At 35.7% G+C, this 115,343-nt stretch carries 91 protein-coding genes and 4 pseudogenes (2 of these 95 only partly in view); 52 read left to right on the top strand and 43 right to left on the bottom strand.

The features are described 5' to 3' along the window. A protein-coding gene (locus tag GON26_RS01910; RefSeq protein ID WP_160373021.1) for a GntR family transcriptional regulator crosses the window boundary here: on the bottom strand, positions 1 to 5 show its beginning. Its footprint begins 730 nt before the window's first position; the window shows 5 of its 735 coding nt (coding positions 1-5); its start codon is at positions 3 to 5; the stop codon falls past the left edge of the window. A 259-nt stretch (positions 6 to 264) separates the two neighbouring features. Between GON26_RS01910 and GON26_RS01905 the strand changes: the two genes are divergently transcribed. Genes GON26_RS01905 through GON26_RS01870 form a run of 8 tightly spaced genes read left to right on the top strand, consistent with a single transcriptional unit; the run spans position 265 to position 14,834 of the window. After that, entirely contained in the window at positions 265 to 2,949 is a 2,685-nt protein-coding gene (locus tag GON26_RS01905) for an ROK family protein (RefSeq protein ID WP_160373020.1), read from the top strand. Between the two features lie 50 nt (positions 2,950 to 2,999). Continuing rightward, the gene (locus GON26_RS01900) at positions 3,000 to 6,062 is read left to right on the top strand and encodes a SusC/RagA family TonB-linked outer membrane protein (RefSeq protein ID WP_160373019.1); all 3,063 of its coding nucleotides are present in this window, start codon (positions 3,000 to 3,002) and stop codon (positions 6,060 to 6,062) included. An 11-nt stretch (positions 6,063 to 6,073) separates the two neighbouring features. Further along, positions 6,074 to 7,660 carry a RagB/SusD family nutrient uptake outer membrane protein gene (locus tag GON26_RS01895; protein WP_160373018.1) on the top strand — a complete coding sequence of 529 codons (1,587 nt, stop codon included), beginning with the start codon at positions 6,074 to 6,076 and terminating at the stop codon, positions 7,658 to 7,660. Between the two features lie 10 nt (positions 7,661 to 7,670). After that, positions 7,671 to 8,855 (top strand): SusE domain-containing protein, encoded by a 1,185-nt coding sequence (locus GON26_RS01890; RefSeq protein ID WP_160373017.1) that lies wholly within the window; start codon positions 7,671 to 7,673, stop codon positions 8,853 to 8,855. A 51-nt stretch (positions 8,856 to 8,906) separates the two neighbouring features. Further along, on the top strand, positions 8,907 to 10,100 hold the full coding sequence (locus GON26_RS01885) for a glycoside hydrolase family 76 protein (RefSeq protein WP_160373016.1): 1,194 nt from the start codon (positions 8,907 to 8,909) through the stop codon (positions 10,098 to 10,100). Beyond that, positions 10,097 to 11,266 (top strand): glycoside hydrolase family 76 protein, encoded by a 1,170-nt coding sequence (locus GON26_RS01880; protein WP_160373015.1) that lies wholly within the window; start codon positions 10,097 to 10,099, stop codon positions 11,264 to 11,266. Before GON26_RS01885 ends, GON26_RS01880 begins: the two co-directional genes overlap by 4 nt. Positions 11,267 to 11,287: 21 nt before the next feature. Next, positions 11,288 to 13,639, top strand: a complete 2,352-nt coding sequence (locus GON26_RS01875) for a GH92 family glycosyl hydrolase (protein WP_160373014.1) — start codon at positions 11,288 to 11,290, stop codon at positions 13,637 to 13,639. 31 nt (positions 13,640 to 13,670) lie between these two features. Then, positions 13,671 to 14,834 carry an MFS transporter gene (locus GON26_RS01870; protein ID WP_202110820.1) on the top strand — a complete coding sequence of 388 codons (1,164 nt, stop codon included), beginning with the start codon at positions 13,671 to 13,673 and terminating at the stop codon, positions 14,832 to 14,834. Positions 14,835 to 15,102: 268 nt separating this feature from the next. Here GON26_RS01870 and GON26_RS01865 read toward each other — a convergent pair. Beyond that, positions 15,103 to 15,318, bottom strand: a pseudogene (locus GON26_RS01865) (LytTR family transcriptional regulator DNA-binding domain-containing protein); the annotation flags it as partial. 71 nt (positions 15,319 to 15,389) lie between these two features. On the opposite strand from GON26_RS01865, the gene GON26_RS01860 reads away from it, so the two are divergent. After that, on the top strand, positions 15,390 to 16,055 hold the full coding sequence (locus tag GON26_RS01860) for an IS6 family transposase (protein ID WP_160373012.1): 666 nt from the start codon (positions 15,390 to 15,392) through the stop codon (positions 16,053 to 16,055). Positions 16,056 to 16,402: 347 nt separating this feature from the next. Here GON26_RS01860 and GON26_RS01855 read toward each other — a convergent pair whose 3' ends face one another. The 3 genes from GON26_RS01855 to GON26_RS01845 all read right to left on the bottom strand — a co-directional run bounded on the left by GON26_RS01855 (position 16,403) and on the right by GON26_RS01845 (position 19,961). Continuing rightward, entirely contained in the window at positions 16,403 to 17,881 is a 1,479-nt protein-coding gene (locus GON26_RS01855) for a serine hydrolase (RefSeq protein WP_160373011.1), read from the bottom strand. Between the two features lie 109 nt (positions 17,882 to 17,990). Further along, entirely contained in the window at positions 17,991 to 18,542 is a 552-nt protein-coding gene (locus GON26_RS01850) for a helix-turn-helix domain-containing protein (protein WP_160373010.1), read from the bottom strand. A 282-nt stretch (positions 18,543 to 18,824) separates the two neighbouring features. Beyond that, on the bottom strand, positions 18,825 to 19,961 hold the full coding sequence (locus GON26_RS01845) for a hypothetical protein (RefSeq protein WP_160373009.1): 1,137 nt from the start codon (positions 19,959 to 19,961) through the stop codon (positions 18,825 to 18,827). A 328-nt stretch (positions 19,962 to 20,289) separates the two neighbouring features. Here GON26_RS01845 and GON26_RS01840 point away from each other — a divergent pair, with 328 nt between their 5' ends. Both GON26_RS01840 and GON26_RS01835 read left to right on the top strand, forming a co-directional pair. Continuing rightward, on the top strand, positions 20,290 to 20,454 hold the full coding sequence (locus tag GON26_RS01840; protein ID WP_160373008.1) for a macro domain-containing protein: 165 nt from the start codon (positions 20,290 to 20,292) through the stop codon (positions 20,452 to 20,454). 131 nt (positions 20,455 to 20,585) lie between these two features. Then, positions 20,586 to 21,251, top strand: coding sequence for an IS6 family transposase (locus tag GON26_RS01835; RefSeq protein WP_160373007.1), 666 nt, complete (start codon positions 20,586 to 20,588; stop codon positions 21,249 to 21,251). A gap of 20 nt (positions 21,252 to 21,271) precedes the next feature. Here the strand turns inward: GON26_RS01835 and GON26_RS01830 are convergent, their stop codons facing one another. Then, positions 21,272 to 21,763, bottom strand: coding sequence for an Arm DNA-binding domain-containing protein (locus GON26_RS01830; protein WP_202110819.1), 492 nt, complete (start codon positions 21,761 to 21,763; stop codon positions 21,272 to 21,274). Between the two features lie 955 nt (positions 21,764 to 22,718). Here GON26_RS01830 and GON26_RS21845 point away from each other — a divergent pair. From GON26_RS21845 to GON26_RS01810, 3 genes and pseudogenes are all read left to right on the top strand, one after another. Then, a pseudogene (locus GON26_RS21845) lies at positions 22,719 to 22,895 on the top strand (DDE-type integrase/transposase/recombinase); the annotation flags it as partial. Between the two features lie 410 nt (positions 22,896 to 23,305). Continuing rightward, positions 23,306 to 23,881 (top strand): DUF6088 family protein, encoded by a 576-nt coding sequence (locus tag GON26_RS01820; protein ID WP_160373006.1) that lies wholly within the window; start codon positions 23,306 to 23,308, stop codon positions 23,879 to 23,881. Between the two features lie 221 nt (positions 23,882 to 24,102). Then, on the top strand, positions 24,103 to 24,846 hold the full coding sequence (locus GON26_RS01810; RefSeq protein WP_160373275.1) for a nucleotidyl transferase AbiEii/AbiGii toxin family protein: 744 nt from the start codon (positions 24,103 to 24,105) through the stop codon (positions 24,844 to 24,846). Between the two features lie 568 nt (positions 24,847 to 25,414). On the opposite strand, the gene GON26_RS01805 is transcribed toward GON26_RS01810, so the two are convergent. From GON26_RS01805 to GON26_RS01785, 5 genes are all read right to left on the bottom strand, one after another. Continuing rightward, complete coding sequence (locus GON26_RS01805) at positions 25,415 to 26,740, bottom strand: hypothetical protein (protein ID WP_160373005.1); 1,326 nt, start codon at positions 26,738 to 26,740, stop codon at positions 25,415 to 25,417. A gap of 202 nt (positions 26,741 to 26,942) precedes the next feature. Beyond that, positions 26,943 to 28,739: a T9SS type A sorting domain-containing protein gene (locus GON26_RS01800; RefSeq protein ID WP_230407882.1), complete on the bottom strand. Its 1,797-nt coding sequence runs from the start codon at positions 28,737 to 28,739 to the stop codon at positions 26,943 to 26,945. Between the two features lie 91 nt (positions 28,740 to 28,830). Beyond that, on the bottom strand, positions 28,831 to 29,040 hold the full coding sequence (locus tag GON26_RS01795) for a hypothetical protein (protein ID WP_160373004.1): 210 nt from the start codon (positions 29,038 to 29,040) through the stop codon (positions 28,831 to 28,833). 550 nt (positions 29,041 to 29,590) lie between these two features. Beyond that, positions 29,591 to 30,211, bottom strand: coding sequence for a transposase (locus GON26_RS01790; RefSeq protein WP_160373003.1), 621 nt, complete (start codon positions 30,209 to 30,211; stop codon positions 29,591 to 29,593). Between the two features lie 17 nt (positions 30,212 to 30,228). Beyond that, the gene (locus GON26_RS01785; RefSeq protein ID WP_317164676.1) at positions 30,229 to 30,945 is read right to left on the bottom strand and encodes an IS3 family transposase; all 717 of its coding nucleotides are present in this window, start codon (positions 30,943 to 30,945) and stop codon (positions 30,229 to 30,231) included. 267 nt (positions 30,946 to 31,212) lie between these two features. Here GON26_RS01785 and GON26_RS01780 point away from each other — a divergent pair, with 267 nt between their 5' ends. Beyond that, complete coding sequence (locus GON26_RS01780) at positions 31,213 to 31,671, top strand: response regulator (protein ID WP_160373002.1); 459 nt, start codon at positions 31,213 to 31,215, stop codon at positions 31,669 to 31,671. 798 nt (positions 31,672 to 32,469) lie between these two features. Here GON26_RS01780 and GON26_RS21635 read toward each other — a convergent pair. From GON26_RS21635 to GON26_RS01760, 3 genes are all read right to left on the bottom strand, one after another. Next, complete coding sequence (locus GON26_RS21635; protein WP_317164675.1) at positions 32,470 to 32,646, bottom strand: DUF1016 N-terminal domain-containing protein; 177 nt, start codon at positions 32,644 to 32,646, stop codon at positions 32,470 to 32,472. A gap of 434 nt (positions 32,647 to 33,080) precedes the next feature. Next, positions 33,081 to 35,087 (bottom strand): T9SS sorting signal type C domain-containing protein, encoded by a 2,007-nt coding sequence (locus GON26_RS01765; RefSeq protein ID WP_160373001.1) that lies wholly within the window; start codon positions 35,085 to 35,087, stop codon positions 33,081 to 33,083. 1,454 nt (positions 35,088 to 36,541) lie between these two features. Then, entirely contained in the window at positions 36,542 to 36,901 is a 360-nt protein-coding gene (locus GON26_RS01760; RefSeq protein WP_160373000.1) for a YegP family protein, read from the bottom strand. A gap of 525 nt (positions 36,902 to 37,426) precedes the next feature. Between GON26_RS01760 and cas9 (GON26_RS01755) the strand changes: the two genes are divergently transcribed. The 3 genes from cas9 (GON26_RS01755) to GON26_RS01745 all read left to right on the top strand — a co-directional run bounded on the left by cas9 (GON26_RS01755) (position 37,427) and on the right by GON26_RS01745 (position 43,989). Then, positions 37,427 to 41,506, top strand: coding sequence for a type II CRISPR RNA-guided endonuclease Cas9 (gene cas9, locus GON26_RS01755; RefSeq protein ID WP_160372999.1), 4,080 nt, complete (start codon positions 37,427 to 37,429; stop codon positions 41,504 to 41,506). A 1,359-nt stretch (positions 41,507 to 42,865) separates the two neighbouring features. Beyond that, positions 42,866 to 43,459 (top strand): Crp/Fnr family transcriptional regulator, encoded by a 594-nt coding sequence (locus GON26_RS01750; protein ID WP_160372998.1) that lies wholly within the window; start codon positions 42,866 to 42,868, stop codon positions 43,457 to 43,459. 158 nt (positions 43,460 to 43,617) lie between these two features. Continuing rightward, positions 43,618 to 43,989, top strand: coding sequence for a helix-turn-helix domain-containing protein (locus GON26_RS01745; RefSeq protein ID WP_160372997.1), 372 nt, complete (start codon positions 43,618 to 43,620; stop codon positions 43,987 to 43,989). Between the two features lie 369 nt (positions 43,990 to 44,358). Here GON26_RS01745 and GON26_RS21760 read toward each other — a convergent pair whose 3' ends face one another. The 3 genes from GON26_RS21760 to GON26_RS21750 form a co-directional block, all read right to left on the bottom strand. Then, positions 44,359 to 44,562, bottom strand: a complete 204-nt coding sequence (locus GON26_RS21760; RefSeq protein ID WP_317164671.1) for a PcfJ domain-containing protein — start codon at positions 44,560 to 44,562, stop codon at positions 44,359 to 44,361. 140 nt (positions 44,563 to 44,702) lie between these two features. Continuing rightward, positions 44,703 to 44,807 (bottom strand): hypothetical protein, encoded by a 105-nt coding sequence (locus tag GON26_RS21755; protein ID WP_317164674.1) that lies wholly within the window; start codon positions 44,805 to 44,807, stop codon positions 44,703 to 44,705. A gap of 480 nt (positions 44,808 to 45,287) precedes the next feature. Beyond that, the gene (locus GON26_RS21750) at positions 45,288 to 45,419 is read right to left on the bottom strand and encodes a hypothetical protein (RefSeq protein ID WP_262885426.1); all 132 of its coding nucleotides are present in this window, start codon (positions 45,417 to 45,419) and stop codon (positions 45,288 to 45,290) included. A gap of 412 nt (positions 45,420 to 45,831) precedes the next feature. Here GON26_RS21750 and GON26_RS01730 point away from each other — a divergent pair, with 412 nt between their 5' ends. The 5 genes from GON26_RS01730 to GON26_RS01710 all read left to right on the top strand — a co-directional run bounded on the left by GON26_RS01730 (position 45,832) and on the right by GON26_RS01710 (position 51,030). Then, positions 45,832 to 46,710: an alpha/beta fold hydrolase gene (locus tag GON26_RS01730; RefSeq protein ID WP_160372996.1), complete on the top strand. Its 879-nt coding sequence runs from the start codon at positions 45,832 to 45,834 to the stop codon at positions 46,708 to 46,710. Further along, positions 46,700 to 47,191, top strand: a complete 492-nt coding sequence (locus GON26_RS01725) for an RNA polymerase sigma factor (protein WP_160372995.1) — start codon at positions 46,700 to 46,702, stop codon at positions 47,189 to 47,191. The genes GON26_RS01730 and GON26_RS01725 overlap by 11 nt, the downstream gene beginning before the upstream one ends. A 1-nt stretch (position 47,192) precedes the next feature. After that, positions 47,193 to 47,795, top strand: a complete 603-nt coding sequence (locus GON26_RS01720; RefSeq protein ID WP_160372994.1) for a hypothetical protein — start codon at positions 47,193 to 47,195, stop codon at positions 47,793 to 47,795. 197 nt (positions 47,796 to 47,992) lie between these two features. After that, positions 47,993 to 49,669, top strand: a complete 1,677-nt coding sequence (locus tag GON26_RS01715) for a TolB-like translocation protein (protein WP_160372993.1) — start codon at positions 47,993 to 47,995, stop codon at positions 49,667 to 49,669. A gap of 413 nt (positions 49,670 to 50,082) precedes the next feature. Beyond that, complete coding sequence (locus GON26_RS01710; RefSeq protein WP_160372992.1) at positions 50,083 to 51,030, top strand: hypothetical protein; 948 nt, start codon at positions 50,083 to 50,085, stop codon at positions 51,028 to 51,030. A gap of 232 nt (positions 51,031 to 51,262) precedes the next feature. Here the strand turns inward: GON26_RS01710 and GON26_RS01705 are convergent, their stop codons facing one another. The 5 genes from GON26_RS01705 to dinB form a co-directional block, all read right to left on the bottom strand. Continuing rightward, positions 51,263 to 51,724, bottom strand: a complete 462-nt coding sequence (locus GON26_RS01705) for a DUF1810 domain-containing protein (protein ID WP_160372991.1) — start codon at positions 51,722 to 51,724, stop codon at positions 51,263 to 51,265. Positions 51,725 to 51,892: 168 nt separating this feature from the next. Next, complete coding sequence (locus tag GON26_RS01700; protein WP_160372990.1) at positions 51,893 to 52,519, bottom strand: alpha-ketoglutarate-dependent dioxygenase AlkB family protein; 627 nt, start codon at positions 52,517 to 52,519, stop codon at positions 51,893 to 51,895. Continuing rightward, the gene (locus GON26_RS01695; RefSeq protein ID WP_160372989.1) at positions 52,506 to 53,909 is read right to left on the bottom strand and encodes an exonuclease domain-containing protein; all 1,404 of its coding nucleotides are present in this window, start codon (positions 53,907 to 53,909) and stop codon (positions 52,506 to 52,508) included. Before GON26_RS01695 ends, GON26_RS01700 begins: the two co-directional genes overlap by 14 nt. Positions 53,910 to 53,973: 64 nt before the next feature. Continuing rightward, positions 53,974 to 57,027 carry a DNA polymerase III subunit alpha gene (locus GON26_RS01690; protein ID WP_160372988.1) on the bottom strand — a complete coding sequence of 1,018 codons (3,054 nt, stop codon included), beginning with the start codon at positions 57,025 to 57,027 and terminating at the stop codon, positions 53,974 to 53,976. A 3-nt stretch (positions 57,028 to 57,030) separates the two neighbouring features. Continuing rightward, the gene (gene dinB, locus GON26_RS01685) at positions 57,031 to 58,212 is read right to left on the bottom strand and encodes a DNA polymerase IV (RefSeq protein ID WP_160372987.1); all 1,182 of its coding nucleotides are present in this window, start codon (positions 58,210 to 58,212) and stop codon (positions 57,031 to 57,033) included. An 85-nt stretch (positions 58,213 to 58,297) separates the two neighbouring features. On the opposite strand from dinB, the gene GON26_RS01680 reads away from it, so the two are divergent. Beyond that, positions 58,298 to 59,077: an XRE family transcriptional regulator gene (locus tag GON26_RS01680; RefSeq protein ID WP_160372986.1), complete on the top strand. Its 780-nt coding sequence runs from the start codon at positions 58,298 to 58,300 to the stop codon at positions 59,075 to 59,077. 270 nt (positions 59,078 to 59,347) lie between these two features. Here the strand turns inward: GON26_RS01680 and GON26_RS01675 are convergent, their stop codons facing one another. The 3 genes from GON26_RS01675 to GON26_RS01665 all read right to left on the bottom strand — a co-directional run bounded on the left by GON26_RS01675 (position 59,348) and on the right by GON26_RS01665 (position 62,486). Then, complete coding sequence (locus GON26_RS01675; protein ID WP_160372985.1) at positions 59,348 to 59,677, bottom strand: DUF4870 domain-containing protein; 330 nt, start codon at positions 59,675 to 59,677, stop codon at positions 59,348 to 59,350. A 119-nt stretch (positions 59,678 to 59,796) separates the two neighbouring features. Next, positions 59,797 to 60,537 carry a LytR/AlgR family response regulator transcription factor gene (locus tag GON26_RS01670; RefSeq protein ID WP_202110816.1) on the bottom strand — a complete coding sequence of 247 codons (741 nt, stop codon included), beginning with the start codon at positions 60,535 to 60,537 and terminating at the stop codon, positions 59,797 to 59,799. Positions 60,538 to 60,539: 2 nt separating this feature from the next. Further along, the gene (locus tag GON26_RS01665; RefSeq protein ID WP_230407881.1) at positions 60,540 to 62,486 is read right to left on the bottom strand and encodes a sensor histidine kinase; all 1,947 of its coding nucleotides are present in this window, start codon (positions 62,484 to 62,486) and stop codon (positions 60,540 to 60,542) included. 325 nt (positions 62,487 to 62,811) lie between these two features. On the opposite strand from GON26_RS01665, the gene GON26_RS01660 reads away from it, so the two are divergent. The 3 genes from GON26_RS01660 to GON26_RS01650 are packed head-to-tail and all read left to right on the top strand — an operon-like array spanning position 62,812 to position 64,261. Then, positions 62,812 to 63,282 (top strand): hypothetical protein, encoded by a 471-nt coding sequence (locus GON26_RS01660; RefSeq protein ID WP_160372983.1) that lies wholly within the window; start codon positions 62,812 to 62,814, stop codon positions 63,280 to 63,282. 3 nt (positions 63,283 to 63,285) lie between these two features. Further along, positions 63,286 to 63,753: a hypothetical protein gene (locus GON26_RS01655; RefSeq protein ID WP_160372982.1), complete on the top strand. Its 468-nt coding sequence runs from the start codon at positions 63,286 to 63,288 to the stop codon at positions 63,751 to 63,753. Next, positions 63,731 to 64,261, top strand: a complete 531-nt coding sequence (locus GON26_RS01650; RefSeq protein ID WP_160372981.1) for a hypothetical protein — start codon at positions 63,731 to 63,733, stop codon at positions 64,259 to 64,261. Before GON26_RS01655 ends, GON26_RS01650 begins: the two co-directional genes overlap by 23 nt. Before the next feature lie 193 nt (positions 64,262 to 64,454). Here the strand turns inward: GON26_RS01650 and GON26_RS01645 are convergent, their stop codons facing one another. After that, entirely contained in the window at positions 64,455 to 64,670 is a 216-nt protein-coding gene (locus GON26_RS01645; RefSeq protein WP_160372980.1) for a hypothetical protein, read from the bottom strand. A 540-nt stretch (positions 64,671 to 65,210) separates the two neighbouring features. Here GON26_RS01645 and cas9 (GON26_RS01640) point away from each other — a divergent pair. Together cas9 (GON26_RS01640) and GON26_RS01635 are read left to right on the top strand one after the other, a co-directional pair. Further along, positions 65,211 to 69,551 carry a type II CRISPR RNA-guided endonuclease Cas9 gene (gene cas9 / locus GON26_RS01640; protein WP_160372979.1) on the top strand — a complete coding sequence of 1,447 codons (4,341 nt, stop codon included), beginning with the start codon at positions 65,211 to 65,213 and terminating at the stop codon, positions 69,549 to 69,551. A gap of 1,231 nt (positions 69,552 to 70,782) precedes the next feature. Then, positions 70,783 to 71,037 (top strand): hypothetical protein, encoded by a 255-nt coding sequence (locus tag GON26_RS01635; RefSeq protein WP_160372978.1) that lies wholly within the window; start codon positions 70,783 to 70,785, stop codon positions 71,035 to 71,037. A 249-nt stretch (positions 71,038 to 71,286) separates the two neighbouring features. Here the strand turns inward: GON26_RS01635 and GON26_RS01630 are convergent, their stop codons facing one another. The 7 genes from GON26_RS01630 to GON26_RS01600 form a co-directional block, all read right to left on the bottom strand. Further along, positions 71,287 to 71,496 carry a hypothetical protein gene (locus GON26_RS01630; protein WP_160372977.1) on the bottom strand — a complete coding sequence of 70 codons (210 nt, stop codon included), beginning with the start codon at positions 71,494 to 71,496 and terminating at the stop codon, positions 71,287 to 71,289. Between the two features lie 452 nt (positions 71,497 to 71,948). After that, positions 71,949 to 72,665 (bottom strand): iron-sulfur cluster repair di-iron protein, encoded by a 717-nt coding sequence (gene ric, locus GON26_RS01625; protein ID WP_056205606.1) that lies wholly within the window; start codon positions 72,663 to 72,665, stop codon positions 71,949 to 71,951. 29 nt (positions 72,666 to 72,694) lie between these two features. After that, a complete protein-coding gene (nadB, locus tag GON26_RS01620; RefSeq protein ID WP_160372976.1) occupies positions 72,695 to 74,206 on the bottom strand; it encodes an L-aspartate oxidase in 1,512 nt (503 codons plus the stop codon). Positions 74,207 to 74,739: 533 nt separating this feature from the next. Continuing rightward, complete coding sequence (locus GON26_RS01615) at positions 74,740 to 76,974, bottom strand: nitric-oxide reductase large subunit (RefSeq protein ID WP_160372975.1); 2,235 nt, start codon at positions 76,972 to 76,974, stop codon at positions 74,740 to 74,742. A gap of 37 nt (positions 76,975 to 77,011) precedes the next feature. Further along, a complete protein-coding gene (azu, locus tag GON26_RS01610; protein ID WP_056205600.1) occupies positions 77,012 to 77,536 on the bottom strand; it encodes an azurin in 525 nt (174 codons plus the stop codon). Positions 77,537 to 77,645: 109 nt separating this feature from the next. Further along, complete coding sequence (locus tag GON26_RS01605; RefSeq protein WP_160372974.1) at positions 77,646 to 79,640, bottom strand: TonB-dependent receptor domain-containing protein; 1,995 nt, start codon at positions 79,638 to 79,640, stop codon at positions 77,646 to 77,648. A 62-nt stretch (positions 79,641 to 79,702) separates the two neighbouring features. Beyond that, positions 79,703 to 80,554 carry a hypothetical protein gene (locus GON26_RS01600; protein WP_160372973.1) on the bottom strand — a complete coding sequence of 284 codons (852 nt, stop codon included), beginning with the start codon at positions 80,552 to 80,554 and terminating at the stop codon, positions 79,703 to 79,705. 577 nt (positions 80,555 to 81,131) lie between these two features. Here GON26_RS01600 and GON26_RS01595 point away from each other — a divergent pair. The 7 genes from GON26_RS01595 to GON26_RS01565 are packed head-to-tail and all read left to right on the top strand — an operon-like array spanning position 81,132 to position 87,826. Beyond that, positions 81,132 to 81,608 (top strand): c-type cytochrome, encoded by a 477-nt coding sequence (locus GON26_RS01595; RefSeq protein ID WP_160372972.1) that lies wholly within the window; start codon positions 81,132 to 81,134, stop codon positions 81,606 to 81,608. 37 nt (positions 81,609 to 81,645) lie between these two features. Further along, positions 81,646 to 83,619: a Sec-dependent nitrous-oxide reductase gene (gene nosZ, locus GON26_RS01590; protein WP_160372971.1), complete on the top strand. Its 1,974-nt coding sequence runs from the start codon at positions 81,646 to 81,648 to the stop codon at positions 83,617 to 83,619. A 56-nt stretch (positions 83,620 to 83,675) separates the two neighbouring features. Further along, the gene (locus tag GON26_RS01585) at positions 83,676 to 84,680 is read left to right on the top strand and encodes a nitrous oxide reductase accessory protein NosL (RefSeq protein ID WP_056205592.1); all 1,005 of its coding nucleotides are present in this window, start codon (positions 83,676 to 83,678) and stop codon (positions 84,678 to 84,680) included. Between the two features lie 36 nt (positions 84,681 to 84,716). Then, positions 84,717 to 85,949 carry a nitrous oxide reductase family maturation protein NosD gene (locus GON26_RS01580; RefSeq protein WP_056205590.1) on the top strand — a complete coding sequence of 411 codons (1,233 nt, stop codon included), beginning with the start codon at positions 84,717 to 84,719 and terminating at the stop codon, positions 85,947 to 85,949. Further along, on the top strand, positions 85,946 to 86,668 hold the full coding sequence (locus GON26_RS01575) for an ABC transporter ATP-binding protein (protein ID WP_056205589.1): 723 nt from the start codon (positions 85,946 to 85,948) through the stop codon (positions 86,666 to 86,668). Before GON26_RS01580 ends, GON26_RS01575 begins: the two co-directional genes overlap by 4 nt. Further along, complete coding sequence (locus GON26_RS01570) at positions 86,652 to 87,419, top strand: ABC transporter permease subunit (protein WP_110306900.1); 768 nt, start codon at positions 86,652 to 86,654, stop codon at positions 87,417 to 87,419. Before GON26_RS01575 ends, GON26_RS01570 begins: the two co-directional genes overlap by 17 nt. Before the next feature lie 23 nt (positions 87,420 to 87,442). After that, positions 87,443 to 87,826, top strand: a complete 384-nt coding sequence (locus GON26_RS01565; RefSeq protein ID WP_202110815.1) for a group III truncated hemoglobin — start codon at positions 87,443 to 87,445, stop codon at positions 87,824 to 87,826. Between the two features lie 157 nt (positions 87,827 to 87,983). On the opposite strand, the gene GON26_RS01560 is transcribed toward GON26_RS01565, so the two are convergent. Then, a complete protein-coding gene (locus GON26_RS01560; protein WP_160372970.1) occupies positions 87,984 to 88,580 on the bottom strand; it encodes a Crp/Fnr family transcriptional regulator in 597 nt (198 codons plus the stop codon). 403 nt (positions 88,581 to 88,983) lie between these two features. On the opposite strand from GON26_RS01560, the gene hemN reads away from it, so the two are divergent. Beyond that, positions 88,984 to 90,348, top strand: a complete 1,365-nt coding sequence (gene hemN, locus GON26_RS01555; RefSeq protein ID WP_160372969.1) for an oxygen-independent coproporphyrinogen III oxidase — start codon at positions 88,984 to 88,986, stop codon at positions 90,346 to 90,348. A gap of 251 nt (positions 90,349 to 90,599) precedes the next feature. After that, positions 90,600 to 91,280 (top strand): Crp/Fnr family transcriptional regulator, encoded by a 681-nt coding sequence (locus GON26_RS01550; RefSeq protein WP_110306898.1) that lies wholly within the window; start codon positions 90,600 to 90,602, stop codon positions 91,278 to 91,280. A gap of 7 nt (positions 91,281 to 91,287) precedes the next feature. Here the strand turns inward: GON26_RS01550 and nadA are convergent, their stop codons facing one another. From nadA to ric (GON26_RS01500), 9 genes and pseudogenes are all read right to left on the bottom strand, one after another. After that, on the bottom strand, positions 91,288 to 92,217 hold the full coding sequence (nadA, locus tag GON26_RS01545) for a quinolinate synthase NadA (protein ID WP_160372968.1): 930 nt from the start codon (positions 92,215 to 92,217) through the stop codon (positions 91,288 to 91,290). A 157-nt stretch (positions 92,218 to 92,374) separates the two neighbouring features. After that, positions 92,375 to 92,809: an RrF2 family transcriptional regulator gene (locus tag GON26_RS01540; protein ID WP_160372967.1), complete on the bottom strand. Its 435-nt coding sequence runs from the start codon at positions 92,807 to 92,809 to the stop codon at positions 92,375 to 92,377. Between the two features lie 33 nt (positions 92,810 to 92,842). After that, the gene (locus tag GON26_RS01535; RefSeq protein ID WP_160372966.1) at positions 92,843 to 93,292 is read right to left on the bottom strand and encodes a CopD family protein; all 450 of its coding nucleotides are present in this window, start codon (positions 93,290 to 93,292) and stop codon (positions 92,843 to 92,845) included. Next, entirely contained in the window at positions 93,289 to 94,500 is a 1,212-nt protein-coding gene (locus GON26_RS01530; protein WP_160372965.1) for a hypothetical protein, read from the bottom strand. Before GON26_RS01530 ends, GON26_RS01535 begins: the two co-directional genes overlap by 4 nt. A gap of 48 nt (positions 94,501 to 94,548) precedes the next feature. Beyond that, the gene (locus GON26_RS01525) at positions 94,549 to 94,995 is read right to left on the bottom strand and encodes a hypothetical protein (protein ID WP_160372964.1); all 447 of its coding nucleotides are present in this window, start codon (positions 94,993 to 94,995) and stop codon (positions 94,549 to 94,551) included. Between the two features lie 11 nt (positions 94,996 to 95,006). Then, on the bottom strand, positions 95,007 to 95,471 hold the full coding sequence (locus GON26_RS01520) for a hemerythrin domain-containing protein (protein WP_160372963.1): 465 nt from the start codon (positions 95,469 to 95,471) through the stop codon (positions 95,007 to 95,009). A 35-nt stretch (positions 95,472 to 95,506) separates the two neighbouring features. Then, the gene (locus tag GON26_RS01515) at positions 95,507 to 96,196 is read right to left on the bottom strand and encodes an anaerobic ribonucleoside-triphosphate reductase activating protein (protein WP_160372962.1); all 690 of its coding nucleotides are present in this window, start codon (positions 96,194 to 96,196) and stop codon (positions 95,507 to 95,509) included. After that, positions 96,180 to 98,501 (bottom strand): annotated as a pseudogene (locus GON26_RS01505) (ribonucleoside triphosphate reductase). The gene GON26_RS01515 and the pseudogene GON26_RS01505 overlap by 17 nt, the downstream one beginning before the upstream one ends. A 33-nt stretch (positions 98,502 to 98,534) precedes the next feature. Continuing rightward, positions 98,535 to 99,263, bottom strand: a complete 729-nt coding sequence (gene ric / locus GON26_RS01500) for an iron-sulfur cluster repair di-iron protein (RefSeq protein ID WP_160372960.1) — start codon at positions 99,261 to 99,263, stop codon at positions 98,535 to 98,537. Positions 99,264 to 99,635: 372 nt separating this feature from the next. On the opposite strand from ric (GON26_RS01500), the gene nirK reads away from it, so the two are divergent. The 14 genes and pseudogenes from nirK to GON26_RS01430 all read left to right on the top strand — a co-directional run. Continuing rightward, on the top strand, positions 99,636 to 101,120 hold the full coding sequence (gene nirK, locus GON26_RS01495; protein WP_160372959.1) for a copper-containing nitrite reductase: 1,485 nt from the start codon (positions 99,636 to 99,638) through the stop codon (positions 101,118 to 101,120). Between the two features lie 94 nt (positions 101,121 to 101,214). After that, a complete protein-coding gene (locus GON26_RS01490; RefSeq protein ID WP_230407880.1) occupies positions 101,215 to 101,913 on the top strand; it encodes a formylglycine-generating enzyme family protein in 699 nt (232 codons plus the stop codon). Positions 101,914 to 101,937: 24 nt separating this feature from the next. Beyond that, the gene (locus tag GON26_RS01485; RefSeq protein ID WP_160372957.1) at positions 101,938 to 102,525 is read left to right on the top strand and encodes an SCO family protein; all 588 of its coding nucleotides are present in this window, start codon (positions 101,938 to 101,940) and stop codon (positions 102,523 to 102,525) included. A 23-nt stretch (positions 102,526 to 102,548) separates the two neighbouring features. After that, on the top strand, positions 102,549 to 103,826 hold the full coding sequence (locus tag GON26_RS01480; protein WP_160372956.1) for an alginate export family protein: 1,278 nt from the start codon (positions 102,549 to 102,551) through the stop codon (positions 103,824 to 103,826). A gap of 243 nt (positions 103,827 to 104,069) precedes the next feature. Next, on the top strand, positions 104,070 to 105,551 hold the full coding sequence (locus tag GON26_RS01475) for an MFS transporter (RefSeq protein ID WP_160372955.1): 1,482 nt from the start codon (positions 104,070 to 104,072) through the stop codon (positions 105,549 to 105,551). Between the two features lie 258 nt (positions 105,552 to 105,809). Next, the gene (locus GON26_RS01470) at positions 105,810 to 106,859 is read left to right on the top strand and encodes a hypothetical protein (RefSeq protein WP_056205554.1); all 1,050 of its coding nucleotides are present in this window, start codon (positions 105,810 to 105,812) and stop codon (positions 106,857 to 106,859) included. A 75-nt stretch (positions 106,860 to 106,934) separates the two neighbouring features. Continuing rightward, positions 106,935 to 109,151, top strand: a complete 2,217-nt coding sequence (locus GON26_RS01465) for a molybdopterin oxidoreductase family protein (protein ID WP_160372954.1) — start codon at positions 106,935 to 106,937, stop codon at positions 109,149 to 109,151. A 17-nt stretch (positions 109,152 to 109,168) separates the two neighbouring features. Then, positions 109,169 to 109,738 (top strand): 4Fe-4S dicluster domain-containing protein, encoded by a 570-nt coding sequence (locus GON26_RS01460; RefSeq protein WP_056205550.1) that lies wholly within the window; start codon positions 109,169 to 109,171, stop codon positions 109,736 to 109,738. Positions 109,739 to 109,743: 5 nt separating this feature from the next. After that, on the top strand, positions 109,744 to 110,262 hold the full coding sequence (locus GON26_RS01455) for a Rieske (2Fe-2S) protein (RefSeq protein WP_160372953.1): 519 nt from the start codon (positions 109,744 to 109,746) through the stop codon (positions 110,260 to 110,262). Between the two features lie 19 nt (positions 110,263 to 110,281). Beyond that, positions 110,282 to 110,536, top strand: a complete 255-nt coding sequence (locus GON26_RS01450; protein ID WP_082577852.1) for a DUF6755 family protein — start codon at positions 110,282 to 110,284, stop codon at positions 110,534 to 110,536. Positions 110,537 to 110,587: 51 nt separating this feature from the next. After that, positions 110,588 to 111,146, top strand: a pseudogene (locus GON26_RS01445) (helix-turn-helix domain-containing protein). 87 nt (positions 111,147 to 111,233) lie between these two features. Continuing rightward, on the top strand, positions 111,234 to 113,651 hold the full coding sequence (locus GON26_RS01440) for a heavy metal translocating P-type ATPase (protein WP_160372952.1): 2,418 nt from the start codon (positions 111,234 to 111,236) through the stop codon (positions 113,649 to 113,651). A 569-nt stretch (positions 113,652 to 114,220) separates the two neighbouring features. Next, positions 114,221 to 114,985, top strand: a complete 765-nt coding sequence (locus tag GON26_RS01435; RefSeq protein WP_160372951.1) for an SDR family NAD(P)-dependent oxidoreductase — start codon at positions 114,221 to 114,223, stop codon at positions 114,983 to 114,985. A gap of 67 nt (positions 114,986 to 115,052) precedes the next feature. After that, on the top strand, positions 115,053 to 115,343 hold the 5' portion of the coding sequence (locus GON26_RS01430; RefSeq protein WP_160372950.1) for an ester cyclase. Its footprint extends 147 nt past the window's final position; only the first 291 of its 438 coding nucleotides appear in the window; the start codon lies at positions 115,053 to 115,055; its stop codon lies off the right edge, out of view.

Raw genomic sequence — 115,343 nt, 5'->3', positions numbered from 1 at the left:
TTCATACTTATTTATCAAATTCATTACGAATCATTCATTTTTGTTAAACATTTAAAAACAAAGTGTTTCAGGCCAAAAGAGCAATACCACGCAACGATAAAATCATTTTATTTAAAATATTCGTACAAAGTTACTTTATTTTTTTGATAAAAAACAATAGCTCGCTTTGCGGTCTGATAACAATTTATTTACTTTGCTATAACGATATTGTATATACATATATACATAGTCAAATTAACTGCTATTATTTTTAATTAAAACATTATGAAATTTTATTATTTAGGTGTTGATATTGGAGGCTCACACATATCAGGAGCTTTAATTGATTCTGAGACAGGTTTGCTTGTTGCCGATACTTATCAAAAGACACTATTAGATTCGAATGGTCCCTGCCATACCTTTTTTACAGGCTTTAAATATCTGATCGAAAAAATAATAGACAATCCTTCCCATATAACTTTGGCTCAAATTGCTGCCGTAGGTGTCTCGATGCCAGGGCCTTTTAACTACAAAGACGGCATTTCGGAAATTAATGGTGTTAAAAAATATGATTCCCTATTTGGTCTGAATGTAAAACAGGAAATTAAAAAGATTGTAAATAATGTTCCGGTTTACTTTTTAAATGATGCAGAAAGTTTTGCTATGGGCGAATATAGCGCAGGAGCAGCAAAGCAAAATTCGCGAAGCATTGTATTAACATTAGGAACAGGTTTTGGAAGCACTTTCTTAATCAATGGGAGTGTACAATCAATAGAAGGTAAGGGCGTACCTCCAAATGGTTATTTATACAATATTCCTTTTAATAATGGAATTGCGGATGATTATTTTTCGACAAGATGGTTTGTACAAAAATGGAATCAATTGAATAGAGAAAAAGTTCAGACGGTAAAAGAAATAACCGCTCTTGCAGACCATAACGATACTGATGCCCTTCATTTATTTAATGAATTTTCCGAAAATTTCATCCAGTTTATGACTCCCTGGATATCAAATTTTCAACCCGAAAGCCTTGTTTTGGGAGGAGGAATCGCAAAAGCATCCCATCACTTTTTAGATACAATCAACAAAAAGATACAGGAAATTAATACAACTAAAATTCATATATGCAAACTATGGGACAAAGCTGCGATAATAGGAGCTGCCATAAATGCAAGTAACTCTTTAAAAAATCAAGATTTGGAACAGAATAAAGAATGGCGTAAAACACAACAGTATTTAGCACCTGAAAAGAAAGTAAATAATGAAATTACGTATGATGCTTATCCTTCATTTCCGCTCGGAGAAAACAAGATAAAAGCCGGTATCGAAGAATTTGCAACCTGGATAGAACAGCACAAGAATATTACAATTGATGGTTATGTAGGTGTTTTTTGGGATCATTTGATAGAAAAGCTTGACCAGGAATTGACAAAAAGAGGCAAAACGGTTCGATGGTTTCATGTGGATGCTGCCATGAAATCTTCGGATGAATTAGACGAAATGTTACTGCCTTATTTAGGTGGTGATGATCCTCTTTTCGGAAAAATTACCGATAAAGATTTAATTGATTGGTTTGATACTGAAAAACTAAAACTAATCAAGCCGGACACTTCGGTAGATATAAACATTATATTAGGTTGTGGAGCTTCTTTAGCCCAATGGCAGGCACCGGTTGTTTATTTCGATTTACCCAAAAATGAATTACAGTTTAGAGCCCGCGCCGGAATGGCAACGAATCTGGGATCTAAAAATATAATTGACAACCGCAGAACATACAAACGTTTTTTCTTTGTTGATTGGGTCGTTTTAAACAAACATAAAAATGAAATATTGCCGGTCATTGATCTTATTGTAGATGAGCAAAGACCAGATAATTACTTGTTTATGACTGGAGATGAACTTCGCTCTGGGCTGAGTCAAATGGCAAAAAATGTTTTTAGACCAAGACCTTGGTTCGAGCCTGGAGCCTGGGGCGGAACCTGGATGAAGGAACAAATGGAAGGCTTGAATAAAGAGGTCGAAAATCTGGCATGGTCCTTTGAACTAATGGTGCTGGAAAATGGAATAATGTTCGAAAGCGACCAATATTTACTAGAAGTTTCTTTTGATTTTTTGATGTTCAATAATCATAAAGAAGTTTTGGGAGATTGCGCAGAGAGATTCCAATATGACTTTCCTATTAGATTTGACTTCCTGGATACTTTCGATGGAGGAAATCTTTCGATTCAATGTCATCCAACTCCTGAATATATCAAAGAAAATTTCGGAATGCCATTTACCCAGGATGAAACCTATTACATTTTGGATTGTAAAAACGACCCCTTAGTTTATTTAGGATTTCAGGATGGTGTTCAGCCTGAAGAATTTCATGAAGCATTAATACAGAGTCAAAAAGAGGTAAAAGAATTAGATGTAGATAAATATATTCAAAAATTTACTGCAAAAAAACATGATCTTTTTTTAATACCTAGTGGTACCATTCATGCTTCAGGAAGTAACAATCTCGTGCTGGAAATTAGTAGTGCTCCCTATATTTTTACTTTTAAAATGTACGATTGGCTGCGTTTGGATTTAGATGGAAAACCACGACCAATCAATATTGAGCATGGTATGAAAAATTTAAATTTTGAAAGAAAAGGAGCTACTGTTGTTCCGGAACTGATTTCAGCGCCTTATGTGATTGCTCAGACAGAAGAATACCAACTGGAACATTTACCTACACATCCTGAGCACTTTTATGATGTACACCGATACACACTGAAGAATGAAATTCATATTTCGACTACTAACAAATGCCATGTCTGGATGCTTATCGAAGGGACTTCTGTAATTATAGAAACCAAAAACGGAATCAGACAGCGCTTTAACTATGCTGAAACATTTGTGGTTCCGGCTTCTGCGGAAAGTTACACGATATATAACGAAAATCCCAATCAAAAAACCTTATTGATCAAGGCTTTTGTGAAATAATAAAAACACGCTTTACTAATAAACCATTATCTAAAATCAATTATGAATTTATGAAAAATAAGAAAACCCCCATTCCGGTTTTTAGGACATCTGGCTCCAAAAAATTACGGCTAATTTTATCATTATTTTTGATGATTAATATGACTGTGTTATATGCTCAAAATTCAATTTCGGGAACTGTAAAAGACAGTAAAACACTCGAAACTATAATTGGTGCAACAGTTAGTATAAAAGGAACTACAACTGCCACAATGACTAATCTTGATGGAGTTTATACTTTAAAAGCTCCGGCAAATTCGGTTATCATAGTCAGTTATATAGGTTATGAAAGTGTCGAAAAATCAGTAGGTAACAGCACTGTTCTTGATTTTGTTTTAAAAGAAGAACAAAACCTTTTAAAAGAGGTTGTTGTTGTGGGGTACGGAACTCAGAAAAAGGCAAATCTAACGTCTGCAATTAGTAACGTAGGATCGGATATTTTTGAAAATAAACCTGTCACCACCGCATCGCAGGCCTTACAGGGAACCATTGCTGGAGTAGTTATTCAGCAAGGATCCAGTGAGCCGGGACAGGGAACAAATATCAATATTCGCGGAATTGGAACTTTCCAGTCCGGGACCTATCCTTTAATATTAATTGATGGTTTAGAAGGCAGTATTGACAATATCAACCCCAATGATATCGAAAGTGTATCGGTTCTTAAAGACGCATCTTCTGCAGCTGTCTATGGTTCAAGAGCTGCTAATGGTGTGATACTAATTACCACCAAAATGGGCAAATCAGGAAAAACGAGGATCGCTTACGATTATATTTATGGGTTTCAGAAGCCCACCAATATGCCTAAATATGCCAAGGCCTGGGAATATGCTGAACTAAGAAACGAAGCCCTGATCAATTCGGGTTTACCGGCAAAATTTACACCAGATCAAATCCGAGATTTCAAAAAAATAGGGCAGGGTACCGTTTGGATCGATGAAATTTACAGAGATTTAGCACCACAATCTACACAAAATCTTTCGATAGAAGGAGGAGGAGAAAAAACTTCGTACCATGTTTCGGTTGGGCATGTAGATCAGGAAAGTTTATTTGAAGGCAACGACGATTATGGTCTCAAAAGAAATAATGCCAGAATAAACATTCACTCAAAGTTATCGGAAAAATTGAATATAACAGCCAGCGGTGCTTACAACGGAGCTATAATCAAAGAACACGCTTACTGGACCAACTGGCTTATAGAACAGGCAACCCGAATTCCGGTAATATATCCTGTAAAAGATGAAAACGGCAATTATACGCTTCCAAGCGGCAGTAACTCTAACGGATTGGCCCGTTTAACAGAAGGAGGTATGCGAACGTATCAAAACGATGGATTAGTAGGAAGTTTAACGGCCGAATGGTCTATCTTAAAGGATCTTAAAATTAAAGGATTTTTTGGAGTCAACTTGTCGAATAACAACAATCATGAGTTTAGAAAATCTATTGATTATGCACCTTACACAGGAGGCGGAGACAATGAAAGCTCGGTAATGGATCGTTTTGACAGAACCTTGTTGCTCAACTCAACCCTTACTTTAAACTATAATAAAAGAATAGGTGAAAATCATTCTTTTACAGGTTTGCTGGGAATATCTGAAGAAAAAAGCGACAGAAGATGGTTTCAGGTAAGAAAGATAGGCATTCCGGGTAACGAATTTGGTGTGGTGGGCAATGGTGAGGTAACGGATGAAAGTAACACCTATGGAAGTGGAGAAGAGTGGGGTATTCAATCCTATTTTGGAAGGATAAATTACTCGTATGATGATCGTTATCTTTTAGAAGCAAATGTAAGGGCAGATGGTTCTTCGCGATTTTCTTCAGAAAACAGATGGGGCGTTTTCCCTTCATTCTCCGGAGCATGGAGAATCTCAAAAGAAAACTTCATGGAATCAGTAAGTTTTTTAAGTAATTTAAAAATTCGTGCTTCGTGGGGACAGGTTGGTAATCAGGATATCGGGCTTTATAGATATCTGCGAACGGTTTCTATTAATACTCAGGCTTATTCTTTTTATGATAATCTGGCCAATGCGGCTTATTTCAGTGAGGTAAATCAGAATCTTAGTTGGGAAACCAGTGAAATGTTAGATTTCGGAATTGATGCTAGTTTCTTTAATAATAAATTATCCTTTGCACTTGATTTATATAGCAAGAATTCTAAAGATGTATTGGTAAACAATCTTCCGGTTCCGGGTATTTATGGCGGTCAGTCTCCTACTCAAAATATTGGAACAGTAAACAATAAAGGATGGGAGTTTAGTACTACTTATTTATTTACAACTGGAAAAGTAAAACATTCGATCAATGCAAATATTGCTGATAATGTCAATGAGGTAACAGATGACGGAGGAAGAACGCTTATTTCCGGAACGGATGTGGTTACGATTCTAAAAAATGGATTTCCTATTAATTCGTATTATGGATTAAAAAGTGATGGTTTTTTTCAAAACGCAGCTGAGGTTGCTAATGGTCCAAAACAAAATTTTAATGCTGCAGGTGCAAAACCCGGAGATATACGATATGTTGATAGAAATGGAGACGGCGTAATCAAGGAAGAAGATGACCGTTTTATTTTAGGAAATCCTTATCCGCGATATACTTACGGGCTTACTTATACCGTTAATTGGAACGGACTAGATTTAAGCATCTTTTTGCAAGGTGTTGGAAAACGCAGTATGTGGATTCGAGGTGAAGGAGTAGAAGCGTTTCATAACAGCAATGAAGGTCCGGTAATGGATTATCATATTGACAGATGGACACCTCAAAATCCGGATGCTGAATATCCTCGATTAACTATTGGAACTGAATCAGCAAATAATGCTGCCAAATCAGATTTTTGGATACAAGATGCTTCTTATCTACGCTTAAAAAACGTGCAGTTAGGATACACAATCCCTTCCCGATTTACGGAGCAATTAGGTGTAGCTAAGTTCCGGGCTTATATTACTGGTCAAAATCTATTAACATTTACCAAGTTGAAAGCCGGTTATGATCCCGAAATCAATTCTGGCGAAGCGTCTAATGGGCGAGTATATCCTGTAGCAAAAGTTTTAGCCATTGGGCTTAATGTTAACTTCTAAAAGATTTATATATGAAAGCAAAATATATAGTAATAGTATTGATAATGAGTGTCTTTTGGGGTTGCGATAATCTTGACACACCCTTATTAGATAAAGAATCTGATTTATCATTTTGGGATAAACCCGAAGATGCCCTTAACGCATTAAATAGTTGTTATCCGGATTTGTATAATGCTGATCAGTTTATTTTTAATGAATCCCTTTCGGATAATTCCTATACCAAAAGCAATAATGGATCTCTGGTTAGAGATGTCGCAAATGGTAGTTATGATGCTTCGGCAGCATTAGTGCGTGATGTCTGGAATTCGAGATATGTAGGTATTAGACATTGCAATATTTTATTAGATAATATCGATAAAGTGCCGGGTTTAGATAATAATTTAAAAACCAGATACATTGCAGAGGCAAGAGCCATTCGGGCTTTTCATTATTTTATTTTAATGAATAATTTTGGAGATGTGCCTTTGGTTACCAATGAGATTAGCATCGAAGATTCTAAAAATATTTCCCGAACGCCTAAAAATGAAGTATTACAATTTATTTTAGATGAGCTTGATTTTGCCAAAGTCCTGCCTAATTCTTATGCAGATACGGATAAAGGCCGTTTTACAAAGGGAGCCGTATTGGCATTAAAGGCCAGAGTTTTGCTTTGTGAAAGCCGTTGGCAGGAAGTTGCCAGTATTTGTGATGCGCTTATCAACAAAGACGAAGCTGGTAATTTAGATTTATTTGGTTCTTATGCTGATTTGTTCAAACCTCAAAATAAAAATAATATTGAAGTACTTCTGGATGTTCAGTTTATGCCCATAAACAGAGAACAAAATACACAATATTATTTAATTCCGCCTTCATTTGGTGGGTTTGCAGCTATTTCTCCAACTCAGGAATTAGTTGACAGTTATTTGTTGTTAAACGGAAAAACAATTGCAGATGGCAGTTATAATGAACTCAATCCATACACGAATAGAGATCCCCGTTTAGACGCTACAATCATACGACATGGCTCTCAATTAGAAAATGCAAATGGAAGTTTTACGACTATCAATACGGCTTTAGGAACTGGAGATGATGCGATAAACAATTCATCAAATTCTACTCCAACAGGATATTATGTTTCTAAATTTTACGATAAGACGGCTCGTAATATGCTGTATTCGGGTTCAAATTTAATCCTGATTCGTTATGCCGATGTATTGTTGATGTATGCTGAAGCAAAAGCTGAGCTAAATCAATTCACTAAAACCGAATGGGATTTAACGATTAAAAAATTGCGTACACGAGCAGGATTTACAAATGCAAATGCGTTAGAATATCCTACGGTTTCGAATACTGAAATGGAAGAAATTATTCGCCGCGAACGCCGTTCTGAGCTTGCAATGGAAGGTTTACGATTAATGGATTTGCGTCGTTGGAAAACAGCCGAGACCGTACTTAATGAGTGGGTACATGGTATGAAAACAAACGAAGTGCCACTTATTGATAATGGTTATGTACGTGTTGAAAAAAGAATATTCAATGCTAATAAAAATTACCTCTGGCCAATTCCACAATCTGAAAGAGATTTAAATAAAAATCTAACCCAAAATCCTAATTGGTAAAATCTAGTTTATGAAAAAGATATATACAAGACTATTTAGTCTTATAGCAATCCTGATTTTAGGAAGCTGTACAGAAAAATACGAATTAGAGGTCGGTTTTGATGCACCGGAATCTTTAATTAGTCCGGCAGTTGATGAGCTCGTAGCGATAGATCTGGAAAATGGAACACCAACAGTATTTGAGTGGACAAAATCGAACTCTTACTACGGAGGCGTGGTTTTATACGAAGTACTTTTTGATAAAGAAAATGGAGATTTCAGCAATCCTATATACAAAATGGTTTCGAATGGTGGAGGAGGAGACAATTGGTTATCACTGACACCTAAACAGCTTATTATTTTAGCAAAAAATGCGAATATAGGAATCAATTCTGAAGGTACTGTAAAATGGAAAGTTGTAGCCTCTCAGGGAGGAGAAAAAAAAGAGACACAGGAAATCCGTACTATTCAGTTAAGACGTCCAGCCGGAATAGCCGAAATTCCAAATGAATTATTTATTTATGGAAATGGATTTGAAGCAGAAAGTGTAGAGGATGCCATGAAATTAAGAAAAATTGATGATGGCGTTTTCGAAATTTTTGCTGCTGTTGGCAATAGCGAGATAACTCTTTGTAATACTATTTCCGGTTCTAAAACGTACTACAAATTAAACGTTGATAATAAGTTAATCGAATCCGAAACTTCATCGGGAACGGTTATTAACGGAACTGGAAAAGCATATAGAATTGTGGTCGATTTTAATTTACTGACCATTAAAACAACCGAAATTCAATCTATTCAGATGATCAGAACATGGCAATACAATTTAGGCGAGTTAACCTATATTGGCAATCACAAGTTCGAAGTCAAAAATATTGCACTGCCTTTCTATCACGATTGGGGATATCCGGAAGAGCGTTACCGTTTTTGGGTGACGACCAACGAAGGGAAAGAAATCTGGGGAAGTTATCATAATGATCAGATGAATGGTTCGAATATTCCAGGAATGCCTGCCTTTGGGAATCCACCAAACGGAACACAGCCGGATGAGTATTATAACATTTATAATCTGGCAGACATTCCAAGTGCAGGTCAGAATCAGGACTGGGTAGGAATGTACAAACTGCCTCTGGATTCTGAAAACAAACACGCAAATGTAGTTATTGACATGTCGCCTACAGGTGATTACAAACATTCGGTAACCATAATTGATTAAAAACAATAGGCTGTTTGACGCATTCAGACAGCTTATTTAAAATCTTATACTATGAAAAATATCCAAAAAATAAGTTTATGGTTAATCTCAATGTTTCTTTTTTCCTGTCAGGAAAATCAGGATAATGAGTTAACAAAGCCAGATCCAACAGATCCGGTGGTTACGATTAGTTATAAAGAAAAGGCAAAACTAACATTTGATTTGATTCAGCAAAATTATAAAATCAACAGTTCAGGCCTTTACCTTGAAAACTTTCCTAAACAAAGTGATGACAGACAGAGTTCCTATCTTTGGTCACTTGATGGTCTTTTGGCGGGAGTAAACCAGCTAAAAGCCATTGGTTACAAAGATGCAGCATTAGACGATTCGTATGCGGCTTTAGATAAATATTATGATTCTCAACGCTTGCCTGAAGCTTATGCGGCATTTCCTGTTCAATATAGTTCAGATGACCGTTTTTACGATGACAATGCCATTATCGCACTTGAATTAATTGAAGATTATGAAATTACCAAAAATCAGGCTTCGCTGGACCGTGCTATAAAACAAGTAGATTTTACCAAAACAGGTGAAGACAGCAAAGCTGGCGGCGGTATGTATTGGGTAGAACAATATAGAAACAAACCAGAAAGTGATCTTTGTAATAAAGCAGTTTGCGCAACGGCTTATACGACAACTTACCTTCTTAAACTTTATCAGCACACAAAAAATGAAGAATATCTGGTATTTGCAAAAAAATTATACAAATGGCTAAATGACTATACCAAGGATCCTGTTGATCATCTTTTCTGGAACGATATTCGGGTAAGGGACAACTTTATAAACAAAACCAAATGGACCTACAACTCTGGTGCGATGATTACCAATAATATTTTATTGTATGAAATCTCTAAAGACCAGACGTATCTTGATGAAGCCCGTACGATTGCTTCTTCTACTTATCGTATTTTTACAAGAACAGTCGATGGCAAACTTTTTTTTCCAGATCATGATTCCTGGTTTAATGTGTGTCTTTTTAGAGGATACCTTGATCTTCTCAGACACGATCCTAATGCGCAAAATTATGTCAATACGTTTATCAGTAATGCTGATTATGCCTGGGAAAAAGCAAGAAACAGTCATGGATTATTTTATGAAGACTGGTCAGGAATCAAACCAGGAAGAGATAAATGGCTGTTACAACAAGCTGCATTAGTCGAAATCTATGGTAGGATTGCATTATTAAAAGGAGAAAAAGAATTATGAATAAAGTAACCGCTCTTATAATTTGTTTTTTATTTGCTGTACAAGCTAATAGTCAGGACAAAAAGGATGAATCTTATGCCACATATAAAAATAAGGCTGAATTATTTTATAATTTAGTTTACGGATTGTATTATTTGCCTCAGTACAATTTGTTTTCCGAATATTATCCGAATACAAATCAGCCTAATTTAAATTATTTTAATGATGGAGAGAAATCAGCAAAAGAAGTATCCTTTTTATGGCCTTTTAGCGGCATTACATCTGCTGTAAACATACTTTATAAGATTGATAAGAAGAAATATAGTGCTTCTCTTAAAAATTTGATTGAAGCTCAAAAGCAATACCGCGATACTGTTCGAAAACCAATTGGATATCAGGCATACCCAACCCGACTCGAAAAATCGGATCGTTATTATGACGATAATGGATTAGTAGGAATTGATTATATCGAAGCTTACGCAAATACAAAAGAGGCTCATTATCTAAATGATGCTAAAGAAGTTTTTGAATTTATAATAAGCGGATGGAATAATGATCTGGAAGGAGGCGTTACCTGGCTTGAAGGTGTTCACGATCAGAAACCTGCCTGCTCGAATGGAAAAGCAACTGTTCTGGCTTTAAAAATTTATGAAGAGACTAAAGATAAATACTATCTAGACTGGGGATTAAAATTTTATAACTGGATGTATTCGCATTTAAGGGCTGAAGAAAATATTTATTGGAATGATATGAAAACCGCTGACCGATCCATTCTAAAAACCGCCTGGACATACAATACCGGAACGATGCTGCAGGCGGCTGTGAGTTTATACAAAATTACAGGCGACAAAGCGTATCTTAAAGAAGCTCAGTCGCTGGCCGAAGGATCTTATTTGTATTTTGGAAAAAAACAAAGCGATGGGCGCGTATCAATTCTGGACAATCCGTGGTTTACAACCGTTTTGTTTCGTGGTTATCAGGATTTATATGCAGTAGATCAGAATCCAAAATATGTAAATACGATTATCAACAATATCGATTATGCCTGGGCAAATGCACGGGATGGTAAAGGTCTTTTTTACAGCGACTGGAATGCCGGAAAAGATGAATCAAAAACCTCAAAATGGTTGCTTAATCAGGCAGCTATAATCGAAATTTACGGTCGGATTGCATTAATAAAAAAATAAAACACTTAAATTTATTCTATCATGAAAAAGATTTTAAGCATATTAATTATAAGCTTTAGTTGTATAATCCATACAGCGTATAGCCAAAAAGGACAAAAAAAACTATCGGATTATGTCAATCCTAACATTGGAACAGCGCATAGCCGATGGTTTTTTTATACTCCAGCTGCTGTGCCTTTTGGACTGGCAAAATTAGGACCTTCTACCAATGCTCATTATGGTAATGAACAAGGTTGGGAAGCAACAGGATATGATGATCGTGACACTTCTATTGAAGGTTTTGCCTGCCTGCACGAATTTCAGGTAGGAGGAATAGTCGTGGCACCTTCTGTAGGTAAATTGCAGACAATTCCCGGAACTCTTGAAAATCCCGATGAAGGTTATCGTTCCCGATTTGACAGAAAAGATGAATACGCTACGTCTGGGTATTATTCGGTTTTACTAAAAGATTATAAAGTAAAAGCAGAACTTACGGCTACAAAAAGAGTAGGTTTCCAGCGTTACACTTTTCCGAAATCAAGCGAATCTCATATCATATTTGATATAGGAAACAGACAGGGTGAAAGCGGCGCGGTAAAAGAATCAAAAGTATTTTTGACCGAAGACGGCCGTATTGAAGGCTATGTAATTACCAATCCTGAATATGTAAAAAAATATCAGGCTGGTGCCGAAGTTACGATGTATTTTTCTGCCGTTTTGGATAAAAAACCGAAAGCTTTTGGAGTATTCAATAAACAGGAAACGCAAGCTGGCAAAAAAGAAATTGCTGGAATTGGAGCTGGTTTATATTTAACCTTTGATACTAAAGAAAATGAAACCATTACGGTAAAAGTTGGATTGTCTTATACTTCGATTGCGAATGCGCGATTAAATTTAAATTCCGAAGCCAAAAACACCAATTTTGATAAGGCTAAAAAAGAAGCATTAGTTACATGGAATGACTATTTAGGCAGAATAACCGTTGAAGGGAAAAATGAAACAGACAAAATTAAATTCTACACCGGTTTATATCATGCGCTTTTAGGAAGAGGATTGTATAATGATGTCAACGGGGCCTATCCCATGAACAATGGAAAAATTGGACAAATACCATTAAACAGCAACGGAATTCCGAAGCACAATTGCTACAATACAGATGCAATTTGGGGAGGATTCTGGAATCTAACACAATTATGGGCTTTGGCCTACCCGGATTATTACGCTGATTGGGTGCAGGGGCAACTGCTTGTTTATAAAGATGCAGGATGGCTTGGCGACGGACTTGCCAACAGTAAATACGTTTCGGGTGTGGGTACCAATTTTACAGGATTGGCCATTGCTTCTGCCTATAATTCAGGTATTCATAATTTTGATGTGGCCTTGGGATACGAAGCGGCATTAAAAAACGAAATTACCTGGAAAGACAGAATTGAAGGTGCAGGAAAAATGGATGTCAAGCAATTTATAGAACGTGGTTATTCCCCTCAGATAGAAGACATCGGTTTTAATACGATTACGGAAGGTTCCGGATTTTCGGCTTCGCATACCTTAGAATATTCTTATAGTGCTTTTGCAGTGGCACAATTTGCAAAATCATTAGGTAAAACCAATGACTATGAGCAATTAATAAAATTATCTAAAGGCTGGAAATTATTGTATGATAAAGAAACCAAATTTATACGCCCTAAGTATGCCAACGGAAAATTTGTCGATAATTTTGATCCTTCGCAACCCTGGAGAGGTTTTCAGGAAGGCAATGCGTGGCAATATACTTTTTATGTTCCTCATGATATAGAAGAATTAGTAGAAACGCTTGGTAAAGACACGTTTAATGACAGATTAGAAAATATTTTCGAAGCCTCTCAAAAAAATGTATTTGGTGGCGGTACAAAGATTGATGCGTTTGCAGGATTGTCAGGTCTATACAATCATGGAAATCAGCCTAATTTGCATATTTCGTGGTTATTTAATTTTTCCGGAAAACCCTATTTAACTCAAAAATGGGTACATACTATTTGCGATGAATTTTACGGAACTGAAGGAATTCATGGGTATGGTTACGGGCAAGACGAAGATCAGGGACAATTAGGATCGTGGTACGTAATGGCTTCTATTGGTTTATTTGATGTAAAAGGACTTACGGAGATAAATCCATCTTTCCAGATTAGCAGCCCGCTGTTTGATAAAGTGAGTATTAAATTGCCAAAAGCATTGAACAGAAAAAACTTTACAATTGAGGTAACTAATAATTCCAAAAAGAATGTTTATCTGCAAGAGGCGACGTTTAACGATACAGCTTTAAATAACTTAAAGATAAGCCTGGAGGATATTAAAAAAGGAGGAGTTATAAAAATGGTGGTAGATGAAAAGCCAAGTCAAAAATGGTCTAAATAATTTTTTCTAACAAAAATTCAAAAAATAAATCATGCAAAAAGTGCAAACTAATTTAAAACTGTTGCCTATTTTATTAGGTTTTTTTATCATGGGATTTTGCGATTTGGTAGGTATTTCGGTAACCTACGCGCAATCCCAGTTCAATTGGAGTGAGACCCGTGCCGGTTTTTTGCCTTCTATGGTTTTTTTATGGTTTTTTATATTATCAATTCCGGCAGCCATTGCAATGGATAAATACGGGCGAAAAAATCTGGTTTCCATCGGATTGCTGATTACATTAGCCGCTACTTTTATTCCCATTATTTCGTTTAATGAGACAAGTTGTTATGCGACATTTATTCTTTTGGGCGTTGGAAATACCATTTTGCAGGTATCTCTAAATCCATTGTTGACCAATGTTGTAAAAGGCACACAATTAACCAGCTATATTACCAGCGGACAGTTTATAAAAGCAATATCATCTTTTGTAGGACCATTATTAGTTGGTTATTTTTCTTTAAAATATGGCTCCTGGGAAAAGAGTTTTTACATCTATACGCTCATTACCCTGATTTCATTCATCTGGTTATTTTTTACAAAAATTGAAGAAGAGGTGACTGAAAAGAAAACAGCCAGTTTTTCTAAAACAATTGGGTTGCTAAAAGATAGAAATATTTTGTTGTCGTTCCTTGGTATTTTATGTATCGTGGGTCTTGATGTAGGTATGAATACGATCACTCCAAAACTATTAATAGAACGGGCAAATTTAGCTAAAGAGGCTGCGACTTACGGCTCAAGCTGGTATTTTGCAGCCCGTACAATCGGAACCATCTTCGGGGTATTTTTGTTGAGTAAATTTTCTGAAAAAGCATTCTTCAAAGTCAACATGACAGTTGTTCTTTTTGCTTTAATAGCCTTAGTTTTTGCTCAGAACCAATCTCTTATTCTGGCCTTGGTCTGCATAATTGCTTTTGGATCTTCAAGTATCTTTGCTGTAATCTACACCCTGGCTATAAAATCGCAACCGTCCTTAACCAATGAAATATCCGGATTAATGGTTACCGGTGTTGCAGGAGGAGCTGTAATTCCGCCTTTAATGGGATTTGCTACAGACTTTATGGGTTCCCAGCAAGGCGCAGTAGGAATTATTATTTTGTGTGCCATTTTTCTGGTTTACTGCTCTTTTAAACTAAATAACAGCATCACACAACAGTAGAAATTATACTCTGTTTTTAGAGGATTTTAAATAAAAAAAAGCTCCCAAAAAGTACTATTTGGGGGCTTTTTTTATGCTTTCCAACAAGGAGTTAAAGAAAAATTGTTGCGATGCTTTCTAAGAATGATTTTATGCAGGTACATAAATCCTTGCTGTTGCCATTAAACACATTAAAAGTGTGGAAGGAAATAGGATCATAATCAGCGATTTTACAATTCCTATTGGGAAACTATATAAAATGAATGTAAATGGGTTATTAAATTCAAAATTATAAAAGCATCATAATGTTTTCTTTATAAGTTTGTCCAATAGGTACTTTATACGCATCAATTAATATCCTGTTGCCTTCAATCTGTTTGATTTTATTTTTAGCAGCAATAAAAGATTTATGGGTTCTTATAAAGTTAGTTTTTGGAAGCAACTGTTCCAAATTAGAAATTTTTTGAGGACTAACAATCATCTCATTTTTTAAATACACTTTGGTATAATGCCCATAGGCTGGTTCTGTCGCATCTAGCTACGTTTTAACTTTGCCTTTTTTAAATTGTTAAACTCATGAATACGAAAGGTCATTGCTATCCGAAATCTATTATACTGCAGGCCGTATATTTTAAACTTAGGTTTACATTAAGCTACCGGGATGTTGAAGAGATCATGAAAATGCGAGCAGTTCATGTTGATCATGCTACTATTCAGCGCTGGGTTTTTAAGTTTACACCTTTCATTGAATCAGAGATGAAGAAGAGAAAAGGTAAAGTAGATACAAGTTGGAGATTGGATGAAACCTATATCAAAGTAAAAGGCATTTGGTGTTATTTATATAGAGCAGTAGATAAACTAGGCAATACAGTAGACTTTCTTTTGACCAGAAGAAGACAAAGAATGAGTGCTCAGTCTTTTCTAATTAAAGCAATTAGTAATAACTGCATACCAAGAGTAATAAACATTGATAAAAGCGGTTCTAATACGGCAGCGATAAAAGTCTATAACAAGCGTTCATTCTCAAAGGTTAAAATTCGGCAGTGTAAATATCTCAACAATATTGTAGAACAGGACCATCGATTTATAAAATGGAGGATACAAAACGGGTTAGGCTTTAAAAGCTTTGAATCAGCAAGACGAACATTGAGTGGAATTGAAGTTGTGCATATGCTGAGAAAGAATCAGATGATTGGACATGGTACAACTATGTTTAAATCATTCTGTAAATTGGCGGGCTAACTTTTAAATTACTTCAATTCTTATATTTGATTCTGACAGATGCGACAGAACCTAACGTGAATATTCTAAAAAAAATATGTATATCTAAAATGTGAGTGAGACAATTTTGTAATAAATTGAAAAACAGGTAAAAGTACTTTGGACATGCAAACAAAAAATGTAAGGTGAGTCAGGGGAAAGCTAACTTATCTTTTACTCTACTTTTTGTTTGCATATACACTCATTGCTTTAAGAAAAAGAATGCCTAATACTAAGATAATATTTTAAAAAAAAAACTACTGCCAATAGCTAGAGTTTCGTGGGGCTTGAAAAGCCAACAATGAAACTCTAGCTATTATACGCAGTTTTTACTTCGTTTCGATGTCAAATATTTTTTGACCACTGTTGCCCAAATAATGCTTCAGTAAAGACTCATAAGTTCTTGCGCCGGTATCAGAGTTTGTAAAAATAAAAAGTCCCTTTTTTATTTGTGGAAAGATAACAAATAGCGTTTGGACTCCGTTGTCTGCGCCGCCGTGAGATAAAGCATATTCACCGTTGCCTAAATCATATATTTCAAATCCTAAACCAAAATGTTTGCCTTTTGTACTGGCAACTTGGTTTGAAACCATCTCTTCAAACACTTTATGTGTTAATCCATCGCCATTCATAACGTTTGCTAAAAACCTTCCATAGTCTTCAATGGTGGTCAATAAATCATCAGCTGCATTTGGTATTGTGTTTTTTACTGTTTCATAAGCATTGCCGCTCTTATCATACCCTATTGCCAGTCTTGATGTGTCTGTGTTTTTGTCCCAAACATATCTGGTGTCGTTCATTTTCAGCGGTTCAAAAATGAGTTCGCTGGCTAATTGTTGTAATGATTTATTAAACTTATTTTCCAACGCTTTTCTCAAATATTCCATTCCCTCACCCGAATATTGATATTTAGTTCCTGGTTCAAATTCAAAATCGAGTTTTTTACTTTCATTCATCCAACGCCAATTTGGGAAACCAGTTTGGTGGCTTAAAATCAATCTTGTGGTCAATTTTCTGTTTCGTGGATCTTTTGCAACGTCCGGGTCAGTCCAGAATTTGCAAATTGGCTCGTCTAAATTCAATTTTCCTAAACTTACTAATTTTAGCGCAACCATAGCTGTTACTGGTTTTGTTAACGAAGCAACATTGAAAATGGTATTATATGGTGCCGCAATTCCTTTACTAATTTCACCAAAAACTTTTACCTGTTGTAGCTTACCATTTTCGATAACGCCAATTCCCAAAGTTGGGACTTTATTCTCTTCTAACCATTTTTCGATTGCAGCATCATTGTCAAAAATTGGACTTTCTGTTTTCTTATTTTCGTAAGGCTGATGGTCAAAACTAAGTGAAGTGGTTAATTTCCATTCTCCGTTTTCCAATTGCCAAACGTTGGTAAATTTAGCAATTCCGGCCTGGCTTTCCCATTTTTCAGAAAACATATGCGCTCCATTTTGAACAGCACCATAAAGCACCCCATCTTTATAAAGCGGAAAAACTTCGGTACTTTCTTTTATCAAAAACCGATTGACTTGTCGGCTTGTCGGATCTTTGCAAAGACCTTTTTTTAAAAAATAAAGAAATTTTGTTTTATCAGACATACCGTCTTTGTCGTGATAAAATTTTAGATGTTCGCTTAACAAAATTTCAAATGGTTTGATGTCGCAATGATTAAAACCTACGTCAAAAAGCAAACTGTCTTTCGAAAGAATGAGTTTAGTAAGTTCATTACTATTTTGATGTTGCGCCCAAGCGATTTGCGATAAAATGAATAAAAATGATATTCCTGAAATGATTTTTTTTGTCATTGTTTTAATTTTTGGCAAAGATTATATTTTGAGCAAATACGTTCCAAAAAATAAACCCGACAAATGCACGACAAATGCACGACAAGTGCACGACAAGTGCACGACAAAACTACAATATATTGAAATTCAGCTTGTAACGAAGTTTTTGTTTGGAATCGATTTCTGCAAGATTTCTTAGAATTAAGAAAATATTAGATACAACAATAGTAACTAAAAGCACGATTGTAAAGGAACGACCCAACTTTAGAAAAATACCTAACATGAAAAAAACGGGTGCGAGAATGGTCCAAAGAATTTGAAGCGAAATAATTTGTTTCGTTAGGATATTTCTTTGTTTTAAAGTATAGGAAAGTAGTAATGGCAAGAAAATATTGAGTGGCGGAACTACCACAAATAATATGGAAGATAAATTGATGAGTTTTATTTTTTGAAAATTGATGCCGTTGTTTGTTTCTAAACTTTCTGTCGGAATTTCTTTCTCATTGTTCAGTAATTCATTTTCGCAAATCTCTAAAGCACTGGAAAGTGTTTTTAGCGTATGTCCTTTTGGTGCAGTTCCAGATTCAATTCTTTGTATTGTTCTCACGGAAATTCCTGATTTTTCAGATAATTCTTCCTGAGTTAAATTTTTTTGTTCTCTTATCTGCTTTAATTTTGACATACAGTTTTCTAAAATTACGTTTAACGTTCCCTTGCTACAAGAGATTTGGGGCTAAATTAGCGTTATTTTTCGGTTTGATAAAATTCTCACAAATACAAACTATTTTTAAAATTAAGCCAAATACCCAAATCTCTTGTCGCAAGTGTTATGGTGGGTTACGACACGTTTGTTAACCACGAATATTTTATCATTCCAATTATCGATTCCAATTTCGGTAAATCTTTTCCGATTTCCACCGCTGCTAGCCGTAGTCTTCTTGCCAGCAAGGGGAATTGCACGTTGTTATTTTATCGTGATAGCTTTACTTTCAGTTACTTTAGGAATATAAATAAGATAATCATAACCCTTTATAACTCTCGATAAGTAAACATCATCTACTTTTAGCTTGTTTTGTAAAATAGATTTCTTTAAAGGTCTTAAATCAAAACAGTACCATTGTTCATCATTTACCATATTTAGAAAAGGCTTAAAACTACTGTTGTCATCTTCGTCTTCTCCTTTTCCTACAACCATTATATGTAGCGATTTTCTGTAATTTGCCTCTTCAATATTAGAAATTAAGCTGCCTATATCATATAAATCGGTTTTTGTTAATATGGTTTCTCCTTTTGGCAGATGGTTCGCACCAAATTTGAAAAGATTTTTTTTGTTATTCCAATCGGGCATTTGGTTTAGCAGGATGTTTTTCATCAACTGAATCCTTAAGGGATGACTTCTTTTAGTATAAATCTCTCTACTTAACTTAAATGCTTCAATTTGTTTTCGCTCTTTGTCAGAAAGTTTTAACTTCAATAACAAATCTAATTTTTGAAGACAATCTTCAGACAGCATGTAGTATTTTTCCATACCCTCTTTAGAAGCAGCGAGTTTCGAATTCTGAAGCATTTGATCGTATATCTCAATTACTTTTTTATTTTTCGAAGTTTCTTTTAAATTTGAAATTATCATTTGATCTGCAGAAACGCTCATTTGTTCGACACCATATATTTTGGTGTTACGTTTAACTATATTCTTAATCAAAGCAAATTCGGCTTCGTACTCTAAAAAAGAAAAGTTTGTATAATATTCTTTAACAAAAGAATTAAGCTCATCAGCAGATAGCGATTTAATTTTTTTTTCGATTAAAGCTACTGAATAAGGATCAACCTCAAGAAAATAGTTATCAAAATCAACCTCATTGATAATAGCATTTGTGAAATAAGGAATTTCGTTTGTAAAATGAATTTCTCCCAACAAAACAGAATTAGATTGTTTTATTTCGTTTAGCAAAACATCCCATCCTTTTCCCTGAAAGGAAATGTTTTTATTAGTTTGGAAAGGAAAACCATTCTTTTGAACTAAACTGTCAAGTACTTTGTTTTGAGCATTGTTAAAATTTGTAATGAATAATGTAAGAAGTAAGAATGTAATTTTTTTCATTTTGTATTGATCGAAGTTGTATTTATAATAAGGCACAATGTATTTATATGTATGACAAAATCCAACAGAAACCGACCCAAATTGGGTAAATTTATATTAGAAATAGTACACAATATTTATTTTCAAATATATACTTTTTCGATTATAAATCATCAAAAGGGTTTTGTTTTAATGCTGTTTTTAATACCTGATACTTTGAGGGAGACTTTAATCTAGGAGACGTTTATGAATATCCTACTGGTAAGGGATATGTTTATAATTTAAGAACTCAGTTAACATAGAAAAAAAAAGTAGATATTAATGCTATTGAAAAAGCTTTTAAAAAAAAATGCTGGTTTTAGCATCGAATTCAGGTATTCAGAAAATTGCCTTACTTAAGATTGGAGATGGATTAGATGGGCTAGATTGGAGCGACGTAAAATCTTTGATAGTAAATTTTGATAAAGACTTTCCTGATATCGCGTTTTTTGTTATAGAAAATTATATTATGTAATTTCACTATCTTTATCTTTACAAAGCAGAATTCCTATACTCGCATTTTCATTTTCTTTTTTGCATCCTTATCAACTGGTTCTGTCGCATCTAGCTACGTTTTAACTTTGCCTTTTTTAAATTGTTAAACTCATGAATACGAAAGGTCATTGCTATCCGAAATCTATTATACTGCAGGCCGTATATTTTAAACTTAGGTTTACATTAAGCTACCGGGATGTTGAAGAGATCATGAAAATGCGAGGAGTTCATGTTGATCATGCTACTATTCAGCGCTGGGTTTTTAAGTTTACACCTTTCATTGAGTCAGAGATGAAGAAGAGAAAAGGTAAAGTAGTTACAAGTTGGAGATTGGATGAAACCTATATCAAAGTTAAAGGTATTTGGTGTTATTTATATAGAGCAGTAGATAAACTAGGCAATACAGTAGACTTTCTTTTGACCAGAAGAAGACAAAGAATGAGTGCTCAGTCTTTTCTAATTAAAGCAATTAGTAATAACTGCATACCAAGAGTAATAAACATTGATAAAAGCGGTTCTAATACAGCAGCGATCAAAGTCTATAACAAGCGTTCGTTCTCAAAGATTAAAATTCGGCAGTGTAAATATCTCAACAATATTGTAGAACAGGACCATCGATTTATAAAATGGAGGATACAAAACGGGTTAGGCTTTAAAAGCTTTGAATCAGCAAGACGAACATTGAGTGGAATTGAAGTTGTGCATATGCTGAGAAAGAATCAGATGATTGGACATGGTACAACTATGTTTAAATCATTCTGTAAATTAGCAGGCTAACTTTTAAATTACTTCAATTCTTATATTTGATTCTGACAGATGCGACAGAACCCTTTTTTAAACTTAAATTTAATAAAAGCTCCTAAATGATTTTTAGTGATGGTAAATCGTTGAAGAGTGCCTCTTGCATATCCTTTACCCAAAAGCGCCTTCATTTGTTCATTGTGTTTTTGAAATTCTTCCAGCACTTTGACTCTTGGCTGTACTTTGCCCAAAACATGATCCATGATTTTCTCAGCGGTTATGATTTTACCACTGTACATCATTTCTGTTTTGACTTCATTAATTTTTAAAGTCAGTGCATCCAGGAAGAAGTTCAAAGACTTTGCATCTTCCTTTGTGCCAACTGCCCTTTCGGATTTCTGATCCCACCTTAAATACTCCCATTTGCGTTTGGTGGACGCTTCCTTTGTAGTTCCGTCTACTGTAATTCTAAAGTACACGGTTCTAATTTTTCTGTCATTACTGGTTACTTTCATAAAGAAAACTAACCCAAAGCTGCTCTCTAACATAATTCAACTGTTTTAGATTAATAAATGTAGAATTATAGCATCAAAAAAACAAGACGTTAACCTACTTAACCCCTCTGAATATAAGGGTTTAGTTTGAATTCTGTGGCAGTTTTCCCTGGCAGACAAAACTGCCACGATTCTGCCACAAAACTTTTGAGCAGTTTTAAAAAATTTGAAAAGCAGTATAAAAGCAAAAAACCTGCGAATCCTAGGATTTGCAGGTTTTACCACGTTTTTTGTGGCTTTTTAAAAAGAATGAAAACTTTAAGTTTTCCGCCTTTTAGGCCTTTCCGTGGGGAGAGCAGGATTCGAACCTTAAGCTCGCAACCCACATATATACTGCATTTATCATTTTTTTTTAACTGCTGTGCCACGATTTTGCCACTAAAATAAAAACGTCATTTTTTAAATTTAAAAGCCGCGTAAGTTATTGTTTTTCAGTATTTTAAATATTGTTCTTTTGAATTTCTAATCCATTTTTTTTGATAATGCAAATTTACTCTATTTTTTGATAAAAATAACTACCTTTTTTATAATTATTAGTTTTTTTAACTCATGAACATCTATAGTTTAAGTTACTCTTTTGGGTTCTGTCGCATCTGGGAAAAACTTTTATCTTTAGAATTCTAAACCGATCAAAAGATGAATACTAAAGGTCATTGTTCTCCAAAATACATAATTCTTCAGGCAGTATATTTCAAGCTGAGATTTACACTTAGTTACCGTGATGTTGAAGAACTAATGAAGATTAGAGGACATTGTGGATCATGCCACGATTCAGCGTTGGGTTTATAAGTTTGCACCTTTGCTTGAGGCAGAGATGAAGAAGAGAAAAGCAGAGTGGGGACGAGTTGGAGATTGGATAAGACCTATATCAAAGTAAAAGGTATTTGCTGTTATTGATATCGAGCAGTAGATAAATTAGGCAAGTTGACTTTCTTTTAGTGCTCAGTCATTTCTAATTAAAGGAATTTCTAATAGTTACCGGCCAAGAGTAATTAACATTGATAAAAGCGGTTCTACTACCGCCGCTATCAAATTCTATAACAAGCGTTCTTTCTCAAAGATTAAAATCCGGCAGTGTAAATATCTCAACAATATTGTAGAACAGGATCATCGTTTTATAAAGTAGCGTATACAAAACGGATTAGGTTTTAAAAGTTTTGAATCAGCCAGACGAACATTTAGCGGAATTGAAGTTGTGCATATGCTGAGAAAGAATCAAATGGTTAGGCTAGGGATAACTATGTTTAAATCATTTTGTAAATTGGTAGTTTAACTTTTAAATCATTTAAAAACTTATATTTTATTCTGACAGATGCGACAGAACCCTTTGAATAGTGTGAATAATAAGTGTAATCAGAAAAATGGGTGAGGGAACATTCAAAAAATACTTCGTTTAATTATGCATATAATTTTTTTTTACTAAAATTTAATGTATTGATTAGTAGTTTATTATATGTTTTTTTTGCATGAATTTTCAATTAAAATTTTACATATATGTTTTTTTATAGTATATTTGTATTCTATATTATGTTGGATATGAGTAAAGTAGAAGATTTAAAAAAACATTTAAAGCGTGGAAAGGTGTACCGTCGTTCGGATTTGACAAAATGGTCCAATTCGGTTGATCGCCATTTGGATGAACTCTTAAAAGATAAAACGTTACAAAAACTCTCACAGGGGCTTTACTATTTTCCAAAAGAAACTCCATTTGGACTAGTTCCGCCTGAGGATGATGTACTGGTTCGAAGTTTTCTTAAGGATGATCGTTTTTTACTTACCTCTGCAAACGCCTATAATAGTTTAGGAGTAGGAACTACTCAGCTTTATAACGAAAGGGTTGTCTATAATCACAAGCGTCATGGAGAAATTAAATTAGGGAATAAATTTTTTTTATTTCGAATGAAACCCCATTTTCCTAAGAAAGCCACCCCTGAATTCTTATTGGTTGATTTGGTAAACAATTTAGATTCTTTGGCTGAAGATCAAAAAGAAGTTTTTAAAAATGTGACGAATAAATTGCGTCAGATGGAAGTAAAAAAAATGAAAAAATCACTTGCTGATTATGGGAATACCAAAACAAAGCAATTGTTAACACCATTACTTAGTTACTAATACTTTTATGGCTTCAGACTATCTTCACAATCATAAGAACTTTTCAGATTTATTACGTATAATCGAGGATGAAACAGGTATACTAGCAGGACTTGTTGAAAAGGATTATTGGATTATGCATGTTCTTTACGGACTCAAAAAAATTAAATTTTCAGTTTGAATTAAAAGGAGGAACTTCTCTCTCAAAAGGATATAACATCATTGATCGTTTTTCTTAGGATATCGATATTTATATAAAACCGGATGCCGAGAGGAAAATAAATGAAAATCCGAAAAATTCTAATCCGAAAAATATTCAGGCGCGAAAAGAATTTTATGATTGGCTTGCTAAGACTATTGAAATCGAGGGAATTATTTCAGTAGAAAGGGATCATGTATTTGATGATGCAGTCGCCTATAGAAGCGGTGGTATAAGGTTGTATTTTAACGCTTTGACTGATCCAATAGAGGGGGTAAAGGAGGGGGTTTTACTGGAGGCTGGATTCGATAAAGTTACTCCAAATTTTGATTGTACTATTGCCTCATGGGCTTACGAAAAGGCCAAGGAAAATAAATCTATTGCTATAATTGATAATAGGGCTATTGATATCATCTGCTATCACCCAGGGTTTACTTTTGTGGAAAAACTTCAAACGATAGCGACAAAATTCAGACAGGAGCTTACTGATGGTGTTCTAAGGGCCAATTTAATGATACAATATTATGATGTTTATTGTCTGCTTGAGAATCAACAAGTACAGCAGTTTATTGGAACTCCCGAATATCACGAGCATAAAAAAGAAAGATTCCCTTCTGCCGATTATGAGATTCCTATCAATGAAAATGAGGCTTTTTTACTTTCTGATAACGAACTTAGAGCGGAATTTAAAAGAAGATATGAACTTACTAAAAAGTTATATTACAAAGGTCAACCAAATTTCGATGAGGTTATGGAGAGAATTAATCTTAATTTATTTAAATTGTAGAAAATCAATATTTTTTCGCTAGTAGTTGAATAATACATCCTATGTTAATACCTCCAAGATTAAAATCACCATAGCGTTTATGATTGTAAACCGTTTTAACACTGTATAGTTGAATAGCTCCTACGCCCACTGCATTATATGCATTTAAAGAAGTTACTAGAAAACGTTTGTCTTTGAGAATAGAATGCAACAACACTTTTTACTCGGGAGGTGTTCTCCAAAGACAGTTAATTTGGGATAATAGTATAAGCTTTGTGATAGTTTGTGTAAAGTGCCTTCCTGTACCAATTCATCTAAATGACAATCAACAGATTTTGACCACTTAGACAAATCAGCCCTTCGGTATAGTTTTCTTCTTTTTAAATGCTTTTTTCAGTTCTTGTAATTTATTCATGAGTATAAAGTGAGCAAATAATATTTAATTGCATATATATTTATTTAAAATTTATGTAATATTTTTATGTAAAGCTGCTTTGGATATGCAGCAAAAACTAAAGATAAAGTTAAGCTACATTTTTATAATTAGTTTATTAAATTCTTCAATTGTTCTGACACATGCGACAGAACCTTATTTTATTGTTACTGTCATGTTTGGTGTAATAATTGCATCATTGTTTCCACCACTGTAACGCTGTGCATAAACTTCAATATAATCATTATTAGAAAGTTCTACTGAAGCACTTAGTGGAAGAACGACAATATCATTAAGAGTCAAGCCTCTTCCATAAATTTTATATTGTGATATAGCAACATTGTTCTTTGCTATATAAATAATATAAGTACCCGCCGCGGGAACTTGAAATGAAATAGAACCTGAAACCTGAAAAATTCTTTTCTTTTTACCTAAATATTTTAGTCTGTTATTTAACCCTCCATCAGTCGAAAAACGAAATAAATTAGAAGAACTAGAAACTCCCTGGATCTTAACAATATTGCTAGGGTTCGAATTATTAAAAGTTGTTGAAGCTCCTGAACCCACAGCGTAATCAACTGAGAAATCTCCTGCAGCATTGCTATCACCCTCCGTGGGGATTCCCGCAGCTCTTACCGTCCAGCTATTATTGAAGTTGTAGCCTAAATATGTTCCTGTAGTGTATGGTTTTACGTAACCAGTAGGGTTGTTTCCCGTGAATACAACTGTTTCCAAAACAGCATCACCTGTTATAGTTAAACCTGATGTTGAAACGTCTAAGCCAATAGCTGTACCATTAACATGACTAAAGCCTCCTTGCTTTTCAATTAATGTAAAGGTTCCTGTTAGTTTTTCATAGGTGCCGGAATTATTACTAAACCATCCCATATTACTTAAAAGCAATTGGGTTATATTATCGTACGTAATACCATTTGTATTTCCGACAAACTGAACTATGCTTATAAACACTAATCCGAAACCTGATATTGTACCCACGCTGTTGGAACCTGTTACTAAACAGTCTCTAAAAATTAAATTTTGAGTTGCGGCACCGCTAAGACTAAAGACACTCCCTGCTGTTGCCTGTAATGTCAAACCTCTAACAGATCCACCACTTGCTCCTTGAAATATACTTCCAGTGGTACTAACTATAATATCACTATTAGTATCAAGACCATATAAGTAAGCATTGTTTAAATCAATTGGTAAATTGAGAGAAATAATTCCATTGATTTCATATAGCGTATTGCTATTTAAAAGATATTTAGTTCCGCCACCAGCTGCAAGTTCTGCGGCTAATACCGTGGCGAGAACATCAGTTGATTTTATGCGTTTAAAATTTAACCTACCGTTTGCATCACTATTTATTCTAGCCCAAGTGAGTGATGTTGCTTCATAATAAACGAAGGATTTTAGATCTGTATCATAAACAATTAATCCATCTGCCGGAGATGCTATGGCAGCACGCTGAAGAGTTGTCATTCTAGGTGTTAAGAGGCCTTGTGTTGTAGAGGCTATATCTAAAATCGAGCTAACGTCAGGAGTTATGGTGCCAATACCTATTTGTGCATATCCAGAAAATATTCCTGTGAAGCAAAGCAATAGCAATACCAGCTGTATCACTTTGTAATATGGGATTGTTTTTTTTTGTAACATAATATTTATTTTTTTTTAGTATGGGTATTTATTTTTTTTCAGAGTTTGTAATGAATACTTTTTGGATATACTTTTCATTCTCAATCGTTATGAATTCAGCTATATAGATTCCTGAGCTAAGACCAGTAGTGGAGTAATAATAATTTTGTTCAGATTGAAGGTCTTTTTTAAACAGTACTATACGTCCAAGTATATCGTATAATGTAAATGATTTTAAAGTCTTATTGTCAGGATTGTACGCTTTAAGCGTTTGACTGGTATTGTTCTGATAAATAAAAAACTGCTCTTTTCTCTCTTCATTAACACTTAGAGCTTGGCTTGTAAAAGCAATTTTAAAACGATCTGTATTTGTTCCAGCCGGTAGATTTACCTGATAAATTTCATTTTTTATATTATGATAAGAACCGTCTATGGTATCATAGAGGTAAATTTTCTGGAGAGGATCGAAATTAATCACCTCTGGAATATAAAATTGAAAAGTAGCAGAAGTAGTTGCTTTAACGCGAAAGGGAATTTTTTTGTTTAAATCAAAATCTACTCCCTGAATAACATAGTTTCTATTATCTATTAAAAAATTCACATCATTGGGCAGGGTTTCATTCAAGTTTAGTGCATCAATACCATAATCCACCAAATCTGTAGCCTCTGGTATCAAAGCCAATGCCAGTTGTCTAGTAAACTGGTTATTGATGATGATATTTATTTTAAAATGTGATACTTCTTCTGCTGTTTCTTGAGAAGGCTTTGATTTTTGATCAGGCCTTCTGGGTTTTTCAAATTGTGAGAGACCACTACCTTCTTTATAATAAATACGATGCTCATTTTTTAAGGTTACAACTCCGTTTAAATTGCCTTTAATTACAAATCCTTGTCCTATAGGTGAGTACTTACGTTCAATAGATAGTCCAGATGATGTTCCAATAGTATTTAGAGAACCGTCAGCATTATAGGAGCTGAATGTAGCTGGAACGTATATACCATTAGAGACTAAAGATATTGGTGAGTAACTGCCGTAGCCAGCTCTATAATCTGCTAGGTAATGTGAGTTTACCGTTTTATCCTGTTCCCAGAAGTAAGCGATACCTGATCCTGCAGTATTTGTAGGATCCAAAAGAAAAGCATTTAGATCAAGGGCCGAAGGATATGGGTTTCCAGTTAAAGTTGAATTATTAGTCCCTACGTTAACATTTATATTACCATCATTTGGTTTTCCCCTGAAGTCATATCGTTGTGCACCAGTTCCGCCAGGATTATTTATTATACCAGTACTTTCAGGATCAATTGAATCAGAACCACTAGTACCTTTCATCGTAAACCCTTCGCCGGGAGCCAAATTTGTTGCTGATCCAACCTGAATCCATTGAGAATAATTTGAGGAATTTTGTAATTTATAAATCCAGTAAGGAGCTATTGAAAGTGGGGTTGATATTCCATCATAATTTCCAATTGGAAGCATTATGGCTGCTGTGGAGTTTATACTACTTGTTGGGCGATACAGCATAGTGATACCAAAATTTTCATTGCCCTCAGCTGCGGACGCATTTCCTACGGGCGAGCACCAATAATTATAATCAAAATTATCAGAAGTTCCTTCTTGAAAAATAGAAATCATACCCGCTCCAGAATTACTTGAAACACCTGTTGTCCCCTGAACCAACTGAGAGTTATTCCGTAAGTAAATAAAGGTATCTGAGCTCAAGTTAATGTTTTGACCAACATATACTACTTGATTTTTAACATACATCGCCATATCTGCAGAAAAGTAAAGTTGCGAGTATGTTTTTGAAAAAATTAATATTAAAATTGCAAGTAGTCTTTTTTTCATAACTTTGTTTTTTATATCATTGATAATCTGAATTTTATCAGTTTGGTAGACTTTTACTGGAGGAGTAGCTTTGTTTATTAAGATTTCATTCTCATGGTTGTTTTTTTGACCTATTACTTTTACGAATCAAATAGATTCCTAAAATAATACCTATAATTAAAAGCATAACAATACCTTTATCTATCCGAACATCTTGTTGATCAGGAAGTCCTGGAGCTGGTGGTTGAAAGGCTTGAGTTACATAAACTGTAACTATAAACAATGATAGTGAGAAAGTGATTTGATTTTTTATATTCTTCATTTTAAAGTTAATTAGTAAAGTAAAATCAAAAAAACATTTACCTATTTATGAAATGATAATTATTAAAGATAAAATGCTATAGGGAATCTGAGTAAAATTTTATAATTAGTTGTAAAAAACTCAGCTATTATAAAAAAAAATATTTTTTGTAAATAAAATACGGTGGTTTAGCAAATATACTAAAATATATCTTACTTTTTTATTTTTTTATCTTTTTATATATTTCATTCAATACCAAATATATTTCAATTAATTGTTACTTTTTTATCAGTAAAAAGGTTAAAAAACTATATTTAAGTACAATAAAATTTGTTTTTGCATTAATCAAAACTGCAATGTTTTTTAATCACTCTAGGATCTGTAAGCTTCTTAAATAAAGTGAGTTATGGAATTAATTTCAAATAACAAATGCTGCAATTATTATAAATAAGTTTTTTTATAATGTTATTAATTTACAATTATTGAAAATTATAAAATGGTATTAAAGAGAGTGAAAATTGAAAATTCCTACCGAAATCCGCCCCGTTCTGCGCAGTCTTCTTTAAAGTACTCATGGTTTTTTAATTGATACAAAAAGGCCTAATTCCTTCATATACCTGGCTGTAGTTGAGATTGATAAAATATAACCGCGCTTTCGAAGTTCAACAGTTATTCTCTTAGGCCCATATCGCTTTTTTTTAGTGATAAATAATGTTGCTATCACCTGAAGGAGTTCTATTTTTCTTTTGTTTCTCTCTGAGATGTAATGATTTTTCCATCTGCTATATGAACGCTGTGCAATGCCGAGAACTTTGCAGATACGTTTTGCAGAGCAGTTTTTTTCAAAATCCTGAATAAAAAAATATATCCTAAGCTTTCCACTGGAAAGATAAGGTGCCGCTGTTTGTATGATGAAAGAGTCCAGTTCAGCTTTTTTAATCCTTTTTTTAAGAAGATAAATTTTTTCCTCCTCTGGGTTTAACAGTAGATTACCATGTCCCGGAAAACTCCTTTCCCCATATTTTTTGAAATCTTTACGCCATTTGTTCAATAGTGACTTTGTTATACCAAGCTCTTCTCCAACTTTTTCAATACAGGACCGTTCATAACTCAGCAGGACCGCCTTCTCTTTGAATGTACGTTCATAAACTCTCCTGTTTTTTTTTGATATTTGATGATTACTTTGGTCCATTGTGCACAGCATAAATTTTAAAGTTTGGTGGCCGTATTAAATTCTTCAATAGTTTGATAATTAAGACCTGAATGTATTCTCATTCTGTTGTACCAATTTTCAATGTAGTCAATGACTGTATCTTTAGTCTCTTTTTTAGGCATCAGTTTACAATTATAAAGTAGCTCGCATTTAAGAGTTTTGAAAAAGCTCTCAGCGGGAGCATTGTCCAGACAGTTTTCTCGACGGCTCATACTGCGAGTAATAACTTTGTAAGAATCGAGCCTGCTGACAAAAGCTCTGCATGCATATTGTACTCCTCTGTCAGAGTGAAATATTAATCCCTCTGAAACTTTACGGTTATTTACAGCCATTTCCCAGGCTGCAAGCGAGGTCTTCTCCGCTTTCATGTTACTGCTCAGACTCCATCCGATTATTTTTCTATCATATAAGTCCATAATTATAGTAAGATATAAAAACCTTTTATCGGTTTGGATATAAGTTATATCAGACACCCAAACTATAGAGGGACCACTTACTTTAAATCGTCGGTTTAAAATATTAGGGGAAGTATAAAAGTTGTGCTTAGAATCTGTGGTAGTTTTAAATTTTCTTTTTGCTTTTGGACGAAGTCCCATCTGTGTCATATATAATCCTACCTGTGTGTAAGATATTTTTGTTCCACCAGCAGTCAATTCTTTTGCGATTTTTACACAACTATAACGTTTTGAAGACTCCAGAAATATAGAAGTTATTTTTGTGGATATGCAAACAAAAAGTAGAGAAAAAGTTAAGCTACATTTTTTTAATTAGTTTGTGCCAGTACTTATTGAAAACCTCGAAGTGACATCAAGATTAAGAAAGTGTATTTTTTTTAATGTGTTTTTGCCTAATTATTAGTTATCTTTACTGTACCCTTATCAAATTCATTTTGCAGTTTTAAAATTGCGAAGCCCGTATCGTTAGCCTGCAGTTTATCCAGGCAGCTTTCTATTTTATCGTTTAATTTAAATTTCAGTAAAATGGCGTTTGATAACCACAATTCCCAAAGGTTTATTTACCTGGCCGATGACGACAGCGATGACAGAGAGTTCTTTGCTGACGCGTTGAGCGAAATTGATACCGATGTTATCCTGCGACAGGTCCCGGATGGCATGCATTTAATGGAAAGCCTTCTTACGCTCTGTGGCCCTGAGCTTCCCGATTTTATTTTTCTGGATATCAATATGCCCGGCAAATCAGGGCTTGAATGCCTGGAGGAAATCAAAAAGCACCAGGGTAGTTTAAAGGAAGTAAATGTGGTTATGCTCTCCACCAGCAGTGATCCTGAAAATATCCAAAGAGCTTTAGAACTCGGCGCTACATTCTACGCGGTAAAACCCAGCTGTTTTGAGAAACTCAAATCCTTGCTCCAGGAAGTGCTTTCGACATGCCTTGTTGGGAGTTTAGAGGAAAAGAAAAAGTTTCTTTTGGTTTATTAGCCTGCGACTAAATGACCTTTATAAACTTGCAGCTATTGAAAATTTGATTTAGATAAGTGGTGGTATTAATTTTTTTTTGGTAGCTTTTCCCGCCATACGTTACAATTTTTGTATCTAGCCGAGGCATAAAAGGATTTCCTCTGCACATGAGTAAAACGAACTGGCGAAATAATGGGGTCTAGGGTAGGGCGTCACTGTTGTTTTGCTGCAATCCAACGCATAGCCCTTATAGGTTTAATTAAATTGTTAATTACCTTTTCAAAAACACTTAAATATCATTTACCTCTCGTTTTATTTAAAAAGCAAGCGCGTTATGAACTGTTTTTTTGTTTTTTCTTCATTTAAAACCTCTCACTAATTAGTTAAAAATTTATTACAGGAAACATAAGTGATTACTAAAAGTTTTTAAAGCCAGCGCACAAGATTACTTATAAATTAAGAAGGCCTTTATGTAGCTGGTCGCATTTAGAATTTAAAAAATACTTTGGAATAACTAAAAACACTCAATGAAAAATTGTGCTAATTGATTTTTAATGAATGTTTCAGGTTTTAATCCTAAAAACTCCGAACATTGGGTCTTTTATAATTTCTCGGGCATCTGAAGGCAATTTTTTGTTTTTTGCAACTGGGCCAGTACGCTTTCTTTATCACTGCTCATTAAAAGGTGTTCGTATAAGCTGCTTTTTAATTGACGTTCCAACTGACTCGAAGTCCAATTATTTTTTACACTTTCAGCAATATAGAACTCACTTTTTTCGTGGTTATCAATTTATAATAAGATTTTATACCGTGTCCAGCTCAATTGCGTCTAAAGTGAGTCCGAAATTGGAAAGTCCGGAAAAATGGCCGATACCACTCCAAATTTCTTTCTGAAAATCCACTACTATACTCAGGCTGTAATTTTTCAGGAAGATATTTAATTAGATAAGTGCCATGATCTGCCCTTTCTCTCCCTTGCTGTTGTTCCTCAAAAATACGTTTCCCAATATTCTAATACATTATGGTTATTTCCTTATCGACTGCCATAATTGCACCCCCTCTGGAAGTCTCTATTATTGCTTTTATATCGAGAATTATGGATTATTGGTTTTGTAGTATTTTAAAAATATAAGAATGTTAACTTTATGATATTTCTCAAAGATGCGATCAAACTCGGATTAATGGCTTATGTGGGTTCAGTAGCGATAATTGTCCGCAAGTTAAAATTACAATTTAAAATCTGATAAAAAAGCCGCCTCAAATTTTATTTTGAGACGGCTTCATACTATTGATTACACTAATCTAAATAATAAAATTTATGAAAGTGATTTCCAAATATAATAATAAATTTTTAAACCACCAATTAGTAAGGAAAAAAACATTGCAGTTGTTTTTTTGTTCCAATACTAGTGTCTTAGTTTGATGTAATTCTAATTAAAAATTATTTTTTTATTTACAACTCCTTGGTTCTCCAGACCAACTTTGACTAATAATGTCTGTTCACTGGAATGCAAATTCAAAATCGAGAACTCTTTCGCGTCTATTTTTTCCTTGGTATAAATTAATTTGCCGGTCAAATCAAATAGTCGAATGGAACTTATAGGGTCTTTTTCACTAAATACTTTAATTACTTGCTTATTTACAGTCACTACAAGACCCTCATCGAGTTTTTTAAAATCATCCACATCCAAAGATTTATTTGTAAAGTGTAATATGAAACGGTGTTTAAAGTTTCCGTTCATTGTTGTGAAGGTATATTTAGAGGCTCTTAAATCATGGAAAGTGCCACTTAATTTGTCTTCAAGGAAAACGTCCTGGTTGGCCAACACGCCGTCTGAGTTGGCAATAGTAATATCAAAACTGCTGGAACCTTCAATTGAGGAACGATAACCAAGGGGTACCGAGTCCGACTCTTCAAACGGAATAGCTCTTCCCTGAATAACCAGATTTTTGTCTTCGCAAATGCTGTAAAAATCTACATAAGCGTGGGCATTGGTAGTGACTCCATCGTATTTTGTTTCATAACCATTGGTAGCACCCGTAATATAACCGATTAGGATTTGTTTGAAAGCTCCTCCATCGTTGGTCATATTGAGCCAGATACGGCTTCTCTCTATGGCTGTTTTTTTAGCTTTCTTTGGTTTAAAGAACTGACCGTTTTTATTTAGACCTCCATCTACACGCATACCGTTATTAAAAACAACAGAGCCATCGGCAATGGTTTTGGCAAAAACAGCCTGACCCGCTGCGATGTAACCTGAAGGTGTTTCTCCTGCTGAACCTGCGGCACCGCCTACACCATTGTAAGAAGCATAGTCATTAGTAGCGTAGGAGTAAACGTTTCCGTTTTGCGTGAGTCCTGTATTGTTTGTCCAGAAATAAACGGTACCGTCCAGAATTGTACTATTGTCTGCCAATAAAGCATCAGCATCTATGGCTGATGGATATGAATTGCCTATCAAATAAAATCTTCCTGACAGAATGGTTTGGTCACTTGTCAGGTCTCCATTATTCGGGATACCGTCAAATCCTCCTAAAAAGTCTGATTTTACTGTACTGGTGTGACCCTGGGATCCTCTACTATTATACCCTTTCCCCACTTTCATCACATCTTGTCTGTTTTCGGTAGTCCAGCCTGTTCCTATATAGGAGGGGTATTTATCGGATAAGGTATTGGGAGAAAAATCAAAGAGCTTTTGATCCTGAACCGGGTATGACCAAAGCGTAAAATCGAATTTTCGCACTGATGTTACCCTTTCGTATATAATATTGGCTGTATTCTGTACATTGGTCGTCTGCAATAAGGTGGCATTATTCTTAAATGTCATAGTAGCACTAGTTGTAATGGCATTGATCTCCTTCAGGGTTTGTCCATCATTGATCTGAATATCCCCACCTGAATTGACCACACAGGAACAAGCTCTTACATCTCCAGTAGAAGAATAGGGAGCATCAAATACAATATTATCGGCTGCAGTTGGTGCAATACCTCCCGGCCATGATCCCTGCCAGGTTATGTTAGTAGGTGAACCCGCAACTATAGATATCACATTTGAGCTTAACGTACTTGTACTGCAAGTTCCGTTTGCTGACCACACTCTAAAATAATAGGTCGTTGCATCTATCAAGCCTTCAACAGCATACGAAGTGAGATTACTGCTAACGGTAAATCCTCCTTCTATAAAGACATCGTCTGCGGCTCCGGGAATGGTCCCTGTAATTGCCCCGCCGGAGGTACGCGACCATATAGCGGCTGTACCCCCGGATCCGCAAGCTATGGAATAATACTGTAAAGCGTTGGCATAGGCAGTACAAAGCAGTAAAATCAGACATAGCCACCGGGTCATCTTATTTTTTTTTGCTTTTCCCTGAAGTAGCATTTTCTCTGAAGCAGTAAGGCTTAAAAAAGAATCATTTACGAGTAATTTTAGATTCATAATCTGTAGATTTTAGAAGTAAAGTGTTGTAAAAAATAATAAATAGTTCAAGAATCTTGAGAAACGGCCGATTAAAATTTAAAATATGTTTTAGAACTCGATAGTAATTTTAAAATCCTGTTTAGATTTTGCTAATTGTATAATTTCTTGATACCAACACCTGTAATTAAGGGATATTGGTAGGGGCATAATCTGATAAAAAAAATGTTCATGGTGTTGCGAACATTTATCGTTATAAGGTGCCCGGCCATTACCAGGGCTGCTGATGACTAGATTGTATTGTTAGAACGCAATACAATAAAAAAACAATTAAGATGGTGGTATCCTTAATACTTATTTTTCTACTTCAGTACGCTACCACAAAAAATGCAGTGGCAAATTTTATTTTTTTTACAGCGCATATTTTATTTCAAAATCCTACTAGGTTTTAGTGAAAAAAATCATCATATTCTCGGTGGTAGTTAATATGTTCCTTTTTTTTAATACGTAATTTACTGATTGATAGTTATTTGTAACTTGTTACAGGGCTATTGTATTTCGTCAGCTCTCTAAAAGCATGGCTCCCATTGTGTTTTAATAAATTCCTAATGAGAGGAAATCACCTATTTATCTTATAATAAAGATACTTAAAATAAATTTGTAAAATCAAAATACACAGAAAATTATCTTATTTTAACATTTTTGCTCTTTTCAGCAAATAGTTAAAAAAGGCTTCACTACATCAGTAATTCGTATTATGTTGTAACATCATGATTGCCCTTTTTTAGATTTAAAACCTGTTTTAGGTATTATTTTGTGCACAGCAAGTATTCTAAAGAATAGGGTCTGAATTGGCAGTAGTAAATTAAAAGAGCGGCCTGATGGATGATAAATGTCAAAACAATACAAAATACTAGTGTCAAAGGTTAAAAATACCAATTATAACTTAACTCTTTGATATATCATCGACAATAGTATTTTTTTTATATTGAAGATTCACCATTGTTATAAGGTGAAAAATGATCCTTACCAATTTGGAGTTAAGTTTTGTCTAATTCTTGAAGTTTAAATTAATCTGCTTAAAATGCTAAGGAGAAATATCGAATTTAGTTTTTTTTTGGTTTTTTACTCAGTTTTTCTTTTTATTCTTTACCGAATTTGCTACAGTCTTTTTTAGTGAGACTCAAAATAATTTTATGATGAGGTGAGTTATTATTTTTTAGACCACGATATTGGGCTATTTTGATTTGGAAAGGGGAAATTTATAGCAGTTTGTAAAGACATAATAAGGTAGTGGAATTAAAAAATAGAGAAATTTTCTTTTTCCTATTCTTAGATTACGCAGCGCTTATATTATAAGCAAACAAATGGTAATTTAAAACAATTAGAAGTTTTGTTGAAAGAAACAATACAACCTAAATGGAGATGTTTTTTTAGCATTATACAGCAAAAAATGGAAATACAGATCTAAAGTACTACTTGTTTTTTTTACAATTTATTTTGTAAGTCATCTGATCTATTATTGCCGTATGTGGAGCAATAGTCTTTACGTATTGAATCTCAATGTCTCTCTCCTGGGTATTATCATACAATCTGCTTATTGCAATTACGAGCCCATTGCCTCCCTTTATATTGAAGTAGTATTTCCCAGTTGGGTTCTCTTTTTTTACAAATCTGTCTTCTTTTTGAGAATACAGTTTTACTCTGTTTATCGCGTTGTAGCAGTTGGCTTTTTCCATGTAAGGAAGACTCTTTAAAATAATCAGGTCATTTTCATTTTTGAGTACAAATTCAAATTCCCCAGTTGCCATTCTTGTAATTATAAATTTTTCCATTTTATTTCTACCTGATAATTATTCTGAAAATAAAAATATAAATTTTTGCCATATTGTTTTATTGTTTTGCAAAGAAATCAGCATTTTCATACAGCCGAACTGACTCTATGGGTTTGCTTTTGTTAATCCTGCCTTTATTGTTTGGGTGGCGTAAAGTTTTACCTCTAGGCTTCCTAAGGTGGCACTGCGGATTAATGTCTTTTTAGAGTTAAATAAATGCGGTAAAGAAACAGGTTTAATTTACTGGATGAACTATATCCGAAGTATGAAAGGACTAAATACTGTTTTATTTGTATTTTGGGGAATCAGCACTCTTGAGGTAGTTATTTGCTAAAATCATAACTAAAAAAAGCGACCTTATTTTTGAAGGCCGCTTTGAATGTTTTCACAACGGAATCTTCCTTATTGTGAATTGCTTCAAAATTGTATGGCAATAGTACAATAAAAATATTATTTTGAAAAGGATCTTTTTCAGGAAATTAAATAATTTTATTTTGCTTAAATTTAAAAATTAATTCTTGAAAGATGAAGAAAATTATAGGAATTGATTTAAGCACAACTTCTATTGGGTGGGCCTTTATTGAAGAAGCACAAAGCACTAATGAAATCTCCTCAATTATAAATACTGGGGTTCGGGTTGTGCCAATCACTAACGCTGAGCAAACGGATTTTAAAAAAGGAAATTCGATTTCAACTAATTCCCAAAGAACTCTACGTCGTGGTGCAAGAAGAAATTTGCAACGTTTCAAGTTAAGACGTGAGGCTTTGCTGGGTATGTTCAAAAAAATAAAATTTATTCCCGATAATTTTGTGTATGCGGAGAAGGGGCCCTTTAGTACTTTTTCTACCTATGAACTTCGAGCCAAAGCAGCTTTAGAGATGGTTACCAAGGAAGATCTGGTGCGTGTTTTAATGATGCTTAATAAAAAAAGAGGGTATAATGCTAAGAGGGCCTTTGGAATAACAGATCAAACTTTTCCAATTGGGGAAGCTGGTAGGAACAGTATTTTTTCTCAAAGCAATATGGCAAAAGAATATGAGAATTATTCTTCCACTGCGCAGGGGAGACAGATAATGACAAGTTTATATGATTCCGATTTGCAAAATGAATTAGATGCAATTGTAAGTTTTCAGCAACAGTTTCATCCCCAGTGTATAAATTTTGGAGTTTTAGAAGAAATCAGAGGAAAATCCAAAATCTTGACAACACAGTATTTTAAGGATAATAAAAAAATTGATATTGAGCAGTTTGGTGATGCTGTCCAGACATTGAAAATGCAGTTTTATAAGTGGAGGAAAGAAGCTACGGAGGTGGAATTGGATTTAAAAACAGTAGTTTACATTATCGCTGAAATAAACCATCAAATCCATCAAATGGATATTTTTTATCTCAATGCCATCGGCAATGGCAGTAAGGAACTCTTTTTGAATAAGGAAACAGTTGGGCAATTTTTATTACGGCAGCTTCAATATAACCCACATGCAAAATTAAAAAATCAGGTTTTTTGCCGACAGGATTATCTCAATGAATTTAATTTAATATGGAAAACCCAGGCAAAATTCTATCCTGAATTAGATGAAAGATTGCAAAGGGAAGTAGGTGATAGAATTATTTTTTACCAGCGAAAACTAAAATCAAAAAAACACACAATTGGTCAGTGCGATTTAGAGAAAGGACACAAAGTGATTCCCAAATCTTCTCCATTGCATCAGGAGTTTCAGGTTTGGAAATCAATAAATGCTATTGTTATCCATAACGCAAAAGGTGGGCAACCTGTTGGTTTAAGCCTGCCTTCAAAATTTCAGCTGGCCAAGGAATTATTATTTAAAGACAGCTATTGTGAAAAGCATCTGACAAAGTTTTGCAGGCTCGCAACAGGAGGTAATGGCCATTTTTTAAGGAAAGTTACCGGTAATAGAACCAATTGTGAGTTCTACAGGGTATTTATGCAAATTTTACTGTTGGAGGGATATGATTTGTCGCAACTATTGAAATTAAATCCATCCGATCTTACCCAAATTCTTTATAAAGCTTTTTTGCATTTGGGTATCAACACCAGGCTTCTGGAATTTGATTCTGGTATCACAGGTAATGATTTTGATAAACAGCCTTACTATCAGTTGTGGCATTTACTTTATTCAGCAGAAGATGAAAAGACACTGAAAAAGACCCTTGTGAGTAAATTTGGTTTTACTGAAAGTCATATCGTTTTGCTTCTGGGTGTCAAACTAGAGCAAGGTTATGGTTCTTTAAGTGCCAGGGCGATTAAAAAAATATTACCCTATTTAAAACAAGGATATCCTTATGATCAGGCCTTATTACGGGCAGGGTATGGTACTGCTGAATCTGAATTATTCTCAAGTGATCATAACGGAGCCCTGAAGCAGAAGATCGCTGAATTAAAAAGGAGTGAGGTAAGAAACCCTGTGATGGGAAAGGTACTCAATCAGCTGATTCATATCATCAATGCAATTTGTGCTGATCCTGCTATGGGACCGCCCGATGAAGTTAGAATAGCCATTGCCGGTGAGTTAAAGAATAGTAGGGAAAAACGAGCCCGCTTTTCCAGACTTGTGGACAAGAACAGGAATGAACATCATAGAATTAAAAAAATATTAAAAGAAAAACTAGCACTAGATCTTGTCACCAGAGATGAGATTACCCGTTATAAATTATGGGAGGAGTGCAAGGGAATTTCCTTTTACACCGGGAGGGCAATAGATTTATCACTACTTTATACACCTGCGTATGCAATTGGCTCGATTATCCCCGAGGCATGTTTGTTCGACGACCGTTTTTCAAATAAAATAATAGGCGAAGACCAATTCATTAAAGAACAGGCAATGCATACTGTTTATTCCTTCTTAGAAGGAAAATTATTATCAGGGGAATTTGATCAATTTCAGGAAAGAGTCAAAATGATTTTAGGAGTGAGTAGTGCCGAAAAATGCAGGAAGCTCTTACTGCGAAATGATGAAATTCCGGAAGTTTTTATTGATCAGCAGTTAATTGCTAACCAATATATGATCAGTAGAATTAAAAAACAAATATCTGGGGTTTGTCATCATCTGACGTTTACTACGGGAAGTATAACAGATAAACTTCGTCGAGATTGGGGTTTGGTTGATGTTCTTAAGGAGATAAATTGGGATCGATACAATACCCTGGGGCTAACTCAAAAGGAAAAAGGTAGCAACGGAGTGTATTTGACCAAAATAAAGCACTGGAAGAATTTGAGTGATTACCGGTATTCTGCCCTGAATGCCATCATTATAGCCTTTACCAATATGTTATATATTGAATCTTTAAAAAGACTCAATTCAAAAGGGCAAGGAGTAAACAGGGAACACTCCTTTACTGTTATGGAATCAAAATACATGCTGAAGGAGAAAGAGGGTAGGGTGTATTTTGAGTCTCCTATGGAAGATTTTAAAAACGAGGTCATTAATAAGTTGGAAGGTGTTTTGATTTCCTATAAAATAAAGAATATCGTAGTTGCCCGCAGTAGAAATTTTATTAAGACCAAGTATGGAATACAAACAAAAATTCAGTTTAACCCCAGAGGACCACTTCATAAAGAAACTGTTTATGGTGGATTAAGACAATATGCGGTGAAAGAAATGAAAGTCAATGTCAATTTCATACCTAAAACAATTAGTAAAGTAGCCAAAAAAGAGTATCGTGAAATTTTGATGCAGCGCCTGCTTGAGAATGATAACGATACAAAAAAAGCTTTTACGGGCAAGAATGCAGTTTCCAGAAATCCGATCTATCTTGATGTAGAAAAAAACAAACCAATGCCGGAGCGAGTTAAATTAGTCTGGCTAGAACCTCTGTACAGCATCCGAAAAGTTATTACTCCAGGTTTAAAAATTGACAAAATAATAGACAAGGGAATAAAATCATTGTTAATAGAGCGTCTGAATGAATATGGGGGGGACTTCCAAAAAGCTTTGGGTAATCTCGACGAGAATCCTCTTTGGCTAAACAAGGAAAAGGGGATTTGCATTAAGAGAGTGGCCCTACGGGGAGCCGCTAATACCAAGGCCTTACATTTCAAAAGAGATCATCTGGGTAATAAAATTCTGGATGAAGAAGGGAATTCGATTCCCAACGATTTTATCAGTACCGGAAATAACCATCACCTAGCCCTTTATAGGGACAGTTTGGGTAATCTTCATGATGAGGTAATTTCATTTTTTGACATTGTGCTTCGATATACTGAAGGCTTACCGCTAGTTAAAACAAAGCATGAAAATGGATGGGATTTAGTGACCTCTATAAGACACAATGAGCTTTTTGTGTTTCCATCGGAAGATTTTGTTCCCTGGGAAATTGATTTATACGATCCGAGGAATAGAAAAAAAATAAGTGAGAATTTATTTCGTGCTCAGAAATTTTCAAAGTCTGAAAATGCAGGTGGCTGCATAAGGGATTATGTATTCAGACATCATCTAGAGAGTGAAATAAAAGATGTTAAAATTTTAAAAGACAAAACGTATAAAATGATCAAAAGCCTTTCAGCTTTTAACCAAATTGTAAAAATCCGACTCAATCATTTAGGGCAGGTAGTACAAGTTGGTGAAGGTGAAGTAGAAAAGTAAGTTTTTGGAGGTAAAAAGAACGTTTTTCTCTGGTAAGAACTTCATTGTAAAATAGAAAATTACCTGTACAGATATGGCATAGCGCTGTCTAGACAGGTAATTACATTACAATTCTGAAAACAATTCACAACTGATTATGAACTGATTTACATTAGCTGGCAATCTAAGAAAAAAAATCGATTTAAATAGTGCTTAAATATGAAATATTTTTTGCAGTAATGGTATTGATTAACTTGCTTATTATTTTTTTTAGATTTTTCCTGATTTTTATTTTATAAGCAGTTATAAATCAAATATAAATTTACCTGTACAAATTTATTTCCTGATTCAGAAAAGAGCTGATTATTTGTTTTAAACTTTATGCCACTTGAGCTACTGATTTAAGATGCAATAAGTGAAAATATTTAGTATTTTAGGTGACTGTTTTAGGTTTTTTATCCTGAGGAATTGTAAATTAGTCAGTATTGAAAAAAAGATAAACTACTAAAAAAAATATTCTTAAATTTTAGTTTCTACTATTTATTATTTAAAATAGAGAAGGTAGTAAGCTACCTTCTCTATAACACTGAAAAACTTACCTAAAATTAATTAGATAAGTCATATCAAATATAATTATAAATATTTAAAGAATCAACTAAAAAAGGAATAAAAAAAAGTTATCTTGTATCTACAGGCAAGTTTTTTCTTTAATCTTCTAATTGATTGTTCTTTATTGAATATCTGCTGATATTGGAAATCCTGAGCAGCAAGAAGGCAGTATTAAATTTAATAAAGTGGTTCAGTGCACTGGAAATGCAATTTCAGTAAAACCGTAAAAGGTTATGGCGGAAGCAAATTGTTACTAGATGAAATCTTTAAGTTTTCAAACAAGAGTATTTAAAAAACGGGCTGGTGAGTTTATGTTTTTTATATGGTCTTACAAAGAATTCAGTCCTGGCTGTCCAACCTGTATCATCAAGATTCAGCGCTCTTTGAAGTTGATAATGAGAGCCTAATTTCAGCAGCAAAAGGCAAGTTTGTTGATGGGAAATAAGTCAAAGAGAGGACTATAAATAAAGATGACTTTGGAATCAAACTGTCCACCGACTCCATATCAGCATACTTAAAATTAAGCTTTTTAAATAATAAAAACGTAGCTATTCTCTGAGGTATTAATTTGCTCAATAATATCAAGAGTATTAATACAAAGAATATAAATAATAAGAAATTTTGACCGGTGGTTAAAAACGGTTTATTTTGTTAAATCATGTTATAGTAGCACAAGTCTTTTACCATTATTTAGCAGACAATGAAGCTCCATGGAAAATAAGGTAAACCTTAAAGCGTTATAATAGTATGATATTGTTATGAAAATTGAGGATGAACAAAAACAGTGCTGACTTTGGAGGTATACGGGATCTTATACTCCATTACATTGAGATTGATGACCAGGAATGGGAGAAGTGTAAATCCATGTTTATTCTCAGGCGTATTAAGAAAAAGGAAATCATTCTTTCCAAAGGTGAAGTCTGCCGGGGCATCTATTTTGTGGTGAGGGGTTTATTGAGGATTTACTTTATTGATCAGAATGATGATGAAAAAACATTCCATTTTTCATTAGAAAACACCTTTGCTACAGATTACCAGAGTTTTTTGAAGGGGATTCCTGCCGACTTTTATATTCAGGCACTTGAAAATACAACAGTAGTTCCGATTACTTTTGAAATGTTGCAGCTGTTCTATGCTAATCTTGGGCAGGGGGAAAAGTTAGGCAGGCTGATTGCGGAGGATTATTTTTTTATGATGAACGATAAAATCAAGGGATTATATACACAGACTCCGTTGCAGCGTTATAACAGTATGAATGATTCGTTTCCAATGATACTTACGCGTGTACCCCAGCACCATATTGCATCTTACCTTAATATTAGCCCGGTTCATTTAAGCCGTTTAAAGCGTGGTGTTGAGTACTAATGATCCAAAACGTAAACAAATGTTATTGTAGTTTTTTTGTTCGAAGCTTAATTTTACCGGGAAATAATTAATTAGAGATTCACGATATCAGTACTAATTATAATCGGAAGTTTGTAATGGTTTGCTGATAAGGAATCTGGGATTTAAACAGCACCAAAATGGTAATAGGAGATAAGATTAAAAGCATTAGGAAATTAAAAAATTACACCCAGGAATATATTGCAGAACAGCTGGGCATCACCCAGGCCGGGTATAGTAAAATTGAGAAAGGCAAAACAAGAATGAGTCTGGAAAAACTTCAGCAGCTGTCCTTAATTCTGGAACTCCCGATAGAGAAAATAATTAATTTTGAGAGCCAGTATTATTTAGGCCACCGCAGCATTGTTGACAAACGTACAGATGCAAATAGCCAGAACAGTTTTGAGTTGCTTATAAGACTTTATGAGGATAAGATTGCACTTTTAGAAAAACTACTTTGCAAAACAGACCAGGAGCTTGAGTTGTACAAACAAAAGTGTACCATGGTTTAATTGGCAGCAAAAGGTTTTTATAGATATGATAAAAAGTATAGTTCTTTTTTATAAAACGCAAGCAAACATAACCTATTTATAAAATTGTGCCCTGTTTTTATTTTGTCCACCAAAGGCTATTTGTAGTTCATGTTCGTTAGATCGTCATTTCCTGAAAATTTATTCATAGTAGTTTAAGAGGTGTCAATGGACTGAAATACATTTGTTTTGTTGGGAATATAGAAAGGGGAGTTTTTAAGTTTGAGATAAAATTAGTAAAAATAAGCGTGAAGGGGTAATGTTCGAATAATTCCAATCTGATCCATGGTAAGGGGAAAACCGAAATTTATTCGGTTTTTCCGCTTTTGGAGATTTTCCGGAACTTTCCCTTTATTCTTTCACGAACTTGGTAGAGGTTTTTTTTATCAGATTTATAATGATTTTATGATGTGGTGATTTATTATTTTTCAGACCACGACATTGGGCTATTTCCATTTTTGAAAAGGAAATTTCTATAGTTTCCAAAGGTTTATTATCTTTTTTGGCAGAGAAAAGCAGGGAATCCTTCTTTTTGAAATATTCATTGATAAACACACAGTGTTTTTTAAATTATCACCCTCATGCATAAATTGGGCAACGTTTTCAAGTACGGATATGGTTATATCAGCCTGTGAGAAGCACACTCCAAAAAACGGTTTTTTCTGATGACCCTACAAATTTTTCGCCTGCTCTATTTAAGTGCGCATTTGTTTAAGATACTTTTTTCTCCGCAGTTCTCTATTTTTGGCAACGAGTTTATCATGCGCATCATTAAGATTTTCAGGGCAGATAAAGGTGATAGAATTGAGGTCTTTTTTAAACCAACGAAGCAGGTCTAAATAGTCTTCCCATATTTTGAAATCTTTAATTTTGTACCTGCATTTCAGGCAGGATTTAACTGCCTGTTAGTTTAGTTTAATATTTTGTTCATGTGAAAGCAAATAATAGCAAAGCAGGGCAGTATGGGAAGATTTTAAAAAAGTTTCCACCCTAGTATCTTTTAAAAGCGAGATAAAGAGAATCTGCGGAGCGATATTGTAGCAGCCAGATTTAAACCCGTTTCTTTTCAGGACAGAAAGTACTTTTATCTTTGAGAAAATCTTATAAGGATTGATTCGGTATTTAGGGGAGTTCTGAAAATCTTTTGGACGGATTTCAAGGGAAGAGCAGTACTGCTATGCATCGTAGTGATTTGCAAAAAAAATGGGTACTAAGGGCCATGGTACGTACTTCACCTTTTGGATTTATCCAATGCTGCATGACTTCTTTTCATTTAAGTACTATTTTTTTAACTCCGTGCTGTCTTTGGGTTTATAGCTGTCATTGATAGCTATTGTAAAGTTTACGACCTCACTGTTTTGTTTTAGTTTAAAAATTGAGGCATCTTTTACAATTAGCCCTTTGATTTCCATGATTTTAAATTTTAGTGCTTACAGATTTTATAATTTCTTTGTACCTGACTTTTGCAAAAAATGTTTTCAAAAGAAAAAACGAAAAAAAAGAAAGCGGGATACCGATAGCGCATCGGGTGCAGAGTGCTATAAGCCCCGAAGAGTGGACTAAGGAAAGCGCAGGACATTATGCGCATTAGCAACCTGGGTTGCTACTATCTTAGCTGCCCTTTTATTCCGTTTCGAATGAAAATGATTATTCTTTTTTTAACTATTAGCTGTAGGGTAAAGTAGTAAATACAGAGTTGGTTTTTATGTCGTTCTTAAGGCCTATTTATTAAATCGATATACAGAGAGATGCAAAAGAGAATGTGGTTTTGTAAGATTTTAATCCTCGGTGCATCTAATTTATAAATAATTAAAAAATTAGATTATGAAACGACTATTTTTCATTTTTGCAGTCCTGTTCTCCAGCGTTCCGGTTTTTGCACAAAAGGCCATTAGGGTTAAGGAAATGGGTAAAAAAGCAGATGCAATTATATTTCTTCCCCATATTGGCTGCTCATCAGAAATGTGGCAGGAAATTGCCAAAAATTATAGTAAGAATTATACTTGTTACTTGGTGGATTTGGCAGGCTTCAATGGACAGAGAACAATTGACACCTTATATACAGAAAATTATGTCAATGATTTAAGAGTATTTATCAAAAAAGAAAAACTAAAAAATGTTATTTTAGTGGGGCAAAATTATGGAGCCTTTGTGGCTGTTAAAGTAGCATCTGATAAAACTTTGAGCATAAAGTGTATCATTGCTTCTGATTTTTACCCAAAACTGAGTATGATTTTGGATCCGGCTATAACCTCTGAGAAATTAGAGATGATAAAAAAAAGTATTCGCCAGGTTATTACTCAAAGTGATGAAGCAACATTTATGGCGAGCCAGAAACAAACTGCCGAAATGATGAATTTCACCCATAGAGAAGATGTAAACCGGTTTGTTCAGTGGCAGCAAAAGTCGGACAGGAAAACCTTGGCAGAAACACTTTGCGACCAGTTTAGCGGGGATTTACTTCTCGAACTAAAAGAGAATAAAATCCGGATGCTGGTTTTTACGACCTGGTATTTTGCAAAAAAATATAAGAATATACCCATTTCTGAAGCGCAAAAGAAACTCAATGAAATGTATGGAGAGACACCCAATGTTGTCCATGTCGTTACAGATCAGGCAAAAGATTTTATTGCTAACGATCAGCCGCAATGGTTTATTGGAGAAATGGACAAATTTTTAAAACAGCCAATTGTTGGAAAATAAACAGAAAATATTCGACCAGCTTTTTACCCAATACCGAGATTGGATTTTCCGTCTGTGTTACAGCTACACCAGAAGCGAAATACAAGCAGAAGATTTGGTGCAGGAATGTTTTTCCAAAGTGTGGCTAAATTTATCTTCCTTTGAGCATCGTTCGGATTACAGCACATGGATTTACAGGATTGCAGCCAATACGTGCCTGATGCAATTGCGTAGGGAAAAAAATAACCCGGTAGAGTATCACCAGAAGTTAAAAGATGGTTCATCTGAGGATAGGCAAGAGTATAACGAGGACCGATCTACAGTTTTATACAATGCAATTGCATTGCTCAATGAAATAGACAGGATAATTATTTCGATGGTATTGGAAGATATTCCACAAAAACAAATAGGCGAGGTTCTTGGTATTACCGAAAACAACGTGAACATAAAAGTGTATCGCATCAAGAGACAACTCAAGGAATTATTATCAAAAAACAACTGACATGGAAAAGGACTTTGAAGAACTAAAAACGCTGTTTCAGCAGAAAAAGGCTTCAGTAACCTTATCCAGGAAGGTTGTTGACCAAAAAGCAAAAGATGCCATTTCATTGCTGAAAAAGAATCATCTTAAAACAATAGTAATATTTATTGTCACAGCATTTGCTCTAATTTTTATCGATAAGGTAAATTCCGAGAGAATGGAAACGTCGGCATACGGATTTTGGATTTTAATTGGATGCTCATCGTACTATGCATCGAGTAAAACTTATCTGCTTTATCGTTTAAGTAAAGTAAAGCCAACCCAAAGTGTGTTGCAGACCATAGTACAGTTAGAGGCTTATAAAAAACTCAATATATGGATGCACACCTATGGTGAAGTACTCTATGTGCTGGTATTGGGTTTTGGGGTTTATTTATATCTGCGACCTGTACTGGATAAATTTCTATTGGATAAAACTGGACGCACCGTTCTCTGTTTTTGGTGGGTTTGGGGGGGCTGTATCTTGTGGATGATATTCTATACGTTTGTTATCAAACGCAGAGCAATGAAAAAAGATGTTGCTATTCTGGAAAAATATATAGAATCCATTCAATCAGAGAACTGATTAGAGCGTTCAACTGCCTTTGAATCTTTTTTAACTCCAAGGATATAATTATATTGATTATATCAAGGATTTAGACTCTTGGAGAACCTTTGGATTCTTGGGATAAATCTATAGATCTCCTTTTTTTGTTTTCAACCCCTAAACAGAGCCGTAAGATTTTCCTTTTCACTGCATCTAAATAGAAAAAGAATAATCTTATGAGAAAAATCAAAAAACAATTTTTATTGGGCAGCTGCCTGATTTTTAGTGTTTCGCTAATTGCCCAAATCAATACAGAAGTTACACTATTTGCTCCCGAGATCATTTCCAATGGTAAGGTTTTTGGACTGACCCTTTCCCCTGATGGCAATAAAGCCTATTTTGTAAACTCCTTCGGAGGAAGAAAAAAACTCCAAATTATGCAAAGTGAAAAATTGAACGGACACTGGCAGGCGCCAATACCAGCTTTTTTCTCTGACCGGAAATTTAGGGAAATTGACCCGATTGTCGCTGCTGATGGAAACGCAATTTTGTACAACAGCCGAAAAAGTAATCGACATAAGGCTACCGATGACAAAGATCTGGACATTTGGATGGTAAAACGAAATAATGGAAAATGGAGCAAACCTTTTCCTGTTGCTGAAATAAACAGTGATGAAAATGAAACATATGCTACAATGGCGGCTAATGGAAATATTTATTTCGGACTGCGTAGCAATAAAAAAGGTTATGGTGGAAACGATATTTATATGTCCCGACTGGTAGAGGGAAAATATCAAAGCCCCATTAATCTGGGTTATCCCATCAATACAAAAAACGATGAAGGCAACAGCTTCATAGCTGCTGATGAAAGTTATATTATTTTTTCATCGGATTGCAATCCATCGGGTTTTGGGCAGGCAGATCTATATATCAGCTTCAATGAAAATGGCAGATGGTCAGTTCCCTTGAATCTTGGTGCTGAAATTAATTCCGCACAAAATGATTTCTGCCCAATTATTTTCAATCAGGATACGCTCATCTTCGCCCGCTCTGAAAAAGTAGGCGATGATTTGACAGAAAATATTTATTACGCTAGAATCAATATTCCATTTCTTACTGCTTTGGACAAAGTGAAGCCAACCAGTGTTTTTGATAAAGTATTCCCTGATGGCGATGTATATGGTATTAGCTTTTCGCCCGATGGTAAACATGCCTACACAACCAAAAGTGCCGCCGATAGAAGTGTCTGCGAAATTTATCAATTAGACATTGGCCCCGATGGCAGTTTTATCAACCCCAAAAAAATGGATATTTGGCAAATTACCCCCAATGTTGCCAATCCGGTTATCAGCACCGATGGTACATTTGCAATGCTTCGGATCTCAGAAACCGGTAAAGATCCTGATTTGTACATCTCTAAAAAAGACTTGCTGGGGAATTGGCAGCAACCAGTTCGTTTGCCAGAAAATATAAATACTCCTACCGACCAATACTATCCGGAGCTAACGGCGGAAAATGGTCTCTATTATTCAAGCAGTGGTGCCGTTTTTTATGCTGAATATAAAAATAGGCAATGGCAAAATCCTGAACCAGTAGAAGGGCTTAATACCAAAGATTTCTCCGAAAGTAATATCGCTGTGAGCCGAGATGGAAAATGGCTGGTATTTCTATCCAACCGCACCGGTGTGTATGGAGCTTATGATTTGTTTCTTTGTAAAAAGTCAGCAGAATGCTGGTCAGAGCCAATTAATCTGGGATCAAAGATAAATACCAATGCGATGGAATACCAACCCCGTTTTTCTATAGATAACAAGACACTCTATTTTACGCGTTCGGTTTTTACAGATGCAAAAAGACAAGGCAGAGATGAGGTACTAAAAGTAGAAATTGGAGAAGTGCTGGATAAGCTCTAGGCTCGCTTATTGATGTTTTTAGCGGGCATGTAAAGATCCCAATGCCTTTTTTCATTTAAGGGTTTCCAATACGTTTATCGTATTACCCAAAATAACAATTTTTAAAGTATCACTATATCCCTTACTATAAACCGGAAGCTTCGGGCTTTCTTTAATATGATTGTCTTTCACAGAAAGAATTGCAATTCGAAAAAAAAAGGTTGTAAGATTCTTTAACACATCGCATCTAATAAAGTATTAATTTTTAAAAATCCATCATAATGAGATACCTGTTTTTACCACTATTATTTGTTTCACTACTATCTTGCTCCAGATCAGCAGATGACGAGGTCGTATTAAATAACCAACCGCCAAAAGCATTTATACTTACTGCACCTGGAAACAATGCGATTAATATCGCATTAAGCCAAACCTTGAGCTGGCAGACGGCAACTGACCCGGATGGCGATGCGGTTACTTACAGTGTATATCTGGATACAAATACCAATCCAAGCACTTTGCTAAGAAGTGGCATATCAGCTGAGAGTTTTGTACCAACGACTTTACTGAAACAAAATACTGTCTATTATTGGAAAGTAGTAGCTGCTGACGCCAAAGGGATAAAAACAGTAAGTGGCATATTTAAATTTACCACACTAGCTACACCTGCTTCTTTACCTGTAAGAATAACCCGCAAGAATGCAAGTAACGCTTTACTTGGTTTAAATACAATAACTTATGATAACCAAAAAAGAATAGAATCCTCAAGGTTTGTTGATAAAGATATGGGCACTACTTCAACTTATAGCTATGAAAATGAAAAAATTACACGACTAATTGAATATGATGATACAACCAGACCTTCGGAGAAATACGTGTTTTACTACAATGCAGAGGGAATGGTAAAAGAGGAGTTTTTTCTGAACAATACACTTACTTATATTTACCAGTGGTATCATCGTCCCGATGGTGGCAAGGAAAGAAGATGTAAATATTTTAATTCGGGTGATCTGGTAGAAACCTGGTATTACCGCCTGAGTGCCATAGGTAATGTGGAGCGTGTAGTCAAGGACAATGTAAATGCCGCTCTAGAGGATGAAGAATATACCTATAGTGGTTTCGATAATAAACAGCGAGCAGTAAGTAGTCATGTAAACTATGTTATACATAATATTTTAATGGAAACGCAAGGGACCGGAATTACAGTGCCCAACAACCCCACAACATTTATCCGTAAGCAACTCGGTACAGGGAATTTATTAGCCAACCAGAAAATGGAATATACCTACAATACAAAAGGACAGGTTACACAGACCAAAATATTTCAAGCTAACACTGGTACTTTAGTTTATACAGATATCATAGAGTATCAGGATTTTTAACTCAAGAAAAGAACTTACCTGGTAAATGTATTTTGTTGGCTGATACTGTATCAACTGATCACAATCTGATTTTGGCAAAGTATTTATAACATTCGTGGAGACATGAAAAAAAATCAGAACAAAAAGTGATGTATTGAGAGGAGCTTTCAAAAAAAAGACACCACTTATCCTACATCAGCAAAGATAAAATGGTGTCTTAATAAAATAATAATACTGAACTGAGGCAATTTATCTAAATAACGTTCAGTTCAGCAGGGGATTGTATAAGTGAATTAATAATGGATAAAGTCAATGGGTCTTGCTCACCTGAGAAAAAAACATTTAATACTTCCTGAAATACAGGATTCGTATTTTCAACCTGCGCGAAGAGCGTCATGGAAGAGCATAATTTTCGGGCATCGAGTTCTCCCAAAATACCCTCTGCAGATTTTCTGTGAAAAGTCAGTATCAGTTCTGAAATCTCCAGGAGATGTTTACCCAAAATGGGATGATTTAAAAACTCACTGGCTTCTCTCAGATCTGCAATACCATAATAATGGGCATGATCACTGGTTCCCAAACCTCTTAACTGCGGAAAAATAAACCACATCCAATTGGTCAGTTTTTTTCCTTTTTTAATCTCTGAGAAAGCAGTAAGATAAAGCTTGTTCTGCGCATCTAAAAAACGCATTAAATCATTGTTTGAATAAGTCATTGTGGTATTATTTTATAAAAAAGGGTTGCAAAAATAGTAAAAAAACAGATAGAGCTGTCAATCAAAGTGTCATAGTGTAAGCATTTTAACGTTTGATGAAAGGATTTTCTGCCAATGGGTATCCAATAGACCACGTTCATTTATTCTTAGCCAAAAACAAAACAAAAGTCACCCTCTGGGGTAAACCCTTCTGAAGGTCAAATTGATTCTGGGTAAAACCTCCCGGGCTGTCTTGGGTACCTGATGCTGCCAAAAACTATTGGTTGTCCCGGCCATTAAAAGAAAGGATCCGTGATGTAAAGGGATCTCTACCTGTGGTATGTCTTTGTTGAATTTATGACGAAGCCTGAAGAGTCGGGTCTCCCCAAAAGTAACCGAGGCAATAATAGGATTTTGACCAGTGTTGTGTTCCTTGTCACTGTGCCAGGCTACCCCGTCTTTGCCGTTTCGGTATAAATTCAGCAATACGGCATTGAAGTCAACACCTACCTCATTTTCAACCCTTTTGCGTATAGATAGTAATTCAGGGCTCCACTGGGTGTGATTGCCTCCAATTCCACTATTTTCTTTATCCTCAAACCAGGCAATCATTCGGGGAGCGGTAACGGTTTTATCAAAGATTTTCATTTCATATTCCCTCCATTTGGTCTCCTGAAGCAACAGCTCATAATAATGATCCGATTCCTGTTTGGTAAAGAAATTATCAATCAAAATGAGTTCTGTATCGGGGAGGTCAAATATTTTTTTGCTTTGCAATCCAGTGGTAAATAATTCGGTGTCGTTAAATAGTGTCATAGTCTTGTTCTTTTTTTGTCAAGTAATTGCTAAAGAATATTTTACGTGGATATTTCTGGGCGTGGGCGTGTATCAGGTGCATGATGTACTGCGAGCTTTTATAACGTGTTACCAGATTTTTTATCTCTGATGGCTGGGTAATGCTCAGATCTGATGTGATATATCCCATACCATAAAAATGCCCATTTTCAACCCAGATGCAACTGCGCTCGCCAGGGGATCGTCCTTTGTCTATAATGGCAAAACTGGGTCTGCCCTGCAATAGAAAAGCAATTGCATTTTCGATTTGCTCGTTATGAACCATAGCATCAGGCAAGTCCGTAGGGTTATTGGTATGAAAAAAACCAGCCTCCTGGACCGTCCCGTACTTGCAGAAGCGGTAATCAAGTTCGAACTGCTGAGCCAGATTCTGCAATATATTTATTCCATCCTGTATGCTGTAGAAATACTCGGTGCACGACTGGTATTTACTTAGTTTTCCAATGGCCAGATACTTATAGCCACTGCGCGCCTGGTACTGATAAAGACCGTACTTGGGCTCAAAACGTTTTAGGGCTCTGTTGTATGTGGGCCAAAGTTTCTGGATTTCGCTACATTCCAAAAGCAATGCCATTAGTTCACCGGCGCAAATCTCAAAGGAAATACCGTGGATATCACGCAGGAAATGCTGCCTCTGGGGATTTATTTTATGACCACTGAAATGGGAAGCGACCCGTTTTTTTATATTAATTGCCTTTCCTACATAGATGACTTTTTTAACTTCATTATAAAAGTAATAGACACCGGGCTTCTCGGGCAATTGATTAAAATCATCAGGAGGAAGATTGGGCGGCAGGCGCTGGTCCTGCGAAGTTTTTTTGATCATTTTCTCTATTTCCTGATCCTGGTCCCACTGAAGTAGCCTCGAAAAAAGCAGGGCAGTAGCCTGGGCATCACCCCCGGCGCGGTGAGCGTTCTCCAGTGGGATATCCAGTGAAGCGCAAAGTCTTCCCAAGTTGTAGGATCCCAGTCCGGGCCTGATTTTTCTTGCAGCTCGAACAGTACAGAGTTTTGGGGCAGTCCACTTAAATCCGGCCTCTTGGAGCTGGTGGCGAACAAAGGAATAATCAAAATTGACGTTGTGGGCAACAAAAATACGCCCTGTGAGCATTTGCAAAACTTTCTCAGATATAGCATCGAAAATAGGTGAGCCGGCGACCATTTCATTGTTAATACCAGTGAGGGCAAAAATGGGCAGCGGTATGTCTTTTTGAGGGTTTACAAGCGATTCAAAACGATCGATTATATTGATGCCGTCATGAATGATAATAGCGATTTCAGTAATACGGCTCCCACTGGCGTTTCCACCGGTGGTTTCGATATCTACTATAGCATATTCTATGTTTTTCATCTTTATCTCTGTAACGGGAACCTCGCCCCTTATTTTATGTTTAGTGGTCTGAAATTCTTTTGCCTTAAAATTTCATACGATGTCTGGGCAAATTAATTTCGTGCGCTTGTGGATAAGGTGCCCTGTGCGTATTGCTGACATCTTCTTTGATTTGCTGCTGGGTCTTAAACTGATCTTTGGAATCCATATAACGTGGGTCTGGTATAAAAGGCATCTTTGCCATTTTGGTGATGGTAATGGTTGGAAAATGATAATCGACCTCTACGTTTCCCAGCAGAAGATAACATCCGCCACCCTGGAAAGGATGTTGGGCAAGGCTATCGGGAAAATGGGCTGTGTCAAAATAAGAGCCCTCATTATCAATCCAGGTTCCAAAATACATGGTACCTTTTTTGGTGGGTACTTGTTTTCTGGATATAAGGTATCCCAGCATGCGTACCTGCTTTTTATGAAAACCGGGAAGCTCTCTGGCCATTACATCACCGCGATGGCTGGTTTGTAAAAGATCAAAAACGCTGCACGATACCGGGAAGCTTAAAAATTCGATCTCATCAAAGGCATCCTCATACAACGAGCGTTGCAAAATAGGAAGTTTGTACTCTTTTACAGGTTCCTGGATCAACATAAGGTTTCTGTTCTCTGGTCTGAAATTAATCAAAAGCAAACTGGCAATGACCAGCAGCTGGTTTTTGGTTTTGCCAGTAAAGCGAAAAGCGCCTATGAAAATAAGGATTTTAATGCCTTCAATTCCCATAGGGATGCGGTTGATGAAGTCTTCCAAGGAAAGAAAATCACCATTTTTATCCCGGTCCGATTCGATAAAATAAGCCATTTTGGACTCCAGGTTTTGTAAGTGCATAAAGCCCAGGTAAATATCGGTGCCGTAGAGTGTGGTTTGATATTCGCTTTTGTTGACACAGGGATTATGAATGGTTCCACCTGCCATTCTTGCCTCATGTACATAGACTTCGGTTCTGTAGAATCCACCCTGATTATTGATTACGGCCACCATGAATTCCACCGGAAAATATACTTTGAGATACAGACTCTGGTAGCTCTCCACGGCATAAGACGCGGAGTGCGCCTTGCAGAAGGAATAGCCTGCAAAGGATTCAATCTGGCGGTAGATTTCCTCACTAAGGGAAACCGGATGCCCTTTTTGGGCACAGCAGGCAAAGAAATTGTCTTTAACTTTTTGCAGGGCTTCTTTTGAACGCCCTTTACCCGACATGGCACGGCGCAGGATATCGCCATCTGCAGCGGGGAGTCCGCCGTAGTGTAGGGCAATTTTGATCACATCTTCCTGATAGACCATAATACCATAGGTTTCTCCCAACTCCTGGGCAAAGACAGGATGTAAATATTCGAACTTCTCAGGATGGTTATGGCGATAGATGTATTCTTTCATCATCCCCGACTGTGCGACTCCTGGGCGTATAATGGAGGAAGCAGCAACGAGAGTTTTATAATTGTCACACTTCAGGCGGCGCAAGAGCCCGCGCATGGCTGGGCTTTCAATATAAAAACAGCCAATTGTCTTTCCTATGGCCAGGGCCTCATTACATCTGATCTCATTCTTAGAAAGGGAAGTGTCACGTATATTGATCCGGATGCCCTGGTTTTTCTCGATGAGTTTCACGCTCTCATCAATATGCCCGATACCGCGCTGGCTTAGGATGTCAAATTTTTCAAAACCGATGTCCTCAGCAGTGTGCATATCAAAAAGCACTATTGGAAATCCTTTGGGAGGCATCTCCAGGGGAGTATAGTTGGTAATGGGCTCTTCAGCGATCAGAATGCCACAGGAGTGCATACTGCGCTGATTGGGATATTTCTCCAGTAGCATACCATATTCCTGTACCAGTTTTACGATGGAATTTCCCTGGTGCAGTGCCATGGGATTTTTGGCCAGCATGTCGAGTTCTTCTTTGGGAAGGCCAAATACCTTACCCACTTCCCTAAAGATGGAGCGGTATTTGAATTCGACATTGGTACCGCAAAAAGCCACGTGGTCACGGCCATAGCGATTGAAGATGTATTCCAGGATGACATCACGTTCTTTCCAGCTCCAGTCGATATCAAAATCAGGTGGGCTTTTACGGTTCAGATTCAAAAAACGCTCAAAATACAAATCGAGTTCCAGCGGGCAGATATCGGTTATGCCCAGGCAATAGGCAATGATGCTGTTGGCGCCGCTTCCACGGCCAATGTGCATGAATCCGCGCGAGTTGCTGTAGCGTATGATATCCCAGGTAATCAAAAAATAACCACTGAAATGCAGCTGGTCAATTACCCGAAGTTCTTTCTGGACACGCGCTTTGGCCTCGGTATTGTTTTTGCCATATCGCCAAAGCAACCCTTCATGGGCCAAATTGGTCAATAAGGCGATGTCTCCCTTGGCATTCTGGGTGTAGAATTTTTTATTTTTTGGTGTTGTGAAATCGTACTTAAAGTCACAGGAGTCAATTATGAGCTGTGTATTGGCAATAATTTGGGGATAATCGCTGTAGGCAGACAATAGGGATTCCAGTGGCTGCATCCTATCTGTGGTTTTGCAAAAATCAGCCGGTGTCAATTTTGACAACAACATATTGGTGTCGATGGCACGCAGAATCTTATGCAGGTTAAATTCCCTTTTAGACCTAAAGGTCACAGGCTGCAAAACCACCATTTTAGAGATCCTGTTTTTGAGTTCCAAAGAAAAAAGCCCCAATACTTCTTCCGGACCGATACCGATAAATTCGTTCTCACGCAGCGATTCGGGCGCATTTTCCAAAGGATATATAATAAAAACAGACTCAAATTCAGGCGCCAGCAAAGGCAGGGGTTCACCGCTGAAATTATGCGCTGTTAAAAAGCGGTTCATCTCTGCAAGGCCTTGCGCATTTTTCGCCAGAGAAATATAGCGTAACTGCTGTTCTGAGCGCAGTTCCATACCCACTAGAGGTTTAATGCCCACCTGTTGACAGCCTTTTATAAAGTCATAGATCCCTGTTACGGTATTGATATCGGTCAGTGCCATTGCTTTTACGCCAAATGATACGGCCTGCCCGATGAGGTCCTCAAGGGGAATGGTGCCATAACGCAGTGAATGAAAAGAATGACAATTAAGGTACATGGGTTATAGGTTGCGTTTTAAAATTTCATTTTTATTAAAAGGTTTAAGGGATGCTCCGGCGCAGCGCATGACGGCATCAAAGCCATAACGGCTTTTCATTTTATCCATAGCGGCATAGAGGGACAGCATTTCCTGAGTATCTTCAAAAAGATCAATTTGATAGGTTCCACGCACCAGCCCACTAAAGCGTATGCCGATCAGGCGCAAGCGCATACGGCGCTGGTAGAGTTTATCGAAGAGTTCGGTGACATTCTTTGTCAGGATGTGATCGGCTGAGGTATAGGCGATTTTGCATTGTTTGGTCTCGGTGTCAAAGTTGGCGTATCGTATCTTAACCACTACAGTGGAGGTCAGCCACTGCTGCGAGCGAAGCTGAAAAGCCAGTTTTTCTACCATCCCCATCAGTATGGATTTTAATTTGATGATATCGATGGTGTCCTGGGAAAAAGTATGCTCGGTAGAAATGGATTTACGCTCGGTGTAAGGTTCTACCGGAGTGTGGTCAATCCCATTGGCTTTTTTCCAGATCTCAAGACCGTTTTTGCCAATCATCTGTCCGAGCACCTCAGGGGGCATCTCCGATAAGGTCTCGATGGTACGAATTCCTATTCTCGATAAAAGCTGGAAGGTTACACTTCCCACCATTGGTATTTTCTGAATCGATAATGGATTTAAAAAAGCGCGTACATTCTGCTCACCAATTTCCAGATTCCCCTTGGGTTTACCTTCCCCGGTGGCTATTTTAGAAACGGTTTTATTGATAGAGAGCGCAAAACTAATAGGCAGGCCGGTTTGTTTGATGACATCCTGAGCCAGTTCATTGGTCCATTTATAACTTCCGTGAAAACGGTCCATTCCGGTTATGTCAAGGTAAAACTCATCGATACTGGCTTTTTCCATTATAGGGGCCTTTTGCTGAATTACCTGGGTTACCTCATGGGATAATTGGGAATATAGTTCCATGTCCCCTTTAAGGATTTTGGCCTGCGGACAAAGTTTTATGGCCATATGAATAGGCATGGCGGAGCGGACTCCAAATCGTCGGGCCTCATAGGAACAAGAGGCAACTACTCCGCGATCACCGCCACCGATGATAAGTGGAATTCCCTCTAATTCAGAGTTGGTGCGTCTTTCGCAGGATACAAAAAAAGTATCCAAATCCATATGTACAATTGCCCTTGCCATGATCTTGTTTTTGTAAAGAACAAAATTAGCACAGGTTGTAACAAAAAAGACTATATTTGCTGTTATAAATTGTAACAAAAATGTTATGTCTTTATTTTCAGACAATATAAGAGCCTTACGGGTCAAACAGAAAATATCACAGGAAAAGTTGGCGGAGAATCTGCAAATTACAAGAGGCAGGTACGTCAAATACGAGGACGGCACCTCGGAGGCGCCGTATGATATTTTAAAAAAAATTGCACATTATTACCATATCAGCATCGACTTGCTCTTATCGGTTGATGTGCGTAAAATAAACATGCAGGATTTGCTTGAACTAGAGAATAACCGCCTGATACTTCCTATACAGGTAGATGCTGCAGGTGAAAATTTCATTGAGGTGGTCACGCAAAAAGTCAAGGCGGGTTATCTCAATGGTTACGCAGATCCGGAGTATATAGAAAGCCTGCAGCAAATCTCGCTTCCTTTTTTGGGGCCTGGTAAACACAGGGGATTTCCCGTAGAAGGGGATTCTATGCCTCCTCATGAAAGCGGCAGTATCATTATCGGCAGATATGTAGAACGGTTAGGGGAGGTGCAGGACGGAAAGACCTATATCCTGATTACCAAAAATGAGGGTATGGTGTACAAACGCCTGAACAAAAACAAGCAAAATTCACTTGTTCTGGCCTCTGATAACTCCTTTTACCCCAACTATGAAGTCAAACTATCGGACATCATTGAGATATGGGAATATAAATGCAATATCGGCAGAAGTGATAAAAAGCAGGAACTCTCCGAAACTGAGAGTCTCAGGGAATTGATTCTGGAAGTCAAGAGGGAAGTTCTGGAGCTTAAGGAGAATTCTATCATAAGTTCCAAGTAAAACATCAGGGAAAGATTTTTTAAGGAGCTTTTCCCGCTATACGCTGCACCCGAGCGCCAGTGAACTGGCGAAGCAATCTTTTGCACCGAACCCCGGCACAAAAGGATTTCCATTTCTATCGGGGCTCATTTCAAACATTCGGCTTCTTATGAAGATTTTTTAACCTTTTCTAAAATAGAAAGATTCCCAATTTCCTAGTCCTGAAACTAAGATTGTAGAGAATCTTTTTCTACTTCAAAAAAAAAAAACGTCAATAAAAGGGAGTTGAAATTAGTTTATAAAACCAAATTGATTTTCAAACATTTTTCCAATTATGGGAATTGGTTTCTTCTGTTGGTTAACGGCATTTATGATGCCAAAAATCCATAAGATAAAAATGGCGTAACCAATGTAATTCAGGAAATAAAGTGAAGTCACTGTCATTACTATAATAGACAGAATGATATTTACTGCAAAAGAAACTAAAAAGATTCCCAGGCCTTGTTTCAAATGGTAGGTTACCAAATCGCTTTTTGGGTTTAAATCTTTGCTTTTTACGAAGGCTACAATCCAACCAATAATAGTGATGTAGCTTAAGATAGATAGGTTTTTTTTGTTCATCGTTAATTATATTTATTGGTCAAAACTAGACATTACGTTTATAAGACGAAACCCATACTTTGTCAGCTGTCATTTCTGGTTGGTATTTTGTTACTTTAAGCCGATAATGCGTATCAGAACTACATTTCGTATTTCATGAGCTTAAAAAAAGATTCTTTTTTTCCTCTTGAAATAGGTACAAACGATTTATCAGTCATCTGTACCATACCTTCGCGGGAATAACTCACAACACAATTCACGTTTATCAAATGAGACTGATGGATTCTGAAAAATGCCGGCGGTTCGAGCAAATCTTCATAATTTTTTAACGGTTTTGAAACCATGATTTTTCTGCCATCAATAAGAAAGAAAGTCGTGTACGAACCGGAAGTTTCACATCTGATGATTTGATCCAGCCTCACAACATACATTGCTTCCTGTGTGGGTAAAATAATCCGGTCAGGTGTTTTGTTAAGGTTGGTCTGGAGTTCATTAAGCTGTTTTTTTTCTAAAACCCTTTGCTGTAAAACAGCAATACGTTCGATAGCCGTTTTAAGTTCTTCCGTATCTATGGGTTTTAAAAGATAATCAATAGCACTGTATTTAAAAGCATTAATGGCATGCTGTTCATAAGCTGTTGTAAAAATGAGGTGAAACGAATTAAAAGTAATTTGCTGCAGGACATCGAAACCGGTTCCGTCTTTGAGCATGATGTCCATAAAAACCAAATCAGGTTTCAGGCGGTCGATTAGTTTTACGGCTTCTTCGACACTTTGGGCATAAGCTACAATCTGTATCGTATCGGGAGCAGTCATTTCAAGCATGATAGACAACGCCTCTCTTATGCGCTGTTCATCTTCAATAATAATAGTTTTATACATCTTTATAATATTGGAATATTTAAAATCACCAAACAGCCCGATTCGTCTGTTGCGATATCACGTTCGAGAACCTGAAAACCGGCATACGGATTTTCTTTCTGCATTTTGCTTAATCTTTCATCTGTAATTTTAGTAGATAAGGATTCGTGATTGTCTTTTAGCTTTAATTTTCGGGAAGCAGCCAGACCAATTCCATTGTCTTTAATGGTGCAGACCAGGTTTTTTTCATCAGTGTGCTGTGTAAAATGAATTGTTAGTAAACCCTTAACTTCTTTTACCTGAGGTTTTAAGCCATGTTCAACAGCATTTTCTATAAAAGGCTGAATGAGTAGTGGCGGAATCAACGTATCCCTTTCAACGCTATCATCGCATTGAATTCGATATTCAAAACCATTATTAAGACGCAGCTGCTGTAGTTCGATATAATTTTTTAAAGTGTTGATCTCTTCTTGCAGCGAAATGGTTTCTTTACGGGACTGCTCCAAAACCTGACGGGTGAGTTTGGCAAATTTATTCAGATAAGAAACGGCCGGAAGGGTATCTTTCTGAAGAATCATGCTTTGAATATTTCCAAGGGCATTAAAAATAAAATGTGGATCCATCTGAGAACGAAGCAGTCTTCTTTCCAGGGAAAGTGTCGCTGCCAGATTCTCTATGGTTTCCTTTTCCATCAGCTGTACCTTAAGTTCGCTGTTGGCTTGCTCCTGTTTGAGGAAATCTTCACGGTTTTGGTAATAACGCTGACGATAATAATACGATCGAAACATAAATACCAGTCCAATCAGTAACACACCTGCAATTCCGTAGCCCAAAAGTTTGTTCTTTTGTACCAGTTCATTTTCGAGTTCCAATTGTTTTATGCGTTCTATCTTTTTGGAAGATTCATATCTAACATCGGCATTTTGCAATATTTTTTGAGTCGATTCATCATATTTTAACTCATTGTATTTGGCGTATTCTGCATCATAACTGTAATAGGCTTCAAAGTCTTTTCGTTTTGCAGCAACATCTTTCAGGCAATGGTAAAAAGTCGCTAAAAGGTAATTGTCTGTGTATGGAAGGCTTTGCTGGTATTTTATTCCTTCTCTAAAAAGAAGTTCTGCCTTGGTATAATCCCCTTTTTGTGTATAATGAAATCCCTGAAGCCCAATGGCACTTCTGTAGATAATCCTGATGTTGTATTGTTTGGCAATCACGGTTGCTTTTTCAAGATTTTTTAAAAACGATTTCTCGTCAATAGGTTTTGGTCCTTTCGAATAAAGGTCTGCCAGATTGATATAAGCAATTCCAATATTGCTTTTACTGATAATAGTACTGGCATTTTTTTCGGCTAAAATAACCGTTGTGTTAAAAAAAACTAATGCCTGTTGCCACTTTGCTGTGTTTTCCTTTTCAAGATTATCCGTTAAATAACTTCCAAAAGCAAGTCTGGCATGCAAAATACTTTCATTATCACCAGCTTTGGAAGCGTGGTTCAGGGCTTCCCGTGCATATTTTTCGACTTTTATTGGTGAAGCAGGGGAAAAAAGATACGATATATCCGAAGCGATTTTTGCGCACTGATCGTGTGCAGCTGCTTTTTCAAAAAGTTTGTAAGAAGCCAGAAGATATTCTATGGCCTGCTGTTTTTGGTCAATATACGATTTTAATGTTCCCATGGCCAGGAATGCATAAGCCTTTGGTCGTATTTTATTGGTCTTTCCTGATAAATAATAGGCACTGTCAGCATAGTGTGAAAACTCTTTTAAGTGAAGTAATCGCCTCTGGGTTAAAGCTAAATAAGAATAGCAAATAATCTTGTCTTCGATATTATTTTTCTTTTTTGCCAGATCTAATGCAAGCTGCTGCATTTTTTTGGATGAAGAGGTATCAGTGAAACGTTTGGAATATCCATAAGCCGCCATTTTTTCAATCGAAGATGCTTTTTGGGCATGGGCTGTAAAAGCCAAAAAAAGAAAAGGTAATAGTGAAATAACAAATCTTAAAGGGTTGGTTTTAAATGGCAAAATGATAGAAGTGGAGCGCATAAATAGTAATATTACCGGGGAAAAGTACAAATAGTATGATTACTGACCAAACATTTTTAGGCTGAAATATTTATTTTAAATGGTATCTAAGCATGGTTTTAAAACATTCTAAAACCAACATTTTACGAATATCATTTCTTGCTGACCAAATAAAAATCTAAACACACCATTTGCCAATTCCCGATTGTAGTAATTTGATGTATAGAGTAATCTTGCTGTAAATATTTTTTTTTAAAAATCCTAAATTATGAATACGAAAAAGTTTACATTAGTGATAATCGCCTTTTGTTTTTTGACTGGACTGACTTACGGACAGCAGCTGGAAGACAAACGTGTCAAGATAGAAATTACCGTAAAAGACGGCAATAAAACTATTATTGCCCCGGTGCGGACTGCAACATTCTCCTTTACTACTTCTACCAACAATGGTACTGCAACTGATGGTACGGAAAAGAAGGCGCAGACAAAAAATTATTATTTATCTATAGATTTTGAAAAGCCGAATATTGCCTTGTTAAAAGCCTTTCTGGCAAATAAAAACGGACTCGACGGCCAAATCACTATGGTAGATTCTTATGGGAAAATGCCTTCGAGAAAATTAGAATTTACAAAAGCAAACATAGATTCTTTAAGCGATCAGATTACCGCAGATTACACCAGTGCCTACATGTCAATTATGTGTACGACATTAATTATTGATGGAGTAAATATTGAATAATTTATGGAAGCTTTGCAAAAATTCACAAAAAAAGGAAATCAGTATGTTATGAAAAGGCAATATGGTTTTGGTCTGATTGTAGTTTTCGGAATGGCAGCTTTTACTTTTGCCGGCATATGGATGAAAAATTCAGCGATGATCTGGATTTTTGGAATTCTGACAGTTTTATGCCTGATTTCACTCTTTATAAACCACGTTATAATAGATATGAACCAAAGAGTTATCCTAATCAAAAATGCTTTGATTATTGCTCCGGTTCAAATTCCATTGAGTGATTTTGTCAATTTTGAAGTGGTTAGAATCAAACAGTATTTCGTTACCATAAATGTCTCACTGAATCTTTATTATTTAAAAAAAGGGAAAGAACAGTGTACCGGAATTGCTCAGGGATTCACTACCAGAGCCATACAAAATTTACTTAATGAAATTCAGGAAATCATAAAAGAAGATGAAAATTCAGGAAAAATATAACATTCAGGAAACAGCCAATACCTTTTCTTTTTGTCCCAAAAAGCCAACACTTGCTATGTCATGGTGGTTTTTGGCGGGTATCCTTGCCGGTATTTTGCTATTATTGTTTTTTGGTAATTGTCTTGATCAAGCGATGCGATGGGCAATTTATATTTTAATGGGATATTTTGTGCTGCATAGTTGGTATGATATACAAATAGGAAGCAAAATCCGTTACACTTTTGATGCCAATGAAAATGCGGTTTACAAAAGCAGTCCATTGAGAGCAAAAACAAAAATCATGAAACTGGAAGAAATCGTTATTTTCATTCATTCAGAAATGGGAAGTTCGTATTATGCCTTGGGTGCTAAAAAAAGGCAATTTATAAAAAGTTATATTATAAGTGAAGGTTTTAGTGCGGGTAAAAAATGCGAAATAAAGCAACAGGCTTATGAAGATTTTATCTTGATGAAAATTGAAAAATTACAAGATTCAGTTTTAAAAAATACTCAAATCAAAAACACTTAATAATATGAAAGTTAAAGCTTCTGTCGCATCTGAGAATAACTTTTATCTTAGGAATTTAATCCAGTCAAAAATGAATACGAAAGGACATTCCTATCCGAGGTCTATTATGTTGCAGGCACTAAGCAGTAGCATACTTGCCGATGAAAGGATTAAGCTATAAAGAAGTACTGATCTATTATTTTTTTAAGAGATACTAGATCATTTTATCTTTATGATAACGCAGCAGCCACTGTTCCATTTTTTGAAGCAGTTTGACTTCTGTATGGTTTCCCAGCGGATCATCCAGCCCCATTAGCGTCCTACTTAAATTAAATTTTCCATTCTCAAATTCACAGGTAAATTTAGGAAACTCATGGTGTGATAAAATCCAGCTGTTAGGTAACTTTTTTTTTATTTCAAATTTCTTCATAGTAAAGCATGGCAGCAGTTATTGTTTCAATCCCTGTATAAACTGCAAAAATAAAGAATTATTTTTGGGCGTGTTAAAAGAAACTTTTCGAAACTCATTCAAGAGTTGTTCAATTTCAAAAGTTGCTTTAAGGGTTCAGCCTTGTTCCGCTTTTAATCCTTTTTCTTTTGCGATTATTTTTGAAAACTGATGCTTAAAAATTGTATTTTGTCTTAGGGTTATTGAATAAATGAAAATGATGATGAAAGATTTGACGTTTTGTTTTACTATCTAATTTTTACTTGCTATTTTTATTATACCGCTTTTGGATTCCAAAGGGTTTGGAAAATAGTGGTATAATGCTTTCAAGATTTGAATCATTACAAAAAAAATAAAAAAGTCCCACCGAAGCAGGACTAAAGATTTTCATCTACGGCATATAGCCTTATTGTGATAAGATTAAAAGATTAGAAAATTTAATCTATTGTAAAGATATAGAAAAAAAATAAACCCAAAAGAAGTCATTTGTCTTTTTGAAGTTTTTCTAAAAATGTAGTCACTATGGAAAAAATATTAGGATTAGATTTAGAAACAAACCGCATTGGATGGGCTATTGTGAAGCAGGGCAGCAGTGAGTTTACTCTTGTGGATAAGGGGGTAAGAGTATTTACTGCGGGAGTGAAGTCTGAAAAAGGAATTGAGAGTTCACGAGCTAGTGAGCGCACTGCATACAGAAGTGCCAGAAAAATAAAATACAGAAGAAAACTCAGAAAGTATTACACCTTAAAAGTACTTTCTATAAATAAAATGTGTCCCTTAACTGTTGATGAAGTCGAAGGATGGAAAAAGTCAGGATTTAAAAAATACCCGCTTAATCCAGCTTTTTTGAAATGGCTTCGAACTGATGAGCAGAAAAACCTTAATCCTTATTATTTCAGGGACATGGCCAGTAGGGAGAAAGTAACCTTATTGGAACTCGGAAGAGCGTTTTATCATATTACGCAAAGACGCGGATTTTTAAGTAATAAAACGGATCAGTCTGGGCAGGGAATATTAGAAGAACACAGTCCGATTATTGAGTCTATAGTTGAAGAAGTAAATTCAACAGCGGAGCTTCTTTGTGAACTAAAAGACTATTTTTTTAATCTTGGAATCATTGCAGAGAATAACAAAGATGGTTTAAAAAAAAATCTGGACCAGGGAGACACCAAACTAAAAATCTTATATAATTCGCTTAGAACTATTCTAGTAGAAAATCAAGATAATCTTAGTAAAGCAAAGCAAGAAGTGATTCTCCGACTTTACAGGCAAGAAGATTTAGGATTAATAAAAAAGGAAATAGGAAAAATTTCGCAAGCAATGAGTGATGGCAATTTTTCCACTTTGGGACAATATCTCTTTAGCTTATACAGCAAAGAGAGAATAAGAAAGAAATATACAGCCAGAGAGGAGCATTATTTGAAAGAGTTTGAGATACTTTGTAGGGTTCAGGGAATTCAAAATATTGACCAGAGTGAGCAGTTGCCAGAAAAAAGATATGCTGGACTAGCCAGAGATTTATATAAAGCCATTTTTTTTCAGCGTCCTTTAAAATTTGAAAAGGGTACTGCAGGAAAATGCCCATTGGAAAAAAATAAATCGCGTTGTGCTGCTTCCCATCCTGATTTTGAAGAGTACCGGATGTGGAACTTTTTGAATACCATTAAGTATGGAAGGTCATCAGAAAAGACATTGCGATATCTCACTCTAGATGAAAAACTGCGTCTGATACCTAAATTTTTGCGAAAGAAAAATACTTTCGTCTTTGAAGATTTAGCAAAAGAGCTAATACCCAAAGAGGCAACTTCAGAATTTTATAAATCATCCTCAAGAGAGGAATTTGATTACTTGTTCAATTATAATCCAAGGCATACCGTTATGGGCTGTCCTGTTTCGGCTTCCCTGAAAAAAGCAATAGGAGAGAATTGGAAAATAAAAACATTCACCTATACGGCTCTAAACTCAAATGGTTTGGAAGTTTGCAGATCGGTCAATTATGGTGATTTATGGCACATGCTCAGTGTTGCTACTTCTAATGTTTATTTGTTTGAATATGCAAAAAATAAACTAGGCCTGGATTTGCCTAGTGCAAAAGCATTCAGCAGTATTAAATTTAGAAGAGAGTACGGAAACTTAAGCCTTAATGCTATTGATAAAATACTTCCTTATTTAAAGCAAGGTCTGCAGCATTCCCATGCCGTACTGATGGGCAATGTTTCGAATATTGTCGATGGGACGATATGGGACGATCCGGTTAAAAGGAAATTCATTCAGGATAAAATAGGTTTTGTTATTGAAAACCATACCAGTGAAAATGGTTTGGTAGAGGCTATGAATTCTTTGATAAAAGAATATAAAGCAAACGGTATTGAGTATTCGCAAGTCGCTGAGACGGGGTATAAAAGCGCTTTAAATGCTAAATTGGTTTCATTTTTCAGATATAATGCCCGTGAAGATAAAAATACTATTTTAAATAAACTGCTTCCCATTTTCATTGATCAGTTAAAAGGGAATGATTTGATCAAAACCAAGAGCTTAATGGAGAAAGTGATGGCATTCTTAGCTGGAGATAATGAAGAACAGTTAAAATTGTGTTCAAGTGAAAGACGGTTAAACTTGCTTTATAATCCATCAAATGTGAAGACTTTCAAAAACAAAATAATAAAAGATGAGTTTGGAAATAAAATAGCGCTATTGGGGAGTCCTGTGATAGACTCAGTAAAAAATCCTATGGCAATGCGAACCCTGCATCAATTGCGAGCGTTGCTCAATACTTTAATTCGTGAAGGGCAAATTGATCCAACGACTAAAATTCACATCAATATGGCTCCTGAACTCAGTGATGCCAACAAAAGAAAGGCAATCCTGGATTATCAAAATGAATTAAAAAAGAAAAGACAAGAAGCGCGGGAGCAAATCGGCAAACTTTATGCAACACAGGGTAAAGAGGGTTTAAGTCCTACTGATAGTGACGTGCTGCGTTATCAATTGTGGGTAGAACAAAATAAGGCTGAAATATATGAGGGTAACAAAGAGATCAGTATCTGCGATATAGTGGGAGAGCATCCACGATATAATATTTTTTATACGATACCAAGGAGTATTTCAAGGGATAACTCCCAAAGGAATATGACTCTTTGCAGTAAAGAATTCAAAAGGGATACTAAAAGAAGTGAAATCTTTACACAGTTGAGTAGTAAGCCCGAAATAGGCTCAAGGATAGTTCATTGGAAAGAAGAAGCTGATAAGCTGAGCAAAGATATTGAAGCACTCAACTGTTCTGTAAAAGCAGCGGCAAGCAGGGAAGCAAGGGACTCAAAAATTAGAAGAAGGCACTATTTATCTTTAAAAAGAGATTACTTACAAGCAAAATTCGAGCGGTTTTTTTGGACTGAAAATAAATCAGCATTTAAAAACGGCAAGAGCCTTGAGACAGGAAATATAAGTAAACATATTCAATCTTATTTAAAATCTTATTTTGAGAGAGTTGAGGTTGTCCAAGTTGCACTGGTTGATGAATTCCGAAAAATTTGGAAAATGGAGGAAAATTATCAAAAAAATGATTTAAGGAAGCATTCTCATTGTGCTATTGATGCCATTATAGTTGCTTGTATGACAAGAGATAAGTATAAAATGTTATTCTCGGCCTGGGATTTAGAGGAGAAGGAGTATATTGAAGAAGCAAAAACACTATTAGCACAGTGCAGACCGTGGAAGAATTTTACTGAGGACCTGAAGAAAATTGAGCATGAGATTCAGATTTCACATCATAGACCAGATAATGTAAAAAAGCAATCAAAAAAAATTATCAGAATCAGGGGAAAAAAGCAATTTGTTGCAGAAATGGAAATTGACCCACAGGGCAGGCGTGCTGTTAAAAAGGACAGCAATCAAAAGATAGTTTATAAATTAGATAAGAGTCAAGAGAAAGTTCCCAGATTTCAGCAAGGGGATACCATTCGTGGGAGTCTGCACCAGGAACATTTTTACGGAGCTATCAAAAACCCGTTGAATCATGATCAAATATACTATGTTATCCGGAAAGATTTGCTAAGCATTAAAGCAGCGGATGTGGAGTCTATTGTTGACCATGTTGTAAAAGAAAAGGTAAAGCAGGCCATTGAGAATAAAGTACTGCTCTTATCTTCAAATCAGCAACAAAAAAACAAGTTAGCTCCAAATAGTAAAGTATGGATGAATAAGGAAAAGGGAATTGCAATCAATAAAGTAAGGCTTTATGCTAATGCGGTAAAAAATCCTTTAGAGATAAGAGAACATAGTGTTTTGTCAAAATCACCACACGAGCATAAGCAAAAAGTGTACGGGCAAAATAATAGAAATTATGCTATGGTTCTATATGAAACAGACGACATAAAAGAATTTGAGCTGATTAATAATTTTAGTCTGGCAAAGTTCAAAAAACAAGGATTGGGCGATTACCCACTTAGAAAGGAAAAGCAGGTCAAAGGTGGTAAAAGACTAATTCCTGTTGCCAGACGTAATAATAGGGATGTGGTTTTAAAAAGGGGACTTCAGGTTGTTTTTTATGATGATGAAAGGGAAAACCCCAAGAATGTATTAGAAATTACTGATTTTGCAGGAAGAATTTATACTATCGAAGGACTGACCATTCAACGCAGGAAATATAAAAATAAAGAGTTTGTGTATGGTAAAATTATACTAAGATGTTTTAATGAAGCTAGAGGTTTCGATGAGATCATAAAAGAAAATTTTAAACCAGCTGGCGGTTTTAGATTGGGGGAATATAAACCGATAAGAAATATGAATCATATCCAGTTTTCTGCATTTGTTGAAGGAATAGATTTTAAAGTCTTAGCTTCAGGGAAAATTGTAAAAATTTAAATTATATTGAATAACTTTGTAATCACGCAATTATAAATAAAACAGGCTTATATTTGATTTTTAGTGATTTACATTTAGGGTTGATTAAAATAGAATTAGCACTTTTGTGCTATGAAATGTTGAGCTAGTAAATATTGTGGTTTGATTAATGATTAGAAATTAAGGTATCGAGGCGCTTTTTTCATCAGAAAGAAGAATTACTTTGGATTACTTTAAAAAATGCCGCTTTCATGGTTTTATAATCCATAATTGCGGCATTTTTTGTTGGAAAGTAAGGTTAACTTAAGATCTGGAGCGGCTTAGATTGTCGGAAATTTGCTGTATGATTGGCTGCTCTTATACGATTCTTTTTCCTGAAGAAAAACAGCATTATTGCCAGAATCCTTATAGACTGACTGGCATAGAGGCTGGCAAAAAAGTAAAAAAAGCTACAATGGATAAAACAAGAGCAGTTTAATATAAATATATTAAATTTTAAAGGAGGTCTTGGCAAGTACTATTTTAAAGCTATCAGCTGCACATTCGAACCTAAACTTCTTAAGCATTCATTTTGCTGGTTTTATTTTTCGAAATAACACTGTGCCACGATTCGGCCACAAGAATTAGAATGATGATTATTAACAATACAGGAAATAACATTTTCATTCTTTTATAGATTTATATAATTGAAATTAAATCGGTTCCAAATTAAAATTTGCAACAAAGTTCTGAAATTATTGACAATAGTTAATCGTAATTTCGATTGCTTTTTAAGTAAGAATAAAGAGCAAATGATATAAAAAAACATCTATAAAAGCTGAAATTATGAGAACAATCCTCCAAGAACCATTCAATAAATTTGCCAAAATTACTATGCTATTGATTATAATAGTTACGACAGCATTTGTCCCTTTTTCAGAATGCCAAAGCACAAGCAACTAAAAAAAAAACAAATATTTTGATGATTTTTGGTGACCATATCGGTCAGTCAAACATTAGCGAATACACACATCGTTTAGTAGGATACGAAATTCCTACTATCGAAAGTCTGCGAAAGAAGGTATAATGTTTAACAACTATTATGCAGAAAATAGTTGTACTGCCGGACGTTCAATACTTATTATAGGACAAAGCTGTTATCGTAAAGGCAAAAACTCATATAGTCAAATACTGCGTATGATAATTTGGAACGCAGCTTATAAATTAATTTTTATTTCTTGATTTTTTTTGTAATTTTAGTTAAAACTGCTGCATGCCGGATATATCATTAAAATTAAATAATAAGATATTGTGCACCCTTACCCAAAATTATGACAAGAGCTTCACTTTGGAAGAATTGACTAAAACCGTACTCCCTCATTTTGAAAGGATGAATATTAATAATGAGAATTTATCCTTGGAAAGAGAAAAGCAAGCTAACGTTTTGGACGCTTTAATATTTTTGGCAGATAATGGCCTGATATTTTTAAACCCGCTTACTGATGAAAGTTCCATTAAGATTAGTTAAAAAGAGCTTATTTAACTTTGTTTTGATATCTTTAATTTTCTTTGTTTGCATTATTAAAAAAGAATATCATTTAGTAATGTTTCGAACTTAAACTTCTTGGGTGTTGATTTTAATGAGTTTTATTTTTTATAAAACATCATGTGCCACGATTTTGCCACAAAACTTAAAGTAATAATACTATGAGCTTTTTATGCTAATAAAGTTTCGAATCGATGTGCTCTATAATTACTATAATTGAGATTTTAAATATTAAAATCGATTGCTACAAAACCTAAATTGGTTATATATCTTCTTATTTCGTTTAAAAAATTTCCGTACAGTTACATCTGCCATTTTAGCTAGAAATTTTAAAATTTCGGTAGCTTCTTCCAAAGTAACATTCATTCCTTCATCATTAGGCATTTTTTGAGCTTCAAGAGGCGTAATTCTTCCTGTATATTCATATTCTCCAAATTCCATGACCAAAATGTTTTTAAGATAAAGATAATAAATTTTGGTCAATTGTTTGTTTTACAGCTTTTTGTGTTCTGGTTGTATTTACTTAGTTAAAGTAATAAATTGAATTGAGCGATTATAATTTTTCTTTGATTATTTCGGAATGGTAAGCTTATTTTATTTAAAAAACAACGGTTTTTTTGTCCTGTAGAGTGACCCCAAAAGGACAAATCACGCACCATTTTATGGAGGATTTGAAGAGATTGGCTTACTGGAAGTAGAGGCTGTCTTTCATTGGCTTTATGAATTTGGTTTGGATGTCCCGTTGGGGATTGATGGAATTCGTATCTAATCTTTAATAGGAGAGCTGCGAATTCTAACCTTAAGATTTAGTAATTGATTTAGAAGGAATATTATTTTTCAGAATAGTATGTGCAACGATTGTGTGATAAAACTAATAATTTAAAGAACTTTATCTAAGCTTTTTCAAGTGCTACGGATTTTGGAAATAAAATATTATTCTCAAGATGAATATGCTTGTGCAGGTCACGTTCAAATTCTTTAAGCATTGCAAAAGTTACTTTATAAGTATTGCAGGTATCTGCTGGAGCGGTATAATTTTTGGTTAATGCAGCAATTTTTTTAAAGCGTTGTCCTACTGTATCATGTTCTTCTTTAATTAAAAGTATTTGATTTTCAAGAGTTCCAAAGTGTGCTATCTCTAAAAATAATCCTTTCGCATGCGCCTCATTTATTTTTTTTATAAAAGGAAAAAGGATCTGTTCTTTTTTTCTCATATTAGCAGAGAGATCTAAGGCAGATTCAGTAAATAAAGTATTAATTTCAAAGAGGTCAGGATATGTTTCACCATGAAGAGTACATAATTCATTTAATAATTTAAGCAACACGGGTGTTTTTTCAGCCACATATCGATGATGTGTTTTTTCTATATAGTCTGCCAACAGATCCGATGACCATGATTTATAATTAAAAGATTGGTTGGCCGAATTATTTGTTGCACGATCAAGCTCCTCAATTAAAAGAGACTCCTCAATGCCTCGTTTTTTGCAGGCTTCTTTTAAGGTACGATGACCTTTATAACAAAAATCAATGCTATATTTTGAAAAAATTGCTGCCGTCCTAAAATCATCAGCTGCGATTTCGCCAATTGTGGTTTTGTTTGTTGTTTTCATAGGAAGTTATAAAGACTTAAGGTTATTAATTAGTATGAATGTTCTTTTTCAGGTTGGCATTGTTTGATAATAATTAAGGCCGTCGTTAGCATATTTGAGAAATCAATAAATGGAATTGTAATTTCATTTTTATCTATAAGATTTTCTGCTTCATTTTTTAGCATTTTTATTTTTAGCATTGCTAAATGCGTGTCGTGTTCATCGCTGGCATAAAATGAAGTTATAAGTTTCTGTAGTTCTTTTTTTAAAATTTGGTACGGTTCGTAGTTATTTTTAATATTTACGGTTGAAAATTTGGGAAGAAGGATTTTGGAAGAAAAAATAAATGCGGCAATAGTTTTATCAATGTTGTTGGATGCCTGATGAGCAAAAACCAAAGCTTCAAGAAGTGAATTAGATGCCAATCTATTTTTCCCATGTAATCCTGTCCGGGCACATTCACCAATGGCATATAAATTTTTGATTGTCGTAACACCGTTGCGGTCTACTTTAATACCACCACATTGGTAATGAGCCGCAGGAACAATTGGAACCAGATCTTTTTCCGGATATAAACCTATTGCATTGCAATGGGCGGAAATAGAAGGAAAATGTTTAAAAAAATCATCTTGATCTAAATGTCTACAATCCAGATATACATGTTTTTTTTGAGTTTCGAGCATTTCGATACTAATAGCACGGGAAACAATATCTCGGGTAGCTAGTTCACCTCTTAAATCGTATTTAAAAAGAAATCTTTTGTGTTCGTCGTTTATAATATAGGCTCCAAAACCTCTTACAGCTTCTGAAATTAAGAATAGCGGATTTTTATTCCCGGAAGCTAATGCTGTAGGGTGAAATTGCATGTATTGCATATCTTTGATTTCGACTCCTGCACGAGCCGCCATTGCAATTCCGTCACCAGTAGCAATTGCAGGATTGGTTGTGTTTTCAAAGAGTTGTCCGCAGCCACCTGTGCTAAGCACAATAGCTCTGGTACGTATATATTTTATTGCGTTATTGTTCTTATCATAAAAAAAAGCACCGGTGCAATTCACTTCATTGCGCTTTGTTTCAGTATTTAATTCTATGACCTGATGATTTTCTAAAAGTTCAATATTTGCTGTTTGAGTGATAATTGAAAGGAGCTTTTTTTCAATTTCTAATCCTGAACTGTCTTTATGATGTAGAATTCGATGTTGTGAATGGCCACCTTCTAGTCCTAAATCCCATTGGCCTTCCTTATTTTTATCAAATATGGCACCAAGTTCTATTAGTTCTTCTAATCTTTCGGGAGCTTGTTGAATAACCATTTTAACAATTTCTTCATCACAAAGTCCAGCGCCAGATTTCAGCGTATCTTTTATATGCTGTTCAAAACTATCTTTCAATTGATTGGTGACTACAGCTATTCCTCCTTGCGCAAGTTGCGTATTGGTGTTGTTAGCCTTTTCTTTTGTCATGATACAAATAGATAAATCGGGGCGTTTTCTTGCCGTTTTAATGGCAAAAAATAGTCCTGAAATACCAGAACCTACTATTAGAATGTCAGTCTTAGGCATATTTTTAGGTTTAAGAAAGTTTAAGATTTTTATGGGTTTGTGCGTTTCACGCTTCTCTTATTACATTTATTTTAATCCGCAACATTTGTTTTGTGATGTAGATAAGCTGTTTTAGGTGTATTTATCTTAATAAAGATTTGTTTACCAATTAGTCTTGTGTGGAAGGAGTCGGAATCAGCTTTTTATAAAATACTGCTTTTAAAGACTCGCACACGATTCCGACTTCTGTAGCCACAATGAAAACGGTAGTAGGGGCCCGTTTTAATAAATTAAATAATGACTTATGTCAACCAATATCAAGCTACCTTTAAAATATGAATTCATATTCTTGATGTGCAACATTTTTAGAGGTTCGGTATTTTTTGAATTTTCAAACATCTAAAGCACTAATAATACCGAGTTTTTTTTGAACATCACTCCTTAAATGTTCGCCAAAGATCATTTTTTATTTTAAGTACAAAACAAGTTGCTCAAGGCTTTGATTGAAAGAACATCTGGGAGTATATTCTCCCAGATGTTTCTATTTTAGTTTACTAACTTTTTTTTCTAAGGGTAAGGTCAAAGACAAACCAGCACAATGCCAATACTCCAAATCCGAAAATAGTATCGCCGATAGCCCTAAGCCATTTCAAGGTTACCATCGCTGGCTGCTGCATTAGTTCGGCCGAACGTGCATACCACATTCCGTGCTCGATACTTTCTATAGCTTGCCAAATTCCAACAGGAAGAAGACTCAATAAAGCCATAGCCAGCAATCCAATATTGGTAGACCAGAATATGAATTTCATTGCTTTTTCATTCCATATCTCATGTCTGTACAAACTGCGGAGCACAAATAGCATCAAACCAATTCCGAGCATTCCATAGACTCCAAATAAGGCAGTATGTCCATGCAAAGGCGTTGTGTTTAAGCCCTGAACGTAATATAAAGCAATAGGCGGATTAATGATAAAACCAAATACTCCGGCTCCTAAGAAATTCCAGAAAGCAACAGCAATCATAAAATAGATAGGCCATTTATAATCCTTGATCCATTGTGTTGATTTTGAAAGTTTGTAGTTATGGTAGGCTTCATACCCAATTAAAACCAGAGGCACAATCTCCAAAGCGCTAAAGGTTGCCCCAAGAGCCATCACAGCAGTTGGCGTTCCTGAGAAATAAAGATGATGAAATGTTCCTAAAATTCCTCCAGACATAAAAATGATAGTAGAGAAAATAACATTCAGCGTTGCTGTTTTTGTTTTTAACAGACCTAAACGAACAAATAAGAAAGCAATTACTACAGTAGCAAACACTTCAAAAAAGCCTTCTACCCATAGATGCACAACCCACCATCTCCAATATTCAGCAATTGCCAGATTGGTCTGTCTTCCCCACATTAGGCCAGCTGCATAGAAAGTAGCAATAGCGGTACATGAGATTAGGAACATTATGATAAGATTTCTTTCGCCTGTTTTTTTCTTCAGTACCGGAAGTAAAGGACGAACCATTAATGCCAGCCAAAGAAACAATCCTACAAGAAGGAATATTTGCCAGAATCGACCTAAATCTACATATTCGTAACCTTGATGACCAAACCAGAAGTTTTCTACCAAATTAAGTTTCTGCATTACCCCAAACCATTGTCCGGCCATTGAGCCTAATACAATTAGAATTAAAGCATAGAATAAAAAATCAACACCAAATGTTTGAAATTTTGGGTCTTTCCCTGCAACAGCCGGTGCAATGTATAATCCAGTTGCAAGCCAAGCGGTTGCTATCCAGAATATAGCCAGTTGAGTATGCCAGGTTCTTGTTACTGCGTAAGGCAGAATCTGATCCAGAGGAATACCAAAGAATCCGTTTCCTTCTACGCCGTAGTGTGCAGTAATGACCCCCATTACAACTTGCAATACAATTAAAAGACTTACGACCCAAAGATATTTTTTTATTCGAAACATCGAAGGTGTCATTCCTTGTTTTAATAGTGGATCCTGAACTGGTATTTTGAAATGCTCATCTTCGCCTGATCGCACATGATAAAAAATTAGAACACCGATGCAAAATAACAGCAGTATGATACTAACTCCTGACCATACAAGAAGATCTTTGGTAGCCACATTTCCAACTAATTCATCAGATGGCCAGTTGTGTGTGTATGAAATTTTCTGATTTGGTCTTTCTGTTACAGTTGCCCAGGTTGCCCAAAAGAAAAAAGCGTTCATTTTATGCATTCTTTCCGGATCTTTTATAGACATTTTTGGAATCGCATAATTATGGCGTAGTGTCTCAAATTTGGGATCATCCATAAACAACCCTTCATAATACTTACTCAAATAGGCTATGGCTTCAATCCTGTTTTGAGAAATGGTTATGATGCCAGTACTACTGTCGTAGGTGTTTTTGCGAACATCATTTTGTAGCCTGATTTTCATTGTGGCCTGCTGCTCTTCTGTCAGTTCTGCAAAAGTTTTTGCATATTCCTTTTCGGATAATTTATCCAAAATAAACATGGCTTCTCTATGCAGCCAGTCTGCAGTCCAGTCTGGCGCTACATAGGCACCATGTCCCCAAATAGTACCAACTTCCTGTCCACCCATACTTTGCCATACATTCTGCCCATCCTTAATTTCCTCAGAGGTAAAGATTACGGTGTTGTTTGGCCCAACTATTTCGGTTGGAATAGGAGGTGCTTCCTGATAGATCTCATATCCGTAATATCCTAAGACAGAAAAAGAGATACTCATCACAAGTGCAAAACCTATCCACAGTTTTTTTTCCTTGTTCATTATAATAATTTTAGCTTTTTATATTAAAAAAAATGCTTTATTCTACAATTAATTTTCCTTTCATCATCGATACATGTCCAGGGAATGAGCAGATAAAATCGTAAGTTCCTGGTTCGTCTATTGTAAACTCGATAACATCGCTTTCGCCGCCGCCAATTATTTTTGTATGGGCAATTACTTTTGCTTTTTCAGATGCAGGTATGTAATCTGTATCTTTTGCATCTACAGCTTTAAGTGTAAAATCAGAAATATCAGTTCCAGGTTTTAAAATAACTAAATTATGTCCCATTGCGATTTTTTCCATCTTGCCGACATGTTTTAGTGTAAGAGTAATTTTTCCTGCGGGAGCTCTTAATTCAGTTACAGAATATTGCATTTGATCATTGCTCTCAATCTGAAGATCATTTGTAGCGACTGGGGTTTCGATCGGACTTTCTTCGTAAGGTTCCTCAGTTGTGGGTGTTGCAACTGGTTCTATGTCTTTTGAATCTTTTTTTCCGCATGAGAATAAACTGAAAATTGCAAAGGCTGCTACGAGGGTAATCTTGAAAGACTTTTTCATTGTTTTTGGTATTTAAATGTTATTAAATTTTATTACTGTAAAAGTATGGCTATCGTTTTTTTTGGTTTATGATTCTAATCATAAAGGCGATTTATTTTTGTTTCAAATCTTAGTGAAAACTATAAGTAAAATTTATAAAACCATTGCGTCCCATTCGTGGTATTTTGTTCCAGTCTGAAAAAGTAGCGTAATATTTATCAAAAATATTTTCAATACCTGCCTGCGCTTTTATTTTGTTTTGATTACAATCAAAGCTATAACCTGCATTGATATTAAATATCAGGTAATCGGGTGTTTTGGTTTGTCCGTATACTTTTGCGAAGTTATTTTGTGCTAGATTTCCAGAGGCAAATATTCCCGCAGTGATTTTTTCTTTTTTAAACTCTATTCCGGCATTATATCGGAGCGGACTTATAAAAGGAAGGTTATTTTCCTGATCATCTTTGCCCAGACTGTAGGCGATCTGTGTCTTTAAATTCCAGTTTTGCAAAAAGGAGTATTCAAGATTAAAATCAGTATTAAAAATTATAGCATAATTAATATCGTCGTAGATTTTTATACCCGATGCTCCAATCGTCATAGGCAGCGTGCCTGGGTCAATTTTTCCGATGATATAATCTGAGATATAGAAATACGAAGCCGTAATTTTAGACGTTAGCCTGCCATTTTTATAACCAAAAAAAAAGTTTCCTTCTACTGCTTTTTCATTTTTTAAATTTGGATTTCCTATATAATCGTAAAAATCATTGCTGTTATACAGATAAAAGCCATAGCCTTCAGAAACAGAAGGTGCTCTTTCGGCATAAGCCAAACCAAATCCAAATTCAAACTTACCAGTATTTTTGGTATAATTTCCGGAGAGGCTTTTTAAGGATCGGTTTTTTGTGGCATCCATTTCAGGATAAAAAATACGAAGGCTTTGTAGTCCAAAATCATTGGCTACTGTATTAGAATGAAAACCTAGATTAATGCTGATTCTAAGAATGGTTTCGGGTGAGATTGTAATAATATCTTCTAATGATAATCCGTTATATAGCGTTCGAACATCAGGCCAGGTGTACATAAACATCAGATTTTCAGTTGGATCAACAGGATACATTGTCATCTCGGCTACAGCCTTATTATAAAAAGAATTCAAATCGGCTAGAAATTCATGATTTTCGTGTTTTCCTTTTATTTTAGAATAAAAACCATAGGTGTCAGACCAGCCCGGCATATCCATATGAATAGGAATTGCTGGTCTTTTAGTATCATCCATTTTATGGGTAATGGTATTAAAATATCCTTTTGTTTCCCAACCAGAAATAACAGCAGAATCTGGAATGTACTTGTAACTCAATGAAATGATTTTAGCTTCTGCCAATAAAACATCCATTGGAAGCGCCGGATAGCCAACATTCACAGCTTTATCATAAATAATCGAAGTTTCGAGTACATTCTTCTTATCGATAAAATAGCCAGCATTTGCCGAAATATTGTACTTGGTAAATTGAGAAAAATTAATTTCTTTTTCGTTTCCCGCTTTGTAGTTTTCGGCATCACGATGCATAAAATCAACATGCGCAAAAAAGGTACTGTCAGTATAACCTAAAGCGGCACCAATAATCTTTTGCTGGTTATTGCTTTCATAACCAGAAGATAAACTGCCATTCCAGCCGTTTTTTCTGTGTTTATATTGATTTCGTTTTAGATCTATCGAACCTCCAATCGTAGCGCCATGACAGCTGGCCTGCTGACCTGAGGCAACTGTTGCCTCAGATAAATTTGAAATCTCGACATAAGAAGTCACAGGATCCATTTTATCGGTACAGGCACCAAAAATCCGCATACCATCAATGGTAATTACAGTACGCTCGGTCGACATATTGTTAATCGTAGGTTCCCATGCATATGCACCTCTTTTAATCATATTCATTTTTGAAGAACCCATTAGATAATCTTCTACAGAGGTTAACGATTTGGGCTGTTTAAGATTCAAAGGTGTTTTTTTTCCTATAACTATAATTTCATTGAGATTTACAGCTGCAAGAGTATCATTCTTTTTTTCCTGTGCCCAGCACACTGTCGAAAAGATAACTAAAAGGATCGCTGTTATATTTTTCATTATAAAGTAATTATAAGAAAGAGATAAATGCTCACTATCTCTTTCTTGTTAGTATTCAATATTTAGAATTCGATTTCTAAGAAAAGACTGCTTGCAGGATTTTCTGTCGTTACAGGCTCTCCTTTAAGTACATCATTCGAAGCATTTAAAAGTTGAAGATTAATTTTCCAATAGCCAGTCATAGTCAAAGAAAGTTTTCCGTTGTAAAAGCCATCGGTTGTAGATTGTGTTAAATCGGTATTATTAGGCGAACCGTGATTACCCATGCTGGGCATTCTTGGATCCATTTTTATTTTGAGATTATTCACGACAGGAAACGTCATCATATCCTGCATTTTATAAACCCCAACGCTAATATCGTTCGTGGCTACTTTTGGGTTTTGAGGTGCGATGGAGGCAATGAGGTAACGAACGCCATCAGATCCGTTAAAGGAGCTAACAGTTCGTTTTGCCGAAGCCTGAACTTTGATAATATCAGTAACAGTATACGAAATAGTATTAACAGTATAAGTAAGAGTCAGATCCCAATATTCAGTATCATTTTCAGCCATTTGAAAGATGATATCGCCTTCGTACAGAGTTTGTTTGTCTGAGGTTTTGGTCACAGCAGATTTTGGACATGAATGCTCCATCATAGCCATATGCATAATTGGCAACCAGCTTATTTTGGCATCTTTAATATAGGCATTCGTTTTTTTGTCTTTAATGCTAAATGTAATATGATTGTAACCCTGAATTAAAGAGCCGCTTTGGGAATAGAGTTCGAAAGTATGAGTTTCATTTGATATTTCCTGAATTTTTTGAAGGCCAGCGGTTTCATCAATTGGAATCTGAGTGGAGGAATTATCATCTGAGGAGCATGAGAACAGAGAAATGGACAGAACTAAAATGGCTACGTGTTTTAAAATTTTCATTTGAATTTTAATTTAAATTATGAATATAAGGCTTCTGTCGAATGTAAATTCGAAGGAGAAGTAATTAGATAATCGAAAAATTAATACTTGAAAATGGGGGGATGGAATACAAAATAAGTGTTCAGATAAACGTAAAGATTTTTATATCCTGAGTTTATTTCTAAGATGACTTTTTGGTTATTTTGAAAATTAAAAACGGGAATGTTTTCAAAGTATAGCAAAATAGTTTCCGTGATTTCACCTTTTTTCTCGTTCGAGGAAGGTGTTTCATTTTTTAAGGCTTTTGCCAACTCTTTCTTCAAATGGCATTTGCCATTACACTCTAATTTAGGAGTGTTCCTGTTTTCGCATAATTCTGCAGAAATATAATTGTAATTCAGTGCGTAATCCAAGATTGGAAATACCGGTCTGAACAATACTGCAAAAAGGAATATGTAAATACAAAATTTCATTACCTGTATTTTGAAAGTACGAAGGTATCATGATCTTTTTTTTCATGTTATGATTATGGTCATACTTTATGTAATACAAGTTTTGGAATTTTGATCCAAAGTTTAACAAATTAAAAACCTTAGTAATGAACAGATTATTTTTATTAGCGATGTTTGGTTCTTTCTTGCTCGTATCGTGTGGGAAAGAAAAATCGAATACTGATCAGGATTTTTCAACTCCTACAGCTACAGAAAATACAGCCGAAGCCGAATCATACGATCCTAAAAGAGGCCTTGGAAAATTTTCTACAGTTGAATTAGGCGCTTCCTTGGATAAGCCAATGGCTGAAAAAGGATTAAAAGTAGCCGAAGTAAAATGTACATCCTGTCACAAAACTACAGATGAAAAATTGGTAGGGCCTGGATGGAAAGGCGTTACAGGACGCAGAACTCCTCAATGGATTATGAATTTTATTACCAATCCTGATCCTATGATTGACAAAGATCCCGAATTGCAGTCTCAATTAGAACTCTGTATGATTCGTATGCCTAATCAAGGTCTGACCGATGACGAAGCCAGAAGTGTACTCGAATACATGCGCCAGAACGACGGTGTGAAATAACCAGAATAAAAAAATTAAAATTCTAAATGAGAATCTTATGAAAAATAAATTATTAAAATCAATTTTTGCCATTGCGTTTGGCTGTGCCTTCTTTGTTTCCTGCAAGCCCAAGGATTCCAGCGATACTGTCGATGGAGATGCTGCGCAAAAAGTTTACGTTGCTCCAGGTAAGTATGATGAGTTCTACAATTTTGTATCTGGTGGTTTCAGCGGTCAGGTAAGTGTTTATGGACTTCCTAGCGGTAGACTGTTAAGGGTTATGCCGGTGTTCTCCGAAGATCCACAAAGTGGCTATGGTTACAGTGAAGAAACTAAAGCCATGTTGAATACTTCGCATGGTTATGTCCCGTGGGATGATCAGCATCATTTAGATTTATCTCAAACCAATGGAGAAGTTGACGGGCGCTGGCTTTTTGCCAATGCCAATAATACGCCAAGGATTGCACGTATTGACCTGAAAACTTTTAAAACAGCTGAGATAATCGAGCTTCCAAATTGTGGAGGAAACCATTCTTCTCCTTTTATCACGCAAAACACAGAGTATATTGTGGGGGCAAGCCGTTTTAGCGTTCCTGCAGATAATGACGATGGAGATGTACCCATTAATACATATAAGAAAAACTTTAAAGGACACCTTAGTTTTGTAAAAGTGGGTAAAGAAGGAGAGTTGGATCTTGCTTTTCAGATCGTAACTCCGGGTGTTAATTTTGATCTTAGTCATCCGGGGAAAAAAGAATCTCACGGTTGGTTCTTTTTCTCCTGTTACAACACTGAGCAGGCCAATACCCTGCTTGAGGTAAACGCTTCTAAAAATGATAAGGATTTTATCATGGCCGTCAATTGGAAAAAAGCTGAAGAGTATATTAAAGCTGGAAAAGGAAAACGTGTACCGGCAAATTATGTTCATAATACCTGGGATGAGAAAACCCAAACGGCTAAATCTGAAATCAAGAAAGAAGTATTGATTCTGGATGCTGCTGAACTGAAAGATATCTGTTATATGATTCCCTGTCCTAAATCTCCACACGGGTGTGATATTGATCCAACTGGTGAATATATTGTTGGAAGTGGAAAACTAGCAGCCCTTATTCCTGTATTTAGTTTTACGAAACTGAAAAATGCTATTGCCAAAAAACAATTTGATGGTAATTATGCAGGAATTCCTGTGGTTAAGTATGAGGCCGCTCTTCATGGCGAAGTTCAAAAACCGGGTTTAGGACCGCTACATACCGAATTTGACGGAAAAGGGAATGCCTATACTACAATGTTTGTTTCTTCTGAAGTAGTAAAATGGAGCATCAAAGATTTAAAAGTTTTAGATAGAAAAGCCACCTATTATTCTCCAGGGCATTTAATGATTCCGGGAGGCAATACAGAGAAACCATTTGGAAAATATCTGGTGGTTTATAATAAAATCACTAAAGACCGCTTTTTACCAACTGGCCCGGAATTAGCGCAAAGTGCACAATTATTTGACATTAGCGGGGATAAAATGAAGCTTTTATTGGATTATCCAACCATTGGAGAACCTCATTATGCGCAAGGTATTCCAGCTGATAAAATACGCAATAACGGTCAATTGAAATATTACAAAATGGCAGATAATCTGCATCCTTACGTTGCCAGAGGTGAAAAAGAAACCAAAGTGGTCCGAGAGGGGAAAAAAGTACATGTTTATATGACTTGTATCCGTTCGCATTTTGCTCCGGATAATATTGAAGGTATACGAGTAGGGGATGAAGTTTATTTCCACGTTACCAATTTGGAACAGGATTGGGACGTTCCTCACGGATTTGCTATTAAAGGAGCAAATACCGCTGAGTTGCTGATCATGCCCGGAGAAACGATTACACTAAAATGGGTTCCTCAGAAAAAAGGAATTTTTCCATTTTATTGCACGGATTTCTGCAGTGCACTTCATCAGGAAATGCAGGGTTATGTTAGAGTTTCACCTGCAGGAAGTAATGTGCCAATTACGTATAGTTTGGGTACGAATTTACCAAAGGAATAACTAATAACCAGTGAAGGGGACAAAGTTTTCTTTGTTCCCTTTTTATTTGAATCATCATGAAAAATAAAATACTTTCAATTTTTTCAAGAGCAGTACTTTTTGTGTGTGGCTTTCTGTTAATAGGGTCCATTTTTGTTCCCATGTGGAAAATTGAACTGACAGCTCCACAATATCCTGAAGGTTTGGTTTTAAAACTTCATGCCACAAAAATTGCAGGAGATGTAGATATTATCAACGGATTGAATCATTATATAGGTATGAAAACACTTCATACCGAAGATTTTATCGAGTTTAAAATCCTGCCTTACATTTTAGGATTGTTTGGCATCATTGCTTTAAGCTGCTCTTTTTATGCTAAGCGAAATTCCTTGTATATATTGTTTTGTTCTTTTGTGCTTTTCGGAGTTTTAGCTGCTATTGATTTTTACCGGTGGAATTACGACTATGGCCATAATTTAGACCCGAATGCTGCCATACGGGTTCCAGGTATGGCATACCAGCCTCCATTACTGGGCTATAAACAGTTGCTGAATTTTGGCGCTTATTCTATACCTGATATAGGTGGATGGATGCTCATTACAGTTGGTGTCTTGCTTTTTCTGGCTATAATTAAAGAGAGGAAATCAGCTTTAGGATTTAATAAATTTTTTAGCGTTTTAATTATTGCTTCTTTTCTTTTTTCATGTTCAGGAGATAGACCAATTTCCATCAAAATAAATACAGACAATTGTGATTATTGTAAAATGGGAATAAGTGACGGTAAATATGGCTCAGAAATTATTACCCAAAAAGGCCGGGCATATAAGTTTGATGATATTGCCTGTATGGTCAACTATTGTAAAGAACATTCAGATATGAAGGTTAAGAGTTATTATGTACATGATTATACAAAGGAAAATGAACTAATTCAGGCAGAAAAAGCTTTTTTTATTTCAGGCGGCACAATAAAAAGTCCGATGCATGGTAACATTGCGGCATTCTCGACTGAAAGCCAATCACAAGCATTTGGAGCAGAATCAAAGGGAACAGAGATACAATGGGCGTCAATTTTAGAAAAATAATTTTGGGACGAAAATGCTAATTACAATCAATTAAACATGAAAATACTTCTCTGTCTTTGCTTCTCATTTTTTTTTACCTGTCTTCATTCTCAAAAGATTGAAGTAGGAAAAAATAGAGCCATAAAAACCATAAAAAAAGCTATACAACTGGCCAATCCCGGCGATACGGTGTTGGTTTACAAAGGTGTTTATAGAGAAGGAAACATAGTGATAGATAAAAAAATAATACTGCAGGGAATTGGCTTTCCTATCCTCGATGGCCAAAAAAAATATGAAGTGGTTTCTATCAAAGCTGATAGTGTAACCATTGCAGGTTTTAAAGTCATAAATTCAGGGTATGCCTCCCTGAATGATCCCTGCGGTATTAAAATATATAACAAAACAGGGGTTACCATAAAAGAAAATATTCTGGAGAATAATTTTTTTGGTATTTATGTTCAAAAAGGAATTGGCTGTATTATAAAAAATAACACAATAAAAGCCCATCAAAAACAAGAGCAGCGTATTGGGAATGGCATTCATTGCTGGAAAAGTGAAAACCTGCAAATTGTCGGAAACCAAGTCTCAGGACATCGGGACGGGATTTACTTTGAATTTGTGTCTAATTCTATTATTTGGAGGAACATCTCAAAGAGTAATATTCGATACGGACTTCATTTTATGTTTTCTAATGATGATTCGTACATCTCCAATGTGTTTAAAAATAATGGGGCAGGAGTGGCAGTCATGTTTACCAAAAATGTAAAAATGTTCCATAATTATTTTGCAGAAAACTGGGGAGATGCCGCGTATGGTTTATTGCTAAAAGAAATTTCTGACAGTTACATCATAGGAAACAAATTCATCAGAAATACTTCGGGAATTTATATGGAAGGAACCAGCCGGGTAGCCCTCTCAAAAAATATTTTTAGAGATAACGGGTGGGGTATGAAAATTCAGGCAAGCTGTATGGAAAACGAAATTTCCTTTAATAATTTTATCGCCAATACATTTGATATAAGCACCAATGGTAGTTTAGTTCTTAACCATTTCAATAATAATTATTGGGATAAATATGAAGGTTATGACCTTAATAAGGACGGAATTGGAGATGTACCTTTTCACCCTTTGAGCCTTTTTGCAGTGCTTACAGAAAACAATCCCTCTGCAATGTTATTATTCAGGAGCTTTATGATTACGCTTCTTGATAAGTCAGAAAAGATTCTGCCAAGTATTACCCCGGATAATTTTGTTGACCAAACCCCCGAAATGAAATCTCTTGTGTTATGATTACTTTACAAAATATAAACAAAAAATTTGGCAAGCTTCAGGTATTGCAAAATGTAAACCTGAAATTTAACGCAGGTGAGTGCATTGCACTTATTGGTCCAAATGGTTGCGGAAAAACGACCTTGATAAAATCCATCCTGGGAATGGTTTTACCGGACAGCGGTGATATTTTATTCAATAAAGAATCTATTCTTAGAAAGTTTGAATATAGAAATAATATTGGCTATATGCCTCAGATAGGCCGCTATCCAGATCATATGACTATTGGACAAATTATTGCCATGATCAAGCAAATCAGGAATTCGAAAGACATTCTGGATGAAGATTTAGTTAAAGCTTTTAAACTTGATAAGATGGATGATAAACAAATGCGCACGCTTTCCGGCGGAACAACCCAAAAAGTAAGTGCAACATTAGCCTTTCTTTTTAACCCTGACGTCCTTATACTTGATGAGCCAACTGCAGGATTGGATCCCCTGGCATCAGAAATCCTGAAGGAGAAAATTATTAAAGAAAAGGAAAAAGGAAAATTAATTTTGATTACCTCTCATTTGTTAAGCGAACTTGACGATATGATTACCCAGATTATTTTTATGCAGGATGGTAAAGTGCATTTTCATAGAAATATAAACGAACTGCTTGAATCAACGGGTGAAATCAAAATTTCAAAAGCCATATCTAAAATTTTAAAGCAAAAGAGTCATGAACAGGATCATTAAAATTGTATTGTTGGATATTCTTAAAAATAAGATCGTTCTGAGTTACACTTTTGTTTTGGCCTTGCTCTCCTGGGGATCTTTTGGTCTGGAAGATAATTCTGCTAAAGGGCTGCTGACAATTCTGAATGTAATTTTATTTACAGTTCCATTAGTTTCGATACTTTTTTCGACAATATATCTTTATAACAGTTCTGAATTTATTGAACTGTTGCTCAGCCAGCCAATAAGGCGAAAAAAAATATGGATCAGTTTATTTGCCGGGCTTTCCATTGCAATGGTTTTGGCTTTTTTGCTGGGTGCGGGAATTCCCCTTGTAATTAATGCGCCTGATGCTTCAGGTGTTATGATGCTTTTGTCAGGATGTTTAATCTCGGCTGTTTTTGTGTCTTTAGCTTTTTTGAGCTGTATTTTGACTCGTGATAAAGCAAAAGGAATTGGTGTAGCGATTATGTTTTGGATGTATTTTGCAATACTATTTGACGCTTTGGTTTTATTTCTGTTGTTTCAGTTTGCCGAGTATCCTATTGAAGAGGCAATGGTGGGGGTAACAGCCCTGAGCCCAATAGATCTTGCACGTATTCAGATTCTTTTACATCTTGATCAGTCAGCTATGATGGGTTACACAGGCGCAATTTTTAAAGATTTTTTTGGGACAACTATTGGATTGATTATCTCTTTTTTTCTATTGATTTTATGGATTGCGATACCTTTTTTTATTTCAGTCAGAAAATTCAATAAAAAAGATCTTTAACGATTACTATTTAATACCAGATTATGAAGGAGAAGATAAAAACAGATATTAAAAGCAGACAGGATATCAAAATATTGGTTGATGCTTTTTATGGTAAGGTTCAGACAGATCCTACTATCGGATATTTATTTACCAAAGTGGCGAATGTTAATTGGGAAAAACATCTTCCAATTATGTATGATTTTTGGGATAATATCCTTTTTCATTCCGGAAATTTTGAAGGAAACCCGATGATGAAGCATCGGATTTTAAATCAGAAAAGCCCCTTAACTGAAACTCATTTTAAACATTGGAATAAGTTGTGGAAAAAAACTGTTGATGATTTATTTGAAGGACCAAAAGCATCAGAAGTAAAGATTAGGGCTCAGAGTATTTCGAAAATGATGATGAATAAAGTAGTAAAATAAAGTGATAAAGTAAAAAACGGGCGCTCGAAGAGCGGCCGTTTTTAAATTAAATGCTATTAGAGCTGAATTAATAATTTTCATTTAACCTCCACAAAGAAAGAAAAATATTTAAAAAAGATATATGATCTGAATCATATATTAAAGTATTTAAGAAATTTCAATAAAATATTTTATGATCTATAATTTCTATTTTTTTTTTCTTGTTCATAATAGAAATTGTCCGAATGACCGTCTCAACGCGCAAACCAGTAAAATCTGCAATTTCCTGACGGGTATACTGAATTTTCAGTCTTTGATTTGGGGGAATATTCTGCTGTTTTTTTAAATTATCGAGAAAATACTGTACCCGATACTCAGGTTTATGATTAATTATATTTTTTGAAAATACTATTTTATTGTAAATTCTCCAGGCAAAGACTTTTAATATTTTCGATTGGATTTTTGGATTTTCTTCAAGAAGCAAAAAGAAGTTGGCTTTTGAAAGTTTTAAGAGCACACAATCGGTCTGTGCTACTGCTGAGGCTGGATAAGGCTGATCAATAAAGAGGGGCGGTTCGCCAAAACTGCTTCCATTTTCAAAAATTCCTACTGTCAGGTCTTTTCCGTCTTCATTGGTATAGGTCATTTTTACAGTCCCCTCAAGAATCTGATAGAAGTATAGGGGAGGATCGTTTTCATAAAATATGATACAGTTTTTGGGTGTTTTTTTTGCAACAGCCCCCCAAGTGAATAGCAAATCTGTATCAATATGCATTTTTTCTAAAGTTATATGCATTTATAAATGATGCTAAATATTTCATCGCTTGAAGAAAGTGGCTGCGGTTATTATTGATTTTCATAAATGCGGTGTTATTTGTTTTAAGCAAAGAAAAGAAATCAGGTATAAAAAAAACATGATAAATATTAGGTTTTGAAAGTTTTGTTGTAGCTAGAATAGGTGTTAAATTAAAGATTTATAAAAAGATATTTTTAATTTAAACTGGTAGCTAATCTTTTGGAAGTCATTGTGTAATCTGCAGTGTTATGATATTTATCATATTACAAAAGCAGTATACTTCGGATATTTGTAATGCATTAGAATGGTAATAGCTAAAAAGATTCATTTCAATTAAAAAAAGTTCTATTTCATTTTCTTCCTAATTTCTAAAATTAAAATTATGTCAAAGTCTTTAATTCAAAAATATAATGTTCCAGGTCCCAGATATACCAGTTATCCAACTGTTCCGTACTGGAATGAAATACTTTTTTCAATAGAGGAATGGAAGATTTCTTTTCAAAAATCATTTTTGGAGAGCAATTCACAAAATGGGATCAGCCTATATATTCATTTGCCTTTTTGTGAAAGTTTGTGCACTTTTTGCGGATGCAACAAACGAATTACTAAAAATCATTCAGTAGAAGAAAAATACATCATCGCTGTTTTAAAAGAATGGAGTATTTACTGTGGACTGGCTTCTGAAAGACCAATCATAAAAGAAATTCATCTGGGAGGCGGAACTCCTACTTTTTTCTCATCAGATAATTTAGAAAAACTTATAAACGGTATTTTTAGTCTAGCCGATAAAGCTGAAAGTCATGAGTTCAGTTTTGAAGGCCATCCCAACAATACGACTTATGAGCAGCTTAAAAAATTATATAATTTAGGATTTCGCAGAGTAAGTTTTGGCGTTCAGGACTACGCGGCAAAAGTCCAGAAAGCCATTCACAGAATTCAGCCATTTCACAATGTGGCAAAAGTCACCTTTTGGGCAAAAGAAATTGGTTATACCTCAATTGGACACGATATTATTTTTGGATTGCCTTTTCAAACAATTGAAAACATTGTGGACACCATCGAAAAGACAAATTCTTTAAAACCAGATCGATTGGCTTTTTACAGCTATGCGCATACGCCCTGGATCAAAGGAAATGGACAACGTGGATTCAATGAAGCCGACCTTCCAAAAGACATCGAAAAACGAACATTATATGAAACAGGAAAAAACCTTCTTTCTCAAAACGGCTATCATGAAATTGGGATGGATCACTTTGCTTTAGCTTCTGATAGTTTGTATAAGGCTGGTCATAATGGGGAATTGCATCGAAATTTTATGGGATATAGCTCTTCAAAAACCCAGTTAATGATTGGATTGGGAGTTTCAGCTATCAGTGACAGCTGGTACAGTTTTGCGCAAAATACAAAGAGATTGGAAGAATATTATCAACTATTGGAATCCGACCAACTACCTGTTGTCAAAGGGCATATACTTGACAAGGAGGATTTAATTATTCGCAAGCATATTCTCAATTTAACTTGTCAATTTGAAACTTCGTGGAATGATAAGGCTTTTTATTTTGACGAATTACAAAGTGTTTTATCCGATTTAAAGGAATTGGAAAATGATAATCTGGTAATTATCGAAGAAAATAGAATCAAGATCACAGATGCAGGCAGACCTTTCGTCCGTAATATTTGTATGGCTTTCGATTTGCATTTGAAAAGAAAATCTCCCGAAACTAATCTTTTTTCAATGACAGTCTAAACGATTAATTGAATTCCTTGCACAAATTGACTCATATTCTGAAATTTTCTAGTTACGCTAATTATCAAACATGATATCCTGGCAGGGTCGATTCGTTTACCTACTTTCTGGATTTAAGATCACATCGATATGCCAGTAGCCACTGTATCAATCTTAAATAATAATTTCGCTGGAAAAGAAAATTATTCAAATTTTTCAAGTAATGTAGTGTAGTAACTCTAATTATTCTACTTTTGCAGCAAAAAATTACTATGAATAAATGCGATCAATGTATTGTAAGACAGCTTAGTGCATTGAAAGCACTAAACAAAGAGCAAATCATACAATTGGCAAATAGTAAAAGCACTCAGGTAATTAAAAAAGGGGAGGCTATAATAGAGGAAGGAGAAGTAATTAATGGGGTTTTCTGTATCAAAGATGGTATTGGAAAACTTTCTAAATTAAGTGCCAATGGAAGGGACCAGATTGTTAAACTTGTAAAGTCAGGTGAACTTTTAGGGCAACGTTCAATGATCAGCAATGAACCTGCAAACTTGTCGGCTACAGCAATTGCTGATATGGAAGTCTGTTTTATTCCAAAATCTGAAATCATTCAATTTTTTAATAATAACAATCAGTTTTCAATGAACTTAATGCAGTCTGTTTGTGATGATTTGAAACATGCGGATGAGCATACTGTGGATATGGTACAGAAAACTGTTAAGGAAAGATTGGCTGAAAAGTTATTATATCTTAGTGACACTTTTGGTGTAAATGCTGATCAATCCTTAAAAGTGCAATTATCAAGAGAGGAATTAGCCGGAATGATCGGTACAGCCACCGAGAGTTGCATCCGAATGCTTTCTGAGTTTAAAAAATCAGGGCTGATCGAATTAAAAGGAAAGCTGATTTTTTTAAAGGATATTAAGGGATTAAAAAAAGAAGCCAGCTAACATAACATCATTTGGATAATTCCAGCATTCTTTCAATAGGAACAAACGCTTTTTTCATTATATCAGCAGGAACTTTAATTTCAGGCGTTTCATTAAGCAAGCAGTCGTATAATTTTTGTAACGTATTTACTTTCATGTAGCCACATTGGCTGCAGGCACAAGTGTTGTCTTCGTTTGAAGGTGCCGGTATCAATATTTTATAAGGAACTTCCAGTTTCATTTTATGAAGAATTCCCACTTCTGTAGCCACAATAAATTTGGTACCCGGATTGGTTTTAACATATTCAATCATTCCTGCAGTCGAACCAATATAGCTGGCTGTTTTTAAAATATGTGTTTCAGATTCAGGATGGGCAATAATTTGCGCATCTGGATTTTGTTTGTACAATTCAATTAATTTATCAAATGAAAATGCTTCATGAACCACACATGCACCGTCCCAAAGCAACATTTCCCTGCCTGTTTGTTCCATTACATATTTTCCCAAATTTTTATCGGGAGCAAAAATAATGGGTTTGTCTTTTGGTATAGAATTGACGATTTTAACGGCATTAGAAGAAGTTACCACAATGTCAGTTAAAGCTTTAACCTCTGCAGAACAATTCACATATGTAATAACAATGTGGTCTGGATGGGCTTGGGTAAATTGTTGAAATAAATTAGCGGGACAAGAGTCAGCCAACGAGCAGCCAGCATGCAAATCGGGAAGAATAACTTTTTTACCTGGATTTAAAATTTTTGCAGTCTCAGCCATAAAATGTACTCCTGCAAAAACAATTATATCAGCATGCACCTGCATTGCTTCTTGTGACAATCCCAGGCTGTCACCCACATAATCTGAAACATCCTGAATATCGGATTCCTGATAGTAATGTGCCAGAATAACTGCATTCTTCTCTTTTTTTAATTTCAGTATTCGCTCTTTAAGGTTTTTCATTATTAAATTATTTTTAATTATTCTCTTTTATTTTAAAACAAAAGAGTTGATGCTGATACATATGTTGGGTTTTTAAAATCGGTAAGTTTTTTGAAAATTAAGTTTTGCTCGTTTTTCGGAAATTCAATCAAACAAAGCTTTCATTATGACACTAAAATTAATACCTAAGGAAGGTGTCTCCCGATTTAATACCCAAAGCCAATTCTTCCAGATTTGTATTTTCAAGCGTGAAAACCAAATCATTGCGAATAGATATAAATTTATCGTGCATCGGACAAGGATGGTCTTCAGTACAATTACTTAATCCTAATGCACAACCGGTCAAAATGCGATCGCCATCCAAAGAATTAACTATTTGCGCTAATGTAATTTCTTTCATATTCTCTTTGGAAATTTCAAAACCTCCGCCCACTCCTTTTATAGATTTAATAATATTGTCTCGCGATAGGATTTGAAGAATTTTGGCTGTAAAAGCCTCCGGAGAATCGATTTTTTTGGCAATTTCTTTCAAGCCGATGCGATTGTCCTGATAGGATTGAAAAGCAATAAAAATAGCTGCACGAATGCCATATTCACATGTTTTAGAGAACATAATCTTTTTTTTGTAATGTATAAATCATATAAATCAAAGCCCGCCATAACGCACAAAAGATCCAAAAACAACCATCAAAACCCCAATTATGGTAACCAATAGAATATGAAAGGTCATTTCAGGTAACTTCTCAGCATTTTTTTCAAGTTTTGGCAGCACTCTAAATTGAGCACTCAAAGCAAAAAGAACCGTCAATAATAAAAGAGCTAATTTTGTTGAAACAACTTTTTCTATAGGTGTCTCGAACTGAAACCAATATTCGATGTTAACACCATATTTATAGGCCATTAAAATTCCGGTAATGACCAGCAAAACGAGAGCAGTCATGCCAACAGGTTCATACTTTCTTTCATAATCGAGAATTATATTCTGATTTTTTTCTTTTAATGCTTGTGGCAAAAAACCAAAGACAAGCAACAAATGACCACCAACCCAAATGGTGGCACTCAAAAGATGGATGATTAACAATAAATGGTGGCTCATATAGTTTTAGGTTTTAGTTTCACAATTTTAACAGATAGCATTATAAGGCCTGCTGGCATAAAAATACTGGATAAGAATAGATTTTGATAATAATTCGGTAAACTACCTTTACCCAAGAAAAACCAAATGCCCTGAAGAAACAAAAGAATTTCAGTTGTAAAAAATCCGAATAAAAAAATTGCGATTCCCCATGTTTGAATACGGTTTCTCGAATTTAAAAAATCATTTTGTAATGCAAATCCAAACAGGAAACCTGTAATAATTCCCAACATAGTCAAGTGAATGTATCCAATGACAAAATTACGAATCTGATGGGATACCTGTGCCAATTCCGGAAACAAAACCACCAGTTGAATAACGACTTTTAAAGCCAATGAAAACAAAGCAAAACCATAAACTATTTTTATGATCGTTGGTAAAATAGCAAAAAAGGACTGAAACTGCGGGCGGATAAATTGTATAAAAAGTACCGCAGCATATAGCTGAAGCATTACTCCAAGAGCATTTAACCAATAAAAAACCGGGTTAGGCAAATACCAGCTTACCGGCAAAGCCAATGTTAAAAAAGTAGAAGCAACAAATAAATTATAAAATATCCTGAATTTTTTAGCTTCAATAATAAGTTTTGCCTGTTTGAAAAACAAAGCCAAAGTGGCAAACAGGAACCAGCCATTAAATTGAAAATGAAGAAAAAACTGAATCGCAATTTGATAAAAAGCGCTTGCTTTACCTAACAATGAAACTGCGGGACCAAGGCACCAGACACCCAAAGTAGAAAAAATCATGAAAAACAAAGCCGTACGAAGCAGCTTTTTTTCAGCCAGAGTTGTAGGATTGGCATCCTTTATAATTAAATAACAAAAATAGTAGCTGCAAAAAATATGCAAAGTCGAAAAAAGAATAGAAGCAAAAGCGTATCCTTGCGCCGGAAAATCAATCATCATTCCGACTACAGCCAGTTCTGTTGTCCAATATAATTGGTTGTAGATGGGTTTTTGCTGTTTTTCTTTTGGAACAAAAAAATGAAAAATCAAACAGTACAACATCATATAGACCCAGCCTAACATCGCCACGTGTGAATGGCCGTGCATTAAAAACTGAAAATTGACTCCGGCGATCGGTGCAACATACATCCATCGCAGCAACAGTCCCATCAGTGAAGCGATGAAAAAATTAGAAAAAGTACAGAGTAACCAACTCTTCTTCATGATTTTATAAAGGATTTAATTCTTGATGCTTAAAAGTGTGTTCATGCTTTAAATGAAAAAAAGCTTATATTGCTCTAAATGAGCCTGGATCTCTTTTTTAATTTCAGCTTTATTGGAATCCTCAAGATTATCGATTTTTAATTTTAACGGAATCAAATAGTTGTGTAACTGATTGTGTGCTTCACCTTTCATTGTACATTTTTTAAAAATCATGGCAAATTCAGATTTCATTTTCTCTTTCAAAATCAATGCGCTTTCTTCTTCGCCTGATTCCAGAATTATTTTTTGTAAAGTAGTAATCCCTTCAGTAGTTTCTGGGTTGGCTTCCCATAATTGTCCTTTGTTCAGGCTCACTTCCGCGGCTGTTTCGGTATTTTTTTCCGAAACTGAATTTATTTCATTTGCTTCTTTAGATGTTTGATCTTCTTTGTTTTTTTGGCATGATCCGATAGATACAATGGCCAATAAAAATAATACTAGTTTTATTTTTTTCATTTTGTTAAATTTTAGCTCCAAAAATCAGCATCTTCATTTTCTATAAAAGCTTCCTTTGAATGTATTTCTTCTATTTTTTTTAATTGTTCTTTTGTGGCTGCTTTTTGAATTTCAGCAAATAAAACACGCTCTTCAAAACGGATATGAGAGTCTAAATCTTTTTCGATTCTTTTTAAATTTATTTCCAGATCTGAAGTACTTTCAAATAAATCGTTTAACGTTCTGTGTTCTTTCAAAGCCTGCTCAATGAGCGCGTTATCTGCTTCTAAGATCGTGAAAACGTATTTTTCCTCCAGCTCAAAGTGCGTCTTTAAATAAATTTCATAAAACCAATCGACGTATTTTTTGATGCGCTGCAGGTCAATATTTTTCGCCATTCCAGTTTTAATTTTCCAGCAAAGCAGCAGACCATGATGGTGGTCGTGGCTTAAAGGCCTTAATTCCGGAGCTCTTTTGATGGGAGTAGTTGATTTCATTTGCTTAAAATTGATTGATTTAAAAAAATAAATTACTATCCTCTAAAATGAATTTTAATTTTCTCTGTACCAATATTTTGGTTTTCCAATTCTTTAAAAGAATGCCCAAGTTTTTCTATTGTCGAGGATCCATTAATAAAATGCTGAATGTAATAATTTCCTGAATATCCCAAATTTTCCAGAAAAAACACCATTTCCTGAATATCTCTTTTGTTTAATAAATCAGAGTGCACTGTTGTACGAACTTCAAAAGGTACTGTATGATGAAGCAATAAAAGTAATGATTTTGCAAAGGGAATGAAAAGTTTTGATTGGGTTATCTTTGCAAATTTCGCAGGCATTGCTTTAAAATCAAGTGCTACATAATTAATGAGTTCTTTTTGAATCAGTTCTTCCAATATATGCGGCCGTGATCCATTGGTGTCAATTTTGATCAAAAAACCCATTTTTTTGACTTCTGTAATAAACGAAACAGCCTTTTTATGTAACAGACATTCACCTCCGCTAAAAACTACGGCGTCCAATAGATTAACCCTGCTTTTGAGGAATTGAAGTGCTTTATCAAAAGTAATACGTCCTTTTCCGTATACAATTTCTGGATTATAGCAATACAAACACCGCATATTACAGCCTGAAAACCAAAAAATGCAAGCTGATTGGTGCGGATAATCTAATAAAGTAAACGGTGTAATACTGTAAATAGGGGCACTAACATTTTGCTTCATTGAAATGGGTTCGCTGTTTGTGTTCACCTTTTTTTCCGATATTAAAACTTTCTACGGGTCTGTGGTAGCCCATTACTCTTGTGTACACCAGGCATTTGGTGCGAACTTCTTGATTTTGTTCTAAAATCGCGTTGGTTGTTAGTTTCATATTTGCTGTTTTTTTAGTTATGAATTGTGTAAAATTTGCGGTGTGGTTTTTTCAAATCTCTATAAGCTTTGTTTTTTCTTCAATGATAATTTCATCGCATTTTGGGCAATATTCATGCTCTCCGTTTAGATAGCCATGAACAGGGCAAACACTAAATACAGGTGTTACTGTGATGTAAGGCAATTTAAAATTAGTAATCACTTTTTTTACAAAATTTTTGCAAGCTTCAGGTGAGCTTATTCTTTCGCTCATATACAAATGCAAAACGGTTCCTCCTGTGTATTTGCATTGCAATTGGTCCTGAAGCATCAAAGCTTCAAATGGATCCTGGGTAAAATCTACAGGGATTTGGGAACTATTTGTGTAGTAAATATTTTTTTCTGCTCCCGCCTGAATAATATCGTCAAAACGTTTTTTATCCTCTTTGGCAAATCGGTATGTGGTTCCTTCTGCCGGAGTGGCTTCTAAATTATAAAGATTTCCAGTTTCTTCCTGATACTGCTTCATTCTGTCCCGGATGTGTTCCAGAATTTCAGAAGCAAGTTCAATACCAGTTTCAGAAGTTATGTCGTCTTCATTATGGGTAAAATTCTGTATCATTTCGTTCATTCCGTTTACACCAATAGTTGAAAAGTGATTTCTGAAATGTTGTAAATACCGTTTGGTGTAGGGATACAATCCACGATCGTACATTCCCTGAATAAAAGTTCTTTTTTTCTCTAAAGTTGATTTGGAAATCAATAAAAGCTTGTCCAATTGTTGAAATAAAGCTGCTTTGTTTCCTTTGAATAAATAACCTAAACGAGCCATATTAATAGTTACCACGCCAATACTTCCTGTCATTTCAGCGCTTCCAAAAAGTCCGTTTCCACGTTTTAGTAGTTCGCGCAAATCGAGTTGCAAACGGCAGCACATACTGCGAACAGCATTGGGCTTGTAGGCATTTTCATTTTCTATTTGATTGCCATTTTCGTCCAAAACATATTGGCTTCCAATGAAATTTTGAAAATAAGAAGAACCAATTTTCGCTGTGTTTTCAAAAAGCAGGTTTGTGTTCTCTCCATCCCAGTCAAATTCTTCGGTAATATTAACCGTTGGAATAGGGAAGGTAAAGGGCTGCCCATTGGCATCACCTTCTGTCATTACGGTATAATACGCTTTATTGATTAGATTCATTTCTTTTTGAAAATGCTCGTATCGTAAATTAGTAACTTCAGAAACTCCTCTGCTTTTAGCCCTTGTCAATAGGTCTGTACTATTGTTCTTTTCAAAAATATGACAATCATTTTTAGTCGGAATTTGTGCTTTTAAATCGTCAGGAACAACCCAGTCTAAAGTGATATTAGTAAAGGGAGATTGTCCCCAGCGTGCGGGAACATTCAGGTTGTACACAAAACTTCGTACCGCTTTTAAAACGTCATCATAAAGGAGATCGTCTTTGAATACATAAGGAGCCAAATAGGTGTCAAAAGAACTAAAGGCTTGTGCACCTGCCCATTCGCTTTGCAAAATCCCCAGAAAATTTGCCATCTGTCCTAAAGCTTCCCTAAAATGAGATGGCGGTTTGCTTTCCACCCGGCCTCTGACTCCATTGAAACCTTCATTTAACAATACACGCAAACTCCAACCCGCACAATAGCCCGTGAGGCAATCCAAATCGTGAATGTGAATATCACCATTGCGGTGTGCATAGCCTTCTTCTTTAGAATACACTTTATCCAGCCAATAATTTGCGATAACTTTTCCTGCTACATTGCTAACCAATCCTGCGTTCGAATAAGAGGTGTTGGCGTTGGCGTTGATCCGCCAATCTGTTTGTTGTATGTATTCTTCAATCGTTTGGGTGCTGTCGACATAAGTTGTGTCATCATTCAATCCTTCAAGATGTTCGCGTTGCAGCTTTCTGGTGTGTCGGTATAGCATAAAGGAGCGCATGGCATCAAAATGGTTTTTATCGAATAATTTTTTTTCGATTACATCCTGAATTTCTTCAACAGACCATACTTCTTTGTTTTCGAGTTGTATAGCCACACTTTCAAAAACACTTTCATCAACAGCTATAGAGACACTCTGAAAATTTTTTTCAATTGCATCTTTGATCTTATAACTTTCAAATGGCTGATACTTTCCATTTCTTTTGATGACATAATTTTCCATAGTTGTTGGTTCTTAGTGATTGAAAGCTACTTATTATTGAGCTGTAAAGTCTTTTTCAAGTTTGGCAGCTTTTGGAAATAAAATATTATTCTCCAAATGAATGTGTTTATGCAAATCCTGCTCAAATTCTTCTAGCATTGCAAACGTAACTTTATAAGTATTACAGCCATCGGCTGGCGGTGTATAATTGTTAGTTAATTCTGCTATTTTTCTAAAACGGACACCTTCGGCGTCGTGCTCGTGCATCATCATAGCAATTGGATTTTGAATGGTTTCAAAATGAGGCAGCTCAATTAATTCATCAGATAGAGTAGCATGAACCATTTTTTTTATAAATGGGAACAAAATCAGCTCTTCTTTTTTCATATGTTGTGCCAATTCTCCTGCGCAGCCTTTAAAAAGCTCATTTATTAATAATAGTTCAGGATGTTTTGCGCCATGCACTCTGCTGAGCTTATCTAAAAACTGCAGCAGTATTGGTGTTTTTTCTGATACATATCTGTGATGCTTTTTTTCAATATAATCAGCCAATAAATCAATCGGCCAGGCATTGTAATCAATTCCTGAATCGCTTTTTGATGATAGAACTGTTTCAATTTCCTGTAATAAAACATCTGCAGTCACTGCTTTTTTCTGGCAGGCTTCTTCAATGCTTCTGTTTCCGTTACAGCAAAAATCTATTCCGTATTTTGAGAACAAGGCTGCTGTTCTAAAATCTTTTGCCACGTATTCTCCGATTGTAATTTGTTCTAAAGTTTCCATAATTTTTATTTAGATTATAATTTGTAAATGATTAAACGATGATGATCTTAATAAAAGAGTATTTTGTCTTTTAATTAAACACACTTCATCATTTATTTTGTTATCCAGTTGTCTTATTATTATTTAATGTATTATTTGATATTGTAAAATTCGTATAATTATAAAATGCAGAATATGATTTAAATCATAAGACTGCATTTTTTTAAATATTTTTTTAAAGTGACCTTAACCATTTTTATTTTTAAAGGAAAATAGTCAGCTGTAAATATCTTTTCTTTTGGAGTTTTTTAAAAATAGTGAATATGACAAATATCATAATAAAGGATATTTTTATCCTTTATTTTTACACTATAAATTTCAAACCAAAATAATATGAAAACCAGTGTTAAATTAAACAGACAAATAAGGGGGTTTTTTATAATGTTGCTTGTTTTAGTCGGATTTTTTTCTTGCAAAAGAGGAAGCGATGAAGCAAAAAATTATCAAAATATTGAGGCCAAAGGGCAGCAAACTGCCGAACTCACGGCGCCTCCGTTTGTTCCGAAAGCAGTAGGAGACCGTGAAGCTACAAAATTAGTGGTCAATATGGAAATTAAGGAAATTGAAGGAGAAATGGTAGATGGTGTAAAATATATCTATTGGACTTTTGGGGGTTCTGTTCCCGGAAGTTTTATCAGAACCAGAGTGGGTGATGAAGTAGAATTTCACCTAAAAAACCATCCGGATAACAAAATGCCTCACAATATTGATTTACACGCGGTAACCGGGCCAGGAGGAGGAGCAACCTCATCGTTGGTTGCCCCAGGTCACGAAAAAGTGTTTAGTTTCAAAACCTTAAATCCCGGTTTATACGTGTATCATTGTGCTACAGCACCAGTTGGAATGCATATTGCTAACGGAATGTATGGGTTGATTTTGGTTGAACCAGAAGGAGGCTTGCCACCAGTTGATAAAGAATATTACATCATGCAAGGTGATTTTTACACCAAGGGCAGTTATGGGGAACAAGGTTCTCAACCTTTTGATATGGATAAAGCCATTAAGGAACAAGCTGATTATGTGGTCTTCAATGGGAAAGTTGGAGCTCTCGCCGGAGATAAGTCTTTAACGGCCAAAGTTGGTGAAACTGTCCGTATTTATATGGGGAATGGAGGTCCTAATTTGGTGTCATCTTTCCATGTTATTGGAGAAATTTTCGACAAAGTGCATATTGAAGGAGGGGATATGATCAACGAAAACGTACAAACTACCTTAATACCTGCAGGTGGTTCGGCCATTGTGGAGTTTAAAGTAGATGTTCCGGGAACTTTTATACTGGTAGACCACTCGATTTTTAGAGCCTTTAATAAAGGAGCACTTGGAATGCTGAAAGTTGAAGGCGAGGAAAATAAAAAATTGTATTCTGGAACCATACAAGATGGAATTTATTTACCAGAAGGTGGGACAATTCAAGGTATGCCAAAAGGCAAAGCAGTTCCTAAAACTACTGTTGCAAAAACTGTTCCTGAACAAATTAAAGCCGGTAAAGATTTATTTGACCGTACCTGTTATGCCTGTCACCAATCTGAAGGGCAAGGTATTCCGAATGCTTTTCCTCCATTGGCAAAATCAGATTACCTGAATGCGAATCCAGATAGAGCTATTGGCGCGGTATTGCACGGATTAAGTGGAGAGATCACCGTTAATGGCAAGAAATTCAATAACGTGATGACCAGTCAGAACCTAACTGACGAGCAAGCTGCTGATGTTCTGACATACATATACAACAGTTGGGGCAATAATAAAACAGTAATAACTCCGGCAAAAGTAAAAGCTGTTAGAGCCAAACCTGCTCCAAAAGTAGCCCAGGAACATTAGAATAAATCAAAAAAAGTAACAGATGGCAGTATTTAAAACAATATCAATCCTATTTATATTCTGTGTAAGTTCTCTTTTTGCTCAACAAGAAAAAATGGCATCCATAAAGGGCGGTAGTTTTGTGCCCCTTTATGGTGCTACTTCTGAAAAACCGGTCAACATACCTTCTTTTACTATTGATGTGTATCCAGTTACCAATATACAATTTCTTGCTTTTATCAAAAAATACCCAGAGTATAGTCGTTCTAAAATCAAAGGTATTTTTGCAGATAAAAGTTATCTGGCACAATGGACAAGTGATTTCGATTATGGTTTAAAGAATTTAAACAATGCCCCGGTTACCAATGTTTCCTGGTTTGCTGCCAAAAAATATTGCGAATGTCAAGGCAAAAGACTGCCAACAATGGACGAATGGGAATATGTAGCCATGGCCGATGAAAAACGTATTGATGCACGTTCTAAAAAAGAATTCAATAAATACATTTTGTCGTGGTATGAGAAGCCAAAAACCTATTTAAACCCTGTAGGTCAAACCTTCAGGAATTACTGGGGCGTTTATGACATGCACGGTTTGGTGTGGGAATGGACAGGCGATTTCAATAGTATCTTTCTTTCTGGCGAGTCCAGAAAAGATAAAGCTACAGATAAAAATCTTTTTTGCGGCAGCGGATCCGTAAATGCCACCGATTTAATGGATTATGCGGCTTTTATGCGCTATGCTTTCAGAAGCAGCCTGAAAGCAAATTATACCACCAAAAACTTAGGTTTTCGCTGTGCCAAAGATTTAAAATAGGTTCTAAACTATTTATATAAAAAAATGAAAAAACTGTTCCTGGGATTAACATTAGTCCTTTTAGTTTTACAGGGATGTAATACTAATAAAAAATCCGAAGATAAACCGATTTCAGATTTATCCATATACAATCTGCCTTCAAAATGGACCAATCAAAATGGGCAAAATCTTGAAATGAAGGATTTAAAAGGCAAAGTGCTCGTTATGGTAATGATTTATACTTCCTGCAAGGCAGCTTGTCCCAGACTAGTGGCCGATATGCGAAATATAGAATCTCGTTTGTCTGAGAACATCAAACCCGATGTAAAGTTCCTATTGGTAAGCATAGATCCGGAAGTTGATACTCCGGCACGATTAAAAGAATTTGCTATTGCTAATAAAATGGATGGGGAACAATGGGAATTTTTGAGATCCACAGAAGAAAATACCCGAGAGTTTGCAGCGGTTTTGGCAGTCAACTACAAGAAAATTGCTCCTTTAGATTTTTCGCATTCTAACATAATAAGTGTTTTTAATGCCGAAGGGGAATTAACATTTCAGCAAGAAGGTTTGGGTGTAAATTCTGAAGCAACGATTAAAAAAATTACTGAAGAAGCTGAAAAGATAGAGTAAACTTCTTTCTTAAAACTTACAAAATGAAAATCTTGAAAATTATTGTTATAACACTTTTACCAGTGTTCAGCTGTATTGCTTTTGCTCAGGAACTGGATGCAAATTTACAGATCAGACCTCGTTATGAGTTTAGAAATGGCTATAAAGCCCCAATTCCTTATGGAGAAACGGCAGCTCAATTTGTTTCATCCAGAACTCGTTTGAATCTGAACTTCAGGCAAGATCAATTTATTACCAGACTTACTATGCAAAATGTTCGTGTTTGGGGAGATGTGCCCACAAATACCAAATCAGATGTAAACGGGATTCAGTTATATGAAGCCTGGGTGCAATATAACTTTAGTGAAAAATGGAGTGCGCGTTTAGGCCGTCAGGTGATTTCGTATGACAATCAACGCATTTTTGGTGAAGTCGATTGGGCACAACAAGCGCAAAGTCACGATGCTGCGATAGCAACTTTTAAAAGTAACAAAAATCATCTGGATGTAGCGATTGCATATAATGCAAATGCTGAAACCGAACTTACAACACCTTATACCGTGCTAAATTACAAATCGATGCAATATGCTTGGTACCATACTGAGTTATTGAAAATAAATATGAGTTTCTTGTTTTTAAATACAGGTTATGAAAATAAATTAACAGATCCAGTTCCAACACCAACACCCGAATTGAAAGTAGATTACATGCAGACTTTTGGAACGTATTGGAAAACCAAAGGGAAATCCTGGGATGTAGACTTATGGTTTTATGGGCAAACAGGAAAAAATGCAACTAATACAGTAAATGCTTTTGACGTAGCTCTTAATTTTAATTATGACCTGACCGATAAGTTTAAAGCTGGTTTTGGATACGAATATCTTTCCGGAAAGAGCCAGGAAAATACTAGTTCAGCAATAAAATCCTTTCATCCTGTTTTTGGAACCAATCATGCCTTTAATGGATATATGGATTATTTCTATGTGGGAAATCATAAAAATTCGGTTGGTTTAAAGGATGCTTTTTTGAAATTTGCATACAATGTCAACAAATGGCAATTTGCGTTATTTCCCCATGCTTTTAATACTGCGAATACCGTTTTGGATGCTAATGGAAATGAAATGAAGAACTATCTTGGTACGGAAATCGATTTTACATTTGGCTATTCAGCGCATAAATTTGTGAATGTAACGGGAGGTTATTCCCAAATGTTTGCTACCGATACCATGCAAAGATTGAAAGATGGCCACGTTGATCACGTTAACAATTGGGCGTGGGTAATGATTAATGTAAATCCTCAGATTTTTTCGCATAAAAAATAATTTTTAATTCACTTGAAAGCTGTCTAAAATGCTATATTCTAGAAAGTTTTGCATAACCCCAATGGGCTGATTGGATTAGTATTTGTTTTTTTTCATTTTGTGAAATACTGGGTTTTATAGCTTATTTTTATTAATTTCATCTTTATTTTCTGGTTATTTTGACTTGAAAACAATAAATGATTTATATCATGTTTTAGGATTACGGACTATTTTATCTTTGTTTAAGAATTAATTAAAGTAAGTATGAGCAATTTATCACAATCACACAGAATATTATTTTTAAACACACTTGCTTTTGCAGTCTGTTTTGCTTGTTGGACTTTAAATGGTGTTTTAGTCACTTTTTTAGTTGACCAGGAAATATTTGATTGGAATGTAGTTCAAATCGGATGGTTATTGGGAATTCCAATACTTACAGGCTCGCTCATGCGGTTACCAATGGGTATTTTAACAGATAAATATGGAGGTCGAGTGGTGTATTCTGCTTTGCTGATTTTGGCATCTATTCCATTGTTTTTGCTTCCTTTTGCTGCCAATTTTTGGATGTTCGCACTATTGAGTTTTATGTTCGGAATGGTAGGAACAAGTTTTGCTGTTGGTGTGGCCTATACTTCACTATGGTATCCTAAAGAATGGCAAGGACGTGCCTTAGGAATTTTCGGAATGGGTACTGCAGGAGCTTCTATTACTCCCTTTATAGCACCCAGTATGCTAAAATACTTTTCAGAGTCAGATCCAGTAAATGGGTGGAAATTTTTGCCTGTTATTTACGGTGTAGTATTGTTGACGATGGGTATTGTTTTTATTCTTTTTTCGAAAACTAAAAAAATAGAAGCAAAAGCAAAAACAGTTAAAGAACTTTTACAACCGCTTAAAGAGGTGCGTGTTTGGCGCTTTGGAACCTATTACTTTTTGCTGTTTGGTTCGTTTGTGTCATTTTCCCAATGGTTGTTGCCTAATTTTATGAATGTTTATCATACAACTTTAATTTTAGGAGGGCTGTTTACTACTTGTTTTAGTTTACCAGCTGGTATTATTCGTGCTTTTGGAGGATTTTTATCCGATAAATTTGGAGCAAGAAAAGTGATGTATTGGGTATTGAGTACTTCGGTAGTGTTGAGTTTTTTACTTTTGTTTCCAAAAATGAATATTACTACTTCCGGTAGCGGCTTGATGGCAGCAAAAGCAGGAACGGTTACACAAGTTTCACCATCTAAAATAGTTATTGGAGAAAAAGAATATTTAGTTACTTCAAAAGATGTTAATGCAGAGCACAATCCGTTTTTTCCATCTAAAAAAACATGGCAGGAAGTTGTTGTAGCAGAAAATCAAAAAGTTCAGAAAAAAGAATTAATTGCAGACGGAATCACGCAAATTCATTTTGAAGCGAATATGTGGGTTTATCTTGTCTTGGTTATTTTAATTGGGACTTGTTGGGGAATTGGTTCGGCAGCAGTTTACAAACACATTCCTGAATATTTTCCAAATCAGGTAGGGGTTATAGGAGGAATGGTTGGAATGATTGGTGGTTTGGGAGGATTTATTGGTCCAATAGTTTTTGGATACCTGCTTGCTTTTACTGGTTTTTGGACCAGTTCATGGCTCTTTATCTTTGTCTTATCTATTATTTGTTTGATTTGGATGCACCGTGTAATTGTAAAAGTGACTAAAGAAAAACTACCTGAATTTGCTCAGGATATGGATAGAAAAGATGTTTCAGAATAGCCAATGAATATAAAATATTATTAATTTTTATTATAAATTAGAACGAAATTAATCAATTGATCTTGCAATCGATTAGCCTCTTGCTTTTTTTTTGTAAATTAACCTCTTTAGTAGTACAACATTTTTAAAAGCTGTTTTTATAAATAGTCAGAAAATGAAACCTATTTCATGTATTTGGTTCGGATTGTAATTTGTAAATTAACAGTTATTCTTTAATAATTAGTGTTTAAAAGTGACTTGAAGTAATGATAATTTAAAATGAAAAATAGAAACTACAATATAAAGGCTTTACTAATTGCCGCTTCCATGTCCGTGCTAATGATCATATTAGTATTTTATGGATCCAGAAAACTGCAAAATTTTGATGCGGCATTAATTACGTATTTATTTGGGACAGTATTTGCTTTTTTTGGTATTGTATACCGTTATTCTGTTTGGCTGCAAAGGCCGCCAACGTGGATTTATTTCAAAAGAGGAGTAAGTTACTTGTTTACGGGAAAAGTGTTTTCTCACTTTTGGTTTGCTTCAAAAGAAACAATTGAAAATATTGCTTTTCAGAAATTTATTTATCCCCGGGGCAAATATCGGTGGATGGCGCATTTTATGATTGCCATAGGCTGTACTTCCGCTTTTTTAATTACGATTCCATTGACTTTTGGATGGATTCATTTTACTATGGCCCCCGATTCAATATCGGTTTACGAAGCACATTTTTTCGGTTTCAAGGTCATGGAATTTAAATTGGGTTCCATTATGGCCTTCCTAACCTTTCATGCCCTGAACTGGTCTTCTTACTTGGTTATTTTCGGTTCGTTATACTACTTAAGAAGACGTTTGACCAATCCTGGTTTAATTGCTACTCAAACTTTTGAAGGCGATTTATTACCCCTAATTTTATTAATTGCTATTTCCGCTACAGGATTGGGGCTAACCTATTCCTATCAGTTTATGAAAGGTTTTGCATTTGATTTCCTAGCTGTTCTGCATGCAGTAACGGTAATTATGTTTTTAATCTGGATTCCGTTTGGAAAGTTTTTTCATATCATTCAGCGTCCGGCACAAATTGGGGCACATATATATAAAAAGCAGGGAATGAAAATGGGAATGGCAGTTTGTGAGCACACCGGAGAGGAATTCGCTACCAATTTGCATATAAAAGATCTTAAAACAGTAACTAAGGAATTAGGTTTCAATTTTGACAGACCGGATGGAACATCGCATTTAGATTTAAGCCCTGAAGGTAAAAGATCCCGTTTGGCACAAGCCCACTTAAAAGCACGACTGGAAGGCGGAAATTTATTTGGCTAATTTTTTTTTAGTTGAATTGAAAATTAAAAACAACACTGGTGATTTTTTTATCGCATCGGTTAAAAAATATAAAACATGGCAAAATTACCTGTTTCGGAACAAAACATTATCACGCAATTTGGACCTCATAAAAACTACACACCGAAAGATGGTTATGAGGGCAGGGATGAGCCAGATGAATTGGTAAAAACACATTGTTGTTTTTGTGGAATGCAGTGTGGTATTCAATTGTCGGTTAAAGACAACAAAGTAGTAGGTTTTGAACCCTGGATGGAATTTCCGTTCAACGAAGGGCGTTTGTGCCCTAAAGGGGTCCAGCGCTATTTACAGAACAATCATCCGGACCGTCTCTTGTCCCCGCTAAAAAGAGTAGAAGGGCAAGGATTTGTACCAACGTCCTGGGATGATGCGATGGGTAAAACAGTTTCTGAAATTAAAAGGATTCAGGCGCAATATGGAAACGATGCCTTCTCAGTCCTTTCGGGTGTTTCGCTAACCAATGAAAAAAGTTATTTGATGGGTAAGTTCGCCCGTGTCGCTCTAAAAACAAAAAATTTAGATTATAATGGACGCTTGTGTATGGTAAGTGCAGGAGCAGGAAATAAAAAAGCATTTGGTCTGGACCGGGGCTCTAATAACTATTCGGATCTGGAATATGCGGAAGTAATTATTGTGGCTGGTGCCAATGTTAGTGAAACTTTCCCAACATTAACCCACTGGATTTGGAAAGCCAGAGACCGTGGTGCAAAATTGATAGTTATTGACCCAAGAATGATTCCATTAGCCAGAACAGCCGATCTTCATTTGGATGTCCGCCCGGGAACAGATTCGGCTTTGTATGGTGCAATGCTGAAATATTTGGTGGATCATGACATGCTGGATCACGATTTTATTGCCAACCATACCTCAGGTTTTCAGCAGACTATAGATTCCGTAAAAGATTATACCCTGGAATGGGCAGAGCAAGTTACAGGGATTAAAAAAGAAAAAATTCAACAGGCAGCCGAATTATGGGGCAGAGCCAAAACAAGCTTTTTACTTCATGCCCGTGGTATTGAGCATCATTCTAAAGGCGTAGATAATGTGTTGGGATGCATTAATTTGGTACTCGCAACAGGAAGAATTGGTAAGCCATATTGCGGTTATGCCACTATTACCGGACAGGGAAATGGGCAAGGCGGTAGAGAGCACGGTCATAAATGCGATCAGCTGCCAGGAAATAGGGATATTGAAAATCCGGAACATCGTAAATATATTTCAGAAGTTTGGGGTATTAATGAGAAAGATATGCCCGGAAAAGGGTTGTCGGCTTATGAAATAATCGAAGCCATTCATCGTGGGGAGATTAAAGGGCTATTATCGATTTGTTTTAATCCGCTAGTTTCCCTGCCTAACAGCAATTATGTTCGGGAGGCTTTAGAAAAGTTAGAATTTTATGTTTGTATTGACTTTTTCTTAAACGAAACGGCCCGTCATGCCGATATTGTTTTGGCAGGATCATTACAGGAGGAAGAAGAAGGTACAACCACTTCAGCCGAAGGGCGTGTTATCCGAATCCGTCAGGCAGTTACTCCTCCGGGAGATGCCAGAACCGATACTTCGATTATTTTGGAATTAGCCAAACGCTTAGGGGTGGAGGATAAATTTACGTATGATAGCAGCGAAGCCGTTTTTAACGAATTGCGGGTAGCCTCAAAAGGAGGAACTGCTGATTATTATGGAATTACCTACCAAAGAATTGAAGACGAAATGGGTGTTTTTTGGCCTTGTCCTGAAATAGGACATCCGGGAACACCGCGTTTATGGGAAGATAAAAAATTTAAAACCTCAGATGAAAGGGCTCATTTTAATCCGGCACCGTACAAAGTTCCAGGTGAGGTGCCAGATGCCGATTATCCAATAATTTTGACGACAGGACGTGTGGTTTCTCAATATTTGAGTGGTACACAAACACGAAGAATTGGAAAATTGGTTGATCAGTATCCGGAGCCTTTATTGGAAATTCATCCAAATTTAGCCCAACAATACGGCATCAAACAAAGGGAATTAATAAAAGTTACTACCCGGCGTGGTGAAGGCATTTTTCCTGCAAACATTGTAGAAACGATTCGCGAAGACACGGTTTTTATACCGTACCACTGGTCTGGAAAAAAATCAGCAAACCAATTAACTCCCGGAACATTAGATCCTATTTCTAAAATTCCGGAATTCAAAGTTTGTGCCTGTCATCTGGAACCTTTGCGTGAAATAGCACCACCTTCGAGCGAATCTATGGCTTACGCTAGTGTTTAACAACTAAAAAACAAAAAATGAATTATACCAATTTTAATAAAAATGAAGAGTTTTTTGTAGATATGCAACGTTGCATTGGCTGTAAAGCCTGCGAAATGGCTTGTGCTGAATGCGAAACCAATGGTCAGGAATCTTTAATTCACGTAAATTATGTCGATAGGGCATCAACTGTGCAAACTACTGTACAGGTGTGTATGCATTGTGACGATCCTGTTTGTGCAAATGTATGTCCTGCTGATGCTATTTCAAAAGACGAATTCGGAATTGTTCATACTGCCAATACGGAAAGATGTATTGGTTGTTCGAATTGTGTGATGGCCTGTCCATTTGGCGTGCCTAAAAAAGAAGAGTCCTACGATTTGATGATGAAATGTACGATGTGCTACGACAGAACAAGCGTGGGCAAAAAACCTATGTGTGCTACGGTTTGTCCAAGTGGGGCTTTGTTTTACGGCACCAGAGAGGAAATACAGGAAATGCGTCCAAATAGTTCGCCAGTAAATACTTTCCTTTTTGGAGAAGAGGTAGTGAATACAAAAGTTAATATTATGATGCCAAAAGGCAGTAATCAATTAATAATTTATTAGAATTCATGTCTAAAGAAGATAATTTAAATAAAAACTGGAAAAAAGATTTTCCAATCGAAAAACAACAGGCAACCAATGTGAGCCGTCGCGATTTTGCTAAATTCCTTACACTAGTATCAGGCGGGTTAATGGTTGGGAGTGGTCTGGTGGCAGCCAAAGCGCACCTATTTCCAAAAGATGAGCTGGATGGAGAGCACTTTGTATGTAAAAAAGAAGAGGTGCCTGTAGGGGGTACACGTGCTTTTGTTATCGAAGGAAGTACAATCCCTTATATATTGATTCATCTGGAGACGGGAGAATTCAAAGCGTATGAACAAAAATGCACCCATCTTTCCTGCTCTGTTTTTTATAAGCCTGGCACGGGAGTTATTCATTGTCCTTGTCACGAAGGTTCTTTTGACGCTCAAACCGGAGATGTTATCGCTGGGCCCCCGCCCAGAGCTTTGCCTAAATTGGAAGTGCTTTTTAAAGAGAATGCCATTTATGTAAGAGCATCAGAGAATCTGGAAGAGAAACCAGGATAAATCCCTAAAATAAAAAACCATGAGTACTTTTAGAACTAGTCAGAATCAAGCCAATCCAAATAAATTAAACGCGATACTTTCTACTATTATTTTTATATTAATACTAAATGTGACTATTCAAATTTGGTTATTATATGCCGCCTTGAACAATGCTTTGGATAATAATAAAGAAATCCTTATTCCTGCATTTATAGCTTCATTGATATTATTTCTGATAGGAATCGGTTTGCTTTATTACTTACCAATTGGAAATTTGAAGAATAAACGGTTATAAATTTATTTTAGAGTTTCAAATTAATGTTTTCTTTAGATGTGAAGCAAAGTGATGGTGCTTATTATAAAAAATATGGTTTGTGACCGCTGTATTATGGTGGTGCAGAATGAATTGGGAAAGTTAGGCTTAAACCTAAAGAGCATAAAGCTGGGGGAGATTACACTTAGCAGCGAACCTACGACTCAAGAATTATTTAAATTGGAAAAACGCTGCTTACATTAGGATTTGAAATCATTGACGATAAGAGAAACAGAACTGTAGAAAGAATAAAAATATAATTATTGATTTAGTACATCATCAAAAAAAAGGTGTAAAAACCAATCTTTCCGATGTATTAAGCGACAAACTTCAACATGATTACAATTATTTGTCCAACCTGTTTTCCGAAGCGCAAGACACCACCATTGAAAAGTACTTCATCGCCCAAAAAATAGAAAAGATAAAAGAACTATTGGTTTATGACGAATTGTCCCTCAGTGAAATTGCATTTCACCTTAATTACTCCAGTGTTGCTTATCTAAGCAACCAGTTCAAAAAGGTAACCGGGCTTACTCCGAGCTATTTCAAGCAAAGACGGGAGGATAAAAGAAAACCATCGGATAAGGTCTAAGTAAATCTTACAAATCCATTTCATAATTCCACAACGCTTCCCACCCATATTATCCCAATTTTGTATTGTTAATTAAAGCAAAAAAAAATGGCAACAGATAAAAAGAAGCAAGTCATTTATCTTACCTTGGAAGATGTAGAAAGCGAACATTGTGCACTCATCGTTGAAAAGGGACTGGCACGATTGAAAAGCATAGAAACACACCAGGTAGAGCTGAACAACCGCAGGGCTGTTATCACGGTTGACAACACACAAGCGGTAGCGGAAGCGATCAAAGCAATCAAGGACTTGGGGTATGGCGTTTCGACCGTAAAAAACACGTTTCCAGTATTGGGCATGACGTGCGCCTCTTGCGCGGGCAGTGCCGAGAGCATTGTTACATACGAGCCAGGAGTGGTAAGCGCTGCTGTAAATTTTGCAACGGGTAATCTTACCGTTGAATACCTGCCCAATATGACCGATGCGGCCAAACTGCAAAAAGCGGTACAATCTATCGGTTACGATTTATTGATTGAGGATGAAACCAAACAGCAGGAAACTTTAGAAGTAATCCATGCTCAAAAATTCCAGAATCTAAAAATCAAAACCATTTGGGCAACTATCCTGTCTTCTCCTGTGGTTGTTATTGGGATGTTCTTTATGAATATGCCCTACGCAGACCCTATAATGTGGCTGTTTTCTACACCTGTTGTCTTATGGTTAGGCAAAGATTTTTTCATCAATGCATGGAAACAAGCTATACACCGTTCAGCCAATATGGATACACTGGTGGCACTCAGTACAGGCATTGCATATCTGTTCAGTGTATTCAATATGTTGCTGCCTGAATTTTGGCACAGGCGCGGATTACACGCCCATGTTTATTTTGAAGCGGCGTCTGTTATTATTGCATTCATTCTGCTGGGAAAATTACTGGAAGAAAAAGCCAAAGGGAATACCTCTTCAGCAATTAAAAAGCTGATGGGCCTACAGTCCAAAACCGTCATCGTGATACTACCGGACGGAACCCAAAAACAGACTGCTATTGAAGAGGTAGCTACAGGTGACGTTATTCTTGTAAAGCCGGGCGAAAAAATTGCAGTGGATGGTATAGTAACCTCAGGGAGTTCCTATGTTGATGAGAGTATGCTTAGCGGCGAGCCGATACCAGTACTAAAAAAAGGAAGTGAAAAAGTATTTGCTGGAACGATTAACCAAAAAGGGAGCTTTCAATTTAAGGCCGTTAAAGTAGGAAAAGAAACGATGCTTGCCCAAATTATCAAAACCGTACAGGATGCGCAGGGAAACAAAGCACCTGTACAGAAATTGGTAGATAAGATTGCCGGTATATTTGTTCCTGTTGTGATAGGAATTGCCATCCTGACATTTATGTTGTGGTTTGTTTTGGATGGCGATAACGGAGTGGTACATGGATTGCTCGCAGCCGTTACGGTATTGGTTATCGCCTGTCCCTGTGCCTTGGGTTTAGCAACACCAACCGCTATTATGGTAGGTGTTGGTAAAGGTGCTGAGAATGGCATCCTGATTAAAGATGCTGAAAGCCTTGAACTGGCAAAGAAAGTTGACGCTATTGTTTTAGACAAAACCGGAACCATTACTGAGGGGCGGCCAGAGGTTACGGGTTTCAAATGGCTGAACAATGATGATGCAGCCAGCAATGTTTTAATGAGCATTGAAAAACAATCGGAGCACCCATTGGCAGAAGCCGTAGTGAAACATTTTGACGGCTTACCGACACCCACATTGTCCGGTTTTGAAAGTATAACCGGTAAAGGTGCAAAAGCCGGCCATGACAATGACACCTATTATGTGGGCAATAAAAAGTTATTGGCAGAAAACAATATCATTACTGATGACCAATTACAAATCCAGGCTGAAGAATGGGGCAGCCAGTCCAAAACTGTTATTTGGTTTTCAAACAGCAGACAAGCTCTTGCTGTAATTGCAATATCTGACAATATAAAAGAAAAATCAGCACAGGCTATCCAGGAAATGCAGGCTATGGGCATTGACCTTTATATGCTTACCGGAGATAATGAAGCCACTGCGAAAGCCATTGCTGAGCAAACAGGTATCAGACATTATAAGGCAGAGGTGCTGCCCCAGCATAAAGCCGCTTTTATAAAAGAACTCCAGCAACAAGGAAAAATCGTTGCAATGGTGGGCGATGGAATCAATGACAGTACCGCCCTTGCAACTGCCGATGTTAGTATAGCAATGGGTAAAGGAAGTGATATTGCAATGGATGTAGCCAAGATGACCATTATATCATCGGATCTTACCAAAATTCCACAGGCAATAAGATTATCCAAACAGACAGTAGCTACCATAAAACAAAATCTGTTTTGGACATTTGTCTATAATCTGATTGGTATTCCCATTGCAGCGGGCATTCTCTATCCGATAAACGGCTTTTTGCTTAACCCTATGATTGCAGGCGCTGCAATGGCATTCAGCAGTATAAGTGTGGTAAGTAACAGCTTGCGTTTAAAATGGAAAAAGTAAAACAGTAAATCTCACAAATCAATAAATAAAACAATACATGGGGCATCATACCGAAATTTGTATTTATAAATAACTTTCTAAAAAAGTAAAAAATGGAGAATAATAATCTTCAATTAAACAAATATCAATTGGCTGCTGAGGAGCCCGGATCTTTAAACTGATAAAAATAAAGTGAGATTATAAAAAAAATGGCGTCAATTGTCTTCAATTGACGCCATTTGGCTTGTTTGTGACCTCGACGGGACAAATTACAACATCTTTTTTGGATGATTTGAAGAAATTGGCTTACTATATGTAGTTTCTGTCTTTCATTGGCTTTATAAATTTGGTTTGGATGTCCTGTTGGGTATAGACGAGATTTTTTTAAAAACTGAATTTTGTAATTTATCTGGGTTGTTGGGAATGCCTCAAGGAATAAGCTCACCATCATTATTTGAATGTCGTTCTTGCCACTAAAGTTGTCGGTAATTCCATTTTACCAGTTTTGGCTACTTAAATTATGGTTTTGGCTAAATTTTCTTTCCTGTATCTGCGCAAATTTGCAACATAATAATACTAAAATAATCATTATGTCATCGCAAAGTAAAATTGCAGTAGTAACAGGAGGGAGCCGTGGTCTTGGAAAAGATATGGCGATCAATCTTGCCAAAAACGGATTGGATATAGTTTTAACCTATAACACTCAAAAAGAAGCAGCAGAAAATGTTATAAAACAAATTCATGATATCGGACAAAAGGCGGTCGCTATAAAATTAGACGTCTCAGATTCTTCTAGTTTTGATTTGTTTGAAAAAAATCTTAAAGACCATTTAACTAATTATTTTAACTCAGATGGAATTGATTTCTTGATCAATAACGCAGGGTTTATTCACTATGCAAATTTTGATGCTATCAATGAAGCTCAATTTACAGAAATGGAAAATGTACATCTTAGAGGTCCATTTTTCCTTACTCAAAAATTATTGCCACTGCTAAGAGCTTACGGAGGAATTGTAAATGTTTCTTCAGGACTAACCCGTTTTGCCACGCCGGGATTTGCAGCTTATGCAGCACTAAAAGGAGCAATGGAAACATTGACAAAATATCAGGCAAAAGAACTTGGTGCAAGAAATATAAGAGTAAATGTTATTGCTCCGGGTGCTGTCGAAACAGATATTATGGGCGGTGCAGTACGTGACAATGCAGAAATGAACCAATACCTGGCTTCGCAAACTGCTCTTGGAAGAGTTGGACTACCCAAGGATATTGGGGGCGTGGTAGCCTTTTTATGCAGCGATGCCGGCGGGTGGATCAATGCGCAGCGTATAGAAATCTCAGGAGGTTCAAATTTATAATCAAGCTTAAAAATAGTTAACGTATAGTCGATAAGCTGAATTTTACATACAATTAGAAGAATATAAAATGGAAAAAGAAGATAAAGGTGTAGTCAAAGCGCTGTCGAAACAGGAAATAGATACCATTGAAAGGTTTTATGCAGCTTGGAAACTCAAAAAGCCAGAAGTATTAGACGAAATCTGCATGCCCGACTGGAAAGATATTCCACTGGCACCACATCAAGAAGATAACCCAAAAGGACTGCAGGCAATTATGAAATTTTTGTTCGAATTATGTCCTGATATAGAAATCGTAATTCATGAGATATTTGGCAGCCACGAGCGTGCAGCTGTAAGAGCTTCTATGCAATTTACACAT

Source organism: Flavobacterium hydrocarbonoxydans (assembly GCF_009789235.1).
Lineage (GTDB): Bacteria > Bacteroidota > Bacteroidia > Flavobacteriales > Flavobacteriaceae > Flavobacterium > Flavobacterium hydrocarbonoxydans.
This window is presented reverse-complemented; position numbering and strand designations above follow the sequence as displayed.

Coding starts and splice junctions, on each gene's coding strand:
- GON26_RS01455 (WP_160372953.1), top strand. CDS start 109,744: ATGTCTAAAGAAGATAATTTAAATAAAAACTGGAAAAAAGATTTTCCA.
- GON26_RS01845 (WP_160373009.1), bottom strand. CDS start 19,961: ATGAAAAAAATTACATTCTTACTTCTTACATTATTCATTACAAATTTT.
- GON26_RS01575 (WP_056205589.1), top strand. CDS start 85,946: ATGATTACTTTACAAAATATAAACAAAAAATTTGGCAAGCTTCAGGTA.
- GON26_RS01765 (WP_160373001.1), bottom strand. CDS start 35,087: ATGAATCTAAAATTACTCGTAAATGATTCTTTTTTAAGCCTTACTGCT.
- GON26_RS01570 (WP_110306900.1), top strand. CDS start 86,652: ATGAACAGGATCATTAAAATTGTATTGTTGGATATTCTTAAAAATAAG.
- GON26_RS01585 (WP_056205592.1), top strand. CDS start 83,676: ATGAAAAATAAAATACTTTCAATTTTTTCAAGAGCAGTACTTTTTGTG.
- GON26_RS01680 (WP_160372986.1), top strand. CDS start 58,298: ATGTCTTTATTTTCAGACAATATAAGAGCCTTACGGGTCAAACAGAAA.
- cas9 (WP_160372979.1), top strand. CDS start 65,211: ATGGAAAAAATATTAGGATTAGATTTAGAAACAAACCGCATTGGATGG.
- GON26_RS01450 (WP_082577852.1), top strand. CDS start 110,282: ATGAGTACTTTTAGAACTAGTCAGAATCAAGCCAATCCAAATAAATTA.
- GON26_RS01895 (WP_160373018.1), top strand. CDS start 6,074: ATGAAAGCAAAATATATAGTAATAGTATTGATAATGAGTGTCTTTTGG.
- nadB (WP_160372976.1), bottom strand. CDS start 74,206: ATGCCTAAGACTGACATTCTAATAGTAGGTTCTGGTATTTCAGGACTA.
- dinB (WP_160372987.1), bottom strand. CDS start 58,212: ATGGCAAGGGCAATTGTACATATGGATTTGGATACTTTTTTTGTATCC.
- nirK (WP_160372959.1), top strand. CDS start 99,636: ATGAAAACCAGTGTTAAATTAAACAGACAAATAAGGGGGTTTTTTATA.
- GON26_RS01780 (WP_160373002.1), top strand. CDS start 31,213: ATGGCGTTTGATAACCACAATTCCCAAAGGTTTATTTACCTGGCCGAT.
- GON26_RS01580 (WP_056205590.1), top strand. CDS start 84,717: ATGAAAATACTTCTCTGTCTTTGCTTCTCATTTTTTTTTACCTGTCTT.
- GON26_RS01440 (WP_160372952.1), top strand. CDS start 111,234: ATGGCAACAGATAAAAAGAAGCAAGTCATTTATCTTACCTTGGAAGAT.
- GON26_RS01460 (WP_056205550.1), top strand. CDS start 109,169: ATGAATTATACCAATTTTAATAAAAATGAAGAGTTTTTTGTAGATATG.
- GON26_RS01485 (WP_160372957.1), top strand. CDS start 101,938: ATGAAAAAACTGTTCCTGGGATTAACATTAGTCCTTTTAGTTTTACAG.
- GON26_RS01635 (WP_160372978.1), top strand. CDS start 70,783: ATGCCGGATATATCATTAAAATTAAATAATAAGATATTGTGCACCCTT.
- GON26_RS01470 (WP_056205554.1), top strand. CDS start 105,810: ATGAAAAATAGAAACTACAATATAAAGGCTTTACTAATTGCCGCTTCC.
- GON26_RS01690 (WP_160372988.1), bottom strand. CDS start 57,027: ATGTACCTTAATTGTCATTCTTTTCATTCACTGCGTTATGGCACCATT.
- GON26_RS01880 (WP_160373015.1), top strand. CDS start 10,097: ATGAATAAAGTAACCGCTCTTATAATTTGTTTTTTATTTGCTGTACAA.
- GON26_RS01565 (WP_202110815.1), top strand. CDS start 87,443: ATGAAGGAGAAGATAAAAACAGATATTAAAAGCAGACAGGATATCAAA.
- GON26_RS01885 (WP_160373016.1), top strand. CDS start 8,907: ATGAAAAATATCCAAAAAATAAGTTTATGGTTAATCTCAATGTTTCTT.
- GON26_RS01855 (WP_160373011.1), bottom strand. CDS start 17,881: ATGACAAAAAAAATCATTTCAGGAATATCATTTTTATTCATTTTATCG.
- GON26_RS01465 (WP_160372954.1), top strand. CDS start 106,935: ATGGCAAAATTACCTGTTTCGGAACAAAACATTATCACGCAATTTGGA.
- nosZ (WP_160372971.1), top strand. CDS start 81,646: ATGAAAAATAAATTATTAAAATCAATTTTTGCCATTGCGTTTGGCTGT.
- GON26_RS01905 (WP_160373020.1), top strand. CDS start 265: ATGAAATTTTATTATTTAGGTGTTGATATTGGAGGCTCACACATATCA.
- GON26_RS01875 (WP_160373014.1), top strand. CDS start 11,288: ATGAAAAAGATTTTAAGCATATTAATTATAAGCTTTAGTTGTATAATC.
- GON26_RS01670 (WP_202110816.1), bottom strand. CDS start 60,537: ATGTATAAAACTATTATTATTGAAGATGAACAGCGCATAAGAGAGGCG.
- hemN (WP_160372969.1), top strand. CDS start 88,984: ATGTCAAAGTCTTTAATTCAAAAATATAATGTTCCAGGTCCCAGATAT.
- azu (WP_056205600.1), bottom strand. CDS start 77,536: ATGAAAAAGTCTTTCAAGATTACCCTCGTAGCAGCCTTTGCAATTTTC.
- GON26_RS01480 (WP_160372956.1), top strand. CDS start 102,549: ATGAAAATCTTGAAAATTATTGTTATAACACTTTTACCAGTGTTCAGC.
- GON26_RS01600 (WP_160372973.1), bottom strand. CDS start 80,554: ATGAAAATTTTAAAACACGTAGCCATTTTAGTTCTGTCCATTTCTCTG.
- GON26_RS01560 (WP_160372970.1), bottom strand. CDS start 88,580: ATGCATATTGATACAGATTTGCTATTCACTTGGGGGGCTGTTGCAAAA.
- ric (WP_160372960.1), bottom strand. CDS start 99,263: ATGGAAACTTTAGAACAAATTACAATCGGAGAATACGTGGCAAAAGAT.
- GON26_RS01695 (WP_160372989.1), bottom strand. CDS start 53,909: ATGAAAAACATAGAATATGCTATAGTAGATATCGAAACCACCGGTGGA.
- GON26_RS01530 (WP_160372965.1), bottom strand. CDS start 94,500: ATGAAGAAGAGTTGGTTACTCTGTACTTTTTCTAATTTTTTCATCGCT.
- GON26_RS01795 (WP_160373004.1), bottom strand. CDS start 29,040: ATGAAGAATATAAAAAATCAAATCACTTTCTCACTATCATTGTTTATA.
- GON26_RS01800 (WP_230407882.1), bottom strand. CDS start 28,739: ATGAAAAAAAGACTACTTGCAATTTTAATATTAATTTTTTCAAAAACA.
- GON26_RS01860 (WP_160373012.1), top strand. CDS start 15,390: ATGAATACGAAAGGTCATTGCTATCCGAAATCTATTATACTGCAGGCC.
- GON26_RS01435 (WP_160372951.1), top strand. CDS start 114,221: ATGTCATCGCAAAGTAAAATTGCAGTAGTAACAGGAGGGAGCCGTGGT.
- GON26_RS01535 (WP_160372966.1), bottom strand. CDS start 93,292: ATGAGCCACCATTTATTGTTAATCATCCATCTTTTGAGTGCCACCATT.
- GON26_RS01595 (WP_160372972.1), top strand. CDS start 81,132: ATGAACAGATTATTTTTATTAGCGATGTTTGGTTCTTTCTTGCTCGTA.
- GON26_RS01900 (WP_160373019.1), top strand. CDS start 3,000: ATGAAAAATAAGAAAACCCCCATTCCGGTTTTTAGGACATCTGGCTCC.
- GON26_RS01805 (WP_160373005.1), bottom strand. CDS start 26,740: ATGACAACTCTTCAGCGTGCTGCCATAGCATCTCCGGCAGATGGATTA.
- GON26_RS01720 (WP_160372994.1), top strand. CDS start 47,193: ATGGAAAAGGACTTTGAAGAACTAAAAACGCTGTTTCAGCAGAAAAAG.
- GON26_RS01520 (WP_160372963.1), bottom strand. CDS start 95,471: ATGAAATCAACTACTCCCATCAAAAGAGCTCCGGAATTAAGGCCTTTA.
- GON26_RS21750 (WP_262885426.1), bottom strand. CDS start 45,419: ATGGAAATCAAAGGGCTAATTGTAAAAGATGCCTCAATTTTTAAACTA.
- GON26_RS01550 (WP_110306898.1), top strand. CDS start 90,600: ATGAATAAATGCGATCAATGTATTGTAAGACAGCTTAGTGCATTGAAA.
- cas9 (WP_160372999.1), top strand. CDS start 37,427: ATGAAGAAAATTATAGGAATTGATTTAAGCACAACTTCTATTGGGTGG.
- GON26_RS01745 (WP_160372997.1), top strand. CDS start 43,618: ATGGTAATAGGAGATAAGATTAAAAGCATTAGGAAATTAAAAAATTAC.
- nadA (WP_160372968.1), bottom strand. CDS start 92,217: ATGAAAAACCTTAAAGAGCGAATACTGAAATTAAAAAAAGAGAAGAAT.
- GON26_RS01715 (WP_160372993.1), top strand. CDS start 47,993: ATGAGAAAAATCAAAAAACAATTTTTATTGGGCAGCTGCCTGATTTTT.
- GON26_RS01615 (WP_160372975.1), bottom strand. CDS start 76,974: ATGAACAAGGAAAAAAAACTGTGGATAGGTTTTGCACTTGTGATGAGT.
- GON26_RS01630 (WP_160372977.1), bottom strand. CDS start 71,496: ATGGAATTTGGAGAATATGAATATACAGGAAGAATTACGCCTCTTGAA.
- GON26_RS01850 (WP_160373010.1), bottom strand. CDS start 18,542: ATGTCAAAATTAAAGCAGATAAGAGAACAAAAAAATTTAACTCAGGAA.
- GON26_RS01890 (WP_160373017.1), top strand. CDS start 7,671: ATGAAAAAGATATATACAAGACTATTTAGTCTTATAGCAATCCTGATT.
- GON26_RS01515 (WP_160372962.1), bottom strand. CDS start 96,196: ATGAAGCAAAATGTTAGTGCCCCTATTTACAGTATTACACCGTTTACT.
- GON26_RS01705 (WP_160372991.1), bottom strand. CDS start 51,724: ATGACTTATTCAAACAATGATTTAATGCGTTTTTTAGATGCGCAGAAC.
- GON26_RS01655 (WP_160372982.1), top strand. CDS start 63,286: ATGGAAGCTTTGCAAAAATTCACAAAAAAAGGAAATCAGTATGTTATG.
- GON26_RS01490 (WP_230407880.1), top strand. CDS start 101,215: ATGGCATCCATAAAGGGCGGTAGTTTTGTGCCCCTTTATGGTGCTACT.
- GON26_RS01870 (WP_202110820.1), top strand. CDS start 13,671: ATGCAAAAAGTGCAAACTAATTTAAAACTGTTGCCTATTTTATTAGGT.
- ric (WP_056205606.1), bottom strand. CDS start 72,665: ATGAAAACAACAAACAAAACCACAATTGGCGAAATCGCAGCTGATGAT.
- GON26_RS01830 (WP_202110819.1), bottom strand. CDS start 21,763: ATGTTAGAGAGCAGCTTTGGGTTAGTTTTCTTTATGAAAGTAACCAGT.
- GON26_RS01650 (WP_160372981.1), top strand. CDS start 63,731: ATGAAAATTCAGGAAAAATATAACATTCAGGAAACAGCCAATACCTTT.
- GON26_RS01660 (WP_160372983.1), top strand. CDS start 62,812: ATGAATACGAAAAAGTTTACATTAGTGATAATCGCCTTTTGTTTTTTG.
- GON26_RS01605 (WP_160372974.1), bottom strand. CDS start 79,640: ATGAAAAATATAACAGCGATCCTTTTAGTTATCTTTTCGACAGTGTGC.
- GON26_RS01750 (WP_160372998.1), top strand. CDS start 42,866: ATGAACAAAAACAGTGCTGACTTTGGAGGTATACGGGATCTTATACTC.
- GON26_RS01645 (WP_160372980.1), bottom strand. CDS start 64,670: ATGAAGAAATTTGAAATAAAAAAAAAGTTACCTAACAGCTGGATTTTA.
- GON26_RS01840 (WP_160373008.1), top strand. CDS start 20,290: ATGCTGGTTTTAGCATCGAATTCAGGTATTCAGAAAATTGCCTTACTT.
- GON26_RS01700 (WP_160372990.1), bottom strand. CDS start 52,519: ATGACACTATTTAACGACACCGAATTATTTACCACTGGATTGCAAAGC.
- GON26_RS01475 (WP_160372955.1), top strand. CDS start 104,070: ATGAGCAATTTATCACAATCACACAGAATATTATTTTTAAACACACTT.
- GON26_RS01835 (WP_160373007.1), top strand. CDS start 20,586: ATGAATACGAAAGGTCATTGCTATCCGAAATCTATTATACTGCAGGCC.
- GON26_RS01540 (WP_160372967.1), bottom strand. CDS start 92,809: ATGTTCTCTAAAACATGTGAATATGGCATTCGTGCAGCTATTTTTATT.
- GON26_RS01675 (WP_160372985.1), bottom strand. CDS start 59,677: ATGAACAAAAAAAACCTATCTATCTTAAGCTACATCACTATTATTGGT.
- GON26_RS01730 (WP_160372996.1), top strand. CDS start 45,832: ATGAAACGACTATTTTTCATTTTTGCAGTCCTGTTCTCCAGCGTTCCG.
- GON26_RS01820 (WP_160373006.1), top strand. CDS start 23,306: ATGAGTAAAGTAGAAGATTTAAAAAAACATTTAAAGCGTGGAAAGGTG.
- GON26_RS01760 (WP_160373000.1), bottom strand. CDS start 36,901: ATGGAAAAATTTATAATTACAAGAATGGCAACTGGGGAATTTGAATTT.
- GON26_RS01790 (WP_160373003.1), bottom strand. CDS start 30,211: ATGGACCAAAGTAATCATCAAATATCAAAAAAAAACAGGAGAGTTTAT.
- GON26_RS01525 (WP_160372964.1), bottom strand. CDS start 94,995: ATGAAAAAAATAAAACTAGTATTATTTTTATTGGCCATTGTATCTATC.